The 114,438-nt window shown below is 61.5% G+C and carries 110 protein-coding genes (2 of these 110 cut by a window edge); 62 read left to right on the top strand and 48 right to left on the bottom strand.

Going from position 1 to position 114,438, the window contains the following annotated elements:
- From rocF to XH89_RS10650, 4 genes are all read left to right on the top strand, one after another.
- On the top strand, positions 1–857 hold the 3' portion of the coding sequence (gene rocF, locus XH89_RS10635) for an arginase (RefSeq protein WP_194467016.1). Its footprint begins 121 nt before the window's first position; only the last 857 of its 978 coding nucleotides appear in the window; the start codon falls outside the window, past its left edge; the stop codon is at positions 855–857.
- 161 nt (positions 858–1,018) lie between these two features.
- Positions 1,019–2,290, top strand: coding sequence for a sulfite dehydrogenase (soxC, locus tag XH89_RS10640; RefSeq protein ID WP_194467017.1), 1,272 nt, complete (start codon positions 1,019–1,021; stop codon positions 2,288–2,290).
- Complete coding sequence (locus XH89_RS10645) at positions 2,277–2,816, top strand: c-type cytochrome (protein WP_194467018.1); 540 nt, start codon at positions 2,277–2,279, stop codon at positions 2,814–2,816. Before soxC ends, XH89_RS10645 begins: the two co-directional genes overlap by 14 nt.
- 117 nt (positions 2,817–2,933) lie before the next feature.
- Positions 2,934–3,218 (top strand): hypothetical protein, encoded by a 285-nt coding sequence (locus XH89_RS10650; protein ID WP_194467019.1) that lies wholly within the window; start codon positions 2,934–2,936, stop codon positions 3,216–3,218.
- Between the two features lie 3 nt (positions 3,219–3,221).
- Here XH89_RS10650 and XH89_RS10655 read toward each other — a convergent pair whose 3' ends face one another.
- The 3 genes from XH89_RS10655 to XH89_RS10665 form a co-directional block, all read right to left on the bottom strand.
- On the bottom strand, positions 3,222–4,436 hold the full coding sequence (locus XH89_RS10655; RefSeq protein WP_194467020.1) for a mandelate racemase/muconate lactonizing enzyme family protein: 1,215 nt from the start codon (positions 4,434–4,436) through the stop codon (positions 3,222–3,224).
- Positions 4,437–5,036: 600 nt separating this feature from the next.
- Complete coding sequence (locus XH89_RS10660; protein WP_194468437.1) at positions 5,037–6,284, bottom strand: NRAMP family divalent metal transporter; 1,248 nt, start codon at positions 6,282–6,284, stop codon at positions 5,037–5,039.
- Positions 6,285–6,534: 250 nt separating this feature from the next.
- The gene (locus XH89_RS10665) at positions 6,535–7,272 is read right to left on the bottom strand and encodes a Crp/Fnr family transcriptional regulator (RefSeq protein ID WP_246767789.1); all 738 of its coding nucleotides are present in this window, start codon (positions 7,270–7,272) and stop codon (positions 6,535–6,537) included.
- Between the two features lie 361 nt (positions 7,273–7,633).
- On the opposite strand from XH89_RS10665, the gene XH89_RS10670 reads away from it, so the two are divergent.
- Complete coding sequence (locus XH89_RS10670) at positions 7,634–7,807, top strand: DUF3606 domain-containing protein (RefSeq protein WP_194467021.1); 174 nt, start codon at positions 7,634–7,636, stop codon at positions 7,805–7,807.
- A 107-nt stretch (positions 7,808–7,914) separates the two neighbouring features.
- Positions 7,915–8,163 (top strand): hypothetical protein, encoded by a 249-nt coding sequence (locus tag XH89_RS10675; protein ID WP_194467022.1) that lies wholly within the window; start codon positions 7,915–7,917, stop codon positions 8,161–8,163.
- 50 nt (positions 8,164–8,213) lie between these two features.
- Here the strand turns inward: XH89_RS10675 and XH89_RS10680 are convergent, their stop codons facing one another.
- Positions 8,214–8,399 (bottom strand): hypothetical protein, encoded by a 186-nt coding sequence (locus tag XH89_RS10680; protein ID WP_194467023.1) that lies wholly within the window; start codon positions 8,397–8,399, stop codon positions 8,214–8,216.
- Positions 8,400–8,616: 217 nt separating this feature from the next.
- Between XH89_RS10680 and XH89_RS10685 the strand changes: the two genes are divergently transcribed.
- The 3 genes from XH89_RS10685 to XH89_RS10695 all read left to right on the top strand — a co-directional run bounded on the left by XH89_RS10685 (position 8,617) and on the right by XH89_RS10695 (position 9,759).
- The gene (locus XH89_RS10685) at positions 8,617–8,877 is read left to right on the top strand and encodes a hypothetical protein (RefSeq protein WP_194467024.1); all 261 of its coding nucleotides are present in this window, start codon (positions 8,617–8,619) and stop codon (positions 8,875–8,877) included.
- 242 nt (positions 8,878–9,119) lie between these two features.
- Positions 9,120–9,368: a hypothetical protein gene (locus XH89_RS10690; protein WP_194467025.1), complete on the top strand. Its 249-nt coding sequence runs from the start codon at positions 9,120–9,122 to the stop codon at positions 9,366–9,368.
- Positions 9,369–9,501: 133 nt separating this feature from the next.
- Positions 9,502–9,759: a hypothetical protein gene (locus XH89_RS10695; protein ID WP_194467026.1), complete on the top strand. Its 258-nt coding sequence runs from the start codon at positions 9,502–9,504 to the stop codon at positions 9,757–9,759.
- 77 nt (positions 9,760–9,836) lie between these two features.
- On the opposite strand, the gene XH89_RS10700 is transcribed toward XH89_RS10695, so the two are convergent.
- The 6 genes from XH89_RS10700 to XH89_RS10725 all read right to left on the bottom strand — a co-directional run bounded on the left by XH89_RS10700 (position 9,837) and on the right by XH89_RS10725 (position 13,101).
- Positions 9,837–10,145, bottom strand: coding sequence for a hypothetical protein (locus XH89_RS10700; protein WP_194467027.1), 309 nt, complete (start codon positions 10,143–10,145; stop codon positions 9,837–9,839).
- 100 nt (positions 10,146–10,245) lie between these two features.
- Positions 10,246–10,437, bottom strand: a complete 192-nt coding sequence (locus XH89_RS10705; RefSeq protein ID WP_194467028.1) for a hypothetical protein — start codon at positions 10,435–10,437, stop codon at positions 10,246–10,248.
- Complete coding sequence (locus XH89_RS10710; RefSeq protein ID WP_194467029.1) at positions 10,434–10,634, bottom strand: hypothetical protein; 201 nt, start codon at positions 10,632–10,634, stop codon at positions 10,434–10,436. The genes XH89_RS10705 and XH89_RS10710 overlap by 4 nt, the downstream gene beginning before the upstream one ends.
- Before the next feature lie 241 nt (positions 10,635–10,875).
- Positions 10,876–11,076 (bottom strand): hypothetical protein, encoded by a 201-nt coding sequence (locus XH89_RS10715; RefSeq protein WP_194467030.1) that lies wholly within the window; start codon positions 11,074–11,076, stop codon positions 10,876–10,878.
- A 19-nt stretch (positions 11,077–11,095) separates the two neighbouring features.
- Positions 11,096–11,425, bottom strand: a complete 330-nt coding sequence (locus tag XH89_RS10720; protein WP_246767790.1) for a response regulator — start codon at positions 11,423–11,425, stop codon at positions 11,096–11,098.
- Between the two features lie 143 nt (positions 11,426–11,568).
- On the bottom strand, positions 11,569–13,101 hold the full coding sequence (locus XH89_RS10725) for an FAD-dependent monooxygenase (RefSeq protein WP_194467032.1): 1,533 nt from the start codon (positions 13,099–13,101) through the stop codon (positions 11,569–11,571).
- Between the two features lie 287 nt (positions 13,102–13,388).
- Here XH89_RS10725 and XH89_RS10730 point away from each other — a divergent pair, with 287 nt between their 5' ends.
- The 11 genes from XH89_RS10730 (at position 13,389) to XH89_RS10780 (ending at position 22,744) form a co-directional block, all read left to right on the top strand.
- Positions 13,389–13,580 (top strand): hypothetical protein, encoded by a 192-nt coding sequence (locus XH89_RS10730; protein ID WP_194467033.1) that lies wholly within the window; start codon positions 13,389–13,391, stop codon positions 13,578–13,580.
- Positions 13,581–13,861: 281 nt separating this feature from the next.
- Positions 13,862–14,839, top strand: a complete 978-nt coding sequence (locus XH89_RS10735) for a DUF4261 domain-containing protein (protein ID WP_246767791.1) — start codon at positions 13,862–13,864, stop codon at positions 14,837–14,839.
- Positions 14,840–14,920: 81 nt separating this feature from the next.
- Positions 14,921–15,559, top strand: a complete 639-nt coding sequence (locus XH89_RS10740; protein WP_194467034.1) for an imm11 family protein — start codon at positions 14,921–14,923, stop codon at positions 15,557–15,559.
- Between the two features lie 395 nt (positions 15,560–15,954).
- Positions 15,955–17,613: an AHH domain-containing protein gene (locus tag XH89_RS10745; RefSeq protein ID WP_194467035.1), complete on the top strand. Its 1,659-nt coding sequence runs from the start codon at positions 15,955–15,957 to the stop codon at positions 17,611–17,613.
- A 335-nt stretch (positions 17,614–17,948) separates the two neighbouring features.
- A complete protein-coding gene (locus tag XH89_RS10750) occupies positions 17,949–18,209 on the top strand; it encodes a hypothetical protein (RefSeq protein WP_194467036.1) in 261 nt (86 codons plus the stop codon).
- Positions 18,206–18,532, top strand: a complete 327-nt coding sequence (locus XH89_RS10755) for a hypothetical protein (RefSeq protein ID WP_194467037.1) — start codon at positions 18,206–18,208, stop codon at positions 18,530–18,532. Before XH89_RS10750 ends, XH89_RS10755 begins: the two co-directional genes overlap by 4 nt.
- A gap of 28 nt (positions 18,533–18,560) precedes the next feature.
- Positions 18,561–18,887: a phage terminase large subunit gene (locus XH89_RS10760; RefSeq protein WP_246767792.1), complete on the top strand. Its 327-nt coding sequence runs from the start codon at positions 18,561–18,563 to the stop codon at positions 18,885–18,887.
- A gap of 66 nt (positions 18,888–18,953) precedes the next feature.
- On the top strand, positions 18,954–19,382 hold the full coding sequence (locus tag XH89_RS10765) for a GNAT family N-acetyltransferase (RefSeq protein ID WP_194467038.1): 429 nt from the start codon (positions 18,954–18,956) through the stop codon (positions 19,380–19,382).
- A gap of 226 nt (positions 19,383–19,608) precedes the next feature.
- Positions 19,609–20,877 (top strand): CaiB/BaiF CoA-transferase family protein, encoded by a 1,269-nt coding sequence (locus XH89_RS10770; protein ID WP_194467039.1) that lies wholly within the window; start codon positions 19,609–19,611, stop codon positions 20,875–20,877.
- Positions 20,878–20,941: 64 nt separating this feature from the next.
- Entirely contained in the window at positions 20,942–22,171 is a 1,230-nt protein-coding gene (locus XH89_RS10775; RefSeq protein WP_194468440.1) for an acyl-CoA dehydrogenase family protein, read from the top strand.
- A gap of 9 nt (positions 22,172–22,180) precedes the next feature.
- A complete protein-coding gene (locus XH89_RS10780; RefSeq protein ID WP_194467040.1) occupies positions 22,181–22,744 on the top strand; it encodes a flavin reductase family protein in 564 nt (187 codons plus the stop codon).
- Positions 22,745–22,768: 24 nt separating this feature from the next.
- On the opposite strand, the gene XH89_RS10785 is transcribed toward XH89_RS10780, so the two are convergent.
- The gene (locus XH89_RS10785; RefSeq protein WP_194467041.1) at positions 22,769–23,677 is read right to left on the bottom strand and encodes an NAD(P)-dependent oxidoreductase; all 909 of its coding nucleotides are present in this window, start codon (positions 23,675–23,677) and stop codon (positions 22,769–22,771) included.
- A 178-nt stretch (positions 23,678–23,855) separates the two neighbouring features.
- On the opposite strand from XH89_RS10785, the gene XH89_RS10790 reads away from it, so the two are divergent.
- The 6 genes from XH89_RS10790 to XH89_RS10815 all read left to right on the top strand — a co-directional run bounded on the left by XH89_RS10790 (position 23,856) and on the right by XH89_RS10815 (position 30,211).
- Positions 23,856–24,839 (top strand): ABC transporter substrate-binding protein, encoded by a 984-nt coding sequence (locus XH89_RS10790; RefSeq protein WP_194467042.1) that lies wholly within the window; start codon positions 23,856–23,858, stop codon positions 24,837–24,839.
- 78 nt (positions 24,840–24,917) lie between these two features.
- Complete coding sequence (gene ilvD / locus XH89_RS10795) at positions 24,918–26,612, top strand: dihydroxy-acid dehydratase (RefSeq protein ID WP_194467043.1); 1,695 nt, start codon at positions 24,918–24,920, stop codon at positions 26,610–26,612.
- Positions 26,613–26,735: 123 nt separating this feature from the next.
- Complete coding sequence (locus tag XH89_RS10800) at positions 26,736–27,581, top strand: ABC transporter ATP-binding protein (protein WP_194467044.1); 846 nt, start codon at positions 26,736–26,738, stop codon at positions 27,579–27,581.
- Positions 27,578–28,363 carry an ABC transporter permease gene (locus XH89_RS10805; protein ID WP_194467045.1) on the top strand — a complete coding sequence of 262 codons (786 nt, stop codon included), beginning with the start codon at positions 27,578–27,580 and terminating at the stop codon, positions 28,361–28,363. The genes XH89_RS10800 and XH89_RS10805 overlap by 4 nt, the downstream gene beginning before the upstream one ends.
- On the top strand, positions 28,360–29,127 hold the full coding sequence (locus tag XH89_RS10810) for an ABC transporter permease (RefSeq protein WP_194467046.1): 768 nt from the start codon (positions 28,360–28,362) through the stop codon (positions 29,125–29,127). The genes XH89_RS10805 and XH89_RS10810 overlap by 4 nt, the downstream gene beginning before the upstream one ends.
- Before the next feature lie 37 nt (positions 29,128–29,164).
- Entirely contained in the window at positions 29,165–30,211 is a 1,047-nt protein-coding gene (locus XH89_RS10815; protein ID WP_194467047.1) for a peptidase M29, read from the top strand.
- Here XH89_RS10815 and XH89_RS10820 read toward each other — a convergent pair.
- From XH89_RS10820 to XH89_RS10840, 5 genes are read right to left on the bottom strand one after another with little or no spacing between them, the layout of a single operon-like run.
- Positions 30,208–31,200: a 3-hydroxybutyryl-CoA dehydrogenase gene (locus XH89_RS10820; RefSeq protein ID WP_194467048.1), complete on the bottom strand. Its 993-nt coding sequence runs from the start codon at positions 31,198–31,200 to the stop codon at positions 30,208–30,210. The two genes, XH89_RS10815 and XH89_RS10820, sit on opposite strands and share 4 nt — an antisense overlap.
- Positions 31,201–31,203: 3 nt before the next feature.
- Complete coding sequence (locus XH89_RS10825) at positions 31,204–32,292, bottom strand: NAD/NADP-dependent octopine/nopaline dehydrogenase family protein (protein WP_194467049.1); 1,089 nt, start codon at positions 32,290–32,292, stop codon at positions 31,204–31,206.
- Positions 32,289–33,818, bottom strand: coding sequence for a class I adenylate-forming enzyme family protein (locus XH89_RS10830; RefSeq protein WP_194467050.1), 1,530 nt, complete (start codon positions 33,816–33,818; stop codon positions 32,289–32,291). The genes XH89_RS10825 and XH89_RS10830 overlap by 4 nt, the downstream gene beginning before the upstream one ends.
- 2 nt (positions 33,819–33,820) lie before the next feature.
- Entirely contained in the window at positions 33,821–35,110 is a 1,290-nt protein-coding gene (locus XH89_RS10835; RefSeq protein ID WP_194467051.1) for an acyl-CoA dehydrogenase family protein, read from the bottom strand.
- Positions 35,111–35,117: 7 nt separating this feature from the next.
- A complete protein-coding gene (locus XH89_RS10840) occupies positions 35,118–35,936 on the bottom strand; it encodes an alpha/beta fold hydrolase (protein ID WP_194467052.1) in 819 nt (272 codons plus the stop codon).
- Between the two features lie 196 nt (positions 35,937–36,132).
- Between XH89_RS10840 and XH89_RS10845 the strand changes: the two genes are divergently transcribed.
- The 4 genes from XH89_RS10845 to XH89_RS10860 all read left to right on the top strand — a co-directional run bounded on the left by XH89_RS10845 (position 36,133) and on the right by XH89_RS10860 (position 41,522).
- Positions 36,133–36,894 carry an SDR family NAD(P)-dependent oxidoreductase gene (locus tag XH89_RS10845; RefSeq protein ID WP_194467053.1) on the top strand — a complete coding sequence of 254 codons (762 nt, stop codon included), beginning with the start codon at positions 36,133–36,135 and terminating at the stop codon, positions 36,892–36,894.
- A 39-nt stretch (positions 36,895–36,933) separates the two neighbouring features.
- A complete protein-coding gene (locus XH89_RS10850; protein WP_194467054.1) occupies positions 36,934–37,770 on the top strand; it encodes an enoyl-CoA hydratase family protein in 837 nt (278 codons plus the stop codon).
- A 97-nt stretch (positions 37,771–37,867) separates the two neighbouring features.
- Positions 37,868–40,219: a bifunctional salicylyl-CoA 5-hydroxylase/oxidoreductase gene (locus XH89_RS10855; protein ID WP_194467055.1), complete on the top strand. Its 2,352-nt coding sequence runs from the start codon at positions 37,868–37,870 to the stop codon at positions 40,217–40,219.
- Between the two features lie 52 nt (positions 40,220–40,271).
- Complete coding sequence (locus XH89_RS10860; RefSeq protein WP_194467056.1) at positions 40,272–41,522, top strand: flavin-dependent oxidoreductase; 1,251 nt, start codon at positions 40,272–40,274, stop codon at positions 41,520–41,522.
- Positions 41,523–41,529: 7 nt separating this feature from the next.
- Here the strand turns inward: XH89_RS10860 and XH89_RS10865 are convergent, their stop codons facing one another.
- Together XH89_RS10865 and XH89_RS10870 are read right to left on the bottom strand one after the other, a co-directional pair.
- Entirely contained in the window at positions 41,530–41,988 is a 459-nt protein-coding gene (locus XH89_RS10865) for a cupin domain-containing protein (protein ID WP_194467057.1), read from the bottom strand.
- A 30-nt stretch (positions 41,989–42,018) separates the two neighbouring features.
- On the bottom strand, positions 42,019–43,191 hold the full coding sequence (locus tag XH89_RS10870) for an ABC transporter substrate-binding protein (RefSeq protein WP_194467058.1): 1,173 nt from the start codon (positions 43,189–43,191) through the stop codon (positions 42,019–42,021).
- Between the two features lie 279 nt (positions 43,192–43,470).
- On the opposite strand from XH89_RS10870, the gene XH89_RS10875 reads away from it, so the two are divergent.
- The 3 genes from XH89_RS10875 to XH89_RS10885 all read left to right on the top strand — a co-directional run bounded on the left by XH89_RS10875 (position 43,471) and on the right by XH89_RS10885 (position 46,281).
- On the top strand, positions 43,471–43,962 hold the full coding sequence (locus XH89_RS10875) for a MarR family winged helix-turn-helix transcriptional regulator (RefSeq protein WP_128969231.1): 492 nt from the start codon (positions 43,471–43,473) through the stop codon (positions 43,960–43,962).
- 147 nt (positions 43,963–44,109) lie between these two features.
- Complete coding sequence (locus XH89_RS10880) at positions 44,110–45,801, top strand: benzoate-CoA ligase family protein (RefSeq protein WP_194467059.1); 1,692 nt, start codon at positions 44,110–44,112, stop codon at positions 45,799–45,801.
- A 21-nt stretch (positions 45,802–45,822) separates the two neighbouring features.
- On the top strand, positions 45,823–46,281 hold the full coding sequence (locus tag XH89_RS10885; protein ID WP_371825205.1) for a RidA family protein: 459 nt from the start codon (positions 45,823–45,825) through the stop codon (positions 46,279–46,281).
- A gap of 24 nt (positions 46,282–46,305) precedes the next feature.
- On the opposite strand, the gene XH89_RS10890 is transcribed toward XH89_RS10885, so the two are convergent.
- Positions 46,306–47,034 (bottom strand): CBS domain-containing protein, encoded by a 729-nt coding sequence (locus XH89_RS10890; RefSeq protein WP_194467061.1) that lies wholly within the window; start codon positions 47,032–47,034, stop codon positions 46,306–46,308.
- 212 nt (positions 47,035–47,246) lie between these two features.
- Between XH89_RS10890 and XH89_RS10895 the strand changes: the two genes are divergently transcribed.
- Positions 47,247–49,082, top strand: a complete 1,836-nt coding sequence (locus XH89_RS10895) for an alpha/beta hydrolase (protein ID WP_194467062.1) — start codon at positions 47,247–47,249, stop codon at positions 49,080–49,082.
- On the opposite strand, the gene XH89_RS10900 is transcribed toward XH89_RS10895, so the two are convergent.
- From XH89_RS10900 to XH89_RS10910, 3 genes are read right to left on the bottom strand one after another with little or no spacing between them, the layout of a single operon-like run.
- Entirely contained in the window at positions 49,079–50,053 is a 975-nt protein-coding gene (locus XH89_RS10900) for a CHAD domain-containing protein (RefSeq protein ID WP_194467063.1), read from the bottom strand. The genes XH89_RS10895 and XH89_RS10900 overlap by 4 nt on opposite strands.
- A 25-nt stretch (positions 50,054–50,078) precedes the next feature.
- Positions 50,079–51,614 (bottom strand): AAA family ATPase, encoded by a 1,536-nt coding sequence (locus XH89_RS10905; protein ID WP_371825206.1) that lies wholly within the window; start codon positions 51,612–51,614, stop codon positions 50,079–50,081.
- 11 nt (positions 51,615–51,625) lie between these two features.
- A complete protein-coding gene (locus XH89_RS10910) occupies positions 51,626–52,609 on the bottom strand; it encodes a zinc-dependent alcohol dehydrogenase family protein (protein ID WP_194468442.1) in 984 nt (327 codons plus the stop codon).
- 172 nt (positions 52,610–52,781) lie between these two features.
- On the opposite strand from XH89_RS10910, the gene XH89_RS10915 reads away from it, so the two are divergent.
- On the top strand, positions 52,782–53,621 hold the full coding sequence (locus XH89_RS10915; protein ID WP_194467064.1) for a universal stress protein: 840 nt from the start codon (positions 52,782–52,784) through the stop codon (positions 53,619–53,621).
- A 69-nt stretch (positions 53,622–53,690) separates the two neighbouring features.
- Positions 53,691–56,381, top strand: coding sequence for a bifunctional acetate--CoA ligase family protein/GNAT family N-acetyltransferase (locus tag XH89_RS10920; RefSeq protein WP_194467065.1), 2,691 nt, complete (start codon positions 53,691–53,693; stop codon positions 56,379–56,381).
- Between the two features lie 9 nt (positions 56,382–56,390).
- Here XH89_RS10920 and XH89_RS10925 read toward each other — a convergent pair whose 3' ends face one another.
- Positions 56,391–56,879 carry a phage holin family protein gene (locus tag XH89_RS10925; RefSeq protein WP_194467066.1) on the bottom strand — a complete coding sequence of 163 codons (489 nt, stop codon included), beginning with the start codon at positions 56,877–56,879 and terminating at the stop codon, positions 56,391–56,393.
- On the bottom strand, positions 56,880–57,155 hold the full coding sequence (locus tag XH89_RS10930) for a hypothetical protein (protein ID WP_194467067.1): 276 nt from the start codon (positions 57,153–57,155) through the stop codon (positions 56,880–56,882).
- A gap of 168 nt (positions 57,156–57,323) precedes the next feature.
- Here XH89_RS10930 and XH89_RS10935 point away from each other — a divergent pair, with 168 nt between their 5' ends.
- Genes XH89_RS10935 through XH89_RS10945 form a run of 3 tightly spaced genes read left to right on the top strand, consistent with a single transcriptional unit; the run spans position 57,324 to position 60,340 of the window.
- Positions 57,324–58,460 (top strand): ABC transporter permease, encoded by a 1,137-nt coding sequence (locus XH89_RS10935; protein WP_194467068.1) that lies wholly within the window; start codon positions 57,324–57,326, stop codon positions 58,458–58,460.
- A gap of 2 nt (positions 58,461–58,462) precedes the next feature.
- Positions 58,463–59,233 (top strand): ABC transporter ATP-binding protein, encoded by a 771-nt coding sequence (locus XH89_RS10940; RefSeq protein ID WP_194467069.1) that lies wholly within the window; start codon positions 58,463–58,465, stop codon positions 59,231–59,233.
- A 3-nt stretch (positions 59,234–59,236) separates the two neighbouring features.
- Positions 59,237–60,340 carry an ABC-type transport auxiliary lipoprotein family protein gene (locus tag XH89_RS10945; RefSeq protein ID WP_194467070.1) on the top strand — a complete coding sequence of 368 codons (1,104 nt, stop codon included), beginning with the start codon at positions 59,237–59,239 and terminating at the stop codon, positions 60,338–60,340.
- A 13-nt stretch (positions 60,341–60,353) separates the two neighbouring features.
- Here the strand turns inward: XH89_RS10945 and XH89_RS10950 are convergent, their stop codons facing one another.
- Positions 60,354–60,671, bottom strand: coding sequence for a cytochrome c (locus XH89_RS10950; protein ID WP_194467071.1), 318 nt, complete (start codon positions 60,669–60,671; stop codon positions 60,354–60,356).
- Positions 60,672–60,826: 155 nt separating this feature from the next.
- Between XH89_RS10950 and XH89_RS10955 the strand changes: the two genes are divergently transcribed.
- Both XH89_RS10955 and XH89_RS10960 read left to right on the top strand, forming a co-directional pair.
- Positions 60,827–61,540 (top strand): Crp/Fnr family transcriptional regulator, encoded by a 714-nt coding sequence (locus tag XH89_RS10955; protein ID WP_194467072.1) that lies wholly within the window; start codon positions 60,827–60,829, stop codon positions 61,538–61,540.
- A gap of 505 nt (positions 61,541–62,045) precedes the next feature.
- Positions 62,046–62,774 carry a Crp/Fnr family transcriptional regulator gene (locus XH89_RS10960; RefSeq protein ID WP_194467073.1) on the top strand — a complete coding sequence of 243 codons (729 nt, stop codon included), beginning with the start codon at positions 62,046–62,048 and terminating at the stop codon, positions 62,772–62,774.
- Between the two features lie 52 nt (positions 62,775–62,826).
- Here XH89_RS10960 and XH89_RS10965 read toward each other — a convergent pair whose 3' ends face one another.
- From XH89_RS10965 to XH89_RS10980, 4 genes are all read right to left on the bottom strand, one after another.
- Positions 62,827–64,116: a TRAP transporter large permease gene (locus tag XH89_RS10965; protein WP_194467074.1), complete on the bottom strand. Its 1,290-nt coding sequence runs from the start codon at positions 64,114–64,116 to the stop codon at positions 62,827–62,829.
- Between the two features lie 16 nt (positions 64,117–64,132).
- The gene (locus XH89_RS10970) at positions 64,133–64,648 is read right to left on the bottom strand and encodes a TRAP transporter small permease (RefSeq protein WP_194467075.1); all 516 of its coding nucleotides are present in this window, start codon (positions 64,646–64,648) and stop codon (positions 64,133–64,135) included.
- Between the two features lie 87 nt (positions 64,649–64,735).
- A complete protein-coding gene (dctP, locus tag XH89_RS10975) occupies positions 64,736–65,728 on the bottom strand; it encodes a TRAP transporter substrate-binding protein (protein ID WP_194467076.1) in 993 nt (330 codons plus the stop codon).
- A gap of 54 nt (positions 65,729–65,782) precedes the next feature.
- Positions 65,783–66,391, bottom strand: coding sequence for a GntR family transcriptional regulator (locus tag XH89_RS10980; RefSeq protein ID WP_246767793.1), 609 nt, complete (start codon positions 66,389–66,391; stop codon positions 65,783–65,785).
- Positions 66,392–66,897: 506 nt separating this feature from the next.
- Here XH89_RS10980 and XH89_RS10985 point away from each other — a divergent pair.
- Positions 66,898–67,704 (top strand): SDR family NAD(P)-dependent oxidoreductase, encoded by an 807-nt coding sequence (locus tag XH89_RS10985; RefSeq protein ID WP_194467078.1) that lies wholly within the window; start codon positions 66,898–66,900, stop codon positions 67,702–67,704.
- A 9-nt stretch (positions 67,705–67,713) separates the two neighbouring features.
- On the opposite strand, the gene XH89_RS10990 is transcribed toward XH89_RS10985, so the two are convergent.
- The 5 genes from XH89_RS10990 to XH89_RS11010 all read right to left on the bottom strand — a co-directional run bounded on the left by XH89_RS10990 (position 67,714) and on the right by XH89_RS11010 (position 72,222).
- Positions 67,714–68,412: a substrate-binding domain-containing protein gene (locus XH89_RS10990; RefSeq protein ID WP_194467079.1), complete on the bottom strand. Its 699-nt coding sequence runs from the start codon at positions 68,410–68,412 to the stop codon at positions 67,714–67,716.
- On the bottom strand, positions 68,409–70,538 hold the full coding sequence (locus tag XH89_RS10995; protein WP_194467080.1) for a molybdopterin cofactor-binding domain-containing protein: 2,130 nt from the start codon (positions 70,536–70,538) through the stop codon (positions 68,409–68,411). Before XH89_RS10995 ends, XH89_RS10990 begins: the two co-directional genes overlap by 4 nt.
- Positions 70,535–71,005, bottom strand: coding sequence for a (2Fe-2S)-binding protein (locus tag XH89_RS11000; RefSeq protein ID WP_194467081.1), 471 nt, complete (start codon positions 71,003–71,005; stop codon positions 70,535–70,537). The genes XH89_RS10995 and XH89_RS11000 overlap by 4 nt, the downstream gene beginning before the upstream one ends.
- Before the next feature lie 6 nt (positions 71,006–71,011).
- The gene (locus XH89_RS11005) at positions 71,012–71,968 is read right to left on the bottom strand and encodes a tripartite tricarboxylate transporter substrate binding protein (protein WP_194468443.1); all 957 of its coding nucleotides are present in this window, start codon (positions 71,966–71,968) and stop codon (positions 71,012–71,014) included.
- Between the two features lie 89 nt (positions 71,969–72,057).
- Positions 72,058–72,222 (bottom strand): hypothetical protein, encoded by a 165-nt coding sequence (locus tag XH89_RS11010; RefSeq protein ID WP_194467082.1) that lies wholly within the window; start codon positions 72,220–72,222, stop codon positions 72,058–72,060.
- On the opposite strand from XH89_RS11010, the gene XH89_RS11015 reads away from it, so the two are divergent.
- The 3 genes from XH89_RS11015 (at position 72,221) to XH89_RS11025 (ending at position 77,536) form a co-directional block, all read left to right on the top strand.
- The gene (locus XH89_RS11015) at positions 72,221–74,311 is read left to right on the top strand and encodes a molybdopterin oxidoreductase family protein (RefSeq protein WP_194467083.1); all 2,091 of its coding nucleotides are present in this window, start codon (positions 72,221–72,223) and stop codon (positions 74,309–74,311) included. The two genes, XH89_RS11010 and XH89_RS11015, sit on opposite strands and share 2 nt — an antisense overlap.
- A 108-nt stretch (positions 74,312–74,419) precedes the next feature.
- The gene (locus tag XH89_RS11020; protein WP_194467084.1) at positions 74,420–75,202 is read left to right on the top strand and encodes an enoyl-CoA hydratase/isomerase family protein; all 783 of its coding nucleotides are present in this window, start codon (positions 74,420–74,422) and stop codon (positions 75,200–75,202) included.
- Between the two features lie 1,200 nt (positions 75,203–76,402).
- Entirely contained in the window at positions 76,403–77,536 is a 1,134-nt protein-coding gene (locus XH89_RS11025; RefSeq protein ID WP_194467085.1) for a glycosyltransferase family 4 protein, read from the top strand.
- A 2-nt stretch (positions 77,537–77,538) separates the two neighbouring features.
- On the opposite strand, the gene XH89_RS11030 is transcribed toward XH89_RS11025, so the two are convergent.
- Positions 77,539–78,366, bottom strand: coding sequence for a glycosyltransferase family 2 protein (locus XH89_RS11030; RefSeq protein WP_246767794.1), 828 nt, complete (start codon positions 78,364–78,366; stop codon positions 77,539–77,541).
- A 175-nt stretch (positions 78,367–78,541) separates the two neighbouring features.
- Between XH89_RS11030 and cysD the strand changes: the two genes are divergently transcribed.
- Both cysD and cysN read left to right on the top strand, forming a co-directional pair.
- A complete protein-coding gene (gene cysD / locus XH89_RS11035) occupies positions 78,542–79,453 on the top strand; it encodes a sulfate adenylyltransferase subunit CysD (RefSeq protein WP_194467086.1) in 912 nt (303 codons plus the stop codon).
- The gene (cysN, locus tag XH89_RS11040; RefSeq protein WP_194467087.1) at positions 79,453–81,354 is read left to right on the top strand and encodes a sulfate adenylyltransferase subunit CysN; all 1,902 of its coding nucleotides are present in this window, start codon (positions 79,453–79,455) and stop codon (positions 81,352–81,354) included. The genes cysD and cysN overlap by 1 nt, the downstream gene beginning before the upstream one ends.
- A gap of 37 nt (positions 81,355–81,391) precedes the next feature.
- On the opposite strand, the gene XH89_RS11045 is transcribed toward cysN, so the two are convergent.
- The 7 genes from XH89_RS11045 to XH89_RS11075 form a co-directional block, all read right to left on the bottom strand.
- Entirely contained in the window at positions 81,392–82,240 is an 849-nt protein-coding gene (locus XH89_RS11045) for a class I SAM-dependent methyltransferase (protein ID WP_194467088.1), read from the bottom strand.
- Positions 82,241–82,314: 74 nt separating this feature from the next.
- Positions 82,315–84,243, bottom strand: coding sequence for a glycosyltransferase (locus XH89_RS11050; RefSeq protein WP_194467089.1), 1,929 nt, complete (start codon positions 84,241–84,243; stop codon positions 82,315–82,317).
- Positions 84,244–84,274: 31 nt separating this feature from the next.
- On the bottom strand, positions 84,275–85,126 hold the full coding sequence (locus XH89_RS11055) for a glycosyltransferase family 2 protein (RefSeq protein WP_194467090.1): 852 nt from the start codon (positions 85,124–85,126) through the stop codon (positions 84,275–84,277).
- Between the two features lie 46 nt (positions 85,127–85,172).
- Positions 85,173–87,587, bottom strand: a complete 2,415-nt coding sequence (locus tag XH89_RS11060; RefSeq protein WP_194467091.1) for an FkbM family methyltransferase — start codon at positions 87,585–87,587, stop codon at positions 85,173–85,175.
- A gap of 58 nt (positions 87,588–87,645) precedes the next feature.
- Positions 87,646–88,341, bottom strand: a complete 696-nt coding sequence (locus XH89_RS11065) for a sulfotransferase domain-containing protein (RefSeq protein ID WP_194467092.1) — start codon at positions 88,339–88,341, stop codon at positions 87,646–87,648.
- A gap of 30 nt (positions 88,342–88,371) precedes the next feature.
- The gene (locus XH89_RS11070) at positions 88,372–89,739 is read right to left on the bottom strand and encodes an ABC transporter ATP-binding protein (RefSeq protein WP_194467093.1); all 1,368 of its coding nucleotides are present in this window, start codon (positions 89,737–89,739) and stop codon (positions 88,372–88,374) included.
- Complete coding sequence (locus tag XH89_RS11075) at positions 89,729–90,577, bottom strand: ABC transporter permease (RefSeq protein ID WP_194467094.1); 849 nt, start codon at positions 90,575–90,577, stop codon at positions 89,729–89,731. The genes XH89_RS11070 and XH89_RS11075 overlap by 11 nt, the downstream gene beginning before the upstream one ends.
- 467 nt (positions 90,578–91,044) lie before the next feature.
- Here XH89_RS11075 and gmd point away from each other — a divergent pair, with 467 nt between their 5' ends.
- The 6 genes from gmd (at position 91,045) to XH89_RS11105 (ending at position 98,660) form a co-directional block, all read left to right on the top strand.
- Complete coding sequence (gene gmd / locus XH89_RS11080) at positions 91,045–92,133, top strand: GDP-mannose 4,6-dehydratase (RefSeq protein ID WP_194467095.1); 1,089 nt, start codon at positions 91,045–91,047, stop codon at positions 92,131–92,133.
- Positions 92,114–93,070 (top strand): GDP-L-fucose synthase, encoded by a 957-nt coding sequence (locus XH89_RS11085; RefSeq protein ID WP_194467096.1) that lies wholly within the window; start codon positions 92,114–92,116, stop codon positions 93,068–93,070. The genes gmd and XH89_RS11085 overlap by 20 nt, the downstream gene beginning before the upstream one ends.
- A gap of 66 nt (positions 93,071–93,136) precedes the next feature.
- Positions 93,137–94,027: an NAD(P)-dependent oxidoreductase gene (locus XH89_RS11090; protein ID WP_194467097.1), complete on the top strand. Its 891-nt coding sequence runs from the start codon at positions 93,137–93,139 to the stop codon at positions 94,025–94,027.
- 413 nt (positions 94,028–94,440) lie between these two features.
- On the top strand, positions 94,441–95,199 hold the full coding sequence (locus tag XH89_RS11095) for a right-handed parallel beta-helix repeat-containing protein (RefSeq protein ID WP_194467098.1): 759 nt from the start codon (positions 94,441–94,443) through the stop codon (positions 95,197–95,199).
- Between the two features lie 1,552 nt (positions 95,200–96,751).
- Complete coding sequence (locus XH89_RS11100) at positions 96,752–97,711, top strand: hypothetical protein (protein WP_194467099.1); 960 nt, start codon at positions 96,752–96,754, stop codon at positions 97,709–97,711.
- Between the two features lie 487 nt (positions 97,712–98,198).
- Positions 98,199–98,660, top strand: a complete 462-nt coding sequence (locus tag XH89_RS11105) for a tetratricopeptide repeat protein (protein WP_246767795.1) — start codon at positions 98,199–98,201, stop codon at positions 98,658–98,660.
- A 128-nt stretch (positions 98,661–98,788) separates the two neighbouring features.
- Here XH89_RS11105 and XH89_RS11110 read toward each other — a convergent pair.
- From XH89_RS11110 to gspD, 5 genes are all read right to left on the bottom strand, one after another.
- Positions 98,789–99,776 (bottom strand): IS630 family transposase gene (locus XH89_RS11110; protein ID WP_371825207.1). Its coding sequence is split into 2 segments (ribosomal slippage): positions 98,789–99,401 and positions 99,400–99,776, totalling 990 coding nucleotides; the frame shifts between segments, so codons are not numbered across the junction.
- A 375-nt stretch (positions 99,777–100,151) separates the two neighbouring features.
- The gene (locus XH89_RS11115) at positions 100,152–101,330 is read right to left on the bottom strand and encodes an IS91 family transposase (protein WP_194462004.1); all 1,179 of its coding nucleotides are present in this window, start codon (positions 101,328–101,330) and stop codon (positions 100,152–100,154) included.
- Positions 101,331–101,339: 9 nt separating this feature from the next.
- Positions 101,340–102,200 carry a site-specific integrase gene (locus XH89_RS11120; protein WP_128943944.1) on the bottom strand — a complete coding sequence of 287 codons (861 nt, stop codon included), beginning with the start codon at positions 102,198–102,200 and terminating at the stop codon, positions 101,340–101,342.
- 141 nt (positions 102,201–102,341) lie between these two features.
- The gene (locus XH89_RS11125) at positions 102,342–102,896 is read right to left on the bottom strand and encodes an A24 family peptidase (protein ID WP_246767796.1); all 555 of its coding nucleotides are present in this window, start codon (positions 102,894–102,896) and stop codon (positions 102,342–102,344) included.
- Between the two features lie 46 nt (positions 102,897–102,942).
- Positions 102,943–105,330, bottom strand: coding sequence for a type II secretion system secretin GspD (gspD, locus tag XH89_RS11130; RefSeq protein WP_194467103.1), 2,388 nt, complete (start codon positions 105,328–105,330; stop codon positions 102,943–102,945).
- Between the two features lie 137 nt (positions 105,331–105,467).
- Here gspD and XH89_RS11135 point away from each other — a divergent pair, with 137 nt between their 5' ends.
- Genes XH89_RS11135 through gspM form a run of 9 tightly spaced genes read left to right on the top strand, consistent with a single transcriptional unit; the run spans position 105,468 to position 112,996 of the window.
- Entirely contained in the window at positions 105,468–107,156 is a 1,689-nt protein-coding gene (locus XH89_RS11135) for a GspE/PulE family protein (RefSeq protein WP_371825208.1), read from the top strand.
- A gap of 21 nt (positions 107,157–107,177) precedes the next feature.
- Complete coding sequence (locus XH89_RS11140; RefSeq protein WP_194467105.1) at positions 107,178–108,389, top strand: type II secretion system F family protein; 1,212 nt, start codon at positions 107,178–107,180, stop codon at positions 108,387–108,389.
- Between the two features lie 38 nt (positions 108,390–108,427).
- Positions 108,428–108,883, top strand: coding sequence for a type II secretion system major pseudopilin GspG (gene gspG / locus XH89_RS11145; RefSeq protein ID WP_194467106.1), 456 nt, complete (start codon positions 108,428–108,430; stop codon positions 108,881–108,883).
- A complete protein-coding gene (locus tag XH89_RS11150; RefSeq protein ID WP_194467107.1) occupies positions 108,846–109,355 on the top strand; it encodes a prepilin-type N-terminal cleavage/methylation domain-containing protein in 510 nt (169 codons plus the stop codon). Before gspG ends, XH89_RS11150 begins: the two co-directional genes overlap by 38 nt.
- Positions 109,333–109,743, top strand: a complete 411-nt coding sequence (locus XH89_RS11155) for a prepilin-type N-terminal cleavage/methylation domain-containing protein (protein WP_194467108.1) — start codon at positions 109,333–109,335, stop codon at positions 109,741–109,743. The genes XH89_RS11150 and XH89_RS11155 overlap by 23 nt, the downstream gene beginning before the upstream one ends.
- Entirely contained in the window at positions 109,740–110,444 is a 705-nt protein-coding gene (locus tag XH89_RS11160) for a general secretion pathway protein GspJ (RefSeq protein WP_194467109.1), read from the top strand. The genes XH89_RS11155 and XH89_RS11160 overlap by 4 nt, the downstream gene beginning before the upstream one ends.
- The gene (locus XH89_RS11165; RefSeq protein WP_246767798.1) at positions 110,441–111,355 is read left to right on the top strand and encodes a general secretion pathway protein GspK; all 915 of its coding nucleotides are present in this window, start codon (positions 110,441–110,443) and stop codon (positions 111,353–111,355) included. The genes XH89_RS11160 and XH89_RS11165 overlap by 4 nt, the downstream gene beginning before the upstream one ends.
- Position 111,356: 1 nt before the next feature.
- Positions 111,357–112,394 (top strand): PilN domain-containing protein, encoded by a 1,038-nt coding sequence (locus XH89_RS11170; protein WP_194467111.1) that lies wholly within the window; start codon positions 111,357–111,359, stop codon positions 112,392–112,394.
- A complete protein-coding gene (gspM, locus tag XH89_RS11175) occupies positions 112,391–112,996 on the top strand; it encodes a type II secretion system protein GspM (RefSeq protein ID WP_246767799.1) in 606 nt (201 codons plus the stop codon). Before XH89_RS11170 ends, gspM begins: the two co-directional genes overlap by 4 nt.
- 669 nt (positions 112,997–113,665) lie before the next feature.
- Here the strand turns inward: gspM and XH89_RS11180 are convergent.
- Positions 113,666–114,438, bottom strand: the 3' portion of a protein-coding gene (locus XH89_RS11180; RefSeq protein ID WP_194467112.1) for an O-antigen ligase. Its footprint extends 616 nt past the window's final position; the window shows 773 of its 1,389 coding nt (coding positions 617–1,389); its start codon lies off the right edge, out of view; its stop codon occupies positions 113,666–113,668.

Raw genomic sequence — 114,438 nt, forward strand, 5'->3', positions numbered from 1 at the left:
TTGCAACATTGCTCGAAAGCCTGGACTTCGAAGTCGTCGATTACGGCGACCTCTCCGTGGCCGAGGTCAGGGACCTCTCCGACAGGCCCCCGGAAAAGGCCAATCACTACCGCGAAATCCAGCGCTGGACGCGCGTCCTCAGTCGTCGCGGCTATGAGATTGCGCAAACCGGTGCTCTGCCGATCTTCCTCGGTGGCGACCACACCCTGTCGATGGGCTCGGTCAATGCGATGGCGCGGCATTGGCAGGCGCGCGGACGCGAGCTGTTCGTGCTCTGGCTCGATGCGCACGCCGACTACAATACGCCGGAGACGACCATCACCGCCAATATGCACGGCATGTCAGCCGCGTTCCTGTGCGGCGAGGCGGGCCTGGATGGTCTGCTGGGCGATGATCCGCGCGCCTCGATTGACCCGGATAGACTCGACCTGTTCGGCGCACGCTCGATCGACAAGCTCGAAAGAGATCTGATGCGCGCACGCCGGATCAGGGTGGTCGACATGCGCCAGATCGACGAGTTCGGCGTCGCCGTGCTGATCCGGCGCGTCATCGAGCGGGTCAAGGCGAGCAGCGGCGTGCTCCATGTCAGCTTCGATGTCGATTTTCTCGATCCCTGTGTCGCGCCGGGCGTGGGGACCACGGTGCCGGGAGGCGCGACCTATCGCGAGGCGCATCTGATCATGGAGCTGCTGCACGATTCCGGCGTGGTGCGGTCGGTCGATATCGTCGAGCTCAATCCGTTCCTGGATGAACGCGGCCGCACTGCACGCACTGCGGTTGAATTAATCGGCAGCCTGTTCGGCCAGCAGATTACCGATCGGCCGACGCCCAGCAACGCGATTGCGCCAGGTGAGTGACGCGCTGGCTGTTTGTGCGCTGCAAGGGAATGGAACTGCTGTTGCGGCCGGTGGCTTTGGATCGGTCCTGAGCGAGATCGCTTGTTTTTGAAATGAGCGCGAATTGCAAATGCGCTTCGCGGAAGCTTTGATGCGGGCCGAGCTTCAGCCGAGGGTCTGCAATGAGCAACACGATCGATGCCAGCGACAAATCCGACAGGACCACGCGCCGCCGCTTCCTGCAAGCCGGCGGCGCAGTGGCAGGGAGTGTCGTCCTCGGAGCCGGTGCATCCGCCGCCGCGGAGACGGAAAACCTTCCGCCCAACGTCCCCGATTGGATGAAGGCACCCGGCGATCCCATGGGAAGCCAGCCCTATGGTGCGCCGTCGCCATACGAAAAGGGCGTCGTCAAGAACATTTCGAAGAATCTCAAGCAATACATCTCCGCGTCCGGCCGCACGCCGTTGCAGGAACTCGACGGCATCATCACGCCGAACGGTCTGTTCTATGAGCGGCATCACGGCGGGGTTCCGACCATCGACCCGGCGCAGCACCGATTGATGCTTCACGGCCTCGTCGAGCGGCCGCTGATCTTCACCGTTGAGGATCTCAGGCGCTTTCCGTCGGAATCGCGCATCCACTTTCTCGAATGCTCCGGCAATCCCGGTTACACCAAGCCCTATGGCAAGACAGCCTCGGACCTCGTTGGTCTTCTGAGCTGCGCCGAGTGGACCGGCGTCAGCCTGAAACTGGTGCTTCAGGAGGCGGGGTTGAAGCCGGAGGCCAAATGGGTGATCGCCGAAGGCGCCGACGCGGCAGCACTGACCCGGAGCATCCCGATCGAGAAATGCCTCGAGGATGCCATGCTCGTCTACAGCCAGAACGGCGAGCGGCTTCGCCCGCAGCAGGGTTATCCGTTGCGGCTGCTGTTGCCAGGTTTCGAAGGCAATATGAACGTGAAGTGGCTGAGGCGCCTGCACGTGACGGCGGAGCCTGCCTACTCGCGTGAGGAGACCTCGAAATACACCGATCTCCTGGCTGATGGCACGGCGCGCGAATTCTCCTTCTACATGGAAGCCAAGTCGATCATCACGCGCCCCTCGGGTGGCCAGCGTCTGAGCGGCCCCGGTTTTCACGAAATCACCGGGATCGCCTGGAGCGGCCATGGCAAGATCAAGCGCGTCGAGGTGTCCGTCGATGACGGCAAGAGCTGGAACGACGCGCGATTGCAGGATCCGGTGCTGACACGTGCCCTCACGCGCTTCCGCTTGCCCTGGCAATGGGACGGCAAGCCCGCTGTGATTCAGAGCCGCGCGATTGACGAGACCGGCTATGTTCAGCCGACGCTCGCCGAACTGCTCGCCGTACGTGGCGAGAATTATTTCTACCACAACAATGCAATCTGGCCCTGGCGCATTGCTGCCGACGGGGAGGTCATCAATGCGCTGGCATGAGATCTGCTGCGTTGCCCTGACTATTCTGTTCGGCATCGGAGCAAGTGAGGCCCAGGCGCAAAGTGCGTACAGCATCGGCCGGCCAGCCACGGCGGCCGAGATCGCGGGCTGGAATATCGATGTCGGACGCGATGGCAGCAATCTGCCGAAGGGAAGTGGATCGGTCAGTCATGGACGCGAAGTGTTCGCGCAGCAATGTGCGTCATGTCACGGCGAGAATGGCGAGGGTGGCATCGGCGATCGCCTCGTCGGTGGACAGGGTACGATAGCGACCGCCAAGCCGATCCGCACGGTCGGAAGCTACTGGCCTTATGCGCCGACGTTATTCGACTACATCCGACGGGCGATGCCGCAGAATGCGCCGCAGTCGCTGAGCGACGACGATGTCTACGCTGTGTCTGCTTATATCTTGAACCTGAACGGGTTGGTCGGAGCGGATGCGACGCTGGATGCCCGATCGCTCGCGGCGATCAGAATGCCGAACCGGGATAAGTTCGTTGGTGACGCACGACCTGATGTCAAGTGAAGGACATGAAATGGTCGAGTTTCCGGTGTTGGCTCGGAACTTGCTTCGATCGGACTGGAACTCGTTGGGCCAGCACGGCGTTGACCTAGCGAGAAGGACAAAGGTGCGGATTCTTCGATGGCAACAGATCGCTTCGCAAACTCCATCTCTATCGCGCTGCGCCATCCCGGCGTCATCGCGATGATCGTGGCCGCCGTGACGATTGCCGCGATGCTGATCGTCGACCACGGGCCATGGAGCCGCGCCAAGACCCAACCGGCTCATGTCGCAATGTATGCGACGACGGGCGAGGCTGCCCATGCGGTGGGCGCCAAGGTGCTTCCGACCGAGCCAAAATCGCCGGTCGAGCCGGAACGGCCGGGGCCGAAGACGTCCCCGACCATCAATCCGGTGCAGCCCTAAGCTTCAGCCCTTGCGGCCGTAGTTGAGAAGTCCTCCGGTCGTCTTCGGCGGATGAGCGCGAAGGGCCTCCTCGTTCGGCTCGGTGCCCCAACCCGGACGATCCGAAACGATCAGATGGCCGTTCTCGATCTGCGGCTCATGCGTGAACAGCTCGCTGTCCCAGGCGAGGCGGTCGATGTCTATCTCCATGATCCGCAGGTTTGGCACCGCCGCACAGAAATGCGCATTCATCATCGAGCAGAGATGGCCGTAGAAATTATGCGGCGCGACGTTGACCTCGAACGCTTCCGCGGCCGAGGCGATCTTCATCGACTGCCACACGCCATTCCAGGGCGTGTCGATGATCGCGACGTCCATCGCCTGTTCTTGGAAATAGGGCAGAAATTCACGCATGCCCAATAGCGTCTCGCAGGACGAGATTGGATGCGGGCTCTGCCGGCGGATGTAGCCCAGCGCTTGCGGGTTGAAGCTGTCGATCTCGATCCAGAACATGTCGAGATCGGCGATCTCGCGCAGGATCTTCAGATAGCCTTCGGTCTTGGCGTTGAAGTTGCAGTCGAGCAGGATGTCGACGTCGGGGCCGGCGCCGTCGCGCATTGCTTCCAGATGCATGCGCAGGTCGCGCAGGATCTTGCGGTCGACATTGATCTCGGGCGCAAAGGGGGAGCCGAAGCCGGGTCGCCAGCCGGTCGGCTTGCCGTCATCGTAAGAGAAGATATTGGTCTTGAGCGCCGTGAATTTCTTCTCGCGCACCTCCCGGCCCATCGCCTTGACGCCGTCGAGGCTCTCGATCGGCGGCTTGTACCAGGAGGGATGATTGATCCGCCATGTCGCACAATGCGACCAGTAAACCCTGATGCGGTCGCGGATCTTGCCGCCGAGCAGCTCGTAGCAGGGGACGCCGAGACACTTTGCTTTGGCATCCAGCAACGCATTCTCGATCGCGCCCAGCGCCTGGGCCACCACGCCGCCGGCGGCGGGGCGCGTGGCGGCGAACAGTTCGGCATGAATGCGCTCGTGCTGGAAGACGTTCTGGCCGATCACACGGGCGGATAGCCGCTGGATCGCGGCGCCGACACCGGGCGAACCAAAACCTTCGTCAAACTCACTCCAGCCAATGATGCCGTCGTCGGTCGTGACCTTGACGAAATGGTAGTTTCTCCAGCCGGCGTCGCAGGCGAGGAGATCGAGATTTTTTGCTTTTGATGAGTTTGCCATGTCGCTCCCTGTCGCCGTGCCGGGCGTTGTTGTTCTTATGCCCGGTCGAAAGCCCGGGCCCAGCCACGATTGTTAGGCTAGTGACGGATCGGCGTGAAGCCCGCCGAGGCACGGCCGGCAGCGCCTTTCGGCCTCATTGGGGGAAAAGCCCGTAGAATCCGATGGGGATAGCCATGATCTTTTACGGGATCGTCCCGAAATTGGGCCAAGCCCAGGCTTTTTTGGCCACAATCGGAACCGATCAAGTCGGCATGTAGTTCTGGCCATGATTTCGCTTCTGGCGCTCCTCACGATGAGTGGGGCCGCCATTTCCGATCGGTTTCTGACAGCCGATCAGCACGTCGCGCAAGGGGTGGAGTAGCGCGACAGGCGAGGGCGCTTTGTCTTTGGGGAGACAACAATGCTTTCAGTAGATCAGTTCTTGCGGTTCATCAGCGTGCCGGCCGTGTTCGCGGCCTTCGTCATTGCGTCTCAGATCTCGGCCGCGCTGACACCGCTCTAGAGCCTTTTCCGTTCCGATGGAATCGGAACGGGGCTCTAGATTCTTGTTTTGACGCGTTTTCTTGACGCGAACCGGTATCCACTTCGCTCGAAAACGCTCTAGCCGATCACGGACGAGCCGAGCAAGGCGAGGACGGCGAGCGCCATCAGCGCGGTGCCGAGCCATCCCAGCGCGACGAGCTGCGATCGGGCCCTGAAGCGCCCCATGATCGTCTTGTTCGAGACGATCATCATCATCATCGCCATGATGGGGACGGCGACGATGCCGTTGAGTACGGCGCTCCACACCAGCATGTGGATCGCGCCGATCCCCGTGAAGCCAAGCCCGAAGCCGATGATGGTTGCGGCGGCGATGATGGTGTAGAAGCCCACCGCCTTCTCGGGCCGTGCCTCCAGCGTCGCGCGCCAGCCGAAGATCTCCGCCACGCCGTAAGCCGCTGAGCCCGCCAGCACCGGGATTGCCAGAAGGCCGGTGCCGATGATGCCGAGGGCGAACAGTGCGAAGGTGAAGTCGCCGGCGAGCGGCCGCAGCGCCTCGGCCGCTTCTGTCGCCGAACCGATGTTGGTGACGCCGTTGGCGTTCAGCACCGCGGCCGTGGTCAGGATGATGAAGAACGCGATGCCATTCGACAGCAACATGCCGAGAGTCGTGTCGACCTTGATGCGCGTAAGCTCGGGATCGCCGCCGCGGCGTGTTTCCTCGCGCAGCGGTCGGTCGCGCTTGCCAAGGTTCATTTCCTCGACCTCCTGGGAGGCCTGCCAGAAGAAGAGATAGGGGCTGATCGTGGTGCCGAGGACCGCGACCACCATCATGAAGTAGTCGGCGCCGACATTCGCCTTCGGCCACACCGCGGCGAGTAGCGCAGTGCTCCATGGAATCTTCACGGTGAAGGCGGTTGCGACATAGGCGAACAGCGTCAATGTCAGGAATTTCAATACCGGCGCGTAGCGGCGGTAAGGCAGGAAAACCTGGAGCAGGGTCGAGCCGGCCGCGAAGATCAGTGCGTGCTCGTGGTTGAGCCCGCCGATGACGAGTGAAAGTGCCTCCGCCATCGCGGCAATGTCAGCGGCGATGTTGAAGGTGTTCGCGACAACCAGGAGCGTTATGAGCCCCAGCACCAGCCAGCGCGGTGCGAGCTCCATCACATTGGCAGCCAAACCCTTGCCGGTGACCCGGCCGATCTGCGCGCTCACGAGCTGAATCGCGATCATGAACGGCGTGGTCAGGAAGACCGTCCACAGCAGCCCATAGCCGAACTGCGCTCCGGCCTGGGAATAGGTGGCGATGCCCGACGGATCGTCATCGGCCGCCCCCGTGATCAGGCCCGGCCCGAGCCGTTGCAGCAGCGTCGGTGTCGGCTTGGCCGGCGCAGCGACCTTGTCAGGACTGGCTTGATGTTTGGATCGGTTCGACAGGACGCACCTTCCGGAAATTGCGAATTCAAGGCTTAAGCGCAAATAGAGCCGGAAAGTTCCAAGGCGAGCCGCGTGCGGGGCCTTCCCGTGACGGCGATTTAGCTTCGCTTCGAGACAAGAGCGTGACCCTGCCGCTTGCAGACACGCTTGAGGTGTTCGCTCATGGGAGATCGCCGCCCGTCTAGGTTGGCGGCGACAGATGCAAATAGCGGCCGTCGAACTGGGCGAGCTCCTGGAGCTTGTGCTCGTTGAGAATCCTTACAGTGCCGCGCTGAAGCTCGAGAACGCCGTCGACACGCAACTCGCGCAGGATGCGATTGGTGTGGACGCTGGTCACGCCCATGGCTTCGCCGAACTGCTCCTGTGTCAGCGGGATTGCGAAGGTGTTGTCGATCACCCGGCCGATCAGGCGCAGCCGCTCACGCAGCTCGACGATCAGATGCGCCAGGCGGTTGTAGGTTGAGCGTTGGCCGACATTGACGATCCATTCCCGCGACACGGCGGCATCGACCAGCGTGTCGCGCCAGAACATGTCACCCACGCCCGGGCGCTGGCGGATGAGGTCGTTCAGCGCCTTGTGAGCGATGAAAGCCAGCGTGCAATCGGACAACGCGATCAGGTCGTGATCAACGGTCGCAAAGTGGAGGTTCTGCAGATTAGGCAGGTCGCCGGGAATGTGGATCGACAGGATCTGGCGCCGACCATCCGCAATTGTCTTGGAGCGGACGCAGAAGCCGTCCGCAATCAGGCAGCATTCGCTCGGCTGTTCGCCGTCACGCAGCGCCGTCTGGTTCTCACGGTAGTGGCGAAGCGCGAACGGCAGTGCCGCGAGAGCCTGCAGGTCCTTGTCGTCGGCGCCGGTCGTCGTCTTCAAGCGCTGAAACAGCGGCGCCCAGATCATGTCGCTTGTCACGTTCACTCGGTCCCCCGCGCGACTGAGCGCGCGACGGCCAAAAAGCACAGACGCCGGCTTGTTGTTGACAACAAAGGTTAAATGACGCCGCCTCAGCTCCTGAACATTGTGGACGATGCGTTAGCGAAATGAGGGAACACAACAAATGTTAAGCGCGGCAAGGGCGGGGCGGGGCTCGCGAGTTAACATTTCTCAAGTCGAGGGCTCGCTCGGCATCGCACGCGAATCCATCGTGCGCCAGTCGACCATCTGGCCATAGCTGATTTTCCGAATTTAGTGCTTTCACGCGCGCAGGTCCCGCGCCGTGCGGCCGGTTCGGAACAGCGGGGGCATGGTGGCGTTCTTCTGTCGTGTGGAGGACGTCGCAATGGACCGCCTGACGAAGCGCGAACAGCCGGACCGCAGCAAGATCAACATGCACGAAGCCTGGGAGGTCAAGTACTGGACCCATGCGCTCGGCGTCTCCAGGGAGGAGCTGCAACAGGCCGTCGACAAGGTCGGCAATTCGGCCGCGGCCGTTCGCAAAGAGCTGTCGGTGTGAATGCTGGTCGTTCGACGGCTTGTGGCCTGCATGATTTCGACGCGCCGGCGTCGTCGGCAGGAACGGGCAACACAACTCGCAGTTCTCCTCGGAGGAGGACAACATCGATGAAAGCAGCAGCACTGAGTTTGGTCGTTTTACTGGCGATCCCTGCCGGCTATACCTCGGCCCACGCGACCCGCCACGTCCGCCATCACGGCTGGTTCAATTCGATGAACATGATGCACGCCCCCGGCCGTACTGCGGCGCGCATTGACCCAAACGGGACTGCGGGCGGGCCGACCAGCGTCAGCGGCACCGGCTCGTCGAAGTATGGCGGGAATAATCCGGGCGCACCCGGCTCGGCGCGCCAGTAAGCGCGCGCGACCAAACAAGCCCGGCCTCCCCGTGGACGCCGGGCTTTCGTCTATTTGATGCTGACGAACATGCCCCAGGCGGCGGCAAGCGCCGCGCCGGTGAAGACGATCATTGGGCTGTCACAGAAGGCGCCGCCGTAGCTGCACACATCGGCGCCGAACGAGCCGAGCTCATGGCGGCCGGCCGAATAGAACAGTCCTGACAGGCCGAGTAATGTGGCGGCGACGTAGTACATTGGCTCCCTCGCGTGAGAACGAACATGTGCCAGCATGGAGCGGAGAGATTTCGTTCCGCCGAATCCGCTCCCATGCATTCGATTAAAGTTTGAGCCATCCGAGAAAACGTCCGCATCTTGATCGCGATCGCGATTGAACCTGCATCCTCTCCGGCGACACCAAGACAGGCAGAGCTATTGCCTCGGTCGCAGCTCGTGTCGGTGAACGGATGCCTGCATGAACCCCGCTCTTGACCTGCTCTACCGCCTGCTTGCGATCGGGATCAGCATCTATTGGGCCCGCAAGGCCTGGTATGGCTATGTCGAGAGAAAGATCCTGTTCGTTAACGATGACTGGCTGGATTGGTCGAGGTGGTCGCGGCAAATGTTTTACCGGGACACCATGCCGATCCGGTACTGGATGCAACTCGTCGGCACGGCCTTCGGCTCGCTGCTCTGCCTCGTCGGCGCGATCATCGGCTGGCAGCCGAATGGCTGAGCGATCGATACGGCCGGCCATTGCGACGAAACAGTCTTGAAACACTCCTGAAACCAGATCGTTCTGAACTCCCTCGCTGTTGGAACCGACCAACGGAGCGAAAAGGAGATAGCCATGATCCAGGTTGGTTCTAAGGAAGAAGTTGCGTTGCTGCTGGCGCTGTTCGGGACCCATACCCAGCCCGTCAGGAAGCCGAAGCCCAAGTCGCAGTCCAAGTCGCAGCAGGGCTGAGATACCAGCCCATGCCGGGTTTGGCCGATTGCCTGAGCTTCTTGCGTTTGCTGATTGCGCGCGGAGACCCGAAAGGCATTCCGCTGGCGATGAGCGCCATCGACGACTACCTGGCGATGGCGCCGGTCAGCGCCGGCAGGCGGGGCCTGCGCGTGCTCCAGCAGGATGCGCTGGAGCTGCATGTCAGTTCGGTTGGCGTGCAACGCTCGTTTGCCGAGACGGTGGACGCCTATATCGAGCGGAAGCTGGCGGAGGAGTGAGGCGCTCGGGCGCTTGCTCCCCGTTCCCCAAAAGATTCCCCAAAAGATCCCCAAGAGAGCTGGCACCGCTCTTGCTACATGGCGTTTCAATCGCGGCCCGGCCAATCGGGCCGTCCCAGATTGAGGCGATCACATGCAGTCAACGTCCCGTTTCGAAGCGACCGCGTCCTTGCAGCTCCACGCTCTGATCTCCGACCTGCACTGGCGGGTCCAGATGCTGGAGCGCGATATAGCCGAGGAGGAGCGCAGTGCCGGCAATGCCGATCCCGGCAGTGCCACCTATTCGATGCTGGCCCTCGCGCTACGCGCGCGCAGGGACAATCTGCGGACCTCGATCGCCCTGCTGGAAGCGCGGGTCGCGCGCGCCGCGGAGTTGCATCAAGCGGCCTAGTTACCCCCGGCGCCAGAACAGAACGGACGCGGCAGGAGATCCTGTCGCGTCCGTATCTTCGGTTCGGTTCTGCCGGATTACTGCGTCGGCGGCAGCACCGCCTGCGAAGTCTGCTGCGGCAGATTGCTGTAGGTCGCGCTCTCCTTGGTGCAGATGTCCCTGAACACGATGACGCCGGGCTGGGGATATTCCTTCACGAGGCAATTGCAGTTGTTGTTGACGACGGGAGCGGACGTCGCGGGCGGCGCCGCCACCACGGGCCGCTGCACGACCACCGTCTTCTCCACCACCGGCGGCGTCGGGACATAGACCGGCTTGGTCACGACCACCGGCACTGGGACCGGCCGCACGATGACCTGGGGCGGCACCGGCCGCGGATAGACCACGACCTGCGGCGGCGCCGGGTGGGGACCGTCATGCGGGATGATCGCTGCGTGGTGATGCCGGGCGTTAGCGCGGTTCGCCCGCGGATCGCGTCGGCCTTCGTCAGGCCTCGGGCGGCTGCAGGCCCTTCAGCACACCGATCTTCCGACCGAGCTGCCAGACCTCGACGTCGCCGCGGCGCGCGAATTGCCGCGCGTAGGCGAGGGCGGAGGTGTCGGACGTCGCCTCGAAAGCCTCCGCGGAGCGGAAGACGCCATCCTCTCCGACCAGATAAGCGCGATATTGCTGGATCATGTCGGCGCCCTCAGGCCGGGCGAATGCAGCCAGGCGTCGATCTGCATCGCCGTCTCGTCCTGCCGCGCCCGGCGCAGCAGCATCTCGCGACGCCGTCCCGGCGCAAGCGCGCGCGCTTGCTCGCGGAGCTGCGCGGCTTCCTCTGCGAGCCGCTGGTGGAGTGTCCTGGTCTGCTTGAAACGACGCCGCTTCGGCATGGCGCTGCTCCCTGTTCGGGTGAGGCGGGAGCGCGATCGGCGTTCTCATCACCGATATCTGCCACGGGCCTTGCGGTGATGCGTCAACCCTACGCCGTTGCGCGGAACGCGTCTGTATCTTTTGTTGGCATGGCGAAGATTCAACGTGCGTCATTTTCGATACGTCATCTCGGCCTTTTGAGCGACCTACTCATTTTCATCATTCGCAGCTGGGCCGCATTGGCCTGGCGAGCGCGACGAGCTAATCGTCCTTCGAGAGATCGACCGGCCTCGCAGGAATTCCGATGCTGCCGCCCTCGCCGTGCACGAGATCGCGATCGTTGCTTTCGGTCTTGTCCGCGTCGTCGATGACGGCCTGCTGCGTGTCGCGCGCGCTGTCGTTGCGCGGTGGCGGCGCCGGCATGTTTCGGGAGGTCTTTTTTCGGGAGGTCTTGGGTGTCATGGTGGTCTCCTGATCGGGGTCAACAGGCACCGGTGGTCTGCCTCATCGTCTTGGCGAGGTCCTCGAGGGAAAAGGGCTTGCGGATCATTGGGAGGCCGCCGCGACGCGGTTCGCGGCCGGACAGTTGAAGAACCTTCAGGTTGGGGCGGGCACGCCGCGCGAGCTCGGCCAGTTCATGACCATCCATGCCAGGCATATTGATGTCGGTGATGAGGATCGAGATCGACTCGTTCTGCGCGAGGAGTTCGAGCGCTTCCGGTCCACTCTGCGCCGCAACCACCTCGCAACCGAGCTCTTCAAGCATGCTGGCGATCACGTCGAGGACGCCGGCGTCGTCGTCGACAACCAAAACGGTATGACTCATGGGCGATAGTTCCTTCGCTGAAGAAACGCGCGCGACGCGTGCACAGTTCCGTCGACCCGGCACGTCGCCTCGTCATGTCTGATATTTGTGACACGTTGGTCCTGCAGCGCCTTCGACGATTCCGCGCGTTAGCTGGCAGCTCCAAACCAGGTCGTCAGCGCCTCCGGGAGTCCGCCGTGGTTCTCATGTTTGACCCACGCCACGTGGCCGTCGGGCCGCACCAGCACGGCGGCCGGCGGTGCGACCGTTCCGAGGGCGGGAAGCTCCCAAGCGCCGTCATAGCTGGCATCGATGCGCGTGACACGATCGGCCCAACGCGAGATGTCGGGCGAGATGTCGAGAACGTCGGGCCCGCCGAAATTCAGCAGCACGCCGCGCGCCTCGTGCAGCAGCGTGAACGGCCGCAGGGTGCGGCCCTCGACTGTTAATGCCAGATCGGGCATGCGGCGGCCGAGCAGGGGATGCCCGTCGCCGAGATCATAGCGGATGTCGAGCCCGCTCATCATCGCGCCATAGCGCTTGCGCGGCTCGTCCATCGCGAGCAGCTCGGAGACGATTTCGCGCGCGGCCTTGCGGCCGTCGTCGTTGCGGCGGAGCAGGGCGATCTGCGCCCTCGTGTTGCGCAACACGCGGGCGGCCACGGGATGGCGTTCGGCATGGTAGCTGTCGAGCAGGCTGTCGGGCGAAATGCCCTTCACCACCTGCGCCAGCTTCCAGCCGAGATTGACGGCATCCTGCAAGCCGGTGTTGAGGCCCTGTCCGCTGACGGAATGATGGATGTGCGCGGCATCGCCGGCGAGCAGCACGCGTCCGTTGCGATAGCAGACGGCCTGCCGCGCCGCATCGGTGAAACGCGAGATCCAGGACGGGCTATGGACGCCGAAATCGGTGCCGTAGACCGCGATGAGCGCCTCGCTGAGATTGCGCAAGGAAGGCTCGCCGCTGCGATCGCGCGTTGCTTCGGTGAGAACGACCAGCACGCGTCCATTCTCCGTCTGGCTGAGGCCGTGAAAGCCTGTCGCGTCGTGACGCAGGCCCCATTGCGGGGCCGCGCGCATTGCGACCTCGGCCATGAGATTGCTGAGCGTCGGATCTGTGCCGGAAAACTCGATGCGTGCTGCCTTGCGCACCAGGCTACGGCCGCCGTCACAGCCGACCAGATAATCCGCGCGCAAGGTCGCGCCGCCGGCGAGCGTCACGTCGACGCCCGTGTCGTCCTGCACGACATCGCTCACCTCGCGGGCCCGATAGATAGGAACGCCTGTTTCCTCCACCCAGTCGGCCAGGATGCGTTCGATGTGGCTCTGTCGCAGCGCGAGGCCGTAAGGGTGCCTTGTGGGCAGATCGCCGATGTCGAGCCGCGTCCAGGCAAAGCCGGCGAGCTGCGTCACCTTGCCTTCGCGCAGGAAGCGATCGGCAACGCCACGCTGATCGAGGATCTCGATGCTGCGCGCGTGCAGGCCGCCGGCGCGCGTGCCGGTGAGATCCTGGCTGGCGCGGCGCTCGACGATGGCGACATCGGCTTTCGCCAGCGCCAGCTCCGCCGCCAGCATCAATCCGGTCGGCCCGCCGCCGGCGATCAATACGGCATGATGCGGCGCCAGGGCGCGCGCGTGTGCAGTGCGGGCGCGCGTGCGTGACGTCGGAAGCAGCACAGGCATGTCATGACCCCTCGGCTAGGTGTGAGGCGAGGGGGTCTACACCGAGGTGAGCGGCTTGAAGCAAGCCCCTTGCACACCACATATTGAGGTGGGAGGACGGCCTTCGCCGTCCCACGTGCTGCGCCTTTGACACGTCGGGCAAAACACTGGCACAATGCCATCATCGAAAAAGTGAGGCCCGCGCGGAGGCGATCCGCAGCGGGCTTTTTTGATGTCGCGGCATCGCGCCGGCCTTTGCCGCAGGAACCCGCAGCGGCCCCGGACATTTGTATCGTCCGGAGGAGCCCATGCTGACGGACGCTGACATCGCCATGCTCTGCGACATCGGCCAGTCCATCGCCTTCAGTGATGACAGCCACGAGCAGCTATTCCGGCTCATCGCCGACGGCTATGTGCAGAAGGACGGCGACACCTACGAGCTCACCCCCAAGGGGGAAGCTGCCGTGGTCGATCGCGGCGCGGGACTGAACGAAGCGTGATGGCGCTGGCGTTGCAGCGCAAGCGCCCTGTCGCGTTTACTCGAGACGCCGCGACTTCGGGTCCGCAAGTGAAAGCCTGGCACGAGGCACCGCGCGCAAATTCGCACCGCGAGGGGCGTTAGGAACCTTCAGTTCCAGACCGGATTTGGTCTCGTGCCGGCATACCGCCGATTGGCCGGCTGGAATGGCGGCTCCGGCGCCCCAAGCCCCCCGTCATGCGCCGGAGCCGTTTTCGGTTTAGCCTAAATCAGGCTTGACCCGTCGGGCAAAACACTGGCATAGTGGCATCATCGGAAGAGTTTGGTTCGGCCCGCGCGGAGCAATCGGCGGCGGGCATTTTGTTTTTGGAAATGGCGCTGGCAGAGCACCATTCTCCGCGCCGAATTTGGGCCTCTACAGAAAAATTTGTCGATTTTGTTCTTGTTTCGTTCTATAAAGTATGCTCAACCTTAGGGCGAGCAGACCATGGGCGTGAATCCCCCTATGAGGCGGCGATGAGTAAATCGTTTCTTGCGCTTGTCTTGCTGGAGAGGCCGGTAACGCCCGACATGGTCGCGCTTGCCGAGGCGGTCCGCAGACGGCATCCGGAATTGGCAACGAAGATGGATGTCGGCCAGGGGTCTGCCGGTGGGTCGGTTCTCCGCTGTGGTGATCAACTGATTGCGGTTATGTCAATGCCGGCGCCCATTCCGCAGGATCCAGGGTTGTGGTCGCGCGCGGCTCCGGCCTGGCCCGAGGCAGGCACCGTTGCAGCGCGACACCGCGGTCATTTGATCGTCTCGGTGCTCGGAAAAAACCAGCCATTATTGTCCAAGGCTCGTCTGATGACGGCTGTTATTGGCGCGTTGATCGCGACAGCGCCGGAATGCTGCGCTGTCGTGTGGGACGCCAAGGTCGCGCGTCCAGCGGATCTTTGGCTGCACCTGTCCAGGCAATCCTTCGCGCCGTTTCCCGACTATCCCTTCCCGCTCTGGGTCGATGTCCTCCCTTTCCGCTCGCGAAAAGGCATCGGTGCTGTAACCCTGGGCCTGACCGCTTTTGTAGACCGTGAGATCCAGTTCGAGTCCTCCAGGCTGCCGCTCGATGCGCTGGTCGAAAAGGTGGAAGGCCTCGTCGTCTATCTCATCGAGCACGGACGCGTGCTTAAAGATGGCGATACCTTTGGCGGCGATGCCAAAGAGCGCATGGCGATTCGTTACAAGAATTCCGATCAGTTCAATGGAATGCCTGTGTTTCTCTGTACTGACGGCTCGCTTTAGTGGAGCATAACGAAGCAGATGGGCATTGCTCAGCAGTGTCGCTCATGAAAAGCTGAGAATGAGACACATTCAGAGAGCGCAATGATGACTGCATCCCCCGGCGAACAGCGTCCACGGAGGCTCCGGGCAGTCGCACACCAGAGAAGGTTTTACCGAGTCAACGCTTTTCGATCGCGCGGCGAGGCATTCCACTTCGAACTGGAGAATGAGAAGGAGCTCCCATGTGGTTTAGAGCGCATCTCTGACTTGGCAGAAACTCCACGCTTCCTTTTTGATAAGTCCGCGGCACGTCGTCCGCGGGATCTTGCACCCTTTTTTTATGCATGGCTGATCTCCGATCGGACAAAGGCTGTGTTCGAGTCGGTCGATCCGAACGGGTTTGTGTTTGCGCAATGCGCGGTGCGAGTCCCGAAGGGAACCTGGGATGGGCCGCCATATTGGCTCTGTCAAGTCGTTCGTGTTCTCGACGCACTGGATGAGGGCCGGTCACGTTTGAAGATTGGTATCAGCGACGATCCACGTAAGTTGGACTTCGGTCAAAAGTGCTATGATTTTTTCGGTCGAACCGAGCTTGTCTTTCGGGAAGACTTGATCGGCGATGCCCATATGTTTCGTATGGCCTATCACGACTCCTGGGCAATATGCGACGAGGAGCTGAAGAACGCCTGCAAGTCGGCAGGCCTGAAGATATACTTTACTGATGTTCTGAAGCACGGGTGAGACAAAGCGATCTTCAGCTCTGCCTCACTGCAGTCGCTGGCACGGCATACGCAGAAGATTTGGATTAGGCATCTCCGATGTGTCACCCGATCTCTAGCTCATCATAGTTACATCTCTTCGTCTCTGTCGGCTGCCGTCGCATCTCGCCCCGACGATGGCATTTGCCCGTCCTCATCGGTTCTCTGAACCGAAACGCGAGACTGCGTGATCAAGCTTCTCACCGACCCGCACTGAAATCATCAGTTTACCCGGATAGATGCGCGTACGCCGAGAACCCGCGGCGCCCGACCCATACGCGCGCTATTGCGCGCCGCATTTTTTCTCCGCCTGGCGAAGTCAGTCAAACAGCCAACGACATTCAACACGCGCGAAGTCTGCGCCCATTTGGGGACGCCATGGGTATTCTGTGGGAACATCATATCATATCGCAGAAATTCGAAGATCACAGCGCATTTCGGGGCTTGAATAAGCAGACGCTTGGCGTGCAGGCTCCGCAGAACCTGATCTATCTGCCGGCAGACTATGAGTTGGCCAGAAAGATGGGCGTGTCGCCACACCCAGGCGGGCATGATTTTCGTTACTACGAAGCAGTCGACGAGACTCTTGATTTGATCGCAACAATCGAGGATCCAAATCTTCGGGCGAAGGAGATACGCGACTTGATGGATGCAATGCGCGTTGGTCTCATTAATGGCGATCTCTACACCAATGTGCCGATTGGAGGGACCGGCGAAGAAGTGGCTCGAGGAGTTGAGACCGTCGTCAAAAATTATGCAGGGTATCGGGCGAAAAATAGGAATCAAGTTAGAGCGCTAGCAGAATTTGACCGGAGAAGTGCGGGGACGGGCAATGACCATCTTGGGAAGTGGTCCGCCATCCTCGGGCATGCGGCGAGAGAAAAGCTGCTGAGCAAAGCGATTCGGGAGAACCCGCGACTTAACATCACTTCGGGGAACAAGGACTTGGCCGGAACGCCATGGCAACAGAACTTCGTGGCTACTGATGACAGTTTCCGTGTTCCAGGCTCGGAGCCTGTCGATCCGAATCACGTTCCACAGTTGCCGGGCTTCATTCCATCTCCGCTTGCAGAGTTCGCTCCGGAAGGCTTCACCCGGAGCGACCCGAGTTTGACCTATGGATTGTCTGGCTTTCCTGCGGGCGGTCCGGATTGGCAACAGTTCGGACAACTGCCTTCAAGCACCGCCGCGCCATCGATGCCTCAGATTCTCCAATTCAATCCGGAATCCGGCGACGTGATGAGATTCATGTCCGATGGATCGCCAGCGCTGGGACCCAATCCGTACGAGATGCCTCGTAACCCGAACGATCCGTCCCCGCTTCTTGGGCTGGGAGTATTCGGGGCTGCGATGGTAGCGCCTGAGCTGCTAGCAACGTTGCCGGCGTGGGCGTCGGCCTTGAGCGCCCTGGGTATAACAGGTGCCGCAGCGAGCTCATCTGCCGATGCAAAACCAGGCAATAACTCCAGCGGCGGGGTTTTTGCCACCGGTGCGCCTCCGTATAATCCGTTCAGCACAGATGCCGCATCGAACGCGAGCAGAAGCGGTGGCCTGCCACTCGGAGCTCAATCCAGCGCACAACCGTCGATGGGTAATACTCTCGATCAGCAGCCGGTGCACTCCGATACTTTCGGCGATCGTTTTGGCAACTGGCCAGGAACTGCGCCTGTTGCGACACCATCCACACCGTTCGGTCAGTTCTCGGCCCCGGCCGCTCGCACCGCCGGAGCAACTGCGCCCGACGAAGTCCGGCGCCTCGCCCGCGTGAACACTTCGAACGCTGGCAGCAGCGTGTTTGAATCTGGAAGCGCGCCGGTACCCTATCTGCCTTCTTCTGAATTCGACGATCGATTTGGCAATTGGCGAGTAGAAGGAAAGTGGCCACAGCAGGCTAGCAGCCCGGTTGGCACATTCGCTGATGAGCCGAGCTATGCTATTCCACCGCCGATCTGGGGATTGGAAGCCCCAACGAACCCGCGACATGATTCAGAAGAATGGTTCTCTCGTTGGATACGGCCACTTCTTCGCCAAGACTAGAGATCCATAGCCGAGTTTTTCAACCCAGCTTAATGTTGCTTGACCCGTCGGGCAAAACACTGGCATGATGGCATCATCGAAAGAGTTTGGTTCAGCCCGCGCGGAATGATCCGCGGCGGGTTTTTTCATGGCATCGCGTTCGCTGCGGGATCGTAGCGCCGCGATCTAATGTCAAATCGAGCTTTGACACGTCGGGCAAAACACCGACATAATGGCACCATCGAAACGAGTTTGTGAGGCCCGCGCGGAAACATCCGCTGCGGGCTTTTTCGTTTCGACTTCGAGATCGGACGGCGTCTCGCGCATCGCGGCCTCGCCCTCGTTGAAACGCGTTCATGGAGCGCCGATCAGCGCGCCGCCGTCCGAACCATTTTATTGGCCGTGCACGCGCGAACGTGCCGGCCCGCGGCGCGAGCCCTTTGCTTGCGCCGCCGCGGTCTCCGCAGGACGGGGATAAGGTTCGCGCCGAAACGATCGCGCGTCGTATCGCGATCTGCCGCACTGTTGTTTCTGTTGGAGGAAGGATGACGGTCTATCTGATATCGCTTGCCCTCGCGGGCCTGGTCGCGATTGTCGTGTGGGAGATTTTTGCATGAGCGACGGTCTTGAACACGAGCCTGAGTTCGCAGACGTCTACCGGCCCGTCGCCAGGAGAACGTCGAAGGCGCGGACGTTGACCGAGATACGCTCCCTGGCGCGCTCTCATACCAGGACGGCCATCAATGTCCTCGTCGGCGTCATGCGGAGCGACGAGGCGACGCCGGCCGCTCGCGTCTCGGCCGCCAACGCGATCCTCGATCGCGGCTGGGGCAAGGTGGCGCAACCGCTCGAGAACAGCGATGATGGCGTGCTGGAACTGATCCACCGGATCGAGCGCATCATCGTGCATCCGGAAAAGTCTGGCAGCGGGGAGTCCTAGCGTCGTCGCTGGAGAAGAGGCGCTCACCATGTCCACCCTGAAAATTCCAACGGCCAAGATCTTCGAGCCGCTGCTGAAACCTGCGCGCTACAAGGGCGTTTACGGCGGGCGTGGCTCAGGCAAGTCGCATTTCTTCGGCGAACTCCTGGTCGAGACCTGCCAGGCCGAGCGCGGCACGCTTGCGGTTTGCATCCGCGAGGCGCAGCGGACGCTGGCGCAATCCTCGAAGCGGCTGGTCGAGGGCAAGATCGAGAGTCTCGGGCTCGGCCACGGTTTCAAGCTCTTCAGCGACAAGATTGCGACCGGATTGATGGGAGCCGTTTGGCTCGGCGTGAAGGTCGTATTGGGCAAATGAGCTTCTCTTCATTGTGACCTTGTCGCGCGGCCGATTTGGGCCGTTTCATTCCCGATGGATCCCGTCATGTACAGAATTCGTATGGTCGATGCGTCTTATGACGACGTCGTCGATACCCTGGCTGATCTGCACCGGCTGACGTTCTTTGATGCTGCGGCGATGCCGCAATTCGACCTTGGAGCGTGGTGGCTCGCCTATCGCGGTGATGATGCGGTCGCTTTTGCCGGCGTCATGCCGTCCGCTTACGCGCGGAATAGTGGCTACTTCGCCAGGGTTGGGGTGGTTCAGCGGCACTGGGGCAGGGGGCTCCAGCTCCGACTGATGCGGGCGATCGAAGCGCGCGGTCGGCGCATCGGATGGGACGGCATCGTCTCCGATACGACGGACAATCTCGTTTCCGCGAATAACTTCATCAAGGCGGGCTATCGGCTCTACGAACCCGAGGTGCCCTGGGCCTGGTCACATACGCTCTACTGGCGAAGGTCGCTCCGCTGAACCGGGTTTCCCGTGCTGCGGAAGGAGACGCAACGCCAGACGGCATGTGCCGACCCAAGTGCGATCTTCCAACAGGAAAACCCGAGGACCCGGCAGCCTGAGTGCTGCCGGGTCTTTTTGCGTATTGAAGCGTTGTCGTTGAAGTACTTGCGAAGTTGCCTGCCCCGGGCTTTAGTTCGCTTGCGGGAAATTCGGCGAGCACAAGCCGATGTAAGGGAGCCTAGGAATGTCCACCAAGCCTCAATTGCCGGAACGTTCGTCGCGAGCGGCTGGAGGACCAACTGCGCTTGATGGCCTGCTGGTCATCGATTTCACGCGCGTGGTCGCGGGGCCCGCCTGCACACAGACGCTCGCCGACTTCGGGGCGCACGTCATCAAGATAGAAAACCCTGATGGTGGCGATGACACGCGCGCCTATGAGCATGCCGAGATCGGCGGTGAGAGCGCGGCCTATCTCAGCCTGAACCGCAACAAGAGCGGCATCGCGCTTGATCTCTCAGTTCCGGTGGCTCGCGAGATCGCGCTGGATCTGATCCGCAAGGCCGACGTGGTCGTGGAGAATTTCTCCAGCGGGGTCATGAAGAAATTCGGCCTCGACTATGAGGCCGTCGCGCCGCTCAATCCGCAGCTGGTCTATTGCTCGATCTCCGCATACGGCCGTACCGGACCGTTCGCCTCGCGCCCGGGCTTCGATCCCATTACGCAAGCCGAGAGCGGATTCATGTCGCTCAACGGGTTCGCCGATGGCCCAGCGGTTCGTACCGGCCCGCCGATTGTCGACATGGCGACGGGGATGTCGGCTTGCAATGCCATCCTGCTGGCGCTCTTGGCGCGGGATCGGCTCGGTCGCGGACAGCATGTTGAGGTCGCACTGTTCGACGTCGCCATGGGAATGACCGGCTTTTATGGCATGGCCTATCTGATTAATGGCGAAAACCCCGGACGGTTCGGCAATTCGCCGAGCGGGTCTCCCACCGTCGGTGTTTATGAGGCATCGGATGGTCCGCTTTACATGGCATGCGCCAATGATCGGCTGTATCGACGGCTGGTGGTCGAGGTGCTGAACCGGCCGGATCTCATCAACGAGCCGCAATTCGCCACGCGCAAGGCGCGTTCCGAGAACAAGGAGCTTTTGCGTGCTGCCATGGCGGAAGTGTTCGCGAGCGACACGCTCGAGACCTGGATGGCGAAGATGAAGCTGGCCAATATTCCAGTCGGCTATCTCCGGACCGTCGAAGAAGGATTCAATGCACCCGAAGCGCGCGAGCGCGCGCGCCTGAGCCGGATCCCGCATCGTACGGCGCAATGGGTGCCGAACATCGAGCCGCCGATCAGCATGAGCTTAACGGCGGCAGTTGATCCTATAGCAGCGCCGTTGCTGGGCGAGCATACGGAAGACGTCATGCGCGAGACGCTTGGTTACAGCGAGAACCGGATTGCGGCATTGGCCGAACAAGGGGCATTCGGGCCACGCAAGGCCACCACGCCGGGCTGAGTGCCGCACCAGCTTGATTTGGCAAGGTTCTCGCAGCATAAAGGAGCCGGAGCGAGGGACACGAATGGCGCCTGGTCAAGAGCCGAGCAAAGGTCAGTCGGTGGCGACAGACTCCGGCGAACGAGCTTATGCAGCGATGGTTGCCAAAGCCAGGTCGCTCTTGCCGCAGCTGCGGGAACGCGCGGCTCGCACTGAGGAATTGCGGCATCTACCCCCCGAGACCGAGCGCGACCTGCATGATGCCGGCCTATTCCGCATGCTTCAGCCGAAGCGCATCGGCGGCGCCGAGCTCGATTACGTTGCCCTGATCGATTGCGCAGAACTGCTGGGACGGGCCGATGCATCGGTGGCCTGGAATCTTGCCAACCTGGCGAGTCACCACTGGATGCTCGGCATGTTCGAGCAGCGTGCGCAGGATCTGGTCTGGGGCCGGGACCCCGAGGGACTGATCGCGTCATCGTTCATCTTTCCCGCCGGCCGCGCCACGAAGGTCGAAGGCGGATATCGGCTGCACGGAAGCTGGCCCTTCTCGTCGGGAGTTGGCTCCTGCGCATGGAATATGCTGGCGAGTGTCGTCTCGTCCGACGACGAGGCCGATGGCATCGAATACCGCATCTTTCTGTTGCCTAAGGCCGACTACAAGATCCTCGATACCTGGAACGTCGCTGGGCTGCGCGGCACCGGGTCGTCAGATGTCGAGGTCAGGGACGCCTTTGTGCCTGAGCATATGACGATCGCCGTGGGCGATCTCGCAGGAGGCGCGACACCTGGAAGCAAGGTGAACCCCAATCCGCTGTATGCGCTGCCGGTATTCTCGCTGTTTCCCTATGTGCTTTCCGGCGTAGCGCTCGGAAACGCACAGGCCTGCCTGGACGACTATACGGAGGTCGCGCGTCACCGCATATCGACGTACAACCGCGCCAAGCTGAGCGACTTCCAAAGTACGCAAATCAAGATCGCCGAGGCCTCCGCCAAGATCGATGCTGCGCGCCTCATCATGCGCTCGGCCTGCATCGAGGCGATGGAGGATGCTCGGTGCAACCGCACGCCAGACATGGCGAGGAAGACCAAATATCGGCGTGACGGGGCATTCTCGGTCAATCTGTGTACGGATGCCGTTTCGATGCTCTTTGCGGCGAGCGGGGCGCGGGGCCTGTTCACCACCGGCGTGCTGCAGCGGCAGTTTCGCGATGCGCACGCGATCAATTCGCACCTCGCATTCAATTTCGATGCGGCCGGAACCAATTATGGACGCGTTGCGCTTGGCTTGCCGTCCGAGAATCTCACCTTGTGAGGCCGGCTGATGAATGATCTGCCAAAGCAGCCGGCGGCTCCTGATCCGGCCAAAGAATTTGCAAGCGACAACTCGCAGATTGATCCACGTGATTTTCGCAACGCCCTCGGCACCTATGGAACCGGCGTAACGATCATCACGGCCACGGCCGTCGATGGAAAGCCGTATGGAATCACCTGCAATTCGTTTGCCTCGGTCTCCCTCAATCCTCCCCTGGTTCTCTGGAGCCTCGGGGTCTATTCATCGAGCCTGACCGTGTTTCAGAATGCCAGCCATTTCACCGTCCATGTGCTGGGCACTTCACAGCAGGCGCTTGCCAACAAGTTCGCAAAGTCGTCCGAGGACAAGTTCGCCGGCGTGGATTGGACACCGGGCCTTGGCAACGCGCCGGTGCTTGCCGAGAGCGTGGCGAGTTTTCAGTGTCGATCCGTCAATCGCTATTATGGCGGCGACCACGTGATCTTTCTCGGTGCTGTCGAGGCCTATGCTTACAACGCAAAGGAGCCGCTGCTGTTTGCGCGGGGGACGTATGGCCGGTTTCTGGTCGACGACGAGCGCGAGAAGTCGCCGTAAGGCAATTCAAGAACGCTTGTTGGTTCAGCGGTTCATGGCCGAGAGCTTGTAGATTTCCAAAGCGTCCGCATCCGCTCCGCGCGCAGCCCTGGCCAATCTGAAGATCTGTCCGGCCAGCGTCGCCATCGGCACTGGTGTTGATGTCGCCTGGGCGACATCTGCGACCGTATCGAGGTCCTTCAGCATCGTCGAGATGTGGCCGAGTGGCGGAGAGTGAATACCCTGGACCATCCGAGGTACGAAGAGCTGGAGCGGGATCGAATCCGCAAAGCCGCCGGCGAGTGCTTCGGGCAGCCGGCTCGCGTCAATTCCTGCATTCGAAGCAAGGCGCGTTGCTTCCGCGAGCACGGCCATCGCGCATCCGACGATCACCTGGTTGCAAAGCTTGGTGGTTTGGCCCGCACCGGTCGGGCCCATGTGGGTGAGCCTGCGCGCCATCGCCAGCACGTAGGGCCGCACCCTCTCGATATCGGCGGCCGCTCCGCCGGCCATGATGGCGAGCGTACCTTCCTCGGCACCCTTGGTGCCGCCGGACACCGGCGCATCGATCCAACCCGCTCCGTTCGCACCTTTCAATCTTGCCGCAAGCTCGCGCGCGGCGTCAGGGTGGATCGACGAGAAATCGACCACCAGCTTGCCCGCGCCGGGAGCCGTTGCAAGGCCCTCAGGTCCGAAGACGACCTCTTCAACGGCAGCGGCATCCGTCACGCACATGAAGACGATGCCCGTGTTCATCAGGAGGTCACGAGGCGTGCCTGCGCACCTGGCACCGGCCTCGACGAGCGGGGCCGCCTTACCCTCCGAACGGTTCCAGACGCTGACGTGGTAGCCTGCCTCGAGCAGGCGTCGGGCCATAGGCGTGCCCATCAATCCAAGACCGAGATAGCCGAGCCTCTCGACGCCTTGCGGGTTTGCCTTGCTCGCATCAGCCATAGGTTGCCTCCTTTTGCCGCGGCGCTGGCGGCGTGCGACCACCGCTGCACCATACATAACGCCTCCCGCAGCGAAACCAGCCGGGCTGCATGGCTTGCCTGATTGTTTGAACCATGAAACATTTGGGCCAGTCGGGCTGGATGGCGTCGGTTGGCGCCGGAGCAACGGAGTGGGCACGATGCGGGCAGTTTCGAAGTGGATGCTGGCAATTGGCGCTGTAGCAGCCGTAATTGCGGGCACAGGCCCCTTAAGGGCGCAGCAGACGATCCGCGTAGGCTGGACCATCCCGGCTGAGGAATCCAAATACTGGATGATGCGTAGGCCGGCCGAATTCCCCGATATTGGCAAGACCTACAATATCGAATGGACCCAGTTTCAAGGCACCGCGCCGATGACGCAGGCCTTGGCCGCCGGCGCTCTGGATTGCGCCACGCAGGCGCCGCTCTCGCTTGCCAACGGCGTCGTCGGTGGCAATCTCAAGGCCTACATCGTGGCGCAGCACGTCTTCGAGAAGCCCGGTGGCTTCTCGGTCTACTGGGCGGTCATGGATGACTCGCCGATCAAGACGATTGCAGATCTGAAGGGCAAGACGGTCGGCATTTCCGTGATCGGCGGCGGCACGCAAGGCCCGTTCAACCTGCTGCTGAAGCAGAATGGTGTCGATCCGGCCAAGGACATCAAGCTCGTCGAGGTCGGCTTTGCCGTCTCCGAAGATGCGCTGCGCCAGGGGCGGGTCGATGCGGTCAACATGAACCAGCCGTTTGCGGCTCGAGCAGAGGCGAAGGGTGGTATGAGAAAGCTGTTCTCACTGTCGCAGGCCATGCCGAACATCGTGCACATCCTGGAAGCCTGCCGCGCCGATTTCGTCGACAAGAATCCGGAGTTGGTCAAGACCTATGTTCGCGACATTACATCGGGCATGAAGAAGGCGCTCGCGAACCGGGAAGAGACCTTGAAGGTGGTCAACGAAGTCCTGAAGGCGCCCATTCCGGTGCTCGAGACCTATCTGCTCAAAGATAACGATTTCGGCCGCGATCCCGGTGCTGCACCGAACTTCCCTGCGATCCAGAAGATGCTGGACATTTATGCGGACACGGGAATGCTGCCGAAACTGGATGTCGCGCAGTTCAAGCATCCGACCATCGTCGCGCCGCTGCAATAAGCGATAGAGCGGTTAGCAAGATGAACGAAGTCGCAGTGTCCCGCCACGTGCAGGAGACTGCATCGAGATGATGCAAGCATGAAGAAGTTGCGATCACGGATCACCACGGACGGGCTCGACCGGGCGCCGCACCGCGCCTTCATGCGCGCGATGGGGCTGGACGACGCGGCCATTGCCAGGCCGATGGTGGGCATCGTCAGCATGAAGGGCGAGCAAACGCCCTGCAATATGACCCATGATTTCCAGGTGGCTGCGGCCAAGACCGGGATTGAGGAAGCCGGCGGAACGCCGCGCGAATTCTCGACCGTCTCGGTGTCCGACGGCATCAGCATGAATCACGAGGGGATGAAATTCTCCCTGTTCTCGCGCGAACTGATTGCCGACTCGATCGAGGCTGTCGTCCATGGCCTCGCTTACGACGCGCTGATCGGATACGGCGGATGCGACAAGACGCTCCCAGGCGTGATGATGGGCATGGTTCGTTGCAACATACCGTCGATCTTCATCTATGGCGGCAGCTCACTACCGGGTCGCGTGGATGGACGAACGCTGACGGTGCTCGACTCCTATGAAGCGGTCGGGAGCTTCATGACCGGGGAGATCGACGCTGCGACGCTCGAGCGGATCGAGCGCGCCTGCCTGCCGACCATCGGCGCCTGCGCTGGTCAGTTCACCGCGAACACCATGGGAATGGTGTCGGAAGCTATGGGCCTGACCATTCCCAACGTGTCGATGGTGCCTGGCGTCTATGCCGAGCGCGCGCAGATCTCGCGCCGCGCCGGACGGTTGATCATGGACATGTTGCAGCGCGGTGGGCCGCTGCCGCGCGACATCGTGACGCGAAAATCTCTGGAAAACGGAGCGGCAATCGTTGCCGCGACGGGCGGTTCGACCAATGCCGCGCTGCATCTGCCGGCGATGGCGAACGAGGCCGGCATCGCCTTCACGATCGACGATGTCGGCGAGGTCTTTGCCAGGACGCCGCTGATCGGAAACTTGCGGCCAGGAGGCAAGTACACGGCGAAAGATGTCTACAACATCGGCGGTGCGGCCGTGGTGATCCGCGAGTTGATCCAGAGTGGGCATATCGATGGCAGCTGCCTGACCATTACGGGGCGCATGCTTGCTGAGGAATATGGCGCGGCCAACACGCCCGACGGCGAGGTCGTCTACGCGGCCCGCGCGCCAATCATGCCCGATGGCGGTGTCGCCGTGCTGAAGGGCAATCTTTGCCCTGACGGAGCGGTGATCAAGGTGGCGGGTTTGAAGAGTCTGGTTTTCGAGGGCGTCGCGCGCGTGTTCGAGGATGAAGAGGCTTGTGTCGCGGCGGTTCGCGATCGCAGCTACAAGGCCGGTGAGGTCCTGGTGATCCGCAATGAAGGTCCGGTGGGCGGGCCCGGCATGCGCGAGATGCTTGGCGTCACGGCGCTGATTTACGGGCAGGGCATGGGCGAGAAGGTGGCCCTGATCACGGATGGCCGGTTCTCAGGTGCTACGCGGGGCATGTGCATCGGCTACGTATCTCCGGAGGCGTTCGTTGGCGGCCCGCTGGCGCTCGTTCGCGACGGCGACAAGATCCGGATTGATGCCGCTGGCCGTCGCATGGATCTGCTGGTCGATGAACAGGAACTCGCGGCGCGACGATGCGATTGGAAACAGCGCCGGCCGCGTCATCGCGCTGGTGCGCTCGCAAAATATGCGCGTCTGGTCGGTCAGGCGCCGGGCGGAGCCGTTACCCATGAGGGGCCAGCGGAGTGGCCGTGGTTCGATTAAGGCATCGCGCGAGCGAAAATGACGATTGGTTTGGCAGGCTTCTTGCTAAGTTCGGGCGGCTGATGGAGGACGTTCAGCAGATCGGTTGCATGGCGTCTGCACGTGGGTGAAGCGAGAGACGGGATGAAGGTAGTGCCTTCAAGATCGGGCGACTGGGTGAATCCGGTGACGTCACAAAAGCCGGCTTCTGCGATCATCGAGATCGACCGCGTCTCGCAGGTCTTCCAGACCTCGGCGCGCAAGGATCATTTGGCTCTCTCTGAGATCTCCTTGACGATCGAGGAGGGGGCGTTCGTCTCCATCCTTGGTCCCTCCGGCTGTGGCAAGTCGACGCTACTTTATATCGTCGGTGGTTTCGTCAGCCCAACCAGCGGCGCGGCGAAAATGAAAGGGCAGGCCATCACGGGGCCGGGGCCGGATCGCGGGCCGGTATTCCAGGAGTTCGCGCTGTTTCCCTGGAAGACCGTACTGGGCAATGTGATGTATGGCCCACGCCAGCAGGGGGTAAGCGCTACCGAGGCAGAAGCGCAGAGCCGCGCGTTGATCGAGATGGTCGGGCTCAAGGGCTACGAGAGCTTCTACCCGAAGGAGTTGTCGGGCGGTATGAAGCAGCGCGTTGCGCTGGCGCGGACGCTGGCCTACCACCCCGAAGTCCTGTTGATGGATGAGCCGTTCGGCGCGCTCGACGCCCATACCCGGACGCGTCTCCAGAACGATCTCCTGAATATCTGGGAGCGTGATCGCAAGACGGTGCTGTTCGTCACCCACTCGGTCGATGAAGCTGTCTTCCTCTCGGACAAGGTCGTGATGATGTCCAAGTCTCCCGGCCGCATCAGGGAAGTCATCGAAATCGATCTGCCCCGGCCGCGGCGCCGCAGCGAGCTGTTGCTTGATGCGCGCTACCAGAAATACGTCGTCGACATCGAGCGCATGTTCGATGAAAGCGACCAAGCCGGTTCACTCTTATGATCTCGCCGGCTGCCTTCACGAGACGGGCCGCGCCGGTGCTAGCTTGCATTGGGCTGCTGACGGCGTGGCAGATTGCGTCGCTCGGGTTGAAGAACGACAGCTTTCCGACGGCGCTCGAGGCTATCCGCGCGATTCCGGACATCCTGGGTGACAAGGAATCTCTGATCAACATCCTGGCCTCGCTCCGCCGCATGGCGATCGGGTTCGGCATCGCCGTGCTGGTTTCGATTCCACTAGGCCTGCTGATGGGCCGTAGTCGGGCCGTCGCATCCTTTTTCAATCCACTCTTGATGGTGATCTATCCTGTTCCGAAGGCAGCTCTGATGCCGATCATCATGCTGTGGCTCGGCGTTGGCGAAGCTACTAAGGTTCTCGTGATCTTTCTCGGTGTCAGCCTGCCGGTGATCTATCACAGTTTTGAAGGTGCCAAGGCCGTCGAGGAGAAGATGCTGTGGTCGGGCGCGGCGATGGGGCTGTCGCCCTTGCAGCGTCTGGTCCGGATCGTGCTCCCGGCCGCGCTCCCGGAAATTCTGACCGGGTGCCGAACCGGCCTGGTGCTGGCACTAATCACCATGATTACAAGCGAGATGATTGCACGCCAGTCGGGGGCAGGGAACATCCTGTTCAACGCGCTCGACATGGGGCAGTACGACACGGTTTACGCGATGATCATCATCGTCGGAGCGATGGGCATCTGTCTCGATGCTGTTTTCGAGCGGGTTCGTGCAGGGCTTGTACGCTGGTCCGAGCCTCAATTCGACATGCCGCTGAGCTTCTCATGATGTCACGTTCTCTCTCCGCAAACGTCATCTTAGGTGTCGCGCCAATCGTGCTCGTGGTCGCGCTGTGGCAGGCCCTGGTGACGTTCGGCTTCGCTCCGGCGGTCTTGTTGCCGGCGCCGGGCTTCGTCTTCAACCGGCTGCTCCAGCAGCTCGTGACATGGACGTTTCAACAGGAAATCGCAGCGACGTTGATCCGGCTATTTGCCGGATTCGCCGTTGCGGTCGTCCTCGGCGTCAGCATCGGCATCGCGGCTGCCGCAAGTCCCTCGATCAATGCCGCGGTCCGGCCGATCGTGCGCGTGTTGGCGCCGTTGCCGAAGGTTGCGCTCTACCCGGCGCTGCTGTTGCTGCTGGGTTTCGGCCACGGATCGAAGATCACCTTGGTGGCGGCGGACGCACTCTTCCCGATTTTGCTGTCAACCTATTATGGTGCATCAACCGTCGAGCAGAAACTGGTCTGGTCGGCCATGGCAGCGGGAACGCCGCGATATGGAATCCTGTTCAAGGTCGTGTTGCCGGCGGCGATGCCGTCGATCCTGACCGGGTGCCGAATCGGCCTTGTCATTTCCTGCATCGTGGTGTTTCTGGCCGAGATGATCACGTCGACAGACGGCCTGGGCCATGCCCTCGTGACTGCAGCCCGGACTTTCCAGGCAGTCGACATGTTCGTGCCGCTGATCACGATCTCGCTGCTTGGGCTGATCCTCAATGCGTTGTTGGGCGCGGTGCGATCTTATCTCTTGCGAGGCTTCCCCGAAGCGTGACCTGACGAACAAAAAACCAGAAGACCGGGAGTGAACCATGCTGGCTGATCGCATCGAAGCAAAATGGATCGACGCGTTTTGCGAGATCTTTGAACGTTGCGCCGTCAAGGCCGGCGATACCGCGGCAATCCTCTCGGAGACCCAGTCCCGCGCATTGAATGTGCACCTGGCCGAGCTGGCCTTGCTGCGGATGGGAGCGAGGCCGTTTCACGTCGTGATGCCAACGCCGCGTAATCGGAACATCGTTCCGGTCCGTTCGACCGGAGCGAGCGAAGCGATTCAAAAGATGGGGCCTGTCATCAGCGCGCTTCAGCAGGCTGGCTTCGTGGTGGATTGCACCATCGAGGGCTTGATGCACGCGGTCGAGACTCCTGAAATCCTGAAGGCCGGCGCGCGCATCCTGGTGATCTCCAACGAGCATCCCGAGGCGCTCGAGCGGATGGTGCCGGATCCCGCGCTGGAGAAGCGCGTTCGCGCGGCCGTGAAGATGCTGCGTGGAACCAAGCGAATGCGGGTCACCTCAAAAGCCGGTACGATTCTCGATGTGGACATGGTAGGCGCTTCCACGGTTGGCGTCTGGGGTTGGACGGACAAGCCAGGTACGCTGGCACATTGGCCGGGCGGCATCGTCGTGAGCTTTCCAAAGAGCGGGACGATCAACGGCACGCTGGTCATGGCGCCTGGCGATATCAACCTCACCTTCAAGCGGTACCTGACGTCGCCGGTCAAAATGACCTTGAAGGACGATTACGTCGTCGAACTGGAAGGCGAGGGCACGGACGCCGCGATGATGCGCGCCTATCTCGCGGCCTGGGGTGATCGGGAGGCCTACGCTGTCTCACATGTTGGTTTCGGCATGAATCCGGCTGCGCGCTACGAGGCGCTCTCGATGTATGACCAGCGCGACACCAACGGCACGGAGATCCGCGCCGTGTCCGGTAACTTCCTGTTCTCGACCGGCGCCAACGAATTCGCGGGTCGCTATACAGCAGGCCATTTCGACCTGCCGATGATGGGAACGACCATCGAGCTCGACGGTGTCGCGGTGGTTCGAGAAGGTGTCCTCCAGGACGTCTTCGGTTAGTTGCGGTCGATCACAGGCGGACGGGCCAGATCGAAGTGCCGGAGCAGGTCGACCATGGCCTGGAGTCGCTTCGCGCGATAGGCGTCGACGTCGAGGCCCGAATAATCGAGAAAGCCCGCGCCCGTGCGCAAGCCGATCCGACCTTCATGCATGTTGCGCGAAATGACGTCGGGAGCGCGATAGCGATCGCTGCCGAGGGCGCCTTCGAGATAGCGGCTGGCGTAGTACAGAATATCCCCGCCGCCCCAATCGATGAACTCAAGCAACCCAAGCACCGCATAGCGAAAGCCGAAGCCATAGCGGATCGCCTTGTCGATCTCTTCCGCACTGGCGACGCCTTCCTCGACCATCCGCGCCGCTTCGTTCATCGCGAGCGCCTGGATGCGCGGAACGATGAAGCCTGGTGTCGCGGCGCAGACCACTGGCACCTTGCCGATGCCTTCGAGCAGCGCCTTGACCTCATCAATAATGGCAGGGTCTGTGGCTTTGCCGGGCGAAACCTCGACCAGCGGGATCAAATAGGCTGGATTGAGCCAGTGGACGTTGAGGAAGCGGCGCGGATTTTCAATTGCTCCGGAGAGATCGTCGACAAGGATGGTCGACGTGGTCGATGCGAGGATCGTATCCGGGCCGACCTGCCTTGAAGCCGCTCCCAGCACCTCCCGCTTGAGCTCAACGACCTCAGGGACGCCCTCGAACACGATTCCGGCTTCTGACAGAGCGGCGCCACTTTGGCTGGCCGGCACCACTGAAACTCGCGCGATGAGCGGGTCGACCTCGGTCTCGGTCACCAATCCGAGCTTCGACAGGCTGACAAAGGTCTTCCTGACCTCGTCAAGCGCGTCCGATTTCAGCTTGGCGAAATCGTCCGCTGAGCGGGCCTTGATGTCGATCATTGTGACCGCGTGCCCGGCATAGGCAAAAGCGACGGCGATGCCGCGGCCCATGCGACCAGCTCCGAGACACGCAATGTTCGCGCGGCGGCTCATCGATCAGAATCCTTCACGAAGCAGCGTCTGCAATTCGGCCTTGTGAAGCTTGCCGAGCCCCAGCGTCTCCAGCGTTCGGCCGCTTTGCGCAAAATCCTCGCCGCAGATCGCGCCGCCGATGGCCAGGAACGCCTTGGCCAGCGGTGTCGCGACGCCCGCAAGGCCAGCGACGGACACCAGCAGCGATAGGCCAAGCCGCAAATCTTCGCGCATGTAGCGGTGCTCGGTCAGCACGATGCGCTCGCGCCAGTCGCCGGAGTCGGTCAGCCGGTCATGCGAGCCTCGGCCATACATCCAGATCTCTCCTTCCTTCGCGTAATGATGAGCGAGGGGGAAATGCGGTGCGCCATATCCCAGCGCCTCGCGCACGGCGATCCGCTCGGCGTCGAGGGCATCGGTCACCCGCCGGATCGCAGCTTGTGTTCCCTCCTTGTGGATGTCCCATCGTTCAAAATGCTCGATCGGGCCCGCATTCATCACGATCAGCGGCGGATGAATGATGCAGCCCGCATTCATCAGCGCGCCGGAGAGCGCATCACCGCATGGCTCGATCACGTCAGGGAAGGCGCGCCCGATGACCTCAAGCGCATGCGGGGCCTGATCGAGTGGAAATACGCCGACCGGCAGCCGCTTTGCGCGGATGGTGATCGCGACCTCGAATGGTCCGTGCTTGCGCGTGAGCCAGGGCAGGGTACCGGTTTCGGCGAAGCTCGCTTTGGCGCGATTGCCGGCGTCGCGCGCGGCCTGCGCGAAGATCATCGAGCCGAATGTCGCTGGTGGCAGGAACACCACCTGGCCGTCACGGAGGTGTGGCGCAAGGAGCCGGGCGATATCCTGCTGCGCGAAGGCGGGGGCGGGGCACACGATGAGCTCAGCGCCGCTGACGGCTTTTGCGATATCGGTGGTCACCAGCGCCAGCTTCACGTCGTGGCGGCCATTGTGGTCCTTCACCAGGATGCGAGATCCCGCGGCACGATGTACCTCGACCTGCTCGGCGTCACGGCGCCACAGGCGGACCTCATGTCCCGACAGGGCAAAATCGCCTGCGGCCGCGAAAGAGCCGTTTCCGCCACCCAGAACCGCGATCTTCACATTGCCTCTCCCTGCGCCCGCGACTGCGCATCGAGCTGTTTCAGCAGGAAATGCTGGACTTTGCCAAGCGCCGTGCGCGGCAGGTCGGCAACGAAGACGATGTCGCGTGGAACCTTGTAACGGGCGAGCTGGGCCTGCACGTGCGCTCTCAGCTCATCCGCTTCGAGGCGGCAGCCGGACCGCCGGATGACATAAGCGATGGGGACCTCGTCCCAGCGCGGATCCGGCCTTCCGATCACAGCGCATTCGCTGACATCAGGGTGTTCGAGCAGGACCCGCTCGACCTCGGCGGGATAGACGTTCTCTCCGCCGGAAATGATCATGTTCTTCTTGCGGTCGCGGACCCAGAAATAGCCGTCGGCGTCGCACAGGCCGATGTCGCCGGTGCGATACCAGCCGTCGTGCAACGCGTCGCACGTGGCGTCCGTATTGCCCCAATATTCAAAGAATACGTTCGGTCCGCGCACCGCGATTTCGCCGGGCGTGCCCGCAGGCACCTCGGCGCCGGCCTGATCGATCACCTTCGCTTCGCAGCAAAGGCCAGCGAGTCCGGTTGATCCCGTGCGCGACAGGTCGCCGCCGAGGCGGGTGTAGATTGCGATGGGGCAGGTCTCCGTCGAGCCGTAAACCTGGAGCACTGGCACGCCGCGCGTGACGAAGCGCTCGATCAGGTGAGGCGGCACGATGGTCGAGCCGGTCGCGACCGCTTTCAGCGACGAGAGATCGGTCGTGGCCCAGGCAGGGTGCTCGCTAGTGGCCTGGATGATCGCCGGCACCATGACCGTCAGCGTTGGCCGATCCCGTTCGATGGCTGCAAGCGCTGTGTCCGGCGTGAAGCGAGCGTGGATTGTGACGGTCGCACCCAATTGGAGCGCCGCAGTCGTCTGGATATTGAGGCCACCGACATGGAAGAATGGCAATACGGTCAGCACATGATCGTCCGACGTCATGTTGTGCATGTGCTGGCTCATGACGCCGTTCCAGAACAGAGCTTCCTGGCGCAGCACCGCGCCCTTCGGTCGTCCCGTCGTCCCCGATGTGTAGACGATGAGCAGCGGGCAGGAGAGATCGGCGTGGGGATCTTGGCTGCTGCTCCCGGCGCCGCGCGTCAACAAGCTTTCGAACGTCGTGCCACCTGGCGGCGCGAAATCGAGGCCGATGACGGCAGTCCCCCGCGCAAGCTCGGGAATAACGCCCTCAAATGCCTGCTCGAGCACCAGCAGCTTGGCTCCGGCATCGGTGAGGATGAAGAGCTGCTCGGCGACTGCCAGCCGCCAGTTCAGCGGCACCAGTATCGCGCCGAGCCGCGCACATGCGTAGAGCAGGACCAGATAGTCCGGCCGATTTAGGCTCAGGATCGCGACGCGGTCACCGCGGCCAATTCCGAGCTCTTGTTTCAAGGCTGTCGCCGTCCGTTCGATGCGATCGGCGAACGCTGCATAGCTCAGCCGTTGGCCCTCGAAAGCAATGGCTGTCTTGCCCGGCGCAAACGCCGCGTTGCGATCGATCAGACTACAAAGATCCACCGTTAGTCGTCCGTTTCGCCGGCCTCGTAAAGCGCCTCGCGGCCGATCCGGTCGAGGCAGAGCTCGGCTGTCCAGGGTAGCATCAGCGAGCCGCAGCGGCTGTCGCGATAGATGCGCTCCAGTGGGAGCGAGCGGAGCATGGCCTGACCACCGCAGGTGCGGATCGCGAGCGCAGCGAGCTCATTGGCGCCTTCCATCACCGAATATTGTGCGGCGTAGGCGCGCAGCACCTGCTCCTTGCTCGGGTTGGCGCGCGCCTCCGTGACGGCCTGGAACCAGATCCCCTTGATCTGCTCCAGCTTGATCTGCATTTGCGCGACTGCAATCTGCTTGGTCGGGTACATCCGGCGCTTCACCGGCGGCATGCCGGGGACCTCACCGCGCAGATAACGAACGGTGAAGTCGTAAGACGCTTGGGCGAGGCCCATATAGGTCGGCGACAGCGTCAGGAACATGTGCGGCCAGCGCATCGCGGCCTGAAAATAGACGCCGCGTGGCATCAGCGCGGAATCCTCCGGCACGAAAACGTCCTTGAACAGCAGCGTTCGCGAGACCGTGCCGCGCATGCCGAGCGGATCCCAATCGCCGACGACGGAAACGCCCTGCGACTTCGCCGATATCGCGAGATAAAGCGTATTGCGGCGTGAGGCCTTCTCGCCTTGCTCAATCTCGGTGCAGAGCACGCCGTAATAATCGGCATGGCCGGAAAGTGATGCAAAGATCTTCTTGCCATTGACGACCCAGCCACCTTCGACAGGCTTCGCTTCCGTGCCGAAGGCGACGCCGCCGGCTGCTGCTGCGCCGCCCTCGGAGAAAGGCTGAGAGTAGATCGCGCCGTCCTCGACAATACGCTTGTAGTGGATGGCGCGCCGCTTTTCGTGCTCTGCGCGGGTCTCCGGATCCATGTCGAGGTCATCGGCCAAAGGCCCCGACCACAGCGTCGAGCAAACATGCATGTTCCAGGTGAGGGCAGTCGCACCGCAATAGCGGCCGATCTCCGCGGCCGCCAGGGCATAGGTCTGATAATTGGCTCCGAGCCCGCCGTGCTTCTTGGGCACCGCGATGCCAAGCAGGCCGACGCGATGCAGATCGCGATAGTTCTCGGTCGGGAAGATCGCCTCGCGGTCGTAGGCGGCGGCGCGGCCGGCGAACACGCTCTGGCCGATCTCGCGTGCCCGCGCGATGATCCCGGCCTGTTCGTCGCTCAGGCGGAACGCCACGGGATCGAAGATCGGCGCATCCAGCGCGACCTTGTCGCTCGCGCCGATTGTCTTGCTGACTTGCATGGTCATTGCGCAGTCACCCGTGGTTTGCGGCAAAAGGATCGATGAACCCGCCGAGCGCCTTGTCGAAGACATCCGGCCGTTCAAGGTTGGCGAGATGGCCGACGCCGGGCAGTTCGACATATTCGACCGAAGGGATGTAGGTGGCGGTCTTCGCCATCATCGGCGCGGGGGCATTGTTGTCCTTGGAACCGGACAGCAGCAGCGTTGGGACCGATATGTCTTTGAGCGTGCCGCGCTGGTCAAAGCCAATCAATGCCAACATCATGGCGCGATAGCTCGCCTCCGGCACGTTTGCCATGCACTCGCGGGCAAGCTCCATCCCCCTGGGATCAGGAGCGTCACCGACGAGCTCTTTCACGAGGGACGGTGCCAGCGACTTCATGGTCTCGCCGCGGTCGAGCGGGCCCAGCCGCGCGGCGATGAATGATTTCTGCCAGTCGCCTTCGGCCTTGCCGAAGGCGGGGCTGGTCTGTGCCAGGACAACCGCGCGCGCCGATTTCGGCGATTGCACCAGCCATTTTTGGACGATCATGCCGCCGATTGAATGACCGACCAGGATGGGCTTCTCCGCGCCAATCTGCACGATAAATTGCTGGAGTGCATCGGCCAGGGCCGCGATGCTGACGCTTGCGAGTGGCGCCGATCCGCCGTAACCGGGCATGTCCCATGCGATTGCGCGGAAGCGGTCGCCAAATGTCGCAAGCTGCTGCCGCCAGGCCCGCGCAGCGCCACCGATGCCATGCAGGAAAATCAGAGGCGTCGCGCCCTCATCGCCCGCGGCTTCGTAGGCGAAGCGACCATCCCTTGTTATCATTGGCGCAGGCTGCGACACGCGACATCCTTCGGCTCGGTCAGGTGATGCTAACAGGCCTGTGGGCGATGGAAAGAGATAATTTTATACTTAAAGCAATTTTCGGGCCGGTCGGCCCGCGTAGCGGTATGCGCTATCGATCGGCGCTTTCGTTGCAAAAATTTGAAGGTTAAAATATATCGAACGGACGATCAGCAAATCTTGAGGGAGCAAGAGCATGTCCGGATTGCCGCATTCGCCGCATGCGCTGGTGACCGGTGGCGGTCGCGGCATCGGCCGCGCGATTGCCGCTGCTCTCGTAGGCGCTGGTGCCACTGTGACAGTGCTGGGCCGGAATGCCGCTGTCCTCGACGAAGCGGTCAACGCGGGGGCCGCGCATTTTGCGGCAATTGCTGACGTTTCGGACGAGACCGCTGTAAAGACAGCCATTGCAGCTGCGCATGCGCGGAAGCCGATCGATATCCTGATCGCCAACGCCGGCAGTGCCGAATCCGCGCCCTTTGCGAAATCGGACAGTGCCCTTTTTGCGCGCATGATGGACGTTAACTTCATGGGCGTCGTCCATGCCATCAGCGCAGTGTTGCCGGGGATGAAGGATCGCCCTTACGGCCGTATCGTCGCGATTGCGTCGACAGCCGGGCTCAAGGGTTATGCCTATGTGAGCGCGTACACAGCGGCCAAGCACGCCGTGGTCGGTCTCGTGCGCTCGCTCGCTCTGGAAATGGCCGGCAGTAGCGTGACCGTGAATGCGGTGTGTCCCGGCTTCACCGACACGGATCTCGTCGCCGGCAGCATCGACAATATCATGAAAAGGACCGGGCGCACCCGCGAGCAGGCGATCGCCGAACTCGCAAAGCACAATCCACAGGGGCGCCTGATCACGCCACAGGAAGTGGCAAATGCCGTGCTGTGGTTGTGCAGCGAGCACGCCAGCGCGATCACCGGGCAGGCAATTGCCGTCGCCGGTGGCGAGATCTAGCGTAACACAGGCGCGGAACAAGGAAGCCAAGGAGATCGCATGAGCAGACCAGCCAATCCCGTCACGGTGCCGCTGGCGGACTATTCGCCGCAGCATTTCCTGCTGGCCGTCGTCGATGGCGTTGCCACCGTAACGCTCAACCGTCCGGAGCGAAAGAATCCGCTGACCTTCGAAAGCTATCGCGAACTGACGGACTTCTTCCGCGCCTGCGCATTCGACGACGCGGTCAAGTCGATCGTCGTCACCGGTGCCGGCGGCAATTTCTCGTCTGGCGGCGACGTGTTCGAGATCATCGGCCCGCTGGTGAAGATGGACACCAAGGGCCTGACGGCGTTCACGCGAATGACCGGCGACCTCGTCAAGGCCATGCGCGCCTGTCCGCAGCCGATCGTGGCCGCGGTCGATGGCATCTGCGCCGGTGCCGGCGCAATCGTCGCCATGGCATCCGACATGCGGCTCGCCGCGAGCGGCGCCAAGGTGGCGTTCCTGTTCAACAAGGTGGGGCTTGCCGGCTGCGACATGGGCGCCTGCGCCATCCTGCCGCGGATCATCGGCCAGTCTCGCGCTTCCGAGCTTCTGTACACAGGCCGGTTCATGACCGCGGAAGAGGGGGAGCGCTGGGGGTTCTTCAGCCGTATCGTCGCGCCGGAGCAGGTGTTGGCCCAGGCACAATTGCTCGCCAAGCAGATCGCGGAAGGGCCGACGTTCGGCAACACCATGACCAAGCGAATGTTGGCCATGGAATGGGCGATGTCGGTGGAGGAAGCGATCGAGGCGGAGGCCGTTGCCCAAGCCCTGTGCATGACGACGGCCGATTTCGAACGCGCTTTTCACGCCTTCGCCAACAAGGTCAAGCCGGTCTTCAGGGGCGATTGAGCGACGGCTTTTGGCCGCCATCGCGGAAACGGGGACTTGCCAGAAATTATTTTAGGCTTAAAATAGTTTTATGGCCGGGTGAATTGGCGAGGCTCCCATGAAAGTCGCGATCATCGGTGGTGGACCTGCGGGTCTCTACGCAGCGATCCTGCTCAAGAAGCAGCGTCCGAGCGCCGACATCACCGTGTACGAGCGCAACCGCGCCGACGATACGTTCGGCTTTGGCGTGGTGTTCTCGGACGCCACGCTGGACAATTTCGAGAAGCACGATCTTCCGAGCTATCGCCGCATCACCCAGGAGTTCGCCTACTGGGACGACATCGCCGTGCATTTTCGCGACACGGTGCACCGGGTCGGCGGCAACGGCTTTTGCGGCTGCTCGCGGCAGAAACTGCTCCTGATCCTTCAGGAGCGAGCGCGCGAACTGGGCGTCAGCCTGCATTTCGAAGTGGATATCGACGACGAGTCGCGTTTTGCCGACGCTGATCTCATTCTGCTCGCCGATGGCGTCAACAGCCGTTTCCGCGAGAAATATGCCGAGCACTTCCAGCCGGACGTCGATCTCCGCGCCAACAAGTTCGCCTGGATGGGCTCGACCAAGCCGCTCGATGCCTTCACGTTCATCTTCCAGGAGACTGAGTGGGGACCGTTCATCGCCCACGCCTATCAGTATGAGGCGGGTCACTCGACCTGGATCTTTGAGACCGATCCGGAGACGTTCGAGCGGGCAGGGCTGACGGGGCTGAACGAGACCCAGTCCGCCGCACGGATGGCCGAGATCTTCGGCTGGTTCCTCGACGGGCACAAGCTGCTCACCAACCGCTCGATGTGGCGCAATTTTCCGATGATCCGCAGCAAGCGCTGGGTCAAGGACAATATGGTCCTGCTCGGCGACGCCAAGGCGAGCGCACACTTTTCGATCGGCTCCGGCACCAAGCTTGCGATGGAAGATGCGATCGCGCTGGCTGATGCAATGGCGAAGGCGCCCGACATCAAGGCGGCGCTGGATGTCTACGAGCACGGCCGCCGCGAGGAGGTCGAGAAGACCCAGCATGCCGCCGACGTCTCGCTGGTCTGGTTCGAGCACGTCGACCGCTTCTGGGGTTTCGATCCCGTGCAGTTCGCGTTCGGTGTGATGACGCGTTCGAAGGCGATCACCTACGACAATCTAAAACTCCGCGCGCCCGATTTCGTTGCCGAAGTCGAGAAGTCATTCGCCAAACAAGTGCGCAGCAACGGCTTCGATGTCGACACCGACAAGCCGATGGTACCGCTGTTCCAGCCTTTCCGGCTTCGTGAGATGGAGATCGCGAACCGCGCCGTGATGTCGCCGATGTGTATGTACTCGGCGAAGGAGGGCGTTCCCGGTGATTTCCACCTCGTGCACTACGGCTCGCGCGCCATCGGCGGTGCCGGCCTGATCTTTACAGAGATGACGTGCGTCAGCCGCGACGCGCGGATTACGCCCGGCTGCGCTGGCCTGTGGAATGATGAGCAGGAAGCGTCGTGGCGGCGCATCGTGGATTTCGTTCACGGCAACTCCGCCGCGAAAATCTGCCTGCAACTCGGGCACGCCGGCCGCAAGGGCGCGACCAAGCTGATGTGGGATGGCATCGACCGTCCGCTGGAGCAGGGCCGCTGGGACGTGGTCTCAGCATCGCCGCTGCCCTATTTCCCTGATAGCCAGGTGCCGCGCGAGCTCGATCGGGCCGGCATGAATGCAGTACGGAACTCCTTCGTCGCTGCGGCCGAGCGCGGCGAGCGCTGCGGCTTCGACATGCTCGAATTGCACTGCGCCCACGGCTACCTGCTCGCGAGCTTCATCTCGCCGCTGACCAATACCCGTACAGACGGATATGGCGGCCCGCTCGAAAACCGCCTGCGCTTCCCGCTCGAGATTTTTGAGGCCCTGCGCGCCGTGTGGCCGAAGCACAAGCCGATGTCGGTGCGCATTTCCGCGACCGACTGGGCTGACGGCGGCATTACCGGTGACGATGCGGTTGCCATTGCGCGCGCCTTTGCCGAGGCGGGTGTCGATCTCGTCGACGTCTCCACCGGGCAAACGGTCCGCGATGCGCAGCCGGTCTATGGCCGCATGTTCCAGACGCCATTTTCCGATCAGGTCCGCAACGAGGCGCGGGTGGCGACCATGTGCGTCGGCAACATCACGACAGCGGACCAGGCCAATACCATTTTGGCCGCTGGCAGGGCGGATCTGGTCGCGCTCGGGCGGCCGCATCTGGTCGATCCGTTCTTCACCATGAAGGCGGCGGCCTGGTACGGGGCGGACGACGCGTTCTGCCCGCCGCAATATCTGCCCGGAAAGGAGCAGATTTTCCGCAACAGCGTCCGCGATCGGCAGGATCTCGAGGAGCTGAGAATTAAGGCTAAGCCCAAGACCCGGGCCGAGCTCAAGGCGGAGGCGACAAAGCCGCTTGCGGCGGAGTGACCGCCCGTGCGACGTTAACTCCGTTGCCTGCGTATCGAGTGGAGTTAGGGCGATGAAGGCGATTATCGTCGGTGGCGGTATTGGTGGTCTCACCACGGCTTTGATGCTGCGGGCCCGCGGCATCGGCTGCGAGGTCTTCGAACAGTCCGATACGATCCGCGAGCTCGGCGTCGGCATCAACACGCTGCCACACGCCATGCGCGAGCTAGCCAGCCTTGGTCTGCTGCAAAAGCTCGACGACGTCGCAATCCGAACCGACCAGCTCTATTACCTCAACCGCCACGGCCAGGAGGTCTGGCGCGAAGCTCGTGGCGTGGACGCTGGCCATGACGTGCCGCAATTCTCGATCCATCGCGGCCGGCTTCAGGGCGTCATCCATCGCGCCGTCGAGGAGCGGCTCGGGGCGGAGGCGATCCACACCGGCTGCAGGCTCGGCGCCTTCACGCAGGATGAGGGCGGCGTCACAGCCTACTTCTTCGATCGTGCTGGCGCGCATATCCACACCGCGCGCGGCGATATCCTGATCGGCGCCGACGGCATTCATTCGCGCGTGCGCGACACGCTGTTCCCGAACGAAGGGCCGCCGTGCTGGAACGGCCTGATGCTGTGGCGCGGTGCGCGCGACTGGCCGCTGTTCCTCACCGGCAAATCCATGATCGTCGCTGGTGGTCTCAATGCCAAGGTGGTGGTCTATCCGATCGCGGAAGGATCGAGCTCCGCGAGCCGTCTGACCAACTGGGCGGTTCTGGTGAAAGTGGGTGAGGGCAACGCTCCGCCGCCGCGGAAAGAGGACTGGTCGCGGCCAGGCCGGCGCGAGGAGCTGATGCCGCATGTCGCACGTTTTTCAGTGCCCTACATCGATGTGAAGAGCCTGATCTCGGCAACGCCCGAATTCTACGAATATCCGACCTGCGACCGCGATCCCTTGCCCTATTGGTCGTCCGGTCGCGTCACGCTGCTCGGCGATGCCGCGCATCCCATGTATCCGGTGGGATCCAATGGCGCCTCGCAGGCTATCCTCGATGCGCGATGTCTTGCCGACGCGCTGGTGCGCGCCGAGCATCCGCGACAGGCGCTGATGGAATACGAGAAGAAGCGGCTGCCGATGACCGCGGATATCGTCCGCTCCAACCGTCGTGGCGGACCCGAAGGCGTCATCGATGCCGTCGAGCAGCTGGCGCCCGACGGCTTCGACAATGTCGACAACGTATTGAGCTATTCCCAGCGTGAAGCCATCGTACGTGGCTACGCCACCAAGGCCGGCTTCGCTGCGGTGCCAGGACTCGCGGCGGTGCGCGCTTAAGCAACTGCTAGCCGGCGCCAGGAGGCGGCGGCAGGAAGTGGATGTTGAACTCGGCGGCCATCGCCACGACATCCTCCGGCTTTTGTTCCTTCATGTTGTGAAGGCCCCAGAACAGGTCGAACAGCTTTTTGGTCGGCGACACCCAGAACAGCACCTTTGCGGTCTGCTCCGACTTGTTGAAGATGCCGTGCGGCACGCCCATGCCGAGCCTGATCAGATCGCCCGGCGTTGCCTGCGCCTCCGAATTGCCGAGCACGAAGTCGAGCTTGCCCTCCAGCATGTAGAGATACTCATCCTGGTCCGGATGGATGTGCGGCGGCACGAACGTCCCCGGCGGCAATGTCGCGTGCCATGAGAAGCTGTTTTCGGCGCAGCTCTTCGGCACATAGGTCTGGCCGAGGATGTTCCAGGAAATGCCCTGGATGCCCTCATTGGCCCGCGTGATGCCGGTGATTTCGCTCTTCATTGCAGTTCTCCCTAAACGCGACCCGCGGTCTCAGTTCGCCTTGCAGTCTTTGGCGTAGCGGTCGCCATAGTTCTCAAAGACCTTCTGGACGATCTCGGTCTGGAATTTGCCGTCCGGCCGCTTGGCGACCTTGGTCAGGTAAAAATCCTGAATTGGATAACCATTGGTGTTGAACTTGAACGATCCGCGCAGCGACGTGAAGTCGGCTTTCTTCAGGGCAGCAGCAACAGCATCCTTGTTGGAGAGGTCGCCCTTCACGGCCTTGACCGCGCTGTCGATCAGCATCGCTGCATCATACGCCTGCATCGCGTAGGTGCCGGGCACGCTGTTGTAGGCGGCCTCATAGCCGGCGACGAACTTCTTGTTCTGGGGATTGTCCAGATTGGGCGCCCAGTTCGCGCCGCCGAACATGCCGACGGCCGCATCCTGTTGCGCCGGCAGGGTCGATTCATCCACCGTGAAAGCCGAAAGCACCGGAATGCCGTCGGCAAGGCCTGCCTGCTTGTATTGCTTGACGAGATTGACGCCGAGGCCGCCAGGCATGAACGTGAACAGCGCATCGGGCTTCAGCGACGAAATCTTGGACAGCTCCGGCTGGAAGTCCAACGTGTTAAGCGGCATGTAGGATTCTTCGACGATCTCGCCTTTGTAGTCGAGCTTGAAGCCCGCAACGGAGTCCTTGCCGGCTTGATAGTTCGGCACCATCAGGTACATCCGCTTGTAGCCGCGATCCTGCGCCACTTTGCCAAGGATCTCGTGGACCTGGTCGTTCTGATACGACGTCACATAGAAGAACGGGCTGCATTCCTTGCCGGCAAACGTTGACGGGCCGGCGTTGGGGCTAATTAGGAAGGTCTTCGATTCCGTGACCGGTCGGTGGATCGCCTGAAGGATGTTGGAGAAGATCGGCCCGACAACAAAATCGACCTTGTCGCGCTCAAGCAGGCCCTTGACCTTGGTCACGGCCGCGTCGGGCTTCAGCTCGTCGTCGACAACGACCACTTCGACATCGCGGCCTCCCAACTTGCTGCCGAGATCTTTCACAGCGAGCGCGAAGCCGTCGCGAACCTGCTGGCCGAGCGCGGCGGCTGGCCCCGACAGGGTCACGATCACGCCCAGCTTGATCTTCTCCTCAGCAAGGGCAGGGCTCATCGTGGTGCCGAGCAGCAAGACGGCCGCAGCCAAGGTCAATTTCGTCTTCATGATCTACCCCCCCCATGACGTCAAGGCTCGCGCTGCAAGCCGCGTCCTGCGATACGAGCTTATGCCGATGACGGCGCTCGCTGCAAGCCAAGGTCAGGCGCTGCCATCTGGCGGGCAGCGTCGCATGCAAGCCGCGCGCCAATTATTTGAAGCCTAAAGAAACTTGCCTGCGGTCGATTGTTGCAGCTTTGGGCTTGCGGCCGGCCCGGATTTATTTGAAGCTCAAAACGTTGGGGAATCCGTGCCGGCGCCAATGCCAGCCGTAGTGACTGCATCGAGATGCTCGATTCCGAGACCAAGGCTGTCGAAACGCCGGAGGACCACGCCGATGAGCTTCGGCTGTGGCTGCGCCTGCTGACCTGCACCACTCTGATCGAGGGGGAGGTTCGCGGCCGCCTGCGGCAGCGTTTCGACGTCACGCTGCCTCGCTTCGACCTCATGGCGCAGCTCGACAAGGCGCCCGACGGCATGACGCTGTCGGATGTCTCCAAGCGCATGATGGTGTCCAACGGCAACGTCACCGGCCTCGTCGAGCGCCTCGTGGAATCGGGCCATCTCGACCGTCGCACCTCGGAGACCGACCGTCGCGTCCAGGTGATCCGCCTCACAAAGCTTGGACGCGCCGAATTCCGCAGGATGGCTGCGGAGCACGAGACCTGGATCGCGGATCTCTTTGCTGACCTGACGCCGAAGGATGTGCGTGAGCTGATGCGGCTTCTGGCCAAGACCAAGGCGTCGGCGCAGAAATCGGCCGCGCGTCGCCGGCCCTGAATGCGGGCTGACGGGCCCGCCAATCCCATTTTGCCGCACGAAAATGCATGGGATGCCCAAAATCCGCTATTGCGCTAAATTGTTTTAAGCCTAAAATGTTTTCCTATGAGTGCTGCCGGGTGCTTTCCATGCGCAAAGGAGCGTGCGATGGCCAACGCCGCCAAGGTTCAAGTCTCGGGCTCGCATGACACAAGCGTTGCGACCGCCCATGTCGATAAGTTCGCGCGGCAGCATCTGCCGCCGTCCGAGCTCTGGCCGGAGTTCATCTTCACGCGGCCGGAGTTGCAGTATCCGCCGCGATTGAACTGCGTCAGCTATTTCCTCGACCGCTGGGTCGAGCAGGGGCACGGCGACGCGCCCTGCGTCATCAGTCCCGCCGTCAGCTACACCTATCGCGAACTGCAGGCGCTGGTGAATCGTATCGCCAACGTGCTGGTCGGCAAGCTCGGCCTGGTGACCGGCGAGCGCGTGCTGCTGCGCTCCGCCAACAGCCCGATGATGGTTGCGACCTATCTCGCCGTGATCAAAGCCGGCGGCATCTGCGTGGCGACAATGCCATTGCTGCGAGCCAAGGAGCTGTCCTATCCGATCCAGAAAGCGGAGATCACGCTCGCGCTCTGCGACGGAAAGCTCTCCGATGAGATGGAGAAGGCCAAGCTGGCTGTGCCCGGTCTCAAGCACGTGGTCTATTGGGGTAACGGAGCTGCCGACTCGCTCGAGGCCATGCTTGCGGATGCCAGCCCTGAATTTACAGCAGTCGATACCGCATCCGATGACATTTGCCTGATCGCATTCACCTCCGGCACGACCGGGGATCCCAAGGGCACCATGCATTTCCACCGGGACATGCTGGCGGTGTGCGACGGTTACGCACGCAACATCCTGCGGGCAGAACAGAGCGACCGTTTCATCGGTTCCGCGCCGCTCGCTTTCACCTTCGGCTTCGGCGGCGTGCTGTTTCCGATGCATATCGGTGCCTCTTTCGTAGTTCTCGAGAAAACGACGCCCGATGACATGCTGGCGGCGATCGAGCAATACAAGACCACAGTTTGCTTCACAGCGCCGACTGCATATCGCGCCATGATCGGCAAGCTGGCGGGCCGCGACGTCTCTTCGCTGCGAAAGTGCGTCTCCGCAGGCGAGACGCTGCCCAAGCCGACATTCGATGCCTGGCTGAAGGCTACCGGCCTCAAGCTGATGGACGGGATTGGCTCGACAGAGCTGCTGCACATCTTCATCAGCGCGACCGAGGAGGAAATTCGCCCCGGCGCGACCGGAAAACCCGTGCCCGGCTATGAGGCGAAGATCGTAGACGATGACGGCAACGATGTGCCAGCCGGCACGATGGGGAAGCTCGCGGTGCGAGGGCCGACCGGGTGTCGCTATCTAGCAGACGAGCGGCAGCGCAAATACGTCCAGAACGGCTGGAACATCACCGGCGACACCTATCTGATGGATAGCGACGGCTACTTCTGGTACCAGTCGCGCTCCGACGACATGATCGTGTCATCCGGATACAATATCGCGGGCACGGATGTGGAAGCGGCTTTGCTCACACATCCGTCCGTTGCCGAATGCGGCGTCGTCGGTGCCCCGGACGAGGCGCGCGGGATGATCGTGAAAGCCTATGTCATTGCCGCGCCCGGCGTGACGCCGGATGCAAGGCTCGCGGCCGAGTTGCAAGAGCATGTCAAACGCGAGATCGCACCGTACAAATATCCGCGCGCGATCGAGTTCGTGACCCAGCTGCCAAAGACCGAGACCGGAAAGCTGAAACGCTTTGCCTTGCGCCAATTGGCGCAGGCGGCCGCGGCGTCCTCGGGCGTCGCGGCAGAATGAGATGAGGATGGAGAATTGTCCGTGACAACGCCGAAAGGTCCCCAGCTCGCAGTGCTGCCGACCGCCGCTGAGGATGACACCAGCCCGAGAGCGCAGGTGCTGCAGCCCTCAGGCTGGCCGATGCCGAAGGGCTACGCCAACGGCATGGCCGCCGAAGGGCGGATCGTCGTCACAGGCGGCGTGATCGGCTGGGATGCACAGGAGCGTCTCGCCGAGGGCTTTGTCGCCCAGGTGCGCCAGACCCTGAGCAACATCGCGGAGATTTTAGCTGAGGCCGGTGCGCGGCCCGAGCACCTGGTGCGTCTGACCTGGTACGTCGTCGACATGGACGAATACCTGGCGAACCTGAAGGAGCTCGGTCAGGTCTACCGCACCATCTTCGGCGCGCACTATCCGGCGATGGCGCTGGTCCAGGTCGTGCGGCTGGTGGAGAAGGCGGCGCGGGTCGAGATCGAGGCCACCGCCGTCATTCCCCGCTGAACAGCCTCCCGTCAGCTCGCCGTTTCAGCTTGCTTTGGCGAGATCATCGTCTTCGGGGGAGTTCAGATAGACGCCGGACATGGTGTCGACCCAGCACAGATGGTCGTGCACCTTCTTCACCCCTTCGACGTTCTCGGCTGCAACGATCGCCGCCTGCCGCGCGGGCTCCTCGGTGATGACGCCGCTCAAGTGAACGATGCCGTCGCGCACGATGACGTTCAGCCCGAACGGGCACCAGTCATGCTTCTCCATGGCATCGATGATGCGGCCGCGGATGTGATCGTCATCAGCGGTCGGATCCGGCACCTCGCGAGCGAGGCCGGCCACGGCCTGCAGCAGGTTGGCGCGTGACACGATGCCGACAACTTGGTCGCCGCGCACCACCGGCAGGCGTTTGATGTTGTTGCGTTCCATGAGATCGACGATCTCGGCGAGCGCAGTATCCTCGGTGATGGTGACCGGCGAAGTGGTCATGACCTCCGAAACCTTGCGACCGTGCTCGTGGACGAAGTCGCTGGCTGACTTTCCGGCGCCGATAATGAACCGCAGCCAGCGGCCGCGCTTGCGTCCGGTGCCGATTTCGCTGCGACGGATGAAGTCGCCTTCCGAGACCACGCCGACCAGCCTGCCACTGTCGTTGACCACAGTCAGGCCGCTGACGTGACGCTTCAACATGATGTTCGCTGCCTCGACGATACTGGTGTCGGGCGTGACCGAGATAACCGACCGGGTCATGATCTGGTGGGCGCGCATGGAATGCTCCGCTGGCTTGTCGAACTTTGATGACGAAGATCTAGATCAGGCGCTGCTGTACGGTTTGACGCAGGTCAAGAGGACAAGGTCGGCCTTTGCTGGTTAAGCAATTGTGATCGACAGCCGGAATTGATGCAGCTCAACGTTCCCACGGCGGATGATCCATATCCTGTTCTCCATATACGACCAGCAGCGTGCGGGAATCCTTGGCCATGAACGTCGTGCAAATCCTTCCTCGGTCCGAACAGCCGGCGCCAGTGCTCGACTCAGCTGTTGACGTCGTTCCCTCGGTGCCGAGAGCCGAGCCGGCCGGGGAAGAGCCAGCCGTCAAGCAGGCGTTAGAACCTTATCCTATCGACCGCACGTTCCACGCGATACTGGCACGGTTCACGGGCGGGCTCTCGCCGGCGGCCTTGCTGCTTGCCTGGCTCGATTGGAGCTGTCACCTCGCCGTCGCGCCGCAACGTCGGATGGAGATCGCCAACAATGCTATCCGTGACTCCGCCCGTTTGCTGGATGCCGCGGCGCATACAACCTCGCCAGAGCAAAAGCCCTGGTCCGTGATCCGGCCGGAGGGGCGGGATCGCCGTTTCAAGGATTCGCAATGGGAAGTTGCGCACTTTAACATTCTTGCGCAGGCGTTTCTGCTCGGCGAGCGCTGGTGGCACGATGCCACGACCGGGGTGCGTGGCGTCTCGCGCGCGAATGAGGCCATCGTCGAATTCTCCGTCCGCCAGCTGCTCGACATGCTGGCGCCGTCGAACTTCGCGATGACCAACCCGAAAGTGCTGGAAAAGGCATTTCAGAGCGGCGGAGAGAATTTCGTCTTCGGCTGGCAGAACTGGTGCGGCGATCTCATGCGGACGCTCGCGGCGGCAAGGCCCACAGCCAGTGAGCAGTTTGTCGTCGGCAAGACGATGGCGGCTTCGCCGGGCAAGGTCGTCTACCGCAATGAGCTGATCGAGCTGATCCAGTACCAGCCGACCACGGCCCAAGTGCGGCCCGAGCCGGTCCTGATCGTGCCAGCCTGGATCATGAAATATTACATTCTCGATCTGTCGCCGAAGAATTCATTGGTCAGATATCTAACCGAACAGGGTTTTACCGTCTTCGCGATCTCCTGGCGCAATCCGGGCGCCAGAGATCGGGATGTCGCATTTGACGATTATCGCAAGCAGGGTGTGATGGCTGCGTTGGACGCGATCGGCCCCATCGTTCCGTCTCGGAAGATCCACGCGCTCGGCTATTGTCTCGGCGGCACCTTGTTGTCGATCGCCGCCGCCGCGATGGCGCGCGACGGCGACGATCGTCTCGGCACCATCACTCTGCTGGCCGCGCAGACTGACTTCACCGAGGCCGGCGAGCTGACGCTCTTCATCAATGAAAGCCAGGTCGCCTTCCTCGAAGACATGATGTGGCAGCGAGGCTATCTCGATACGGCGCAGATGGCCGCCGCATTTGCGCTGCTGCGTTCGAACGACCTGATCTGGTCGCGGTTGTCGCATGACTATTTGATGGGCGAGGCGTCGTCGCCGAGCGATCTGATGGCCTGGAACGCCGACGCGACGCGGCTACCCTATCGGATGCACTCCGAATATCTCCGCAAGCTGTTCCTAGACAACGATCTTGCCGAGGGACGGTACCAGGTCGAGGACAAGAGTATCTCGCTCTCCGATATCCATACGCCGATGTTCGTGGTCGGTACGCTCGCCGATCACGTGGCACCGTGGCGATCCGTGCACAAGATCCACTACCAGGTCGACGCCGACCTGACCTTCCTGCTGACCAGCGGTGGCCATAATGCCGGCGTCGTTGCGCCGCCCGACGAGCCCGGACACAGCTATCAGGTCATGACCAAGGCTGCCGATGCGCCCTATGTGGGCCCGGACGAATGGCTGAAGCTCGCGCCTCATGCCGAGGGATCGTGGTGGCCGGAATGGGCGCGCTGGCTCATCGCGAAGTCCGGCGAGCTCTGCGATCCGCCGCCGATCGGCAATGGCGACATTGATAGCCTCCCCGATGCACCCGGCGACTACGTCCGCACCTAATCCTCTGGCTCCGAATCCGGCGTGAGGTCGGAGGACCGGAAAGGCTTGGCTTTGTCAAGTTTGCGATAGGCCGTCGAAGCCGTTTGCAGCAGCTTCTTCTCGCGCTTGCGGTCGAGAAAGCGAATGCCGGCTCCGGGAACAGCTTCGTTCAATGACGCGGCCAGCGTCTGACCGCGCGCATCGTCGTTCAGCTGGCCGAGCGACTTCTGCGCTCTTCGCAATTGCTTGAGAACCGACCTCTGCTTCTTCAGCGACTTGTCGGTAAATAGGTCCTCCAGCGACTCGATCGAATAGGTCAGTCGCTTGTTGAGAATCCGCAGCTTGTGCCGCTTCTCGACGTCGAGCTTGCGCAGCTTCCGGGCCTTCCTGAGCAGCGTCCTTTCCCAATCGGACAATTGCGCAGCTGCGTGGTCGGCGAGCGGGCAGCGCCGAAGTCTGATAGCCTCCTTGCTGCGTCTGGTTGACCAGGGACCACTCTCGATCCAGCTCGAAGTCTGCTCGACCAGACGGCGATATCGCGCCGATTGCAGGGCGCGGGTCAACAGGCGATGGCTTTCGGCGCGCTTTTCGTCCCAGTGCTGGAGCTCGGCGATCACGCCGAGTTCGTCGCCCGCTTCTGCTACCACGCGTTCGATGGCGACATCGAGGTCTCGCACCATGCCGAGCTGGCTGTTCAGCCATTTCAGCTCGACCCAGATCTCTGCGCGCAGCGCATCGTCGACCATTGGCGAAAAGAAGCGAATCGCGGTCCGCAGATGGGTCAGCGCGATGCGGATCTGGTGGAGCGCCTCCGGATCGCCGCGGCAGGTGCCGTCGTGCTGGGCCAGGACCGCGGCAAGGTGACGGCGGGCGACGATCCGAAACGCCGTGTCGCAGGCCATGCCGGGGCTGAGGCGACCCGGCAGCGGATTGCCGCTCGTCGCCGGTTTGGAGCGGCCGGCCGCCGTCGAACTCGTGGTGGGTCGCGCCATGCTAGCCCGCGCCAATCAGATTGCCTTACCTGCCTTCGGCGATGGCGTCCCGGCAGCGCTGCAGCGTCTGATCTTGCGTCCCGGATGCATCGATGGTCGCCCAACCGATGTGGCCGATATTATAGTGCTCTTGCATCGCGGCAACCTCTTGCGTGGCATCGGATGCGTCTCCACTACGATTTCCGATTCGGGTCTGCCGGGTCGTCAGATCCGCGACCAGGAAGAGGCCGGTGAAAGACACGTTGTATTCCCGGGCGAGCCTCGCGAAGGCGTCCCGTTCGACATCACGGGCGAAGACGCCGTCTACGATCGCCGAATGACCCTGGGTCAGCGTGCGCCGCGCGCGCTCGGCCAAGGCTTCGTAAACGCGGGCTGCAAGCTCGGGGGTGTATGCGGATGGCGGCAGCCGGTCGGTATCGGCGACTCCGAACATCTGCTTGCGGATGACGTCGCTGCGCAAGACGACGGCACCCGGCTGCGGCGCGAAGGCCGGCGCGAGCGAGCGCGCCAGGACCGATTTGCCGGTGCCGGACAGTCCGCCCACCGCGACCAGCTGGGGAGCGGCAGGCTGGATCAGCGTACGCGCAAGGTCGAAATAGCGGCGTGCATCATCGGGGATGTCGGACTCGCTGGCATGCGGGCGCTTCAGCCGTGCCAAGGCCACTTGGGCGCGGATTGCGGCCCGGATGGACATGAACAACGGCAAGGTGGCAAGCCCGTCCAGATTTCCGGGCGGTGTGACGGCGAGATACCGGTTCAAGACGGCGTTGGCGGCAAGCGGCTGGTCGTGGCGGAGCAGGTCCATCAGCGTGAATGCGAGGTCGTAGAGCACGTCGACCGTTGCCATCCGCTCGTCGAATTCGATGGCGTCGAACAGCACGGGGTGCTGGTCGATCAGCACGATATTCGCAAGATGCAGATCGCCATGGCAGCGCCGCACGAAGCCCTGACGATTGCGCTCCTCGAGCAATTGGCGTATGCGCACAAATGCCTCGTGCGAGGCTTTGCCGAGCTGTGCGATCGCCGCCGCGTCGAAATGGTGATCGGTCCGCAGGCCGTCGCTGTTGCCATCGATCAGGGCAGGGATGGAAGAGACCCATTCCTTCCGGTCGGCGGGCGTTGCCGCGGTGTGCGAAGCTGCGATTGCCTCGGCGATGGCTGAGGCAAGTTCTGCATCCAGCGGGCCGGCCTTGGCCAGATGGTCCAGCGTCCGGTTTTCGTCGAAGCGTGACATGTCGACTGCATACTCGATCGGTTGCCCGCGGCCGTCGACTGTCACCGAGCCGTTCGGCTCTTCGGTGATCGCGATGACGCCGTGGTAGATCTGAGGCGCCAGTGGTTGGTTGATGCGGATTTCCTCCTCGCAGGCCGCCTTGCGCTTCTCAAGCGTCGAATAGTCGAGAAAGGGAAATCGCACGGCCCGCTTGATCTTCAACGCGCGATCGCCGTCGAGAAAGACCGAGGCGCCGTGCGTATCGATCCGCGTCACGCCCGGATGTCCAGCCAGGGTCTGGAAGATCCGTTCCTGGACCGCCGTTTGATCTGTTATCGAAGCAGGCATCGGAGGCACCGTCAGGGCGTCAGGACGGCCGCGCCCAGAATCTGGCCGTTCCGCAGCATGCCCAGAACCTCGTTGGCTTGATCCAGCGGAAATGCCGTCGTCTCGGTGCGCACGCCGGCCTGCGGCGCGATCCTGAGAAAATCCAGGCCATCCTGCCGGGTCAGATTGGCGACCGAGATCAACTGCCGTTCCTCCCAGAGCAAATCATACGGAAAGCTCGGAATGTCGGTCATGTGGATGCCGGCGCACACGACGCGTCCGCCTTTTCGGACGGCGCGCAACGCGGTCGGGACAAGTTCGCCGGCTGGTGCATAAATGATGGCGGCGTCGAGCGGTTCGGCGGGCATCTCGTCAGACGCTCCTGCCCAGACGGCACCAAGACGCCGCGCGAGGTCTTGTGCGGCCTCATCGCCGCGCCGTGTGAATGCATAGACAGATCGTCTCTGCCAGACTGCGACTTGCGCGATGATATGGCCGGCCGCGCCAAAACCGTAGAGACCGAGCCTCTCCGCAGGACCAGCCAGCACCAGCGAGCGCCAGCCGATCAGCCCGGCGCACAGCAGAGGAGCGATCTCCACATCATCGCTGCTTTCGTCGAGTGGAAACGCATAGCGGGCGTCGGCGATGGTGTGCGTTGCGTAGCCGCCGTCACGCGTGTAGCCGGTGAACAGCGGCGTGTCGCACAGGTTTTCCATGCCCTCCCGGCAGAATCGACAGTTCCCGCACGTAGAGCCGAGCCAGGGAATGCCGACCCGATCACCAGGCGCGTGTGCTGCAACATTGGGGCCAACGAGATCGACCCGGCCAACGATCTCATGGCCGGGCACAACAGGATAGCGAACACCAGGCAACTCGGCGTCAACGACGTGCAGGTCAGTCCGGCATACCCCGCAAGCGCTGATCTTCACCCGGATCTGGCCATCGCCGGGGATTGGGTCAGGCCGCTCCTCCATTCGGAGTCGCGCTCGTGGAGCCGGCAACACCATCGCACGCATAGGTCTCTCCGGGGCGAACCGCTCCGATTGCATAGCCATAGACTGACGGAACAGCCAGTCCTTGACTTCAGTCAACGACGGCCGTCGCCTGGCCGGACGGCGTTCCCCGCCTTGACGAGAATCAAGGGTTCTCACGAAAAGCGGCCTATTTTGGCTGCGAAGGAGAATCCCGATGCCCATCAAGGACGTCTTTCTGCCGCTGGTCGGTCAGCCGAGCGGGCCCGCGCTCGCCGCGATCGAGAAATGCGTCGCTGTTGCCGCCGATCTCGGCGCCAGGATGACCGGGCTCGCGCTCGAGGACGATGTTTTCGTGCGGCCGAAAGTGGTGTTTCCCGATGCCCCGGAGGCCGCCGAACTCAGCGTTGTGCGCGAGACGGGCGACATGCAGCAGCTTCTGAATGCATTCGCCAGCGCAGCATCGCGTGTCGGCATTCGTGCCCAAAGCCGATCGGACAGGGTCCCGGCCGACCAGATCGCGTCGACCCTGGCCGAGCATGCGCGCTTCAGTGACCTCGCTTTGATCCCCGTGAAGCCGCACGACAGCCGAACCGAAAACATCGTTGAAACGTTCCTGTTCCAGTCCGGCCGGCCGCTCCTGCTATGCCCGGAGCAGCATGTGGAGGCGCTGCGACCGGAATTCGAGAATGTCATGATCGCCTGGGACCATTCGGCGCGCGCTGCGCGTGCGGTGGGTGACGCCCTGCCGATCCTGCAGGCTGCTGCTGTCGTGCAGGTGATCACGGTAGCCGATGACAAGGACGAGGCGATCGCGCAATCCGGTACCAGTCTCGTCCACCATCTCAGGGAACACGGGATCTATGCGTCCTTCGAAACCGTGAAGGGCAATGGGAGCTCGATCGGCAAGGTGCTGGGAAGTTGGGCGCAATCCCATGCCGTCGACGCCATCGTCATGGGTGCCTACCATCATTCGCGCCTGAACGAGACCGTCTGGGGCGGTGTGACCAAAACTGTCATCGGCCAGCCACCGTGCTGGGTGATGATGTCGCACTAGGTGCGTTTCAACCCATATTCGGGTTAGCGTTTACTGTCGGACCCGTTGCCCGATCGGACGATCATGATCATGTCGACCTACCGCCTTAAGAACGTCTTGTCGCCGCGGTCAGTGGCACTTGTCGGGGGCAGCCCCCGCCACGCGTCGGTGGGGCGCGCAGTCCTGGAAAACGTTCGCTCGGCGGAATTCAAAGGGCCGTTCGGCCTGGTCAATGCGCGTTATGCCGAGATCGGCGGGATGGTCGCGGTGAGCAGTCTGGCTCAACTGCCCTTCGTGCCTGAGCTCGTCGTCATCACTGCGCCGGCGGCTGAGGTTCCCGACGTCATTGATCAAGCCGGCCGACGCGGCTCGGCCGGCGCCCTGATCGTCTCGGCGGGACTTGATCATGGACCGGGATCGCTCGAGGAGGCCGCCATTTCGGCTGCCCGGAAATATGGCATGCGGCTGATCGGCCCCAATTGCCTCGGCATCATGATGCCCGGCGTCAGCCTCAATGCGAGTTTTGCGGCACATATGCCTGGAGCTGGAAATCTCGCGCTGATCTCGCAATCGGGCGCGATCGCGGCCGGCATGGTGGATTGGGCGGCACAGCGCGGCGTCGGCTTCTCGGGGATCGTCACGATCGGCGATCAGATCGACGTCGACATCGCGGACCTGCTCGACTATTTCGCGATGGACCACAAGACCCGCGCCATCCTGCTCTACATCGAGGCCGTCAAGGACGCGCGGAAGTTCATGTCGGCGGCACGCGCCGCGGCGCGCGTGAAGCCCGTCGTGGTGGTGAAGTCCGGCCGGATGGCGCAGGGCGCAAAGGCGGCCGCTACGCATACGGGCGCGCTCGCTGGTGCCGACGCAGTCTACGATGCGGCCTTCCGCCGCGCCGGCGTCCTTCGGGTATCCGATCTGCGTGAGCTGTTCGATTGTGCCGAGACGCTTGGGCGCATAGGATCGCCGGCGGGAAAGCGCCTCGCCATTCTAACCAATGGTGGCGGCATCGGCGTCCTGGCGATCGACCGGCTGGCGGATCTCGGCGGCATTGCCGCACCCATGACACCAGATACGCGTGAGAAGCTCGACGCGGTGCTGCCGCCGACCTGGTCCGGCGCAAACCCCATCGACATCGTCGGCGACGCTGATGCGTCGCGTTATGCCGCGGCGCTGGGGGTGTTGCTCGAGGACTCCGGCAATGACGCGGTCCTCGTGCTCAACGTGCAGACCGCGATCGCTTCGGCGGCCCAGATTGCGACGACGGTGACCGAGCTAGTCGGCCAATATCGAGCGAAGCACGGCAGTTGGGCCAAGCCGGTACTGGCGGCCTGGGTCGGCGCCGATCAGGAGATCATTGCGACGCTGTCCGCCGCCGGCATTCCCAACTACCCGACCGAAGACGACGCGGTGCGTGGCTTCATGCATTTGGTCCGGCATCGCGAGGTAATCGACGAACTGAGCCAGGTTCCCCCGGCAATGCCCGATACCTTCGTTCCGGACGTGGCGGCGGCGAAGCAAATCATCGCAACGGCGATTGCCGACGGTCGGAAATGGCTTGAGCCCGTCGAGATCAAATATCTGCTCGGGTGCTATGACATCGCGATGGTGCCGACCTATGCAGCTAAAGATGTCGAGCAGGCGGTTGCCTATGCCGACGAGATATTTGCACAAGGCGCCACGGTCGTGCTCAAGATCCTGTCGCGCGACATCGTACACAAGTCCGATGTCGGCGGTGTCGTGCTCAACCTGACCACGCCGGGCGCGGTGCGGACGGCCGCCGCCGATATTCTCGCGCGAGCAAAGAAACTACGGCCGGAAGCCCGTATTGATGGCATCATCGTGCAAGCGATGGTCGTCAAGGCGAAGGCGCGCGAGCTGATCATGGGCCTCGCCGACGATCCTACCTTCGGGACCGTTGTCGTGTTTGGGCGGGGCGGCACGGCGGTGGAGATCATCAACGACAAGGCCCTCGCGCTGCCGCCGCTCGATTTGCAGCTTGCCCGAGATCTGATCGATCGGACGCGCGTATCGCGACTGCTCCGTGCTTATCGCGATGTGCCTGCGGTCAAGCAGGACGCGGTCGCACTGGTGCTTGTCAAGCTGGCGCAGATGGCGACGGACATCCCCGAAATCCGCGAGCTCGATATCAATCCGCTGCTTGCAGACGAAACCGGCGTGACGGCCGTCGATGCTCGCGTCGCGGTCGGACTGCCACAGCGGAAATTTGCGGGTTCGGGCCCCGCGAATTTCGCCGTCCGCGCCTATCCGTCACAATGGGAGCGCCGTCTCACGCTCAAGGACGGATGGCATATCTCGGTGCGGCCCCTGCGCCCTGAGGACGAGCCGACCATTCACGAGTTCCTCCATCACGTGACGCCTCACGATCTCCGCCTGCGGTTCTTTGCGCCGATGAAGGAGTTTACCCACGAGTTCATCGCGCGCCTGACCCAGCTCGACTATGCGCGCGCCATGGCGTTCATCGCATTCGACGAGAAGAACGAAATGGTCGGAGTGGTACGGCTTCACTCGGACTCGATCTACGAGAGCGGTGAATACGCAATCCTGCTGCGGTCCGACCTGAAGGGCAGGGGGCTGGGCTGGGCCCTGATGCAGCTGATCATCGACTACGCGAAGTCGGAAGGGCTGAAGACCATCTCGGGCGACGTGCTCAAGGAGAATGTCGTCATGCTCGAGATGTGCCGCCAGCTTGGCTTCGAGGTGAAGCAGGACCCGAATGAGCCTGATATCTGCGACGTCCGGCTGAAGCTCTGACACTCGTGGCTACGTGCGAGCGTCAGGCGTCGTGCTTGCTGCCGGCTGACGGGCGGGCTTTCGCATGTTCTTGACGATGATCGCAATCAGCGGCACCAGCACCGGAACGATCGTGCTCAGCGGATGATGAACCGCGCCAGTCAGTTGGAGCTGGAACGCGCGGGCTTCGACTTGAAGTGCTTCGATCGATGTGTCGTGGATTTCATTGGCAAGCTCGATGTCGCGGCCCGATGGCGGACGCCCGGCGACGATGAAGAGAACCGCGGCGATGGCGAAATTGATGGCGCCGAGCGCGGCGGCAGCGGCGATCGCGCTCCAGATCTGGACTAGCGCGAAATAGGTGGACAGCTCCACCATCAGGAGCCCGAAAGCGGCAATCAGCGCCGCGAAGGCCCGCAGGCCAAGCCCGACCAGCAGGTGGCGGAGCCTGATGTCCGCGATGATCCTGTCCGTGCGCCACAGGGCACGCAGATGTTTGACCACGTTCTCGGTATTCACCTAATGTCTCCTCAGCATGAAGCCGACGACCACTCCGAGCGCGAAGGCGGAAGCGAGCGAGGCCATCGGGCGCTCGGTGATGAGATCGTGCAGCTGCTCCTGCTCCTCGCTGACGGTTTCGCCGAGCTCGGCCAGCGCAGCCTTGATCTGGTCGGCGAGGGCTTCGGCACGGTCCTTTGACGTCTCGAACATGTCCTCGCCAGCGGTGCTCAGCAGACGCGTGACGTCGACCTTGAGTGCTTTCAGCTCATCGCTCATTCTGCCGGTATCGAACATTGGCGGTCTCCATTGCATGGCGGAAGCCTATGCGAGCGGGTCCGATGGCCATTGATTTGCGTCAACTGGGCGACGGCGAACCGGTTTTTGAGGCAGGTCAATCGAGTTGCCTCATGCCAGCCTAGAACACCACCAATCGGGGACCAGTCGTCTCATGAGGATACGCGCGTGAATTCGGAACCTCTGCTGCTCGCGACACCGTCTGGCGATAGGCTGGAATTGCGGCCTGAGGGGCCGTGGATTGCGGCCAACGTGGCAACGCTCGAAATGCTGTCCCGATCGGTCGGGGTGAACGTCTCTGAAGCGACCGCCGTAACACTGGACATGTCGGGCATCAGCGCGCTCGATACGCTCGGTGCCTGGGTTCTGGAAAAGCTGTCGCGCCAGGCCGCATCGACCGGGCGGCCGGCGGAGATCACCGGCGTGGCCGAACATTTCAGCGGCCTGCTGGAGGAGGTCCGGCAGGTCAACCGCCACACACCAGCGCCGACAGCTGCGCCCAATCCGGTCCTGCTCAGGCTGAACGATCTCGGCAAGGCTACGATCGGTGCCCGCGAAGACATTGCGATCTTTCTGCAAATGCTCGGCGCCCTGTTCATGGCCGTGATTGGCGTCGTGCGCCGGCCCCGCTCGCTGCGGCTGACTTCGCTGGTCTATCAACTCTATCGGATCGGGTTTCAGGCGATCCCCATCGTTGCGCTGATCACGTTCTTGATCGGCGCCATCATCGCCCAGCAGGGATTCTTCCACTTCCGCCGGTTCGGCGCGGAGTCCTACACGGTCGACATGGTCGGCATCCTCGTCCTGCGTGAGCTCGGCGTGCTGATCGTCGCCATCATGGTGGCCGGTCGTTCGGGGAGCGCTTATACGGCCGAGCTCGGCTCGATGAAGATGCGCGAGGAGATCGATGCGCTCTCGACCATGGGGCTTGATCCCGTCGACGTTCTGATCCTGCCCCGCGTTGCGGCGCTCGTCATCGCGCTGCCGATCCTTGCCTTCATCGGCTCGATTGCCGCGCTCTATGGTGGCGGGCTGGTCGCGCAATTCTACGGCGACATGGGGCCGGCGATCTACATCGCCCGGCTGCATGAGGCCATCTCCGTGACCCATTTCAAGGTCGGCATCCTGAAAGCACCGTTCATGGCGCTGGTGATCGGGATCGTCGCCTGCAGCGAGGGGTTGCGCGTCAAGGGCAGTGCGGAGTCGCTCGGCCGGCAGACGACGACGTCGGTGGTCAAGTCGATTTTCCTGGTGATCGTCCTCGACGGCCTGTTCGCGATCTTCTTCGCCTCGATCGGAATGTAATAATGGCTGAGCTGCAAGCAGAGTTCGCGATCCGGGTCCGTGACCTCGTGGTCGGCTTCGGTCGCCAGACGGTGCTCGACCATCTGTCGCTCGACGTCCGCCGTGGCGAGATCCTCGGACTGGTGGGCGCATCCGGCGGCGGCAAGTCGGTACTGATGCGCACCATCATCGGCCTTATCCCGCGTCGAAGCGGCGCGATCGAAGTGATGGGACAGCCGATCGGGGGCATGCATGACCGCGGCGCGGCCGCGGCATGGGGAATCCTGTTCCAGCAAGGCGCGTTGTTTTCCTCCTTGACGGTCCGGCAGAACGTACAATTCCCGCTGCGCGAAAATCTCACGCTGTCGCCGGAGTTGATGGACGAAATCGCAATCGCCAAGCTCGAGATGGTCGGGCTGCGCGCCGAGGATGGCGACAAATATCCGTCGGAGCTGTCCGGCGGCATGACCAAGCGCGTCGCGCTGGCGCGCGCGCTTGCGCTCGATCCGCCGATCCTGTTCCTCGACGAGCCGACCTCCGGCCTCGACCCCATCGCCGCTGGCGATTTCGATGCGCTGATCAGGACCCTGCAAAAGACCTTAGGGCTTACCGTCTTCATGGTCACCCACGATCTGGCGAGCCTCACCACGGTCTGCGACCGCGTCGCCGCGCTCGCCGACGGTAAGATCGTGGCAATCGGCCCGATGCGTGAATTGCTGCAATCCGAGCATCCATGGGTGCGCGCCTATTTCCACGGCAAACGCTCGCAGATGCTGCAACCACAGATGAGATAAGACATGGAAACCCGCGCCCCTTATGTGCTGATCGGCAGCTTTGTGCTGGCCGCGATCCTCGCGGTGTTCGGCTTCGTCTATTGGCTGAACAACACCGGCGGCATCGGGCCGCGTACGAATTACCACGTGCAGTTCCAGGGGCCGGTGCCGGGCCTTCTGGTCGGCGCCGGCGTGCTGTTCAATGGCATCCGGGTCGGCGAGGTGACCCAGCTTGGCCTTGCGCCCGATAATCCGCGCTTCGTCAACGCGACCATCTCGGTTGCCACGACGACGCCGGTGCGCGTCGACACCAAGGTCGGGCTCGAGTTCCAGGGACTGACCGGCGTCCCGGTGGTGACATTGGAGGGCGGCATGATCGTCGCCAACTCCGGCGAGCCGCCGGTCCTGATCGCCGACGCCGGCGCGGGCCAGAGTATGACACAGGCGGCGCGCGATGCCCTCAGGCGCGTCGATACCGTGCTGGAGGACAATTCCGGCCCGCTCAAGGACACCATCGCCAATTTCAAGACCTTCTCCGACGGCCTTGCGCGCAACACCGGCAAGCTCGACGGCATTCTGGCGGGCCTCGAAAAGATGACCGGCGGTGGCGCGCCTGCGCAGAAGATCACCTATGACCTCCGCGCACCGCAAAATCTCGGACCGGCCGGCAAAGGGCTGTCGGCGCCGCTGGCCATTCCCGAACCGACTGCGGTCGCGATGCTCCAGACGCAGCGAATGCTGTTCTCGCCGGTGGGGGACATCAAGGGCTTTGCCGACTTCCTCTGGGCTGACAGCATTCCAAAGTTGGTGCAGGCGCGGTTGATCGATAGTTTCGAAAATTACGATATTGCGCACGCTCCGCTACGGACGACCGACCTTGGGCAGGCAGACTATCAGCTCCTGATCGACATCAGGCGTTTTCGCATTGCCACAGACGGAGAGACCCGGGCCGAGATCGAGCTGTCGGCGCGGATCGTCGACAAGAATGGCAAAGTGGTCGCATCGCGCCTGGTCGAGACCAATGAGAAACTCGACAAGGTCGAGCCGACAGCGGCGGTCGCGGCGTTCGACGCGGCCTTCTCCCGCATTGCCAAGGAGTTGATCGGCTGGACGGTGCAGGCGGTGTGACCGCACCGACAGGCTATTCGAGCGTCTTGAGGTAGGATAGCAGGTCGTGGATCTGGTCGGGATCGAGCTCAAAAGCGGGCATGTCGGCGTGGCCGGTATAGATGCCTTCGGCGAGCGCTTCCTGCAGGGTATCGATCGGGTAGCGCTGGTGCAGGGTCCTGAACGGCGGAGCGATCCTCAGCGGGCTTTCGGATCGACGATCGATGGCATGGCAGCGCGCGCAATTGGCTCGCGCATAGGCCTTGCCGCGTTGTTCGGCGGTCGGCGCAGCGAGCGCGGGAGTGATCAAAAGCAGCATCATCAAGCCGTGGCGTAGCGCGGTTTGCAGCATGGAAATGGGTCCCGACGAACTCTCGTCACAGAATAGAGTGGGGAAGGACGTCAAATTTGACCTGAGTCAATCGGGTTTGCCCCGATGCAGTAAAATGCACTCCGCGCGGTGGATCTTGGCCGGGTGCGGGGTCCGGGGAGCGCTTGGAGCTATGGATGAAGGCTTCCGTGACGATGATTGAGCCGAACGGTCACTTTTGCAACGATTGTGCGGTCCGCAGCTTTGCGGTTTGTGCGTCGCTGGACCCGGCCGAGCTCAGAGAATTCGAGCATCTCGGGCGCCGCGTTCACTTCGCAACGGGGGAGACCGTGTTCTCAGAGGAGGACATCACGACCTCGTTTTTCAATCTCCTCGAAGGCGTCATGCGGCTCTACAAGCTGTTGCCCGACGGTCGCCGGCAGATCGTGGGCTTTGCCCTGCCGGGCGATTTCCTGGGGATGAATTTGTCCGGGCGGCACAATTTTTCGGCCGACGCAATTGGCGCGGTGACCGCGTGCCAGTTCGCGAAGGCGCCGTTCGGCCGGTTCATCGAAGACCGGCCGCATTTGCTGCAGCGGATCAACGAGCTGGCGATCCGCGAGTTGAGCCAGGCGCGTGACCATATGGTTCTGCTCGGCCGTCGTTCGGCGGACGAAAAGATCGCGGCGTTTCTACTCGGCTGGCGCGAGCGGCTGGTGTCGCTCAGGGGGCCGTCGAATACGGTGCCTCTCCCGATGAGTAGGCAGGACATTGCAGACTATCTTGGGCTGACCATAGAGACCGTTAGCCGCACCTTCACCAAACTGGAGCGGCACGGGGTGATCGAGATCGTCCATGGCGGAATCAGTCTGCGTGATCCTGCGCGAGTCGAAGCACTGGCCGCGGCCTGAAGCCTGGTCCTGCCGGCGTGCCGGCGAATTTTGATCCGGATCAATGACGCCGATTATCGGTCGCGAATACTGCCCGGAACAAAGCTGGGGAGGGTACAATGCCGGTTGACGCACTTTTGGTGACCATTGCCGTCGTAACCATGTTTGTCGTATTTGGCGCAGCCTTGGCTTGGGCAGACCGGCAGACCAGTGCAGGTCGGCTCGATTCCGGTGCCAAGCGCTGAATGTGCTGAGATAACAGTCGCATCTCGACGGATCTATCGCGGCCTTTTTCAGGGCCATCGAGGTCCGGTTTACCGCACGCTGGTTCAGGCCTCAGTTGCTGTTTTTGCAACTCTGCATGGCTCGAATCGCATCGGCGCACCCTGCGGGTGCGTTTTTCGGGACATGATTGCGGCATTCTAACGGTGTTTGCTTCAAACTCTCCTACTGCTTTCCGGTTGAAAAGCCGGCTAACGTTGACTACGCAGGAACTCCAGTGCCTCGCAGTCTTAGGAGTCCCGGCGTGCCTCAGGACAAGACCGGCGACCCCCGGCAGTCGTCGGGCAACAAACTGTCAGTCCTGCGCAAGCATCCGATCTTCGCAGATCTGGATCCGGAAGCGCTCGACCAGCTCTGCCGCTACGCCAAGCATACCACGGTCAAGCGCGGCGCGACGATTGCTGCCAAGGGCGATCCAGGAAACAATCTGTTCGCGGTGATCTCCGGCACGGTGAAGATTTCCTCTTCTTCGCCGGATGGCCGGAACGCCATTCTCAATCTGATTGGCCCCGGTGAAATCTTCGGCGAGATCGCCGTACTTGATGGAGCGCCGCGGTCGGCGGATGCGACGGCCAACACCAATTGCGAGCTCTACATCATCGATCGTCGCGACTTTCTGCCATTCGTGAAGAGCCAGCCGGCGCTCGCGATGAAATTCATCGAACTGCTCTGCGCACGGCTGCGCTGGACCAGCCAGCAGGTCGAGCAGGTGATCCTGCAGAATCTGCCGGGCCGGCTGGCGAGCGCACTGCTCGGTCTCACCGAGGAGCGCAAGCTCGACTCCGGCAGCGGCACCCTCGCGATCACCCAGCAGGAGATCAGCGAGATGGTGGGGATGACGCGCGAAAGCATCAACAAGCAATTGCGTGCGTGGGCCGGACGCAGCTGGGTGCGCCTGGAGCACGGCGCCATCGTCGTGCTGGATACCGACGCGCTGCGCGAACTTGCCGAGAGCGGTCTCGACGGCGGGTGATCTTGCCGCTCTGGGGACGCGCCGACGACGTCAAGCCGGCGCGCGGTCCGCTTCAGTGCAGGATGTGACGCGGCAGCCAGAGCGAAATCTCCGGCAGGTAGGTGACGAGCATCAGCACGAACAGCATAACGCCGTAGAACGGCCAGATCTTGCGCATGACCTCCTCGAGCGAGACCTTGCCCACGGCGCAGCCGACGAACAGGATCGCGCCGACCGGCGGATGGCACAGGCCGATGCCGAGGTTGAGCAGCATGATCATGCCGAAGTGGACGGGGTCGACGCCGAAATTCTGCATCACCGGCAGCAGGATCGGCGTGGCGATCAGGATCGACGGCGCCATGTCGAGCAGCGTGCCAAGCAGCAGCAACAGGACGTTGAGGAGCAGCAGGATGACGTATTTGTTGCTCGAGATCGACAGGAAGAACGCCGTCATCTTCGCCGGCATCTGCGTCAGCGCCATGATATAGCCGACGGCGGAAGCGCAGGCGATCAGCGTCATCACCATCGCAACCGTGCGCAAGGTCCGGTGCAGCAGCACCGGCAGGTCACGCCATTTGTAGTCGCGATAAACGAACATGGTGACGAAGAACGCCCAGATGCAGGCGACCGCGCCGGCTTCGATCGCGGTGAAGATGCCGCCCAGAATGCCGCCGAGGATGATGACCAGCGTGATCAGGCCCCAGGCCGCATCGACGGTGATCTTGATGGCATCCTTGGCCGGCACGGTGCGCCCCTGCGGGTGGCCTTCACGATAGGCAATCACCAGGCACAGCATGATCAGCGAGAGGCCGATCAGCAGTCCCGGGAAAACGCCGGCCATGAACAGCGCGCTGATCGAGATGGTGCCGCCGGTGGCGAGCGAATAGAGCACGGCGTTGTGGCTGGGCGGCACCAGCAGCGCCTGCACCGAGGAGGAGATGGTGAGGTTGGTGGCAAACACGCGCGGATAGCCGTTCTTCTCCATCTGCGGGATCATCACCGAGCCGATCGCCGAGGTGTCGGCCACCGCCGAGCCGGAGATGCCGCTGAGGAACGTCGTCGCCAGCACGTTGACGATCGACAGGCCGCCGCGCAGGCGGGTCAAGCCGACCAGCACGTCGGCAAAGGCAACCAGTCGCCGCGCCATGCCGCCTTCGGCCATGATGGCGCCGGCGAGCACGAAGAACGGGATCGTCAGCATCGCCACCTTGCTGACGCCGTCCGAGATCTTCAGCATCAAGGCTTCCAGGGGAATGCCGACCGATAGCGCGCCGGCGATTGCCGCCATCGCCAGCGAATAGGCGATCGGCATGCCGATCAGGAAGCACACGATCATCGTGCCGAGGAGAATGAAGATGTCCATTGCGATGACTCCCGGCTCACTCGAAGGGGGCGGTTTCGGAATGCTTGCCGATCGGGTCGGGCGGCACGCCGAGGAAAATCCGTTCGATCACGAACAGCAGCAGACACACGCCGCCGATCGGAATCGGCAGATAGGTGACGCCGACCGACAGCGAGGGGAAGTCGGCGATGCTATTGTGCCAGGTGACCTCGACCAGGCTCTCGCCCCAGATCACCATGAACAGTGCGATCAGCGCCATCAGCAGCTGGACCAGAATGTCCGTCGCCCGTTGCAGCAGCGGCGGCAGCTTCTTGGCGAAATAGCCGACGCTCATGTGCAGGTTTAGCCGATAACCGGCGGCAGCGCCGATGAAGGTCAGCACGATCGTCAGCAGCACCGCCATCGGCTCCGGCCATGAAGCCGCGCTGTTGAGCACGTAGCGCGTGAACACCGCCCACGGGATCACCGCGGAGATCAGCACCAGTGCGATGCAGCCGACGATCACGCACAACAGGTAGAGAAAGTCCATCGCTCGGCGATACAGTGCGGCCATCCTCGTTTCCTGCGCTGTCGGTGGTTCGGATTGTAAAGGCCAAAGCGCGATGAGTGATCGCCGCGCTTTGGCTTGGTTCGAGTGGGCTCAGAGCGCCTGGATGCGCTGGATCGTGGCCTGGTATTTCGGGCCATACTTGTCCCAGACCGGCTTGACTGCATCCTGGAATGGCTTCTTGTCGGCGATCTCCACGATCTCGCAACCGGCGGCCTTGGCCTTCTCCATCGCCGTCGTCTCGTACTTCTTCCAGAGCTCGCGCTCCTCGAGCTGGGCTTCGCGCGCGAACTTCTTGATCAGCGCCTGATCGTCGGCGGACAGCGCGGTCCAGGACCGCTTGGAGAAGCAGAGGATCTCGGGAATGATCAGGTGCTCGGTCAGCGAGTAGTATTTCGCCGCGGTGTAGTGGTTGCTGAACACGTAGCTCGGCGGGTTGTTCTCCGCGCCGTCGATCACGCCGGTCTGGAGCGAAGAGAACACCTGGTCATAGCCCATCGCGATGCCGTTGCCGCCGAGCGCGTTGACCATGTCGATGAAGATCGGGTTACCGATCACGCGAAGCTTCAGGCCGTGAATGTCGGCGATCGATTTGATCGGATGTTTGGTGTTGTAGAAGCTGCGCGCGCCGGAATCCATCCAGCATAGACCGACCAGATTGGCGTTCGGGCTCGCGGTGATCTTTTCGAGCAGCTCCTGGCCGATGTCGCCATCCATCATCTTCCAGGATTGGGCCACGTTCTTGAACAGGAACGGCATGTTGACGACGTTGATGTCGTCGACGATCGGGCCAACCGCGCCGGCGCTGACGCGCAGCATCTGGATCGCGCCGATCTGGGTCTGCTCGATCGTCTCCTTCTCGGCGCCGAGTTGCGCTGAGGGATAGGTCTGGATCGAGAGCCGGCCTTGCGTCGCTTCGGCGAGCTTCTTGCCCATGCTCTCGACGGCGGCAACCGTCGGATAGCCGACCGGCTGCACGTCGGCGGCCTTGAACACGGCCTTGGTCTGGGCGCGGCCCGACGAGATCGGAGCAAGCGTGGTAGCGCCAAGTCCTGCACTCAATTTGATGAAATCACGGCGTCTCATGGTAGTCCTCCCTCATTAATTCGTTGGTGTGTGTCGTCATCGACCGAGATTCGGTCATTCCGTGCTGGCGAAAAACTCCGGATTGGTATGCTGAGTTTGCGAGATGTCGCAGAGCAGCCTGTCGAGGTGCCGCTCCATCGCAATGCCAGCACGCTGCGGATCATGTGCCTCGATCGCCGCGAGAATCGGCTCGTGTTCGGCGATGACTTGTGTCATGCGCCCTGCGACCGGCAACGTCAGTTGGCGATAGCGGTCGACGTGCACCTTCACCTGCAGAATAAGTGTCCAGATGCCGGGATGTCCGGCGACATCGGCGACCGTGGCATGGAACAGCTCGTCAGCCTGGTGAAAGGCAACACGGTCGCCGGCTTCATCCGCCTCGCGCTGGCGTTCCACGATCGACCGCAATTGCAGGATCTGGCTCGCGGTGGCGCGCTCGGCTGCGAGCCGGGCAGTCGTCTCTTCCAGCGCCTTGCGGATGATGATCGCTTCGGGGAGCGCGGCGAGCGGAATGCGGGAGACGAAGATTCCCGATTGAGGGAAGACGTCGAGTAGGCCTTCGTCGGAGAGCTTGAGAATCGCTTCGCGAACCGGAGTCCGGCTGACGCCATGGCTGAGCGCGATCTCCGACTCCGAAATCGCTTCGCCGGGGCGGCGTCGCATCGTGACCAACTCGCTGCGCAACTCGGTATAGATACGCGACGAGGCAGTCGCGCGCTGCGGCGGCTTACCGCGGCGAGGACCTGATATGGCTGAAGCCGAAGCCTCTGCTTTCTTCGTCGGGCGGGCGTGCATGCGTGCTCTGCAAATTGATATATTAGTATACGAGGCGAGCTGCGCGGATATCAACTAGGAGATTAGGAGGGGGTGTTTTGCTGCGTTGCAGCAGGAGCGCGACTGTCCTCGAGCCGAAAGCTGGGCGCGAGATTTTCTGGCGACCGTGACGGATCTGTCAGCGCTCAAGCGACCCTCCCTTGAATCCATTTCCCCGTTGGCCTTGGTAAGGGCGCGCAGAGCAAGGAGTCCAAGTTGAAGCGAGCATCGATCGATGCCGTTTTTGGATTGATGGGTCGGCTGCCGCGTGTACGAACGTTGTCCCCGGACCTCTCGTATCCCGGCCCTTTGGTGCGCAACGAGCAGCTTGGCTGCAACAAGAAAAGGATGTGACCGTGACTGACTATCGCAAGCTCTTCGAACTCACCGGCAAGACGGCCGTGGTGCTCGGCGCCGCCTCGGGCATCGGCAAATCGTCGGCCGAGGCACTGGCCGGGCTCGGCGCTCGCGTCGTGTGCGCCGATCGCGCGTTTGATGCGGCAGAGGCGACCGCCGCGGGCATCCGCGAGAAGGGCGGCTGGGCGGAAGCGGCGAGCTGCGATGCTTCGAGCGCTGCGGACGTCAATGCGCTCGCCGAATTCGTGATGCAGAAATTTCCGCGGCTCGACATCGCCGTGACCACACCCGGGCTCAACATCCGCAAGACCATCCTCGACTACACCGAGGAGGATCTCGATCGCGTGCTCAACCTCAACGTCAAAGGCACGGTCTGGTTCTTCCAGGCGTTCGGCCGCATCATGGTCGAGCAGAAGGGCGGCAGCATCATCGCCTGCTCCTCGGTGCGCGCGGTGACCATCGAGCCGGGCCTCGGAATCTACGGCTCGACCAAGGCGGCGATCGGTTTGCTGGTGAAGGGCTTTGCCTCCGAGGTCGGCCATGCCGGGGTGCGCGTCAACGCGATCGCACCGAGCATCGTGGAGACCGCGCTGACCAGCCTGTTCAAGCAGCGGCCCGACATCTATAATCTCTATGCCGGCCACACGGTATTCAATCGCTGGAGCAGTGCCGACGAGGTCGCGACAGCCGTGGCTTATCTCGCCTCGGATGCCGCAAGCTATGTCAGCGGCAGCACGCTGTTCGTCGACGGCGGCTGGACTGGCGTCGATGGTCCGCCGACCGGTCTCACCCAGTTGCACAAATAGGCCCTGCATCTAGCCGGCAAAGCCCATGCGCTGGCGCAACTCCCTGTGATCTGCGCCAGCCAGCAGGGCGATCAGCGCCGCCGCTTCCTTCGGATGGGCCGCCTGCGTGGCGACGCCGGCCGTGTACATCGTCACCAGCTCGTAGCCCGGCGGCAGCGCGCCTGATAGCGCAATGCCGTCGGTCGCGATGATCTCGGTGGCCTGGGTACATCCGATCGGCCGCGTCGCGGCGGATGACGCCAATTCGCGCATCGCAGTTGCGCCGTTCGGAAAAATCTTCAGACGCGAGGCGACCTCATAGGCGATGCCGAGCTGATCCAGCACTTTCGCGACGTGCTGGCCCGCTGTCGAGGCTTTGGTGTCGGGGACGTAGATGGCGTCCGCGGACCGCAGCACCTCGCGCAGATCAGCTTCCGTCTTCACGTTCACCCCGGGATCACGGCTGCGAACGGCGAGGGCGGTTTCCACCCGGCCGATGTCCGCAATTGAGGAAGGGACGACAAGCTTTTCCGCGGCAAGCTTTGCAAGGAGGGCCTGTGTCAGTATCACGAGGTCGGCCGGCGCGCCTGCGCGCAGCTTGTCCGCCATCACACCGACCGCGCCGAACGCGCCGTCGATATCAAAGCCGGTCTGTGCCTTGAAGGCCTCGCTGAGACCGCGCACCAGCCCTTGCGCCGCACCGCCGCTCAAAATGGTCACTGTCGTCACGTTGCAAGCTCCATGGCTGCGATGATCTTGTCGCGTGTGATCGGCAGATCGCGCACGCGCACGCCGAGGCTATCATGGACCGCATTGGCGATGGCTGCCGTCACCGGGCCGTGCGCGGCCTCGCCGGCGCCGACCGGCTCGATCTCCGGCCGCTGGATGATCTCGACATCCACGGCCGGGACCTCGCTGAAGGTCAGGATCGGATAGTCCGTCCACGAGGTCGAGGTGATGTGAGTCCGATCGAAGCGGACGCGCTCCTTCAGCACCCAGCTCGTCGCCTGGATCGCGCCACCTTCGATCTGATTGATGACGCCATCAGGATTGATGGCCTCGCCGACGTCGACCGCAAGCGTGAGCCGTTTCACGCGGATGTCCTCGACGCTTTCGATCTCGGCAATCGCCGCGCAATAGGCGCCGGTGTTCTTGTAGCGGGCAAAGCCGACGCCGTGGCCGATGCCGGATTGCATCATGGGCCTCCACCCGGCGCGTCGCGCGACGGCGCGAATCACCTCGCGCGCCCGCTCGTCGCGGAGGTGCCGGAGGCGAAATGCGATCGGATCTTCGCCGCGCAGGACCGCGATTTCGTCGAGCAGGGATTCTATGGCGAACACGTTGCCCTGTGCGCCCAACGTCCGCAGCGCCGAGGTGCGCACCGGCATGGTCAGCAAGCGATGGCTCGTGATCGTCCAGGCCGGAAAATCGTAGAGTGGGACGGAGTTGCGATCGCCACCGCCGCCATTGGCGGCCGGAGGGTTCGTCGAAATCATGCGCGGGTAGGGACTTGCGATTTCGCTCGCGGCCAGCAATGCGGGCTGCGCCGCGCGGCCCGGCCGTGCGGCATGACCGTTGCTCCAGATCGCATGGCGCCAGCCGACGATCTCGTTGTCGGCATCGAGGTCGGCCTCGATCTCGATGGCCATGGCCGCACCGAACGGTGCGTGGCACATCTCGTCGTGGCGCGACCACTGCACCCGAACCGGACGGCCGCCGGCGGCTTTCGCCAGCAGCACGGCATCGAGCGCGACATCGTCGGCCGCATTGTGTCCGTAGCACCCGGCGCCTTCCATGTGCTCGACGACGATGTTCTCGGCTGGCAGCTTGAGCACGATCGCGAGATCCGCCCGCAGCAGATAGACGCCCTGACTGTGCGTCCAGACATGGACGCGATCACCATCCCATTGTGCCATCGCGCAGGACGGCGCGATCGAGCCATGCGCGATGTAAGGACGGGTGTATTGCCGGCGCAGTGTCCGCGTAGCCTTGGTCGCGGCAGCGGTCCTGGCGTCGATGATAGTCGTCTCGATCGGCTGGCTTCTCAGGAAACCAGCCAGATCGTTTTCATTCGGCAGCGGTTCGCCGGCCGACCATGTCGCGCCCTTGCGCAAGACTTTCAGCGCGGCTTCAGCGGCAGCCTCGCTGTCGGCGACGATGCCGGCAAAGCCGCCGTCGCGGACGATCGCGATGAGCCCCGAAACGCTGCGCGCGGGCGCCTCGTCGAGCGCGATCAGTCTGGCGCCCGAGATGTCCGGTCGCAGTACGCGCCCGTGCACCAGCTCCGGCAGCGTTTGATCCTGGATAAAGCGCGGCCGCGCGAACACTTTGTCCGGAATGTCGATGCGTTGGATGGAGTAGCCGGCGACGCTGCGTGTGGCGGCGGACTTGGCGAAAGTGCCCGGCATCGCTTCCCGATCGAGCGAAACGTCACCCGCCAGCTCCCAATAGCTGGTCCTGATATTGCCGGGCCCAGAGATCGTGCCGTCATCGATCGCGAGCAGGGATGCCTCGACGCCAAGACGTTCCGACGCTGCCGCGAGAAAGCGCTGGCGCAGCTCGGCGCAGACGTGGCGCAGCGCGCGGCCGGATTGCTGGATCGACAGGCTGCCAGAGGTGACGCCCTCGTTCGGGCTCGCCGCGGTCGAGGCGCGGATCATTTCGATGCGGCCGATCTCGACGTCGAGCTCGTCCGCCGCGATCTGCGCCAGCGCCGTGACGATGCCCTGGCCGATCTCGACCTTGCCGGGCGAGATCTCCACGCGGCCTTCACCTGTGAACTTCACCCAGGACGACAGCCTTGGATTCGCCGCCAGGCTGACCGGGAGTTTGGGCGCAGGGGACGGAGCACTCATGACGTCGCCATTTCCGATGCCGCCCGCAGCACGGCGCGGACGATGCGGTTATGTGATCCGCAGCGGCACAGATTGCGGTCGAGCGCCGTCCTGACCTCCGCTTCCGTCGGCGCCGGAGTGCGCTTCAGCAGTGCCGCTGCGCTGATCAGTATTCCCGAAATGCAATAGCCGCATTGCATCGCCTGCTCGGAGATGAAAGCGCGTTGCAGCGGATGCGGCTGCTCAGCGGTGCCAAGGCCTTCCACCGTGACGACGTCTTTATCTGCGACCGACCACATCGGCATGTCGCAGGAGGTTATCGCGCGGTCGCCGACGATCACGTAGCAAGCCCCGCATTCACCGGCGCCACAGCCGAAGTGCGGACTGGTGATGCCGAGCCGGCTGCGCAGAACGTCGAGCAGCGTCTGATCGGGATCGGCATCCACGTCGGCGGTCGTGCCATTGAGCCGGAAATGGACGGTGGGCATGAGGCCTCACGACTTGTCGAATTTCTTGACGACATCGGCCCATTTCGCGATGTCGCCGTGCAGGAATTTGTCGAACTCCTCCGGCGTCATCGACATGGGGACGGCACCTTGCTCAGTCCAGAGTTTGACGATGTCCGGCCGCTTCACCATTGCGTTGACGGCGGCGTTGAGCTTGTCGATCACGGCCTTCGGTGTGCCCGCCGGGGCCATCAGACCGAGCCAGATCGTCGCTTCGTAGCCGGGAACGCCGGCTTCACCGGCGGTCGGCACCTTCGGCAGTACCGCCGAGCGCTGCTGGCCCGTGGTCGCGAGCGCGCGGACCTGGTTCTCCCCGATGTTCGGCGCCATCGCCGGCACCGCGTCGATCATCATCTGCACCTGCCCCCCGATCACGCCGCTGCGCGCCTCACCGCTGTTGCGGTAGGGGACGTGGACGAGGTCGATTCCCGCCATGGCTTTGAACAGCTCGCCGGCCATGTGATACGGCGTGCCTTGGCCCGAGGAAGCGTAGTTGAGCTTGCCCGGTTGCGCTTTGGCGAGCGCGATGAACTCCTGCAATGTCTTCACGGGAACTTGCGGGTTCACGACGATGACGAGATCGGAATAGTTCACCGGGGCGATCGGCGTGAGGTCGCGCATCAGATCGTATTTTCGCTGTTCCGGTGTCAGCAGCGATTCATTTGCGGTCTGCGTGTTCGACATCATCAGCAAGGTGTAGCCGTCCGCCGGCGACTTCGCCGCCTCGACCGTGCCGATGACGCCGCCCGCACCGGTGCGGTTCTCCACCACGAAGGGCTGGCCAAAGCGCTCCTGCAGCGCCTGGCCGATCAACCGGGCCGCGACATCGGCCGGCCCGCCCGCGCCGAACGGCACAACGATGCGGACCGCGTGCGCAGGATAATCTTGCGCCGGGGAGGGGCTTGCGGAGAATGCGCTGAGCAGGCCGGCGGCCAGCGCCAGCATCGATCGTCGGGCCGTCACACCCACCTCCCTGAGCTCGTTTTTGTTTGATGGTAGTGTAGCGGCAGCGGGCGCGGACTGTCGACGCCCCACTAAGTCGATTTGATCAGGAATATCGGGCTCGTTTCGGTGTGGCGGCGGGGCATTTCGCGGTCGCGGAAGGAACAGGGTGCGCGCTCGGTTTGAGCATTTTGCATGGGCAATGCCGGATAAATGCCCTCGGCGGACAGGTATTTTGGTGTTACGAAATTGGCCATGAACCAGCGCGCCAAAATCGAGATCCGCCACTCCACCTGTCCGCATGATTGCCCGTCGGCCTGCGCGCTCGATGTCGAGGTGGTCGAGGGCCGCAGCATCGGCCGTGTGCGCGGTTCGAAGAAGCAGACCTATACGGCCGGCGTGGTCTGCGCCAAGGTCGCCCGCTATGCCGAGCGCATCCATCATCCGGAAAGGGTGATGTATCCGTTGCGCCGGAGCGGACCCAAGGGCTCCGGCCAGTTCGCGCGGATCTCGTGGGACGAGGCGCTCGACGAGATCGCCGTTCGCTTCAACCAGGCAGAGCGTGAGTTCGGCGCGGAGTCGATCTGGCCCTACTACTACGCCGGGACGATGGGTCTGGTGATGCGCGACGGTCTCAACCGCCTCACGCACGTCAAAAAATATTCGCGGTTCTACCAGACCATCTGCGCCAATGTCGGGCGTATCGGCTTTGCGATCGGCACCGGCAAGATCGCCGGCGTCGATCCACGCGAAATGGCGCTATCCGATCTCGTGGTGATCTGGGGCACTAATCCCGTCAACACCCAGGTCAACGTGATGACGCACGCCGCGCGCGCGCGGAAGGAGCGCGGCGCGAGGATCGCGGCGGTCGACATCTACGACAACGAGACCATGAAGCAGGCCGACATCAAGATCCTGCTGCGTCCCGGCACCGACGGCGCGTTCGCCTGCGGCGTGATGCATGTGCTGTTTCGCGACGGCTATGCCGACCGCGCCTATATGGACAAGTACACCGATTGTCCCAATGAACTCGAAGCGCATCTGCAGTCGCGCACCCCCGAATGGGCCTCGGCAATTTGCGGCGTGCCGGTGGCGGAGATCGAGGCGTTCGCCAAGGCCGTGGGCGAGACCAAGCGGACCTTCTTCCGGCTCGGCTACGGCTTCACCCGTTCGCGCAACGGCGCGGCGCAGATGCATGCCGCGAACTGCATTCCCGCGGTGACGGGCGCCTGGCAGTATGAGGGCGGCGGCGCCTTCTTCAACAATTATGCGCTGTGGCACTTCAACGAATCCGTCATCGAAGGCCATGATGCGCTCGACAAGACGGTCCGTGCGCTCGACCAATCGCAGATCGGTCGCATCCTCACCGGCGATGCCGAGGCTCTGCTGGGCAAGGGTCCGGTCAAGGCGATGCTGATCCAGAATACCAACCCGATGACGGTGGCGCCGGAGCAGGCGCTGGTGCGGCAGGGCTTTGCGCGCGAGGACCTGTTCGTTGCAGTGCATGAGCAGTTCATGACCGAGACGGCATTGATGGCCGACATCGTGCTGCCAGCGACGATGTTCATGGAGCATGATGATCTCTATTACGGCGGCGGACACCAGCACATTTCCGTCGGGCCCAAGCTGATCGACCCGCCCGGCGAATGCCGCTCCAACCATCAGGTACTGCAGGCGCTGGCGCAGCGGCTTGGCGCGACGCATCCCGGCTTCGAGATGACGCCGCGCGAATTGATCGACACGACGCTCAAGCTCAGCGACCACGGCGACATCGCCGGCCTCGAGGCGGACATCTGGCGCGATCTGCAGCCGGATTTCCGCACCTCGCATTATCTCGATGGCTTCGCCCATTCCGACAAGAAATTCCACTTCAAGGCCGACTGGGCGCATCCGCCGTTCGGCCAGACCATGGGCGATTTCGACAAGATGCCCTCGCTGCCGGACCATTGGGCCGTGATCGAGCACAGCGATCAGGCGCATCCGTTCCGGCTGGCGACCAGTCCGTCGCGCAGCTTCCTCAACACCACCTTCAACGAGACCCCGTCCTCGCAGGCGCGTGAGGGCAAGGCGAGCGTGATGATCCATCCGCTGGATGCCGCCGCGCTCGACATCGCCGACGGTGATGCCGTGACGCTCGGCAATATCAGGGGCGAGACCACGCTGATCGCCGCGCTGTTCGAAGGCGTGCGGCGCGGCGTGCTGATCGCAGAATCCGTGCATCCGAATAAGAATCATATCGGCGGCCGCGGCATCAACATGCTGACTGGTGCGGACACCATCGCCCCGATCGGCGGTGCGGCGTTCCACGACAACAAGGTCTGGATCCGGAAAGCGACTGCGGCTTGAGCTGCAGATTTGCGTCGAGGCGCTAAAGCGGCGCCGCGCGACAGATTGCCCTTGCACCTCGCGCCGGAGCTGCCCCAAATGGCGGCAGACAAGCAAGGATCGAGCGTCATGACCGACACCACAGCCGTCATCACAGAGAAGCGCGGACAGGCGTTCTGGATCACCATCAATCGGCCCGAGAAGCGCAACGCGCTGAACGGCGACGTGATCGCCGGCATCGCACGCGGCTATCGCGATGCGCATGACGACAAAGATGTCCGCGTCATCGTGCTAACCGGTGCGGGCGACAAGGCGTTCTGCGCCGGCGCGGATTTGCAGAATTCCGGCGCGGCCTTCGCGATGGATCATTCCAGGCCGAATGTCGATTATGCCGATCTGCTCCGTCTGTCGCAGAATGCGACCAAGCCCGCGATTGCGCGCCTCAGTGGCGTCTGCATGGCCGGCGGCATTGGCCTGTTGTGCATGACCGACATGGCGGTTGCCGCCGATCATGTCATCTTCGGCCTGCCCGAGGTGAAGGTCGGCGTGTTTCCGATGCAGGTGCTGAGCCTATTGCAGGAGATCGCGCCGCGGCGCCTCGTCAACGAATGGGCGCTCACCGGCGAGCCGTTCGACGCAAAGGCCGCAAAGGATGCGGGCCTGCTCAACTATGTCGTGCCCACGGCCGAGCTTGATGCCAAGGTCGACTGGCTGATCGGCCGAATCGTCGACAAATCCCCGACCGCCATCCGCCGCGGCAAATACGCCATGCGCGCCATCGCCGCGATGTCGTTCGATGAGAGCATCGCCTACACCGAAAGCCAGATCGCGTTGCTTGCGATGACCGAGGACGCCAAGGAGGGGCTGAAGGCGTTCAGCGAGAAACGGAGGCCGGTCTGGACGGGGAAGTGAAAGCGAAACGGGAGCAAGCAAACGCCTTATGTCCTTTGGGCGCGAGTTTGTCGTTTAGGGCAGTCGACTTTGCAGAGCTTGGCATCCCGCTCAACTAAGCCGATCTTTAAGCAAACAGCTGGCGACGCTGAGAAGCTAGGGAGCGCGATCACCGACAATGTTGAGGGATTGACGCGAGACCGTAACAAACTGCACGTTTGGCATCAAATGGTGGATAGGTCTTGCTCATGAACAGAGCGGAAAATGACGAAGACTCTTTGCGCTTTCGCTGTTCATGCGGAGCGGTCTATCAAATTGTGCCGAAGGAGATTCCGCTAGCCAAAGCGGAAGTGCTCTTTTGCGGGTGTGGGCGCGTGCTCGAAGGTAAGCATGGTACTCGATACTTTGATTATTGCAAGGTCAGTTTAGCTGGGCGAGCGAAGCCTAATTAGAGCAAATCCACGCCGGCTTCGTGCCTCAGATGGAAGTAATCTGAGCTATCGGCTCGACAACGAAGGCACGATGCGGCGCAAGATCGCTCATGTCGCCCGATGCAATCGAGTGCTACGACTGCTAACAACTGACGAAATGACAAATCTAACCCGTTCAGCCACGGAGCGGCAGCTCTCGTTCGCCGAAACCAGCGCCACCCCACACTCGAGTCATGCGAAGCGCTGACGGCGAGATCGCGCGCACTGGCGACGCGGCGAAGTAAACGCTGTTCGACGAGCCATTCACAGGCGTCGATCTGGTGACGACATTCAGGATGCCCTTCACTATTTCACCAATCGCGGCATCGGCGTCCTGACCGCTGGTTTCATATGCTCTAGGAGCTCAGTCTCAGCGATCGCGCCGATATCGTCTATGCACGTGAGATTCGGAGGGAGTAAATTCAGAGCAGTACGCCGCCAATGCGACGTGCGGAACCTTTACCCTACGAGAAGTTCCGTTCTAAGGGGCCAGATTGCACGTTAAAGTATCTTTATGTCGCTCCAATCTCTACCCAGGCGTTGCAGGCGAAGGCAACATACATTAACCTAGGGTTGGGCGGGTATCGTCTGTGCAACGAGCACGTCATTGGATAATTCGACGAACGTTCATAGCACTCTGGAGCGGCTTTGGTGTAAAGAGTTTCGATTGGGGCACGCGTTTGGGTGAGACAGCTGGTGCCTCGCCAACACCACGCCTGATTGTTACCTATAACGTGGTGCGAATTGCTGAATGAGAATACTTCATTTCTTCAAAACGTATATGCCGGATTCGTGGGGAGGAACTCAATCGTTTATCTACCAGCTCGCCGAGGGCACCGCGAGGGAGGGGCACGACGTCGATGTTCTTTTTCTGAGCCGTAGCTTACCGTCGCAGCCCCAAACATTCGGAAATCACACAATCCATCCAGTACGCTTAACGTTCGAACTGGCTTCCACAGGTTTTTCGATCCCGGCTTTCAAAAAATTCAATGAGCTCGCCCGTCAAGCCGATATCGTCCATTATCACTTTCCTTGGCCGTTTATGGATGTCGTCCATTTTGCAGCACGCGCATCTAAGCCGTCGATTGTAACCTATCACTCCGACGTTGTTCGTCAGCGATATGCTCTCAAGGTCTATCGGCCCTTGCAATTCCGCTTTTTGTCAGCGGTTGATCGCATCGTTGCGACGTCGCCGAACTATCTTGCGACCAGTAAAGTCTTGCAGCAATTTGCGCCAAAAACTACCGTCATCCCAATCGGGCTTGACTACACGCTCTATCCTAAGGCGTCTGATGCTACAATCAACCGCTGGCGATCGAGCTTAGGCGACCAGTTTTTCCTGTTTGTCGGAATGTTGCGGTACTATAAGGGCCTGCACATTCTTTTGGAGGCAGCCAAGGACACTCAGCTTTTCATCGTCATCGTGGGAGCCGGTCCAACGGAACGAGAACTACGAGAACAGGCCAAGCAACTTAATCTTTCGAATGTACTGTTTCTGGGCGAAATTTCAGAAGAAGACAAAGTCGCACTTCTTATCTTGTGCTTGGCAGTCGTGTTTCCCTCACATCTTAGATCAGAAGCATTCGGGATTACACTCCTCGAAGGAGCGATGTTCGGGAAGCCGATGATCTCAAGTGAGATCGGTACCGGAACGACCTACGTCAATATCGGGGGCGAGACCGGATTAGTCGTCCCGCCCTCGGATCCACATGCTTTGCGGCGGGCGATGAATTACCTTGTCGAGCATCCAGCACAAGCTCAGCGTATGGGGCAGAATGCGAGGCTGCGCTACCAGGCGTTGTTCACGTCAGAAATAATGGTCTCCAAATATCTCACTCTGTACCAAGAGGTCCTCAGCAAGCGTCGAGCCAACGACAAAGCGTAGATTCAGTTCCGATTCAGGTTTCCAATGGCCGCGGTGAACGCCTTCCACCAAACAGAATAGGGCTGTGCCAGCCACCACTTCATCGGCACGTGGTTGTAATGGCGGCGAACGACGGCGATGGCTTCCGCATAATGCGCGACGCGGTTATTGCGCGTCTTGGTCTGCGAATGCATGCGATTGATTGCCGTCACTTGCGGCACGTGAACAAGGGGCCCGAAACTGCGGTAGAGGCGCCACCATAAGTCGTAATCCATCGCAAACGACAGCTTCGCATCGACTCCACCAACTGCTTCCCATGAGGCGCGTCGGATCAGCGTGCCCGGCTGAGAAATTATGCAGCGTATCGACAATTTGCGCTCGCTGAATGATTGGACCCATACCTTGCGATGTGCGCCACTTGACGCGAGATTGAGGACGTTTCCGTAGGCAGCTGGTGCAAGGGGGTTTGCTTCTAGGGCCTCAACTAGCAAGCGAAGGCCGCCGCATTCCAGCATGTCGTCGCTGTTGAGCCAACAGACATACGGGGCCGAGCCGCGGGACACGCCATCATTGATTGCTGCAGCCTGTCCATCATCGGTACAACTCTGCCAATGTGCTAGTCGATGGCTCCACTTTCTCAGGATGGCAAGTGAATTGTCGGTTGAGCCGCCGTCCATTACAATGATTTCCGTTGGAACATCCTGGGCGGCGATTGAGGACAGAGCGGCCTCCAAATAACCGCCCTGATTGAAGGACGGCACAACTACGGTAACCTTTGCTGCAGGGGCGGCATCCTCCGAACTCTCGAAAAAAGAGCCTTTGGTTCCGAATATCACGTCTTTGCGTCCCAACAGTTAATCCGATCACGGAAACCGTCCCGAAGTCAATTGTAGTAGTTTAGCGGCCGAGAGAACGGATGGCAACCGAGCCAGATCGCCGGCGCACGGCATTCACTCTTCCCAAACGTCGGCTTGCGGCGCTGGATATCGCATCATAGAAGAAGGGTGTACAAAGTTTGGACCGACCATGAATTGGCGCCACGATCAACTTCACCTGCGCCGCTTGGAAGCGGAGGCAATCCATATCTTTCGCGAAACAGTTGCCGAATTGCGAAGACCGGTTTTGCTATATTCGATAGGTAAAGATTCGAGTGTGATGCTCCATCTCGCTCGCAAGGCATTCGCTCCGGCCAAGCTTCCCTTCCCGCTTCTCCATGTCGATACCGGCTGGAAGTTTCGCGAGATGATTAGATTCCGCGACGAACTCGCAGTGGCCTCTGACGTCGAGCTGCTTGTTTACACGAATGAAGACGGAAGAGCGCGCGGAGTCTCCCCGATCACGAGCGGATCTTTCCTGCATACTCACATAATGAAAACGGAGGCATTGCGTCAGGCACTTGAGAAGTGGCGCTTTGATGCAGCGCTTGGTGGCGCTCGTCGTGACGAGGAAAAAAGCCGCGCTAAGGAGCGCATCTTTTCGTTACGTTCCGCCAGCCACGAATGGGACCCGCGTAATCAACGGCCCGAATTCCGGCGCCTTTTTAACACGCGCCTAGACAATGGCCAAACGATCCGGGTGTTTCCACTTTCCAATTGGACTGAGCTCGACGTATGGCGGTATATTCGCGCAGAACAAATTCCTATAGTGCCGCTTTACTTTGCCAAACTCCGTCCCGTTGTGACACGGGATGAATCCCTGATCATGGTAGACGACGCGCGCTTACCGCTTCTACCGAACGAGACGCCCCAGATTAAGCAGGTGCGCTTTCGTACGTTGGGCTGTTACCCGCTCACAGCAGCGATCCCCTCTGATGCTAGCACCATCGACGATATTATCGGCGAGATTCAGTCTTCCAGTTTGTCTGAGCGTCAAGGGCGCGTCATAGATCATGATGACAGTGGCTCTATGGAGAAGAAGAAGCGGGAGGGCTACTTTTGATGGAGAAGCGCCGACTGGGAGCCGCGAACGCCGAGCAAGCGTCATTGTCCGATGCCGAGGCTCGTTTGCCGTTGCGCTTTTTGACTTGTGGTTCCGTGGATGACGGAAAGTCTACACTCATCGGCAGGCTGCTTTACGAAAATAATCTTGTGCTCCAGGACCATCTCGCGGCGCTCGAGCGCGACTCTAAAAAGCATAGCGCCACCGGCGCGATAGATTTCTCTCTGCTTTTGGACGGGCTTGAGGCCGAGCGCGAGCAGGGGATCACCATCGATGTGGCATACCGCTATTTCTCGACAAAACGCCGCTCCTTCATCGTTGCTGACGCACCAGGGCACCAGCAGTACACTCGTAACATGGCGACCGGTGCTTCTAACGCGGACCTAGCAGTACTTCTCGTTGACGCCCGAATGGGCCTGCTTGGCCAGACCCGGCGTCACGCGATCATAGCGAGCCTGCTCGGCATTCGGCATGTAGTGCTGGCCGTCAACAAAATGGATCTCGTAGCATTCGAGCAAAGCAAATTTGCGCAGATCGCCGAAGAATTTCACAGCTTTGCCGTTGATCTCGGGTTTCGCTCACTGCTAGCGATTCCAGTCTCGGCGAGAGATGGTGACAATATTTCAATACCCAGCAGCCGCACGGACTGGTATCACGGGCCGGCACTCCTGCCCTATCTCGAAGAGATCGAGGTGGAAGACGCGACGGCCGACCGACCATTCCGCATGTCTGTGCAGCTGGTCAGCCGTCCTAACGCCGATTTTCGGGGCTTCGCCGGAACCATTGCGAGCGGTTGCATACGCGTTGGTGATAACGTGACGGTGCTTCCGTCAGGTGCAACCAGCAAGGTCAAGCAAATTCTTGGTCCGGCAGGCGATCACATAGCCGCCACGGTGGGTGATTCCGTCACGCTGAGATTATCAGACGAGGTCGATGTTGCGCGCGGCGACATGCTGGTTGAGTCGGGCCGGCCGTCCCAGTTGGGAGATCAAATTGCTGCGCATGTTGTGTGGATGTCTGAAGAGAGCCTTCTACCTGGCCGCTCATATCTAATGAAGATCAATCATGGTACGGTGGCGGCGGTAGCGACCACACTTAAGCACCGTATCGACGTAGACACATTGTCCAAGGTCGCCTCGAAGACGCTGGCGATCAATGATATCGGGGTGTGCCATCTCTCATTGGCCCGCCGCGTCTCGTTCGACCCTTATCGCGAAAATCGCGACACTGGATCATTTCTCCTAATTGATCGTTTCACGAACGAAACGCTCGCTGTGGGCATGATTGACTTTGCGCTGTGGAGGGCTGACACTATTCGCAGCCAACGTCTATTAGTGACGAGGGCAGAACGCTCGCAGCTTATGGGACACAACCCGCTGGTGCTTTGGTTCACCGGGCTCTCCGGGGCAGGCAAATCGACTATCGCCAACTTGGTCGAAGCACAGTTGCATGCTCGTGGCGTTCACACGACCATGCTCGACGGGGACAACGTCAGACTAGGACTGAACAAGGATCTAGGATTCAGTAAACCCGATCGTGTTGAAAACATAAGGCGAGTCGGCGAAGTCGCCAAGTTGATGATGGATGCCGGGCTAGTGGTGCTGTGTTCATTTATCTCCCCGTTCCGAGCTGAGCGGCAGATGGTGCGCGAGTTGGTCGGCGGAGGCGCGTTCATTGAGATCTTCGTCGATACTCCGCTGGAAACCTGCATTTCGCGCGATTCAAAGGGACTTTATCTCCGGGCGCTGGCCGGCGAGATCCCAAATTTCACCGGCGTTAGTCAGGCCTATGAGCCACCCGAGGCGGCTGAGCTTCAATTGGCCGCTGGAAGCACCGAGCCCGAGGCGCTCGCCCAACGGGTGATAGAATATCTAATGGGGCGCTTGTATCGGGACGGATAGTTGCCTCTAACGTCAAGCTATCAATAAAATAGTCTTCTTATCGGCCTGTGCGCCTTAAGAAGCTGAATTTATTCGTCCATGACGGGACAAATCTCTTCATAAAGAAGATCCCGCCGCCCAACGATAGACCTTTCTGCGCCAAGCGCGGAAAACTGCGCTGAACGACATCGCGATGCAATCTGGCCATGTACTGCGTTCCGATTATGTGTTTGCTCTGGTCGGCCCCGCCATAGAGATAGGCGGCAAGTAGATATTGTTCATTGTAGAACCGATCTTTCCACTCCAACGGATAGTCGAACGGAAGAAAAATGTCATGCATGCCAAAAATGACGTCGTGTGGCAGATTCGGCAAAATCTCCATGAAGAATGCAGTCACATCTGATGACGGAAAGGATCGATGACTGTTGTCCATGAAAACGATATCGTTGGGCGCCAAGTTGAAAAAAACGCTTTGGTCTGCGAGCTCCAGAGGCGAACGAATTGTGACATCGCAAATCGCGTCGATTTCGGCCCTTGGAAATGGATCGATAGAAACGATCCGTGTTTGCAAATTCAGTGTATCTATTATCCAGCGTACAAACTTGGTGGAGTTGCCTGAACCGACTTCTAAATAAGTCTTGGGGCGATGAAGCGCAACGAGGCCAGCGAGCGCGATAGCATCGAGCGGTGGTAGCCAAATATTGTTCCAAAACGGCGTTAGCTCAGCGGCGTCGCCCTCCAAGGCAATTTTGTCGAAGTGCTCTTCCAGGGGCGCGATCGCCTCCAAGGTTCGCTTGTAGACGTGAAGGTTGTCATCGAAAATCTTGCGCAATCTGGCAACGCTTTTTGCTTCCGGCCATCCCCGGTTCATGTGCTCATACTTGTATTCGAAATCAACGGTCGTCATACGAACAGCCTTCCATAAGTTTGAATTGGGCAAAGCGGATGGCACGCTCAAGGAGAAACTGAAGAACTTCTGAGCTAATGGCGTCTGCCAAACCGAAGAATATAATAAACGAGTTCTCTTGGCCCTGCATGCCGAAGCAGCCCGAACCCAAAGCGTAGGCGGGGAAGCAGCATTTCAGGCTGAGCGAGCAGCTTCCAACTGCCCCGTAAGATCGCTTTCACATGCTTGCTGGTCTCGTTGGCAGGGCTCTGCGGCTCAATGTCGGATGACAAGGGCACTCCAGCTGCGGCGAGCTTCCGATGAAGATGCTCCCAAACCTTTCCCCAGAGTTCCGGTGAAAACATCACGTTGTCACGCGCGGTTGAGCGCCAATTCCACTCTGCGGTGGGCTGCCAAGAGGCGACGAATGGTCCTTTCAGCATTAGCGTCAGATAGAGATATACGTCCTCCGCTACGATCAACTGGGGGTCTTGTAAGGTCTCGGATGTTAGTGCCGAACGGCGGGCAAGCCAGGCATTGGATTGAATGAAGTTCTCGAACCGCAACATTTTCCGGGAGTCAAAGGCCTCCAGGAAGCGTAAGCGACGGCGTTCCTCAACGATCTGACCTCGATCTCCGCGAAAATTGATCTGGTCGAACCAATGCCCATCGTCCTCCTGGACCTGGATCGTTCCTGCGTAGGCCAGCGGCGCGGCCTTTGCCTTGGGTTGGCGCAATGTCTGAACGAGAGAGGCGACATGATTGGGATGTAACACGTCATCGTCGTCTAAGTTGCCGACGAAAACTGCTGAAGCCGCGTTGAGCCCGATCCATAGGGGGGTGCTTCGCACGCCGTCGTCCGGAGCATCCAGGATTTTGATGCTCTTAAAGCGCCCTTTGTATCTGGCAAGAAGATCGGCGAGACCGTCGATGGGACGGAAAACTACGATAAGTAGGCTAATATTGCGATGCGTTTGGGCGGCGAGGGACCCGACCGCACGTTGAACCATCGAAAGTGGCCGAGAGCCGATGCGAATGATGATATCAACGCTGTCGTCCAATTCCGGGCACAGCCCCATCGATCTCCGTACTTCGTTCACGAAGGGAGGCAATCGAATGAGAATATTCTCGAGGGCGAAATTTCTATTGAAGATCGCGCGACCGCGGTCCGCCATTGTCTGTGCCACTTCAGGATTGGCGTTGATCCAACAAACATGATTGATGACCTGCTGGCTCACAATCTCCGCGCTTTGATCGGCATCCACGTATAGGAGCGCGTCACCAAATTCCTTCTCTGCGAATCCAAGGCGGTCACTGATGACTATTGCACCGGCAGAGACTGCCTCAAAAAGACGCATCGAAGGTATATTCTCCGCACGATGTGCGCTACCGTGAAGCGTCAACGCAATACCACAATAGCGGATGGCATCGACGACGGATTTTCCATCAAACGGCAGAGGCCCGGCAAATGCTTCGTCTGCATGCTGCCACCTTTGCGGGTCACCATGTATCCGCATCGGAATGCGGCCCTTTAGGGCAGCAAACAGATCACCGTGTCTGTGGCCGTCCCAGTGAACCCCGGCGTAAAAGAGGGATCGAGAGCCACGCGTGCTTGGTTGGTCCGACTCAGAGGCGGTCGATAGTGCCGAGGGAAGAAAATCGAAGCGGCTGATGGGGGCATCTTTCCCGTGCGCAAGCAGTAGATCGGCAAGATAATCGCGAAGTGAAGCATTTGCTACGAGATATCCGTCGTAGCTTAGGATATTGCGAATGCGATCCGGATCGGGCGAAAAGAATGCCGTGGGACTCCAGATAACGCCGAGCGTGGGATATTGAGTGAGCTTCGGCGAAAATTCGTGGGTCACGATTACAAAGTCTGGCGCTGCTGCGATTATGTCATCGGAAGACACTACCTCCACAATCGACCATCCGAGGCGATCGCCGGCCAGCTTCACACGCGCAATGAATTCGCGTTCTGCTGAAAAGGTTAAGTTGGGCCAGGAATTTTGAATTGCGACCTTCACGGCCTTTACTCAGTCCGTGTGCGAAGCGGTGTTAACATGCAGCGATAACCCACGCTCGCGTACCCCAATCATAAGTCACAGTCGGCGCCGGATGTAAGAGGCTGCGGCCGATGGCCCAATTGCGCAACTTCGGCGGCGCTGATTGTCGCAGCCAGATTCGAGCATTCTGGATAACGCCGGCGCGCGCACGTCCCCCTGCTCTAGCAAAAATCGCCTTTGCTTCCTCGAGATAATTTGCAAATGATGTCGAGGTTCGCTGATCGGCGTGCCGTCGGAAGCATCCAATCGGGACATCTACCGAGTAAAGCTCCGTGTACTCAAAAAATCTAGCCCAAAGATCGAAGTCACCCGCCAACCGATAGTTAGTGTCGAGGCGTCCGCCTGCCTGCTCCCAGAGACTACGTCGCCAGAAGGTTGATTCCTGTTGGATATAGCAGGTAGCAGGCCAGCCAAGGCCGGGGAGATTCTCACCGTTCAGAAATCCAGTACGCGTGAAGCCATATACTGGTGTTGCTTTGATTGGCGTGCCGTCCTCTTCGATGGCTAGGGGCAAACGCGTTGTGAGCCATTTGATCTGAGGAAACTTTCGAAATATTTCACCTACGACATGCAATGCACCGGGAATGTAGACGTCATCTGAATTGAGCCAGGCCATCACCTCCCCTGTGGCCAACGCAAACCCCTTATTGATAGCGTGATATTGTCCGTCATCCTTCTCGCTTACAATCGACGCAAGTAGCTCTTTATATCTTTCTAAGGTGGGCATGGTTTCATCCGTCGAACCGCCGTCTATGATGATATGTTCGAGCGTCGGATATTTCTGACCTTGGATCGACAGAATATTCGATTCGATAAAACGTCCTTGATTGAAGGACGGCGTCACGATCGAAATCTTAGGCAACTCTGTGGGTCTCATATTTCGGTTACCATCAGGTATAGGTTCGGGTGGTGAATTCGACGCGACTGAGGGGAATAAAGAAGAGGTCGAATTGCCAAAGAGAGTTATCTCGCTGACGCCACAACGGCTCAGAAATATCGATCACGCCAAAGCCTAGTGTTCTCATAAATGCGCACATCTCGTCGAATAGGAGACTCTGGTCTGTGATTTTGAAATTGTAGACTTCTATTACGACGAGATTTGCCTGTTTAAGCGTTTCGGCTGCGCCTTGGAGAATAGGGACTTCGAAGCCGTGAGTGTCTAGCTTAACGAGAAACGGGCCGTCCAGTTGTCGCCTAGAAACTTCGTGGTCGATCGTCGTGACGGGAAGAACTGTGCGAGCGGACTCCGTTAGCTTATGGCTCGCTACTCCGCCGAACGGTGCGCTATCATCGAAGTAGATCTCACCGACACTGTCGCCGGCCGCCGCAAGGATATATTGAGTCTTGGGGGTAACGCGACAATAATTGATCAAGTCGGTCTCGTGGACCTTCTGTGCTTCGATAAGAAAATAACTGGCGGTCGGATAAAATTGCCGGGCAACCGCAGACCACATTCCATTTGATGCGCCGACGTCGATCACGGTGGAGATATTCAACCCCCGGGCCGAGATCTTTTCTAACGCACGTGCCGTTGAGGCGGCGTGATAAGCCAGCACCTCTGGGGTCTCACTCCGAAACATTCTGAGCTTTTGGGCAGGTATTTCAATCGATGGGGCGACATTGAAACGTCGCCCCAGCCGCCACCAACGGGATCCAACTATCGTTGCCTGGGTCGTGATCGATTCCGCGCGCGCAGTCTGTTCTTGCGCAATTTCAGCCTTGAGCGCAGTAATCATTGTGTCTCTATCGTGAATGGCGGCTGATAGTCCTGTTCGATCGCCGTCCAAGGTCGAACATACCTGCTCAAGGCGCACGACGTCGCCTTTCAATTTCAAATTCTCGATTTCGCGCTCGCGAAGAAGGCCAAGCTGTTGTGCCCTATCTGCTTCCGAACGTGCGAGCACCTCGCCGAGTCGTTGGACTTCCCTCTTAAGCGCTGCGATGGTTACCTCTTGCTCATTGATCACGTTCTCGCCGGCCCGTCGCTCGGTCTCTGAGCTCCCGACTTCCTGCTCGAGTTGCCGGACCTCGCCCCGGAGGCGGGTGATCACAGCGTCGCGTTCGTTGATGACCTGCAGCCGTGCGGTTCTATCGGCATCCGAAGTCGCAAGCACTTGCTCCAGCCGTTTCATCTCATTCTGAAGTTCCGTTATCAGAGAATCTCGTTGGTAAATGACATCGAGCCGCGCGGCGCGATCTGCCTCAGAGGTAGCAAGCCTCTGCTCAAGTTCTGCGTTCGCTAGACGCAAGGCCTGCTCCTTGTCGGACTCTATGAGAAGTTGCGCTTCTTCCTTGATTGACAGGGAGGTCGACGACAGGCCCTGTGCCTTAACCCGCGGCGTCGGATCATATTGATCGTTCACATCAGCCGATATCGAGGTCGTTTCTGCAATTTTTAGATTGCTCCGCAGATCCCACCAAGTTTGAAATACCTCCCGGTGCCTTTGCGTTACGGCTTCGCCTCTATCGATCACGCCAGCTCTGCAAACCTCTTCATATTCGCGTTCATAGCCGAGCTTGAAGAGCAGCTCAGTACCGACCATGTCGGTGACCGCCTGCATCTCCTCGACAGTTAGTTGCGCCTTCCATTCGTCGATCGGGTGTCTATCGACGGTGTTTGTCGATAAGATCTTTCTGTCGCCGAACTTGGCGGATCGCAGGTAGTCCGTCGATCCCAGTGTCGTCGATGTGATTCCTGCGGGATCGTAGCCAAGGGCAGAGACCACACATCGAACCTCCCTGAGAGGATCTGCCACAAGCTCTTCGTAATAGACTACTTGCGTCCTGGGATCGTCACGCCGCGCGGCAAGTATGGGCAAACCGAGAATGAGGTCAGCCAGATACGGTGCGTACGCCGGAGCGCTGTCGCTCGGGGTGACTGGTACAGCCCACGTCCGCTTCAGTGAAGCTGCAATAGCGTAAGGGTTGCGAAACAAAATAACTCGGGGCGCGTCCGGATAAAGCAATTTGAGAAAATCAAGAATCATCCAATAGCGTGGCGTCTTGTCGATGAAGCAACACTTTCCGGCTGCCGCGAGATATTGGCCGTAAGCCGCATCGCCTAGAGCGCGGAAGGCAGCCGCGCGATCGATCCGAGCAAAAAAATCTTCGGTGGCGCTATGGACAAGGAACGCGTCGGCCGGATGACGCCGATCGACGGTGCCGAACCTTTCGAGCGCCAGCATCAGCCAGGGCTCTGGCGGAGCAAGCAAGTCCGCATGTTGCTGAAGCAGATGGGCCAGCAGTGTTGTACCTGATCGGGGAAGACCGAGCAGGAAAGATACGGTTGGAGAAGCAGAGCCCATGCTTATGCTTTCTAGGAATGTATCAAGCTTTTAGAAGGCGGCAACGCAGCCAGTGCGCTTAGAGCGGGGCAGGGGAGACATCCACATAACCAAGCCTTTTCATCAAGTCGCCATGTAAGGACCAAAAAAGGGCGGCCTCAGTCGCCTGCATTTCCGCGATATTGTTCTTGTCACTACCTGAACGAAAAAATTCCGCGTCCGCCTTCCGCAACTCTTCGAACGAAGGGATGTCTTGAGAGACAACATCAAGCCCTGTAAATTTCGCGACGGAAGCCACGACCTGTCCTGGAGCGGCAACGATGTCGCTGTAATTGATGAGCAAAGTATCTGGCCGTTGTGTCGGCGCCCAAGCCTCGAAGTGTTCGCTCCAAGAACCATAAGGACAGCGGCCTCGCATCACGTCCGTCAATGATGGGTGCGCGTTATGTTGGCGCGCAAAGTTTTTGAGGTAGTGGAAATACGAAACCGCGGAGGCGCGACCGTCTCTGACCACGTACATTGCTTTCGCTTTGTCTCGCGGAGCATCATGAGTCTTGACAAAATAGAGCTTTTCGTCGCTCGTCGCCCGTGCATAAAACTCCTCCTGGTCAAGGCCGTGACTAATATGCCCGACCGCCGCCCGCAACGCTGGACGAGAGCCTATGGCGCTCTTATCGTCGTAGAGAGAGTAGGTATGCACGCCGAAGGCCTTGAAGAGAATAGTACGCAATGCGGTATTTCCGCTGCGGGGATAAGAAGCAAGCCAGATAATCACATGAGCCTCCTATTGTTAGGAGTGAAGCGTCTAACCATTGGTGCGTTGCCTCGAACTATAGCTGATAATAGGCGACAATCCGCCTGTAACGTCGACATGGAAGTGAATCCGATCTGACGGAACCGGAAGTACTTTAAACATTATAGCGTCGACGATTCGGTGGACGATAACTGGTTCAGCTTCACCTGGCAGGATGCCCACAACGCCAGCGTTTCCGAAGTAGGTACCAGCCGAAAGGGGCAGCTGAAGAGGCAGTTTAACATGCAGTGTGGTGCCGGGGGTTATCACACTGATCGACTGGTCGGGTGAAGACGATGAAACTTGCGATCCCAGCCGAAGTCCATTGATAGCCTTTACGACCATAGCGAAACTTACGTTGGATATCTGGCGATCAAACTCCACCTCATATTCGTACCAGTATGGAGAGAAGCGTTGCAGCAAATTTACCTGTTCATTTTCCATATTGCGGATTCTAACGTTGCGTATGTGGGCACCTAAGCTGGGATACGCATCTGTGGTAAGAGGAACCAGCGAAGGATCAAACGCATCTTCACTTATCGCTTTCTTTTCACCGATCAGGACAGAAGGGCTCGGATGGACGGTTCCGGACTTAATTCGATTTCGTTCCTCATCTCGCCTCCCGTGAGGCGCGTATGTAAGCCGCTGATAATTTTTGACCACCGCATTGGGAGTTCCGTCCTGAAGGATTTCGCCTTTGTCCAGCAATATCGCTCTGTCGCAAAGTTCTTGAATTGTGGCCGTCGCATGCGACACGAAAAGAATAGTGGTTCCGGAACTCCGCATAGCCTCGATGCGAGCGAAACATTTGCGCTGAAATCCCTCGTCACCCACGGCGAGCGCCTCGTCAACAATGAGGATCTCGGCATCAACATTGATAGCGACCGCGAAAGCGAGCCTGGAGTGCATACCACTCGAGTAGAGCTTCACGGGCTGCTCAAGCATTTCCCCAATATCGGCAAAGGCGACGATGGCGTCGAACCGCTCATCAATTTCGTCTGCGCTGAGGCCGAGAATTGCTGCGTTTAGAGCCACATTCTCGCGACCTGTAAATTCGGGATTGAAGCCGGCTCCAAGCTGCAGGAGTGGCGCAATTCGGCCATTCACCTGCAATTCTCCCTCAGTTGGGGTCAGAGTACCACAGATCAATTGTAGTAACGTGGACTTACCGGAACCGTTCTCACCAACGATGCCGACCGTCTCTCCGCACCTTATATCGAGGTTGACTTGCCGCAAGGCCCAGTGTTCGCGATAAAATCGCTTACGACTACCGCGTGCGAGGCGGTTCACCATCATTTGCTTCAGGCGGTCGCTCGGTTTTTCGTAGAGGTTGTAGCATTTTCCCACGCCGCGTACGCTGATGATAGGATCAGAGGACATCAGCAAACGCTCTGCGGAGACGTGAGAATAGCGCCAAGCCCAACCAACAAATTACTAAAGAAACCGCGAGATAGATCGCGGCTGACTCCCATGGAAACGGATGCCCAAATACGAGAGCGCGCATCGTCTCTATCGGAATGGTAATCGGGTTGAAGACGACGAAGGATCCAAACGGTTCGGGAACGGACGATCTAGGGTAAAGAACTGGCGCAAGAAAGAAAAGCACGCTGAGGGCGATCGGAAGGATCTGACTAAGATCGCGCACGAACACTCCTATTGCGGCAAGGATCCACGTCAGACCAAGGAGCATTGGAATCATTCCGAGCAACGCCAGCGGTGACAGAAGCACGGTAATCGGTGGAATACCTGATGTTAATGCCGTAAGAAATGCGAGGAGAACAAGAGCAATAGACGCTCCTACAAGCGCAACAGTCACCGTTACGACCGGAAGCACCTCAAGGGGGAAAACAACGCGCGTCACGTAATTCTTGTTATCGAGCACCAGCGACGGGGCTCGGGACACGCTTTCGCCAAGGAACTGGTGCACGATCACGCCTGCTAGGAAGAAAGCAGTCATGCTCTCCGAGCTGCCTCCGATGCCAGACCAGCGCGCTTTGAAGATTGAGCCGAACACAAGGGAATACATTAGCACCATTCCAAGGGGCACGAGGACTGCCCATGCGATCCCGAGAATGTTACCGCGATAGCGGGATTGCAGTTCACGGCCTGCAAGGCGGCGAATCAAATGTCGATTTCCCCAAAGGGCCTGGAAGGCAGAACGCTTGCCGGCCAAACGAAGGTTGGCGGGGGGGGGCTTAGTTGACGATTGTATTTCCATTCGCCCACCCTCGTTCTTTCAAGTTGGCTGTTCGCCAGATGCTTTAGCGGTTGTGACGCAGCGCGTCAGCACCGACTGATGCATCCGCGTCCTTCTTATGCTTGGTGTGAGTAGCTCATTGTATATTGGGCTCTTGCAGCAATTTCAACCACGCAGTATCATTAGATCCAATCGGTAACTTCCGGGCGATTGCCATGGCTGGCCGGAGTTACCGTTCTGTCGGCTCTTGTAATCAATAATTGCTGTTGTCTCCGAGCGGAAGTCCTTGTCCCCGGCATCTTTGTCCTGCGGTCCAGAACCCACTAAAACTGAACTACGGTTCCCTGCATCCGAGTGGGCTTTCGGCAAAATTGGGATGCGCTTTTGATCAAGATTATAGAATCTCTTGCTTTGAGCTGGTCCCTGTGATGTTTGCGGGGGGGGTATATGCGACACAATTTTTCAGTTACTTCAACGTTGGGGAATGAATGACGGTTCGGGACAACACGCGGCGTCGCGTCGCCCTCATCACCGGCGTGACGGGTCAGGACGGGGCCTATTTGGCCGAGCATCTGTTATCGTTGGGCTACATCGTCCACGGCATCAAGCGGCGCTCGTCATCGTTCAACACCGCGCGCGTCGATCATCTCTATCAGGACCCGCACCTCCGCGACGTGCCATTCCTGATGCATTACGGCGACATGACGGATTCGACCAACCTGATCCGCCTGGTGCAGCAGATCCGCCCGACCGAGATCTACAATCTCGCCGCGCAGAGCCATGTCGCCGTCAGCTTCGAGAGCCCGGAATACACCGCCAACGCCGATGCCATCGGCGTGCTGCGCCTCCTGGAGGCGATCCGCATCCTCGGCATGGAGAAGGAGGCGCGGTTCTACCAGGCCTCGACCTCCGAGCTTTACGGCCTGGTGCAGGAGATCCCGCAGAAGGAAACCACGCCGTTCTATCCGCGCTCGCCTTATGGCGTCGCCAAGCTCTATGGCTACTGGATCACGGTGAACTACCGCGAAGCCTATGGCATGTTTGCCTCGAACGGCGTCCTGTTCAACCATGAAAGCCCGATCCGCGGCGAGACCTTCGTCACTCGCAAGATCACCCGCGGCGTGGCGCGGATCGAGGTTGGGCTGGAGCAGACGCTCTATCTCGGCAATCTCGAGGCCAAGCGCGACTGGGGCCATGCCAAGGACTATGTCGAGGGCATGCACATGATCCTGCAGGCCGACAAGCCCGACGATTTCGTGCTCGCCACCGGCGAGACGCGCTCTGTCCGCGAGCTGGTCGAGCTGTCCTTTGCCCGTGTCGGCCGTCGCATCGAATGGCGCGGGAAGGGCGTGGACGAGACCGGAATCGATGCCATCAGTGGCAAGACGGTGGTGAGGATCGACCCGACCTATTTCCGCCCGACCGAGGTCGATCTGCTCGTCGGCGACGCCAGCAAGGCGCAGAAGGTGCTCGGCTGGAAGCCGAAACGAACCTTTGCGCAGCTCGTCGAGGAAATGATGGCGAGCGATCTGGCCGAAGCCAAGCGGGACATTGCGAATGGCAAGCGTACCGTTTGAGCTCAGCGGCAAGAGCGTCTACGTCGCCGGTCATCGCGGCATGGTCGGCAGCGCCATCGTGCGGCGGCTGGCGCAGGAGAATGTGAATCTCATCACCGTCGACCGGCGCGAGGTCGATCTCTGTAACCAGGCCGCCGTGTTCGACTGGTTCGCGCGCATACGGCCGCAAGTGATCTTTCTCGCCGCGGCAAAAGTCGGCGGCATCGTCGCCAACGACACGCTGCGCGCCGAATTCATCTACGACAACATCGCGATTGCCGCGAACGTGATCCACGCCGCGCATCTGAACGGTGCCGAGAAGCTGATGTTCCTGGGCTCGTCCTGCATCTATCCGAAGCTCGCGGCGCAGCCGTTGCGCGAGGATTCGGTGCTCTCGGGCCCGCTGGAGCCGACCAACGAGCCTTATGCGATCGCCAAGATCGCCGGCATCAAGATGGCGGAAGCCTATCGCAGCCAGTATGGCAGCGACTTCATCAGCGTGATGCCGACCAACCTCTACGGTCCCGGCGACAATTATCACCCCGAGCTGAGCCACGTCGTCGCGGCGTTGATCCGGCGCTTCCATGAGGCAAAGCTGTCGGGCGCGAAGACCGTCGCGGTCTGGGGCACCGGCACGCCGCGGCGCGAGTTCCTCTATGTCGACGACATGGCCGATGCCTGCGTGCACCTGATGAAGACCTATTCGGGTGCGGAGCTGATCAACATCGGCACCGGCGAGGACATCGCCATTGCCGAGTTCGCGCGGGTGGTCGCCTATATCGTCGGCTATCGCGGCGAGATCTCCTTCGACTCCTCGCGTCCCGACGGCACGCCGCGCAAGCTGCTCGATATCAGCCGCCTCGACAAGCTCGGCTGGTCCGCGCGGACCCCTCTTAAGGAGGGCCTCGCGCTTGCATATCGTTGGTACATAGGAGAAGCACGGCATACCGCGGATTGAGTTCGAGCAGGCTACTGACATGGCGACATGGAGCTTATTGGAAACGTTTGCGAAGGGGAAGGAAGAGTGGGCGGCGGAGCGGACGGCGCTAGCGCGGTAATCGGTGGCAACGGGGTCGTAGGCAGCTACATCGTCGGGCATCTTGCGCGTCAAGGTAAGCTCGTTTTCGCGCTCTCGCGGTCGAAGAGAGAACGGAGTGAAGGTGAGTGGATCCGCGCAGATCTGCTGGAGCCAAATACGCTTATTCTTCCGACGTTCAGCACGCTCTACTGCACGGCCAATGCGGTGCTGCTCGCTGACGCGCTTCCGTACCTTCTAAACCCCTCCGTGAAGCGTGTCGTCGCCTTTAGTTCTACAAGCGTATTCACAAAACAGGATACCGAGGTTGCCGCGGAGAAGGAACTGATCCGCCAGTTGCTCGCTGCAGAGCAAAAGATCGTGGCAGCTTGCCAGCAGCGCAGCATTGAGTGGACGATCTTGCGACCCACACTGATCTACGACGAAGGACGCGACAGCAACATCACGCCGTTATCGCAGTTGATCCGCCGCTTCAGATTCATGCCGCTTGTCGGAGGTGCGCCAGGCTTGCGACAGCCCGTACACGCCGAGGACCTTGCGGTTGGTGCCATAGCTGCAGCTGCGAGCCACGCAGCGGCAAACAAGTTCTATTCGCTAGGAGGCAGCGAAACCCTCTCCTATCGGGAAATGATCGGCCGCATCTTCGACGCACTGCATCTGCAGCGTCGCTTAATCCCCCTACCGTCATGGCTTTGGCGTGCCGGCTTTGGTCTGGCGCAGCCGCTCTTTCCCGGCTCAAATGTCGCCATGGGCATTCGTATGATGAGGGACATGACCTTCGATTGCACACCCGCCGCCAGGGATTTCGGCTGGAGTCCGAGGGCCTTCCATCCGATTTTTGACCAGTCCAGCGTCAGGCTCCTTAGCCGAGAGTCGTAGCCTGCTCAGGCCGCTGCCGCACGGCTGTGGTGGTTTTGGCAATACTGACGACCTACGGCTACTCCGGCGAGGTGCTGTGCGAGGTCGGCTGAGTGTCCCTCTTACCAATTCTTCGAGGAGGAGCTATTCCAGAGTCGCTTGCTGTTCGGCTGCACCCGCTGACCCGGTGGCACCAAGCAAAAGTTAGAAGCGAGGCACCAAGGGAGTCGATCTACCGCCAATCGAGAGACCGAGCAGATCGCAACCTCTGAGACGCACCGCCCTAAAGACTGTGCTATATTGCTAAGGCCGGGGAATTCCGTTTAAATTAATCCGTCGAGGTTTATTATAGGCTCCGAATAGCCTAGGTTGTGCAACTGTCTATACTCACAGTTGATTTGCAAACTTTGGTGTCGACGCTCTGGAGGATTATAATGAGACGCACTGCATTCCTCGCTGTTGCTTTACTATTTTTGATGCCGTTCACAGTAGTAGCGCCTGCCAGTGCGCAGGCGTTTCGGACCTGGATTTCGGGCGTCGGAGATGACGCAAACCCGTGCAGTCGCACCGCGCCTTGCAAAACGTTTGCCGGGGCAATATCCAAGACGGCCGCCTTCGGAGAAATCAATGTTCTCGATCCCGGAGGTTTTGGCGCGGTGACGATTACAAAGTCGATCACCCTCAGGTCGGATCACGTGGAAGCCGGGATTCTCGCGGCCGGGACCAACGGCATCGTTGTGAACGTCGCCTCGACCGACGTTGTAACGCTCGATGGCTTGGATATCGTTGGAGTGCAAAATGCGCTCAATGGCGTCCAGATCGTAGGATCAGGAAACATAAAGGTTCAGAACTGCCGAATCTCGGGCTTCTCGGGCAATGGTGTTAACGTGGTGGGGGCTGCTGGCGCTCGTGTCGTCGTTCTGGATTCAATCGTGACAGCCAATAGCGGCGGCCTAAACGTGGCAGGCGCTGGAGGAGCAGCCAATAATGGAATCTTGGTTAGGACGGTGGTTGACAATAATCCCTCCTTCGGAGTGTCCGTGACTTCGCCAAGTAAACTGATCTTGAGCGATTCCACGCTGTTAGGGAGTGCCGCAAGCATCGTCAATAACGGCGGCGCCACCGTTCTTTCTTTCGGCAACAATGCCTTCAACGGCACTGGCGCGCCGACGGTTACGCAAGCTCTTCGCTGAACTTCGGTAGGGTCTTGTACACACGATGTTGCGTTGTCGCACGCTACTTTCCGCCTCTGGTTGAATCGGAGAGTAGCCCGTTGCCACCGCAGTCAGGAGGCCGTGGCGGGCGTGTAGCATACAATTCCGACTGCTGCGACGCCTAGCTGGAGGTGTGTTGCGGGCAGCGGATCTTCAGCCACCAGCGGCGTCAACCGGTGTGCGTGCCGGCACCAAGTAAACAGCTGTTTCGGGGCAGCCCTTGCCGGCCCGCCTGATACTATCGTGTCCTCAAGATGTCCGGACCTTGTCGTTCTTCGAAACTAACGATGTCTCCTTGATCAATCCCGGCGACGCGCCGTCGCCTTTAATCAGCGATAGCACGCACCATTCCATACGCGATGTGAGGATGACATCTGATCTAACCCTCTGAGACTATCTTGCGAGACCGACATGCCGGTGGGAGGACAAGCCCTGACACGGCACAGCGATCGGCACGGATTGCCGTCGAGAGCTGTTGGGTCGTTCTCTTCGGACAACAGATCTAGTGCAGTGACTGCAGGTGGCGCGTGCGAGCCGACGCCGGGGGGCGCCGAACGTAGCCGAAGGTTGTGCGGATGCTGGGATGATTTGGAAGTACCGCTTGATGAGCGCAGGATTGGGAGTTACAAATATGTGCTTATTTCCGGCTGTACTCGCTGCCATTTGGTGCTGGAGTCGATATGTGTGCGATCTAGTTGAGGGCTGACAACTAGGAATGTCATTTTCCGTGATCAAGATTATTTCTGTCTTGAGACATATCCAGATCATCTGCGTAACAGTCGTTGCGCTGCTGTGGGGGGAACAAACAGCAACTGCTGCCCTGCAGGAAGCGGCGGTCGACTTTCACGTACCGGTCGCCCCTTCGGCGACGTCGCCCACGTTCGGCGACCAGCAGCGACCTAATTCAACGGAAAGCGCGCGATCTTCGACATGGCGCTCAAGAACGTTCTCAGGGAATCCACTTTGGGGGATCCCACTTAGTGTGCTGACCACGACAAGGGAACGCCCCATCTTCTCGCCGTCGCGCCGCCCCCCCGAACTAAGAGTGCCTGTCGCGGTTCGGCCTCCCCCTGCCCAGGAGCCGCAACCAGTCATTCCGGATAAACCGAACCTGGCCCTCCTTGGTACCGTTTCAGGAGGCGATGAAGGTATAGCGGTGTTCATCGATACGGTGACCAGAAATATTGTGCGGCTCCGATCAGGGGAAGCTCATTCAGCATGGGTGTTAGAATCTGTAGCAGGGAGGTCCGTAACGATGCAGAAGGGGCCGGCAAGGGAGACGCTGGTTCTTCAAAAATTGGGAGACCAAACAGTTACGAAATCTGCTCGACCACCCTCAATGAGTGGACCCCTGACGAGACAGGATGATGAGATCGCGCCGAGTGGAATCGATATGCGTTGACTATTGCTCGCTCCCATTTTGCTGCTCGAAGTAGCGATTTCATCTAGTGGCTCTATCAGTATTTGTTGCTGCACACGATAGTCATGGTTCGGCTGCCGATAGGCGGCAGCCTTTTCGGGGAGAAAGTCGATGTCAAAGAAAGTTTTGCCGCGAGTTATTCTTGGAATAAGTATGTTGTCTGCAGCTCCTGCCTTTGCTCTCTCGACCCAAGTCTACGTAGCAAAAAGTGGAACCGATTCTGGGACCTGCGCCTCGGAGGCTTCGCCGTGTGCCACTCTTACTTTTGCTTTAACCCAAGTGTCGCCAAACGGTCAGATCGTCATCACAGAGTCGGGAATTTACGACCCCATCTCGGTGACAAATCCCGTTAGCATTTATCCTGACAAGGGAGCAAAGCCGCTTATCTATGCGACGAGCTCATCTCCTGCGGTTTTGGTCAACATGAGCTCGCCCACGACGTCGGATTTCAAACTGATCGATGTTTCCGTCGTCGGTATATCGGGCGCCAACAATGGAATCCAAGTGGATGCGGCGCGGCGGATAGAATTGAATGGCGTCTCCGTTCGTGGGTTCGCAGGGAATGCGATTTTAGTCGATCCGAGCGGCAGCAATATTGATGTGCAGATGCACGCTGTTACCGTCTCGGGCAATAGCGGCCATTGCATGTGGTTTCACCCTACAGGCTCGGCGACAACGAACGCAGTCATTCGAGATAGTCGTATAGATCATTGTGGTGGGCAGGGTATCCGAACCGACGCTACCGGTACGAGTGGCTCCGGTTTTCTTCAGACTCATATCTTCGGAACATCTATCGCTTACATCAATTTGACCGCTGTTTCCTCAATCAATACATCGGGCACATTCCAAAGCAACGTTCTGCTAGAGAATTCCAATATCCAGTACACTTCGAATGTTGCCGTTTCGGCAAACGGACCCTCTGCATTTCTCCACTTGAGAAACTCGGCCATTATGAATACGAACACTGCCGTTTCCGCATCGAATGGCGGAACTGTGTTTTCCTACGGCGACAACGTCATCAACTTCAATGCGTCGGCGGGATCAACTCCGATTTCGTCGCCGCTCCGATAACCGAGCAAACTTAAGCTTCCGGGGGCAAGAATGAGTTGTCCCCCGGATGCAATTTTCGAGGAGTTGCTGGTCGGACGACTTCCGCCTCCAATGGATCCGGGATTCAGGCTTGGCTCGTTAACGCTTCGCTAGAAGGCCGAATAGAATATTATCCACCTTTACCAGCATATCGGCCTAGAAAGGTTTAGGTAGTCTGGCTAAATAGCACTTCAGGAAAGACGAGTTCCCGATTTCTAACAAGAGGCGAAGCTAGCAAAGCAGGGCACACAATGTCGCAAAGAGATAACATCGTCATGCGTCGACTTTGAGCTGTCAGGTTTGCGTGCCTCCTCTGCTCTCATCGAAGCGGGTGCTCTGGATTCTGTCATATCGCCGGCCTAGTCTTATGCTCATGCGGGGAACGAATAAGATAATACTTCTCCATGGATGCGATCCCGAGCTTCGGCGCCGAGCCGGGCTGCCGCCATGGGCCGGGTGGGCTGTCGCGGTGTTGCTGCTCTTGCTCGCGATCCCCACCCAGGCCCAATCGCTCGACCAGGGCCTTTCCGCATTGCAGCGGCAGGACTATGTGACAGCGTCCCAGGTCCTCATTCCGCTCGCCGAGCGCGGCAATGCCGCGGCGCAGACCTATGTCGGCTTCCTGTTCGAGACCGGACGAGGCGTGCCGCAGAATTATACCGAAGCTGCGATGTGGTACCGCCGTGCGGCAGAGCAGGGTGACAGCCGTGCCCAGTATTCGCTCGGGCTGCTCTACGACCGCGGCCAGGGCGTGCCGCAGGACATTGTCGAGGCCTCCAAATGGCTGAACTTGTCGACGGCCGCGTCACCGCCGAGGGTGCGTGAGTCCCGCGCCAGGATCCGAGATGCCGTCACCACCAAAATGACGCGTGGGGAAATCGCCCAGGCTCGCCTGAGGGCCCTGGAGTGGATGCCGAGCCGCGGGCACTGAGCCCGCGGACCAGGTCGCAAGCCTCTCCGGCAAAGACACCGAAAAGAACGCTATGCATCGGAGGTGACGCAGCCGCGCGCCTGCGCCGCAACGACGATTCCGCGTGTGGCGCGGAGCCTTAGAGCGTTTCACATTTTGATTGAACCATAGCCGGCGCTGGCGAAGTAGTTGGCGCATTCGCGAGGTTGGATGTCTTGGACGAGGTGGCCGATGTGTCGCCAAGTGTCCTCGATGGTGCGCTTCTGAGCTTGCCGCATCCAGTGTTTGATCTTGGAGAAGGCTTGTTCGATCGGATTGAGGTCGGGTGAGTATGGCGGCAGGTACCAGAGTCTGGCGCCAGCAGCCTTGATCATCTGCCTGACGGCTTTCGACTTGTGGCTTCCGAGATTGTCGAGAATGACGATATCGCCTTCGCGCAGGGTTGGCAGGAGAAGGTGCTTCACATAAGCGCGGAAGCATTCGCCGTTAATCGGCCCGTCGAAGACGCAGGGTGCCGTGAGCTGGTCATGGCGGAGCGCGCCGAGGAATGTGAGAGTACGCCAGTGACCGTGCGGAGCGAAGCCGTGCAGGCGTGCTCCTTTGGGGCCCCAGCCTCGCAAAGGGGCCATGTTGGTCTTGATCCAGGTTTCATCGATGAAGACGAGCCGACCCGGATCGAGCCCAGCCTGCCAGGATCGCCAACGCTGGCGCCTACGAGAGACGTCGGCGCGAGCCTGTTCGAGAGCGAACAGTGTTTTTTTTGAACCGTAGCCCTTCCCGGCGCAGGAACAGCCAGACCGCGTTGTGTGAGACCTTGACCCCACGGGCTGCCAGTTCCGCCTTCAGACCATGCAGCGTCAGGTGTGGCGTCTGAGTGATCCGCTCGACGATGAAGGCGCGGTGCGGATCAAGCACAGGCTTGCGGTGACCGCCCATCTTGCCAGGCGCTACCGAGCCGGTCGTTCTATAACGCTGTGACCACTTCACAACTGACGAGACCGCAACACCAAACCGTTCCGCCACAGATCGGCAGCTCTCACCTTTGGCAACAGCGGATACCGCGCGCTTACGCAAATCGTTGGAAATTGGTCGGACCGTCAGATGCTGGCCTCCAGCCCAGCCAGCATCTTGAATCATATTCGCCCCAGATCCGGAATCTTGAGGGTTCTGTGAGGTCGCGGGGCAGACTTAAGCCGCGCGCGCAGTCGTAGCGTGCGACCTCATAGAAGCTGGATTGAACGAAGCCGCGGAGTTGCGGGCACTATGGCGATAGTGCAGCCGGTGCAGTTGCGGAGAAGGTGCGCCTGTGGTCGCCGCGCGTCGGCGAGACATTGAGCAGGTGTGAGCGGCCCGATTGATCGGGCAGTGGGCGCGATGCCGCGAGGGATTTGTTGCGCTGGGATGCGCGGCCGAACGATTGGCGGGGTGAGCGGTGACGAGCGCGGCCACGGCGACTTCGGACGTTGCCACCGCGAAGGTGATCACGGAAGGGGTGGATAGTGCAGGCGCTGGTCATGACGTATCACAACGAAACGGATGGTCGCGGGCGCAGGCTCGTGGGACGACATCGACGCGCCGCATGGTGCCGCCACAATGCGGGCAGACGGGGATCTCACATTTGGTGAGGGGATCGTCGCCGGCTTCTTGATCAGTCGGAGCGTTGCGGACAGCAAGGAGTTGACGGCAGAGGGCGATTTTATCGTTGCGTCCGCCATTGGCGAGGAAGCCATAGTGGCGGATGCGGTGGAAGCCGTCCGGCAGGGTGTGGAGGAGAAAGCGACGAATGAACTCATCGGCATTAAGCGTCATCACTTTGGCTTGACGATTCTGCCGATAGTCCTTCCAGGAAAAGCTCACCTTGCCGTCGGCAAGCGAGATCAGCCTACTGTTGGCGATGGCGACGCGATGCGTGTAGCGGCCGAGATAAGCCAGCACCTGTTCGGGCCCGCCGAATGGCGGCTTGGCATAGACGACCCAGTCGGTCCGTCGAAGTTGAGCGAGGCGTTCGGCGAATGCGGCGGGATCGGCGAGATGGACGAGATCGCCAAAGAAGCCCAACTGGCCAGCCGCGAAGGCAGCTTGGAGCTCTAGCAGAAACAGACGGCGGAACAGCCGGGAGAGGACGCGCACCGGCAGGAAGAAGCCGGGCCGGCAAGCGACCCAGTGTGTGCCGTCGAGTGAAGGTCCACCACCAGGCACGACGCAGTGGATATGCGGATGGTGTTGCAGCGTCTGGCCCCAGGTATGGAGGACGGCGGTCACACCGAGCTGAGCGCCGAGATGCTTGGGGTCGGCCGCGATGGTGGCGAGCGTCTCGGCCGCGCAGCGGAACAGGATGGCATAGACGATGGCCTTGTTCTGAAAGGCTATCTCTCCGGCGGGGGCCGGCATGGTGAAGACGACGTGGAAATACGGCACGGGAAGGAGTTCGGCCTGTCGTTCGGCGAGCCATTGCACGCGCGCCGAGCCCTGGCACTTCGGGCAATGCCGATTGCGGCAGGAGTTGTAGGCAATCCGTGTGGCGCCGCAGTCATCGCACTGCTCGACGTGGCCGCCGAGCACAGCCGTCCGGCATGCCGTGATCGCGCCCATGACGCGCCGCTCGACGCGGCCCAAATGCTCGGCACGGGCTTGCCGAAACGCTTCGCCGTGGCGGCAGAAGATATCCGCCACTTCCAGAACCGGAGCCATCAGGTCCGCTCAGCCGGGCGGCACGACCTCCAGGCGGAGTCGGTCAAGCGGACTTGGCGTATTGCTGATGGTCTTTGTGGCGACTTGGGTATAGCGCGCCGTGCTGGCCAGACTGGCATGGCCGAGCAGCACCTGGATGATGCGCACGTCGGCCCCGTTCTCCAGGAGATGGGTCGCGAATGTGTGCCGCAGCGTATGCACTGTCACCGACTTGCTCAAGCCAGCCGCAGCACAGGCTGAACGACAGGCGGCGTGCAGCACGTTCGGGACGAGCGGACGCTCGTCGTCGCGGCCGGGAAATAGCCATCGTTTTGGCCGAGTGAGCCGCCAATACGTCCGCAGAATCCTCAAAAGCTGCGGCGAGAGCATAACGTAACGGTCCTTGCCGCCCTTGCCGTGCTCGACCCGGATCAACATCCGTTGGCTATCAATGTCGACAACCTTCAAGAGGACCACTTCCGATACGCGCAAGCCTGCGGCATAGACGGTGGTCAACGCGGTACGGCTCTTGAGGCTTGGGATCGCTTCCAGGAAGCGCACGACCTCGTCGGCGCTCAGCACGACCGGCAGTTTGCGCGGTTTACGCGCATAGGCGATGCGCTCCGGAACGGTGTCATGACCAAGCGTCACACCGTAGAAGAACCGCAGTGCGCAGACGATCTGGTTCAGCGCCGGCCAGGACATCCCCGTCGCAACCAGATGAACCTGGAAGGCACGGATATCCTCCAGGTCGAGGCGGTCGGGAGAACGACCGAAATATCGGCTCAACTTCGCTACGGCGTTGAGGTAGGATTGCTGCGTCGCCGGTGACAGATTGCGGACCGTCATGTCCTCGATCATGCGGCGGCGAAGTGGGCTGATCTCAGCCATCGGAAAACCTCCTGTCTAAAGGGTTGGGCTGCGAAAACCCGCAATCCTCTCAGACAGGAGGCAATCCTTGCTATGACTCCCTACATGCCGCGCCAGCGGCTTCGTTCAATCCCTTCCGATTCAATAAATCCGTGAACCGCTCTAGCCGGACCAGCGCTCGAGCCAATTCAGATACCAGGTCTCGCCCAGCCATCCGATCCAGATCGACGGTGCCAGGAATAGTCCGAACGGCAGGAAGGCGGTCCCGCGCAGTGGCCTCTTACGCAATGTCGCATTGGCTACATAGGCGCTGGTCGCGAGCAATGCCGCAAGCTCGATAACCGCGGCGACCGTCGCAACATCGAGCCAGGCTCCGCAGACCGCGGCCAGCTTAACGTCCCCGAGCCCGAGCCCGTTACGGCCGCGCCAACGCCGGTAGGCGGCCATCAGGAGCAGCAGCGGAACGGCGACCGCCACTGCCCGCGCCAGGGGCCAGAGCAGCGCCTCGAGGCCTACCTCCGGCACGAACGTGGCGGCGCGGAGCAGGGCAAGCGCAAAGGCTGTACCCGTCAGCTGGTTCGGGATCAGATAGTGGCGGGCGTCGTTGGCGGCGATAGCGAGCATCAGGGCGGCAAGATATGCGCCGCAGAGCCCCTCCGCGCCGGGAGCTGTGACGAGGCTTGCGACCACGCCGACTAGCAACGCGAGAGCGAGCAAGAGCGAAGCCCCCGTCCCGCTACGAACGGGTTGATCGGTCACGCCCTCAACGCGCCGCCTTGGGCGGGCCTACAGTAACCACGGGGTTGCTGGTCCCAACCAGGCGGCTGTTCATCTTGCTGCGCATCTCCTCGGCGATGACATGCGCATCGACGCCATCCTTGATGACGGTCGGACGGATGAACAGGATCAGTTCGGTGCGTGCGCGCGCATTAGTCTGGTGCGAGAAGGCATCGCCCACGCCGGGAATGGAATCGAGAATCGGAATACCCTGGCGTTGCCGGTTCTCGCTCTCGCTGATCAGGCCGGCGAGCAGGACGGTCTGCCCGCTGGTCACGGCGATCGAGCTCTTGACCCGGCGCTGCGAGATCGTCGGCGTCAGCGAGTTGGCGCTGCCGCCGGCCACGCTCGAGATTTCCTGTTCGATGTCGAGCACGACATTGCCGTTGGCATTGGCGCGCGGCAGCACGCGCAGGATGATGCCGGTGTTCTTGTAGTCGATGGTGTTGACCACGGTGTTGTTGGCGGTCAGCACGGTGGCGGTGCCGGTCGAGAACGGCACCTGATCGCCGACCTGCAAGGTCGCCGCTTGGTTGTCCAACACTACCAGCGACGGGTTCGAGAGCACCTTCACGTTGGTGATGCCGTGCAATGCATCGAGAATGACGCGCGGCGAGTTTTCGGAGCCTATCAGGAAGTTGAAGCCCGGCAGCACGCGGCCGAGCAGCGCGCCGGACGCAGCGTTGACAGCATTGGACGCAGCTTCGACGGCACCGCTTCCAGCGGCTGCAGCATTGCTGACGCCGGAAATGGTATTGGAGATCGAGCCCTTCTGGCTCGCTAGGAAGAACTGCACGCCGTAGTTCAGCTGGTCGTTCAGCGTCACTTCGGCGATCGTCGCCTCGATCGCAATCTGGCGCTGTGGTCGGTCGATCTGTCGGATGGTTTGCTCGACGAGGCGCTGCGCGTCCTGGTTGGCATAGACGAGAATGGCGTTGTTGGTGATGTCGGCGGTGATCCGCACGTTGTGAAGGATACCATCGATGCCGGCTGGCTTTGAGCTGCCGCTCGAAAATCCGCTGAGACCCGTGTCGTGTGCCCCTGTCGCGGGCGCCGTGTCAGCGGACCGGGCCGCCAACGATGATCCCGGCGCTGCCGTGACCGAGGTTGTGGCACCAGCAGCGGCGGTCGGCAGCGCGCTCAGCGCGGCAACCGGGTTGCCGGAGGTCGACGTCGTGATGCCTGCACCGGGCGCAACCTGGCTCGATGCGCTGTCAAGCGTCGTGTTGCTCGTCGAGCCCTGGTTGAACAGCATGTCGTTCAACAGCGCGACGACCAGCTTGGAATTGCCGTAGCGCAGCGGATAGGATTTCAGGTTCACGCCGTCGGTGTCGGAACGGTCGAGCCGCGCGATCCAGGTCTGCGCACGCCTCAGATATTCCGGCTTCTGCGTCACCACGAGGATCGCGTTGAGCCGCGCGATCGGCTGCATCTTGATCACGTTCTGGCTCAACCCGCCTTCGCCGGAATCCATGATCTTCTCGATCTCGGAGATCACGGGTTCGGGCGAGGAATTGCGCACGGGGAAGACACCGACCGACTGACCGCGCATCCAGTCGGCGTCGAAAGACAGAATTGTGTCGACCGCGGCCGCTCGATCCGTCCCGCTGCCGCTGACGATCAAGGTGTTGCGGGAATTGTCGGGACGCATGGTCGAGGCCTTGACGCCGAAGGCATCGAGCAGCTTGAAGATGTTCTGCGCCGACGTGTAGCGCAGCGGCACGACCGTGATGCCCTGGCCGGCTTCGACGCTCGCCGAACGGTCGAGGCCGCCGGGGCCGGCTTCCGGCGCCGGCAGCAGGCGATAACCGGTGCGGTCGCGCACCAGCGCCACGCCCGACATGCGCAGCGCATTCTCCAGCACGTAGATCGCGTCCGCCTTGGGGACCGGACGAACCGAGGCAAGTGTCACGGTGCCCTGGACGCGCGGGTCGATGGTGTAGCCGGTGTTGAGTACGTCACCAAGGATGACTTTTGCGACGGTCGCCACAGGGGCATTCTCGAAATTGAGGTCATACCCGCTGCCGCCGCCATCATCGCGCTCGGCCAGCGCGCCGCCTTGCGGCGTTGCACCATCGCTCAGATAGATTGCGGGTTTGGACGGCTTTGCCTGGCCAATGCCGCTGGCCCCTGCGTCCGCGGGTTGGCGCGGCTGCAGATCGAGGGAGCGGATCTTGTCGGCAATGTCCTGGGCGCGCGGGTCTCTCGGATCGGCTTCGACCGACTGATCGGCGGTGACGATGCAGGCCGTGAGCAGGAAAGCGGAGGACAACAGCACGAGCGTTCCAGTCAACGCTGAGCGGCGGCGCAAAAGCGGCTGGACCACTTCAAACACAATACGCCTGCCAACTCTGCAAGGGACTGGAAATTGCATCCGATCCCCCTTGGCTCGGACGCGCAATTAGTTGCGCCACGATTATGTTTTTGCTAAGAAATAAGTCAAGGGCAAAGGACCTCTGTGACACGCGGGAGCTGTTGCATCCAAGTAACAAGGTCAGCGCTGTGAATGCGATGCGAGACCGCTCCGCCGATAGCTTCCGGCAGCATCTTCTGATGAAATATTCGCTGCCGCCGCGGGCGCACGCCCGTGTGGAGAAGGCCGGCACGGCCACGCTCGTGCGTCCCTTGCGCGAATTCTGGGAAGCCACCGATCTCTCCGCAGCCGATTTCGCCGACGAAGTGTCTGAATATTTTGGCTTGCCGCGGCTCAGTCTTCCGCAATTGCTCACCACGACGCCTCGCCTGGACGGCTTTTCGCGTCGTTTCCTGCGTGAATCCACGATCTTTCCCTTCAGCGGGCCGAATGGCGCCCTCTGCCTGGCGGTTGCCGATCCGTCCGATACGGCGGCCATGCGTGCGGCCGAGATCGTGTTCGGATCGACGGTCAATGTCGTAGTCGCGTCATATGAGGACATTACGACGGTCCTTGATCAGCGGGCCGATGCCGATGACGCCAATGTCGACGAGAGCGGCAGAAGCGCGGCGCAGCGATCCGACGACGATATCGAGAGCCTGCGAGATCTCGCCAGTGGCGCGCCGGTGGTGCGGGCGCTCAATGACCTGTTGGAGCGTGCGTTGGATCTGCGCGCGAGCGATATTCATGTCGAGCCGTTCCGCTCCGGGCTCACAGTGCGCATGCGCGTTGACGGCCTGTTGCGGGCGCTGCCGTCGCCGCAAGGCATTCCGCCACAGGCGCTGATCTCGCGCATCAAGATTCTCGCCAGCCTCAACATCGCCGAGCGCCGCCTGCCGCAGGACGGCGCGGCGCGCGTGCGCGTCGGGCGCAACGAGATCGACGTCCGCGTCGCGACCATGCCGACGCAGCATGGCGAGAGCGCCGTGATCCGCCTGTTGCCGCGCGACCGCGGCCTGCTCGAGATGAGCAAGCTCGGTCTCCGCAGTCGCGACGAGAGCGTGATGACACGCCTGCTCGCGATGCCGCATGGCATGATCGTGATCACCGGGCCGACCGGCAGCGGCAAGACCACGACGCTTGCGACCATGCTGTCGATCCTCAACGAGCCGACGCGCAAGATCCTCACCATCGAGGATCCTGTCGAATACGAAATTCCCGGCATCAACCAGTCCCAGGTCAAGCCGTCGATCGGTCTGACATTCGCCTCCGCCATGCGCGCCTTCGTGCGTCAGGACCCCGACGTCATCATGGTCGGCGAGGTCCGCGACGCCGAGACCGCGCATATCGCCATCCATGCCGCTCTCACCGGCCATCTCGTGCTGACGACGCTGCATACCGAAACGGCAGCGGCAGCCGTGCCGCGCTTGATCGATCTCGGCATCGAGGGCTTCCTGCTCAAGTCGACATTGCGCGCGGTGGTGGCGCAGCGGCTGGTGCGCATGCTGTGCGACCGCTGCAAGGTGCCGCACGCGCTGACCGAGGCCGATCTTGCCAACGATCCGCGCTTTGCCGTGATCGGCTTCAAGTGCGGCGAGGTCGTGCACGAGGCCGGCGGCTGCGAGCGCTGCGGGGGCACCGGTTATCGCGGTCGCAACGGCGTGTTCGAGATCCTCGAAATGTCCGACGAGGTGCGCGCGCTGATCGGGCCCAAGACCGACTCCCACTCTCTCGACGCCGCCGCCATGCGGGGCGGCATGACGACGATGCTGGAGGATGCGGTCGCCAAATGCCGGGCCGGGTTGACGACGGTGCCCGAAGTCTTCCGCGTCACGACGGTGCGCTAACGCTTAACTGTGCCAGGAACCATGCCGAACTATCGCTATCGCGCGCTCAATGCCAACGGCGAACTGGTCTCCGGGGCCATCGCCGCGTCGGCGCCGGGCGACGTGGCGCAGCGGATCGAGCGGCTTGGCCTGGTGCTGGTCGACAACGTCACGCCGGAAGAGGGCGGTGCCGCGCGCGGCGCGCTCAGCATCTTCAACAGGCCGAAGCCGGAGGACGTCACCATCTTCACCCGCGACCTTGCCCTGCTGCTGCGCGCCGGCGCCCGCATCAATGACGGCCTGGAACTGCTCGCCGCCGATCCGGATTTCGGACGGCTGCGGTCCGTCGTCGCCGACATCCGCGCGCGCGTCGTCTCCGGCGAGAGTTTCGGCGAGGCCTTGGCGAGGCATGAGGGCCTGTTTCCGCCGATGTATATCGCGCTGGTGCGGGTCGGCGAGGCCTCGGGGTCGCTGGACCATGTGCTGGAGGTGCTCGCCGGCGAACGCGCGCGCGGCGAGGCGCTGAGGCGGCGCCTGACGGACGCGATCCGCTATCCCCTCTTCGTGCTCGGCGCGGCCGGATGCGTGCTGCTGTTCTTCCTGACCTTCGTGCTGCCGCAGTTCGCCAGCGTCTTGCAGGATTTCGGCGCCAAGGTCGACCCGATCGTCGGTGTCTTCCTGAACATCTCCACGTTCCTGCGCAGCAATTCGGATGCGGTGCTGGCCGGTCTTGCGGCATTCATCGGGCTTGCCTGGCTGATGTTGCGGCAGGAGCGCATTCGTCGCGGCATCACCAGCGCATTCACGAAGGCGCCGGCGATCCGCAACGTGATGGGCGCCTACCGCACGGCGCTGTTCTGCCGCAATCTCGGCCTGCTGCTCGGCAGCGGCGTCAATCTCACCACCACGCTGCGCATCCTCGTCGACATGATGGCAACGACCGGATCGTCCGCGGTCTGGAGCGAGGCCGCGGACCGTGTCCGCCACGGCTCGAAGCTTTCCGATGCGCTCGCCGAAACCGAGGCGCTGCCGCCGATGGCGGTGCGCATGCTGAGACTGGGTGACGAGACCGGGCAGCTACCGATGCTGTCCGGCCGGGTCGCCGAATTCTACGAGGCCAAGCTGCAACGCATGCTCGACCGCGCGGTCGGCGTTGCCGGGCCTGCGGCGATCATCGCGATCTCGCTGGTCGTCGGCGGCCTGATCACATCGGTGATGACGGCGCTGATGTCGGTAAGCCAGATTGTCGGTTAGACCGAGGATTGCTTGTACGGGAATGGGAGGGGCTTGAAGTGACCAGACATCCATCGTCGAGGCGCCGTTCGCGGCGCGAGGCCCGTGGAGAGGCCGGCTTCACCCTGGTCGAGATGCTCGTCGTCATCACCATCATCGGCATGATCATGGCGTTGGTGGGACCGCGAGTGCTGAACTATCTCAGCGAGTCCAAGGCCAAGGCGGCGAAGATCCAGATCGAGAGCTTCTCCAGCGCGCTCGATCTCTATTACCTCGATCTCGGCCGCTATCCGACCTCGAATGAAGGCCTGACAGGGCTGACGCGCAGCAACAACCAGGCCGGCTGGAACGGGCCATACTTGCGCGGTGGCGTGGTGCCGAACGATCCCTGGGGCCACGGCTATGTCTATCGGTCACCGGGCGCGAACGCGCCTTACGAGATTATCTCGCTCGGATCAGACGGGCAGGAAGGCGGAAGTGGTACGGCATCCGACATCGTCAGCGGCGCGCGCTGAGCCGGCTCGTGATGCGCAAGTTCTGGACGCGCGAGGCTTTGCGCTGATCGAGATCCTGTGCGTGCTCGCGATCATCGGCCTGCTGGCGGCGATCATCCTGCCGGGAATCCCGCGCTCGACGACGCGGGCCAAGCTCGAGAGCTATGCGGTCGAGACCGCGGCTCTGCTGAAATCCGATCGTAACTCCGCGCTGCGTCGTCAGGTCAGGGTCGCAACTCTGGTGGATGCCGAGGCGCGCGCGATCCGCTCCGGCGTCACCGGGCAGACCATCCGCCTGCCGCCCGACGTGGTCATGCAGGCGACGCTGGCCGCGCGCTGCGCCGATCGCGCCACCGGCCAATCGATCGATTTCTTTCCGTCGGGCATGTCGTGCGGCGGGACGATCGCGCTGGCACGGCCGGGCATGGGCTACGAGGTTCGGGTCAACTGGCTGACGGGAGGCATCGAGATTGTCCCGCAGAAGCTGCTCTAACGGCGCCGCCGGCTTCACCCTGATCGAGACGCTGGTCGCGCTCGCGATCATCGCCATCGTGCTCGGAACCATCGGCTCGGTCATCTCGGTCACGACGAAAGGCACGCGCTCGATCGACCAGCACCTGGCGCTCTCCGGCACGGCGGAGACATTGCTTGCGGACCTGCCGGCGCGCGGGTTGCTGAAGCCCGGCCGGCAAAGCGGAGAGCTTGCCGGCAGCCGCTGGCGCGTCGACATCGCGCCGATGAACGTCGCCGGCGGCAACCCCGAGACCGACCGCTTCGTGCCGCTGGCGGTCAATCTGCGGCTCCAGCGCGCCGACGGCGCGGCGCTCCAGGTCACGACAGTGAAGCTGGTGCCGAGGCCGACGCAAGGGCCGCGCCAATGAAACGTCTGCGCCGCGCGTTCGCGTCCGAGGCGGGCTTCACGCTGCTCGAGGTGCTGTTGGCGACGCTGCTGATGACCGTGATCCTGGGTGCGCTCGCAACCGTGACGGCGCAATGGCTGCCGAACTGGAATCGCGGCATCGCGCGGGTGCAGCGCGCGGAGCGCCTCGCCACCGGGCTCGATCGCATCGTCGCCGACCTCTCCGTCGCCGAGCAGATGACCGTGAACGGGAACGCCAGGGCGCCGCTGTTCGACGGCGCCGAATTGTCGGTGACGTTCCTGCGTACCGCGCTCGGCCCGAGCGCGCGTCCGGGCCTCGAATTCATCCGCCTGATCGAGAAGGCCGATGCTCAAGGGGTCGCTTTGGTGCGCGAGCGCGCGCCGTTCCAGCCGATGGCGACCGACGGGCAGATCCGCTTTGTCGACCAGGTGGTGCTGATCCGCGCGCCGTTCCGCGTCAGCTTTGCCTATGCCGGGCCGGACCGGAAGTGGCAGCCGACCTGGCGCGGCCAGGGGCAACTGCCGGATCGCATCCGCGTCACCGTGCGCGATGGCGCATCCGGCCAGGTGCTGGCGGTTTCGGCCGCGGTGCTGCCGCACATCACGGCGCCGGCCGAATGCGCGCGCGCCAAGAATCCGACGACCTGCGTGACGGCGGCCAGCCGGCCGCAACAGGCGCAAAAAGAGGAGCCGCAGCTGTGAGTTGCGGGGCGCATGGTCGCGACGCGTTGCGCGATGACCGCGGCTTTATCGTCGTCGTGGTGCTCTGGATGCTGGCGGCGCTCGCCACGCTCGCGCTGATCTACCTGACCTATGTCGCGAACACCGCGGTCACCGTCGCCGTCAACACCGACCGGTTGCAGGCCGATGCGCTGATGAACGCCGGCCTCGAGCTTGCGGCCTATCGGCTGACTGCGCAGGACGAAGCGACGCGCCCGACCAGCGGAACCTTCAATGCCCGCGTCGGCGCGGGCCGCGTGGCCGTGACGTTCCGTTCGGAGGCGGCGCGCATCGATCTCAACATGGCGCCGAAGGCCGTCCTCGCCGGCCTGATGACCGGGCTCGGCGTCTCGGCGTCGGATGCGCCTGACTACGCCGACAGGATCCTGGCGTGGCGGTCGTCCACGGAGCCCGGCGTGGACAATCCCGAGGACTCCTTCTACCGCACGCTCGGCGCGCCCTATCTGCCGCGCCACGCGCCGTTTCCGCACAGCGACGAACTGTGGCTGGTGCGCGGCATTCCGCCTGCCGTGATCGGGCGCATGCTGCCCTTCGTCACCGTGTTCAGCAACATGCGCACGGTGAACGTGCTCGATGCCGCCCCGCAAGTGGTGGCGGCGTTGCCCGGCATGACGCCGGAGACGCTGCAACAATTGCTGCGGAACCGCGCCGATCCCAGCGTCGATCCGCAGTCCCTGGTCGGGCTTGCCGGCAGCGCCAGTGCGACGATCGAGGGTGCGAAAGCCTACCGCCTGACGGTCGTCGCCGAAGCGCCCTCGCACCGGCAGAGCTCGGCCGAGATCGTCATCCTGCTTCTCGAAAGCGGCGATGAGCCCTATCGTGTATTGTCGTGGCACAACGCCTTCGACGGCTCGGCCGGAAAGCCTCTGTGAGATGAGTTCGCTCAATTCCCTTCGCGCCATTTTCGATGCCTGGTCCGGTACGGTGGCCGGCGCCGCGGTTGCCGGGCTGGAGCGGATGGTGTCGCCGCGCCTGGTGCGGCTGGTCGAGGGCGAGACCGGCGCGTTCGCGTTGGAAGCCGCAAAGCCGGAGAACGCGCCCAAGGAGATCGCCTTCGACGACGGCAAGTTCACCGGCGCCAATCTCGCGCAGATCGTCCGCGGCTGCCGCGTCGAGATCGTGCTGCGGCCGGCGCGCTTCCTGTTCCGTCCGCTGGAGCTGCCGGCGCGAGCGGCCGATTTCCTCGACGGCATCGTGCGGGCGCAGATCGATAGGCTGACGCCGTGGAGCGCAGCCGAGGCCGTGTTCGGTTGCAGCGTGCCGGTGGCGCAAGGCGCAGAGAGTATCACCACGATGATCGCGGCCGCACCGCGCCGACTCGCGACGGGCTATGTCGAGGCGCTGTCCGGCTTTCATCCGTCCGCTATCGCGGTTCTGACCGAAACGCCTGAAGGCGGACGCATCAGGGTTTTCGAGCAGAAGTCGCGCGGCGCCATCGACCCCGTGCGGCTCAGCCAGACGCTGCAGATCGTGCTCGGGTTTGCCGCGGTGACGGCCGTGCTCGGCTCGGTCGTCGCGGGCTATCTGGCCGACAGCCTGAGCGCGCAGGAGAACGAGCTCGAACGACAGATCGCCCAACGCCGCGCCGCGATCCGCGGCGCCGATGGCGGCGAGCGCTCGCCGCTGGCGCTTCTGGAGCGGCGCAAATACGACACGCCGGCGAGCGTGATCGTGCTGGAATCGCTGAGCCGCCTGTTACCGGATCATACCTACGTCACCGAGATGCATCTGACCGGCAACAAGCTGCAGATCGCGGGCATCACCCGCGATGCGCCCTCGCTGATCCCGCTGATCGAGCAGTCCCAGCATTTCACGCGCGCGACCTTCTACGCCCCGACGACGCGCGGCCCCTCCGATCCCGGCGAGCGCTTCCACATCGAGGCGCAGGTCGAGCCGAGGAACGCGCCATGAAACCCAACATGCAAGCCACCATCGGCAGCGTCAACGCCGCAAGCGGAAACGGCGTGACGCGGGCGCTGACCTCCTCGCCGCTGATCGCCGTGACGCTCTACCTCGCGGTGACATGCGGGCTCTTGCTGATGGCGGGCCTGTCGATTGCCGACGTGATCGCCCACCGCCAGGCCCTGGCGCAGACCTCCGACCTGCTCGACCAGCTGCGCGGCCGCAAGGGCGCCGCCAAGAACGCCGCGGACCTGTCAGCCGAGCACCCCGGCACGCCGTTCCTGGAAGGGCCGACGGTGACGGTGGCCGGTGCCAATCTGTTGCAGCGGGTCGCAACTGCCGTCGGCAATGTCGGCGGCTCGGTGCAATCCTCGCAGGTCGACGTGACAGGGGCGCAGACCAAGGACGGCTTCGTCGGCCTCGTGGTGAGCTGCGAGCTGGAGCAGCCCGCGCTGCAAAAGGTGCTCTACGATCTCGAGGCGGGCATGCCGTTCCTGTTCGTCGACCAGCTCGACGTCCAGGTGCCGCAGACTACGACCTTGAACGAGGCCGGTACCGACCGCGTCAGGGTGATTCTGGGTGTTTCCGGGCAGTGGCAGGCGGGGAAATAGGACTCTGGTGCCGGATGATGGCAAGCGCACCGAAACTAGTTTGTGCCGCAAGATTACCGGGCACGATCGCGGCATCGCGCGAGAAAATTTCAAGAGAGCCTCGATGTGGGTGGCTGAGAACGACGGGACTGGTGGCGAGGTGCGCAGTGCACGGCGCGGCTTAGATTTGGACGTGCGTCCTCCAAGCAGCTCGCTCCCCGGTGGTAACCCGTTCAAGGCGGTACCGCTCTGGGACGCTCAGCGGGACGCACGAGCGCCAGATATTATCCGCCGGGCGCTCTCCGTCACCTCGTGCGCTCGCTGCGTCTCCGGTCAAAGCGCTCGCTCGCCGCCACTGGTTTAGCTTCACTCGAGGCGCCGCCACCGCCGGTGTTGCTAATCGGGGGCTTTGATCGACAGGGCCGGCGTGATCGCGATTCTCGTCAACCGCCCTGACCAGAAAATCCTTCGCCTGCCAAGGCGCGTCGCTCAAGGATTGTCGCTGACGTAGGTTCAGCCGCACCAGGTTACATTCAAGCACGCGATCGCCCGAGCAACTGGCGCGCAAGCCACCAAAACATTCCGCCGCACCGCGCCTTTCGTGCCGCGCGCCACGCCGAAGAACGGCGAGTCGGAACGCTCCGACTATTGCCGCCAAGCATTGTGCTGACCTGTGGGCAGAGGTCACATTTAGTTTAAAGCACCGCCTTGGTGGCGATCGGAGGCCTTCGAAGAGGGCCTACTGGCCGCTTTGCAATCTGCGGCGCATGCGCTTAACTCCTCAACTCGTCGCTTAGCTGCCAAGCTCATTCCCCCCGCGGTTCCCACGCCGAGGACGTACATCCAGCCTTCATGAAAGTCGAATAGGTGCGAGTTCGTGAGCGAGCTCGCTATATTTTGAACCACTACAAGCAATCCAACCCAACTTGCCGTCCCATGACCTCGAAAACTAACTAGGTGGTATAGCCACATGGCGTACAATACGGCGACCCCGATCACCCCCCATTGAACAGCGACGTAGAGAGTCTGATTATGAGGATTTTTCGTTATTTCAACGCCAAGTCCCGATTTTCCAACTGCATCACGTTGAAACAACTGTTCGATCGAGCCCGTCCCATTGCCGAGGAGGGGCGCGTTTGCAAAGAACCTGATTGATTTTTGCCAGTACTCAAGACGTAGCCCGGTAGAGAATGGGATATTCCGTTCTCGCGCTTTATTTACCGGGATATTTTGTTCGTATGACTGGTATTCAATCAGGATGTCATGGACACGAGTGCGTAGGTAAGAGGATGTAGACCAAACCATGGTCGCCGCCAGCACGATAACAAGGAGCAAGATTGCTGATTGGCGCCCGTTGCAGTGTTTTATCGTTAGAACGATGAGCAGCGCTGGCAGGTAGACAAGTGCGGACCGAGCTGAAGCGACGAAGGCCATATTTGCGAAGAAGCCCAGTGCCAGGACGG

Origin of the sequence: Bradyrhizobium sp. CCBAU 53340, from assembly GCF_015291645.1 — a bacterium.
Taxonomy (GTDB): Bacteria; Pseudomonadota; Alphaproteobacteria; order Rhizobiales; family Xanthobacteraceae; genus Bradyrhizobium.

What these genes read in the sequence shown, in the direction of transcription:
- XH89_RS11015 (WP_194467083.1), top strand. Translation starts at nt 72,221, where the DNA reads ATGAACCAGCGCGCCAAAATCGAGATCCGCCACTCCACCTGTCCGCAT.
- XH89_RS11075 (WP_194467094.1), bottom strand. Translation starts at nt 90,577, where the DNA reads ATGGAAATACAATCGTCAACTAAGCCCCCCCCCGCCAACCTTCGTTTG.
- XH89_RS10895 (WP_194467062.1), top strand. Translation starts at nt 47,247, where the DNA reads ATGAACGTCGTGCAAATCCTTCCTCGGTCCGAACAGCCGGCGCCAGTG.
- cysN (WP_194467087.1), top strand. Translation starts at nt 79,453, where the DNA reads ATGGAGAAGCGCCGACTGGGAGCCGCGAACGCCGAGCAAGCGTCATTG.
- XH89_RS10820 (WP_194467048.1), bottom strand. Translation starts at nt 31,200, where the DNA reads ATGAGCCGCCGCGCGAACATTGCGTGTCTCGGAGCTGGTCGCATGGGC.
- XH89_RS10970 (WP_194467075.1), bottom strand. Translation starts at nt 64,648, where the DNA reads ATGGCCGCACTGTATCGCCGAGCGATGGACTTTCTCTACCTGTTGTGC.
- XH89_RS10675 (WP_194467022.1), top strand. Translation starts at nt 7,915, where the DNA reads ATGAAAGCAGCAGCACTGAGTTTGGTCGTTTTACTGGCGATCCCTGCC.
- XH89_RS10750 (WP_194467036.1), top strand. Translation starts at nt 17,949, where the DNA reads ATGGAGCGCCGATCAGCGCGCCGCCGTCCGAACCATTTTATTGGCCGT.
- XH89_RS11120 (WP_128943944.1), bottom strand. Translation starts at nt 102,200, where the DNA reads ATGGCTGAGATCAGCCCACTTCGCCGCCGCATGATCGAGGACATGACG.
- XH89_RS10875 (WP_128969231.1), top strand. Translation starts at nt 43,471, where the DNA reads ATGCTCGATTCCGAGACCAAGGCTGTCGAAACGCCGGAGGACCACGCC.
- XH89_RS10850 (WP_194467054.1), top strand. Translation starts at nt 36,934, where the DNA reads ATGAGCAGACCAGCCAATCCCGTCACGGTGCCGCTGGCGGACTATTCG.
- XH89_RS11045 (WP_194467088.1), bottom strand. Translation starts at nt 82,240, where the DNA reads ATGACGACCGTTGATTTCGAATACAAGTATGAGCACATGAACCGGGGA.
- XH89_RS10745 (WP_194467035.1), top strand. Translation starts at nt 15,955, where the DNA reads ATGGGTATTCTGTGGGAACATCATATCATATCGCAGAAATTCGAAGAT.
- XH89_RS10810 (WP_194467046.1), top strand. Translation starts at nt 28,360, where the DNA reads ATGATGTCACGTTCTCTCTCCGCAAACGTCATCTTAGGTGTCGCGCCA.
- XH89_RS10770 (WP_194467039.1), top strand. Translation starts at nt 19,609, where the DNA reads ATGTCCACCAAGCCTCAATTGCCGGAACGTTCGTCGCGAGCGGCTGGA.
- XH89_RS10730 (WP_194467033.1), top strand. Translation starts at nt 13,389, where the DNA reads ATGCTGACGGACGCTGACATCGCCATGCTCTGCGACATCGGCCAGTCC.
- XH89_RS10755 (WP_194467037.1), top strand. Translation starts at nt 18,206, where the DNA reads ATGAGCGACGGTCTTGAACACGAGCCTGAGTTCGCAGACGTCTACCGG.
- XH89_RS11170 (WP_194467111.1), top strand. Translation starts at nt 111,357, where the DNA reads ATGAGTTCGCTCAATTCCCTTCGCGCCATTTTCGATGCCTGGTCCGGT.
- XH89_RS10870 (WP_194467058.1), bottom strand. Translation starts at nt 43,191, where the DNA reads ATGAAGACGAAATTGACCTTGGCTGCGGCCGTCTTGCTGCTCGGCACC.
- XH89_RS11160 (WP_194467109.1), top strand. Translation starts at nt 109,740, where the DNA reads ATGAAACGTCTGCGCCGCGCGTTCGCGTCCGAGGCGGGCTTCACGCTG.
- XH89_RS10725 (WP_194467032.1), bottom strand. Translation starts at nt 13,101, where the DNA reads ATGCCTGTGCTGCTTCCGACGTCACGCACGCGCGCCCGCACTGCACAC.
- XH89_RS10800 (WP_194467044.1), top strand. Translation starts at nt 26,736, where the DNA reads ATGAAGGTAGTGCCTTCAAGATCGGGCGACTGGGTGAATCCGGTGACG.
- XH89_RS11100 (WP_194467099.1), top strand. Translation starts at nt 96,752, where the DNA reads ATGTCAAAGAAAGTTTTGCCGCGAGTTATTCTTGGAATAAGTATGTTG.
- XH89_RS10670 (WP_194467021.1), top strand. Translation starts at nt 7,634, where the DNA reads ATGGACCGCCTGACGAAGCGCGAACAGCCGGACCGCAGCAAGATCAAC.
- XH89_RS10915 (WP_194467064.1), top strand. Translation starts at nt 52,782, where the DNA reads ATGCCCATCAAGGACGTCTTTCTGCCGCTGGTCGGTCAGCCGAGCGGG.
- XH89_RS10695 (WP_194467026.1), top strand. Translation starts at nt 9,502, where the DNA reads ATGCAGTCAACGTCCCGTTTCGAAGCGACCGCGTCCTTGCAGCTCCAC.
- XH89_RS10995 (WP_194467080.1), bottom strand. Translation starts at nt 70,538, where the DNA reads ATGAGTGCTCCGTCCCCTGCGCCCAAACTCCCGGTCAGCCTGGCGGCG.
- XH89_RS10715 (WP_194467030.1), bottom strand. Translation starts at nt 11,076, where the DNA reads ATGACACCCAAGACCTCCCGAAAAAAGACCTCCCGAAACATGCCGGCG.
- XH89_RS10780 (WP_194467040.1), top strand. Translation starts at nt 22,181, where the DNA reads ATGAATGATCTGCCAAAGCAGCCGGCGGCTCCTGATCCGGCCAAAGAA.
- XH89_RS11115 (WP_194462004.1), bottom strand. Translation starts at nt 101,330, where the DNA reads ATGGCTCCGGTTCTGGAAGTGGCGGATATCTTCTGCCGCCACGGCGAA.
- XH89_RS11005 (WP_194468443.1), bottom strand. Translation starts at nt 71,968, where the DNA reads ATGCTGGCGCTGGCCGCCGGCCTGCTCAGCGCATTCTCCGCAAGCCCC.
- XH89_RS10705 (WP_194467028.1), bottom strand. Translation starts at nt 10,437, where the DNA reads ATGATCCAGCAATATCGCGCTTATCTGGTCGGAGAGGATGGCGTCTTC.
- XH89_RS10760 (WP_246767792.1), top strand. Translation starts at nt 18,561, where the DNA reads ATGTCCACCCTGAAAATTCCAACGGCCAAGATCTTCGAGCCGCTGCTG.
- XH89_RS10845 (WP_194467053.1), top strand. Translation starts at nt 36,133, where the DNA reads ATGTCCGGATTGCCGCATTCGCCGCATGCGCTGGTGACCGGTGGCGGT.
- XH89_RS10790 (WP_194467042.1), top strand. Translation starts at nt 23,856, where the DNA reads ATGCGGGCAGTTTCGAAGTGGATGCTGGCAATTGGCGCTGTAGCAGCC.
- XH89_RS10965 (WP_194467074.1), bottom strand. Translation starts at nt 64,116, where the DNA reads ATGGACATCTTCATTCTCCTCGGCACGATGATCGTGTGCTTCCTGATC.
- XH89_RS10690 (WP_194467025.1), top strand. Translation starts at nt 9,120, where the DNA reads ATGCCGGGTTTGGCCGATTGCCTGAGCTTCTTGCGTTTGCTGATTGCG.
- XH89_RS11020 (WP_194467084.1), top strand. Translation starts at nt 74,420, where the DNA reads ATGACCGACACCACAGCCGTCATCACAGAGAAGCGCGGACAGGCGTTC.
- XH89_RS11140 (WP_194467105.1), top strand. Translation starts at nt 107,178, where the DNA reads ATGCCGAACTATCGCTATCGCGCGCTCAATGCCAACGGCGAACTGGTC.
- XH89_RS10685 (WP_194467024.1), top strand. Translation starts at nt 8,617, where the DNA reads ATGAACCCCGCTCTTGACCTGCTCTACCGCCTGCTTGCGATCGGGATC.
- XH89_RS10855 (WP_194467055.1), top strand. Translation starts at nt 37,868, where the DNA reads ATGAAAGTCGCGATCATCGGTGGTGGACCTGCGGGTCTCTACGCAGCG.
- dctP (WP_194467076.1), bottom strand. Translation starts at nt 65,728, where the DNA reads ATGAGACGCCGTGATTTCATCAAATTGAGTGCAGGACTTGGCGCTACC.
- XH89_RS11000 (WP_194467081.1), bottom strand. Translation starts at nt 71,005, where the DNA reads ATGCCCACCGTCCATTTCCGGCTCAATGGCACGACCGCCGACGTGGAT.
- XH89_RS10890 (WP_194467061.1), bottom strand. Translation starts at nt 47,034, where the DNA reads ATGCGCGCCCACCAGATCATGACCCGGTCGGTTATCTCGGTCACGCCC.
- XH89_RS10865 (WP_194467057.1), bottom strand. Translation starts at nt 41,988, where the DNA reads ATGAAGAGCGAAATCACCGGCATCACGCGGGCCAATGAGGGCATCCAG.
- XH89_RS10955 (WP_194467072.1), top strand. Translation starts at nt 60,827, where the DNA reads ATGAAGGCTTCCGTGACGATGATTGAGCCGAACGGTCACTTTTGCAAC.
- XH89_RS10950 (WP_194467071.1), bottom strand. Translation starts at nt 60,671, where the DNA reads ATGCTGCAAACCGCGCTACGCCACGGCTTGATGATGCTGCTTTTGATC.
- XH89_RS10945 (WP_194467070.1), top strand. Translation starts at nt 59,237, where the DNA reads ATGGAAACCCGCGCCCCTTATGTGCTGATCGGCAGCTTTGTGCTGGCC.
- XH89_RS10860 (WP_194467056.1), top strand. Translation starts at nt 40,272, where the DNA reads ATGAAGGCGATTATCGTCGGTGGCGGTATTGGTGGTCTCACCACGGCT.
- XH89_RS10920 (WP_194467065.1), top strand. Translation starts at nt 53,691, where the DNA reads ATGTCGACCTACCGCCTTAAGAACGTCTTGTCGCCGCGGTCAGTGGCA.
- XH89_RS11095 (WP_194467098.1), top strand. Translation starts at nt 94,441, where the DNA reads ATGAGACGCACTGCATTCCTCGCTGTTGCTTTACTATTTTTGATGCCG.
- XH89_RS10740 (WP_194467034.1), top strand. Translation starts at nt 14,921, where the DNA reads ATGATGACTGCATCCCCCGGCGAACAGCGTCCACGGAGGCTCCGGGCA.
- XH89_RS10655 (WP_194467020.1), bottom strand. Translation starts at nt 4,436, where the DNA reads ATGGCAAACTCATCAAAAGCAAAAAATCTCGATCTCCTCGCCTGCGAC.
- gmd (WP_194467095.1), top strand. Translation starts at nt 91,045, where the DNA reads ATGACGGTTCGGGACAACACGCGGCGTCGCGTCGCCCTCATCACCGGC.
- XH89_RS10910 (WP_194468442.1), bottom strand. Translation starts at nt 52,609, where the DNA reads ATGCGTGCGATGGTGTTGCCGGCTCCACGAGCGCGACTCCGAATGGAG.
- XH89_RS11135 (WP_371825208.1), top strand. Translation starts at nt 105,468, where the DNA reads ATGCGAGACCGCTCCGCCGATAGCTTCCGGCAGCATCTTCTGATGAAA.
- XH89_RS10775 (WP_194468440.1), top strand. Translation starts at nt 20,942, where the DNA reads ATGGCGCCTGGTCAAGAGCCGAGCAAAGGTCAGTCGGTGGCGACAGAC.
- XH89_RS10785 (WP_194467041.1), bottom strand. Translation starts at nt 23,677, where the DNA reads ATGGCTGATGCGAGCAAGGCAAACCCGCAAGGCGTCGAGAGGCTCGGC.
- XH89_RS10835 (WP_194467051.1), bottom strand. Translation starts at nt 35,110, where the DNA reads ATGACCATGCAAGTCAGCAAGACAATCGGCGCGAGCGACAAGGTCGCG.
- cysD (WP_194467086.1), top strand. Translation starts at nt 78,542, where the DNA reads ATGAATTGGCGCCACGATCAACTTCACCTGCGCCGCTTGGAAGCGGAG.
- XH89_RS10710 (WP_194467029.1), bottom strand. Translation starts at nt 10,634, where the DNA reads ATGCCGAAGCGGCGTCGTTTCAAGCAGACCAGGACACTCCACCAGCGG.
- XH89_RS10650 (WP_194467019.1), top strand. Translation starts at nt 2,934, where the DNA reads ATGGCAACAGATCGCTTCGCAAACTCCATCTCTATCGCGCTGCGCCAT.
- XH89_RS10930 (WP_194467067.1), bottom strand. Translation starts at nt 57,155, where the DNA reads ATGTTCGATACCGGCAGAATGAGCGATGAGCTGAAAGCACTCAAGGTC.
- soxC (WP_194467017.1), top strand. Translation starts at nt 1,019, where the DNA reads ATGAGCAACACGATCGATGCCAGCGACAAATCCGACAGGACCACGCGC.
- XH89_RS10765 (WP_194467038.1), top strand. Translation starts at nt 18,954, where the DNA reads ATGTACAGAATTCGTATGGTCGATGCGTCTTATGACGACGTCGTCGAT.
- XH89_RS10940 (WP_194467069.1), top strand. Translation starts at nt 58,463, where the DNA reads ATGGCTGAGCTGCAAGCAGAGTTCGCGATCCGGGTCCGTGACCTCGTG.
- XH89_RS11025 (WP_194467085.1), top strand. Translation starts at nt 76,403, where the DNA reads ATGAGAATACTTCATTTCTTCAAAACGTATATGCCGGATTCGTGGGGA.
- XH89_RS10815 (WP_194467047.1), top strand. Translation starts at nt 29,165, where the DNA reads ATGCTGGCTGATCGCATCGAAGCAAAATGGATCGACGCGTTTTGCGAG.
- XH89_RS10645 (WP_194467018.1), top strand. Translation starts at nt 2,277, where the DNA reads ATGCGCTGGCATGAGATCTGCTGCGTTGCCCTGACTATTCTGTTCGGC.
- gspD (WP_194467103.1), bottom strand. Translation starts at nt 105,330, where the DNA reads ATGCAATTTCCAGTCCCTTGCAGAGTTGGCAGGCGTATTGTGTTTGAA.
- XH89_RS10880 (WP_194467059.1), top strand. Translation starts at nt 44,110, where the DNA reads ATGGCCAACGCCGCCAAGGTTCAAGTCTCGGGCTCGCATGACACAAGC.
- XH89_RS11085 (WP_194467096.1), top strand. Translation starts at nt 92,114, where the DNA reads ATGGCAAGCGTACCGTTTGAGCTCAGCGGCAAGAGCGTCTACGTCGCC.
- ilvD (WP_194467043.1), top strand. Translation starts at nt 24,918, where the DNA reads ATGAAGAAGTTGCGATCACGGATCACCACGGACGGGCTCGACCGGGCG.
- XH89_RS10900 (WP_194467063.1), bottom strand. Translation starts at nt 50,053, where the DNA reads ATGGCGCGACCCACCACGAGTTCGACGGCGGCCGGCCGCTCCAAACCG.
- XH89_RS10680 (WP_194467023.1), bottom strand. Translation starts at nt 8,399, where the DNA reads ATGTACTACGTCGCCGCCACATTACTCGGCCTGTCAGGACTGTTCTAT.
- gspM (WP_246767799.1), top strand. Translation starts at nt 112,391, where the DNA reads ATGAAACCCAACATGCAAGCCACCATCGGCAGCGTCAACGCCGCAAGC.
- XH89_RS11010 (WP_194467082.1), bottom strand. Translation starts at nt 72,222, where the DNA reads ATGGCCAATTTCGTAACACCAAAATACCTGTCCGCCGAGGGCATTTAT.
- XH89_RS10980 (WP_246767793.1), bottom strand. Translation starts at nt 66,391, where the DNA reads ATGCGACGCCGCCCCGGCGAAGCGATTTCGGAGTCGGAGATCGCGCTC.
- XH89_RS11070 (WP_194467093.1), bottom strand. Translation starts at nt 89,739, where the DNA reads ATGTCCTCTGATCCTATCATCAGCGTACGCGGCGTGGGAAAATGCTAC.
- XH89_RS10805 (WP_194467045.1), top strand. Translation starts at nt 27,578, where the DNA reads ATGATCTCGCCGGCTGCCTTCACGAGACGGGCCGCGCCGGTGCTAGCT.
- XH89_RS11060 (WP_194467091.1), bottom strand. Translation starts at nt 87,587, where the DNA reads ATGGGCTCTGCTTCTCCAACCGTATCTTTCCTGCTCGGTCTTCCCCGA.
- XH89_RS10905 (WP_371825206.1), bottom strand. Translation starts at nt 51,614, where the DNA reads ATGCCTGCTTCGATAACAGATCAAACGGCGGTCCAGGAACGGATCTTC.